This is a genomic window from Bradyrhizobium sp. WU425 (assembly GCF_021052305.1).
GTDB classification, from domain to species: Bacteria; Pseudomonadota; Alphaproteobacteria; order Rhizobiales; family Xanthobacteraceae; genus Bradyrhizobium; species Bradyrhizobium canariense_D.
In genome coordinates this window covers 1733883-1848204 of record NZ_CP088089.1, presented here as the reverse complement: position 1 = coordinate 1848204, position 114322 = coordinate 1733883, and the positions used below count along the sequence as shown (strand labels likewise).

99 protein-coding genes and 4 pseudogenes (2 of these 103 only partly in view) are annotated in these 114322 nt (G+C 62.9%); 34 read left to right on the top strand and 69 right to left on the bottom strand.

Going from position 1 to position 114322, the window contains the following annotated elements:
* Together BcanWU425_RS08815 and BcanWU425_RS08810 are read right to left on the bottom strand one after the other, a co-directional pair.
* Window positions 1–2312, bottom strand: the 5' portion of a protein-coding gene (locus BcanWU425_RS08815) for a cell division protein (RefSeq protein WP_026232600.1). Its footprint begins 574 nt before the window's first position; 2312 of the gene's 2886 nt are visible here — the first part of the coding sequence; the start codon lies at window positions 2310–2312; its stop codon lies beyond the left edge, outside the window.
* A 211-nt stretch (window positions 2313–2523) separates the two neighbouring features.
* Window positions 2524–4416: a M3 family oligoendopeptidase gene (locus BcanWU425_RS08810; protein WP_204512214.1), complete on the bottom strand. Its 1893-nt coding sequence runs from the start codon at window positions 4414–4416 to the stop codon at window positions 2524–2526.
* A gap of 127 nt (window positions 4417–4543) precedes the next feature.
* Between BcanWU425_RS08810 and BcanWU425_RS08805 the strand changes: the two genes are divergently transcribed.
* From BcanWU425_RS08805 to BcanWU425_RS08795, 3 genes are all read left to right on the top strand, one after another.
* The gene (locus BcanWU425_RS08805) at window positions 4544–6037 is read left to right on the top strand and encodes a sigma-54-dependent transcriptional regulator (RefSeq protein ID WP_204512215.1); all 1494 of its coding nucleotides are present in this window, start codon (window positions 4544–4546) and stop codon (window positions 6035–6037) included.
* A 362-nt stretch (window positions 6038–6399) separates the two neighbouring features.
* On the top strand, window positions 6400–8559 hold the full coding sequence (locus tag BcanWU425_RS08800) for a L,D-transpeptidase family protein (protein WP_204512216.1): 2160 nt from the start codon (window positions 6400–6402) through the stop codon (window positions 8557–8559).
* 287 nt (window positions 8560–8846) lie between these two features.
* A complete protein-coding gene (locus tag BcanWU425_RS08795; protein ID WP_371258498.1) occupies window positions 8847–10469 on the top strand; it encodes a DUF882 domain-containing protein in 1623 nt (540 codons plus the stop codon).
* Between the two features lie 15 nt (window positions 10470–10484).
* Here the strand turns inward: BcanWU425_RS08795 and BcanWU425_RS08790 are convergent, their stop codons facing one another.
* The 3 genes from BcanWU425_RS08790 to BcanWU425_RS08780 all read right to left on the bottom strand — a co-directional run bounded on the left by BcanWU425_RS08790 (window position 10485) and on the right by BcanWU425_RS08780 (window position 11749).
* The gene (locus tag BcanWU425_RS08790) at window positions 10485–10904 is read right to left on the bottom strand and encodes a hypothetical protein (RefSeq protein WP_018453805.1); all 420 of its coding nucleotides are present in this window, start codon (window positions 10902–10904) and stop codon (window positions 10485–10487) included.
* A 60-nt stretch (window positions 10905–10964) separates the two neighbouring features.
* A complete protein-coding gene (locus tag BcanWU425_RS08785) occupies window positions 10965–11237 on the bottom strand; it encodes a DUF2312 domain-containing protein (protein WP_007596286.1) in 273 nt (90 codons plus the stop codon).
* Window positions 11238–11446: 209 nt separating this feature from the next.
* A complete protein-coding gene (locus BcanWU425_RS08780; RefSeq protein WP_007596287.1) occupies window positions 11447–11749 on the bottom strand; it encodes a DUF1244 domain-containing protein in 303 nt (100 codons plus the stop codon).
* Window positions 11750–11926: 177 nt separating this feature from the next.
* On the opposite strand from BcanWU425_RS08780, the pseudogene BcanWU425_RS08775 reads away from it, so the two are divergent.
* Together BcanWU425_RS08775 and pyk are read left to right on the top strand one after the other, a co-directional pair.
* Window positions 11927–12519: pseudogene (locus BcanWU425_RS08775) on the top strand (DUF1036 domain-containing protein).
* Window positions 12516–13952 (top strand): pyruvate kinase, encoded by a 1437-nt coding sequence (pyk, locus tag BcanWU425_RS08770; RefSeq protein ID WP_026232597.1) that lies wholly within the window; start codon window positions 12516–12518, stop codon window positions 13950–13952. The pseudogene BcanWU425_RS08775 and the gene pyk overlap by 4 nt, the downstream one beginning before the upstream one ends.
* A 151-nt stretch (window positions 13953–14103) precedes the next feature.
* Here pyk and BcanWU425_RS08765 read toward each other — a convergent pair whose 3' ends face one another.
* Window positions 14104–14784: a helix-turn-helix domain-containing protein gene (locus tag BcanWU425_RS08765; RefSeq protein WP_026232596.1), complete on the bottom strand. Its 681-nt coding sequence runs from the start codon at window positions 14782–14784 to the stop codon at window positions 14104–14106.
* A 268-nt stretch (window positions 14785–15052) separates the two neighbouring features.
* Here BcanWU425_RS08765 and BcanWU425_RS08760 point away from each other — a divergent pair, with 268 nt between their 5' ends.
* On the top strand, window positions 15053–16036 hold the full coding sequence (locus BcanWU425_RS08760) for a phosphatase PAP2 family protein (protein ID WP_018453800.1): 984 nt from the start codon (window positions 15053–15055) through the stop codon (window positions 16034–16036).
* A gap of 229 nt (window positions 16037–16265) precedes the next feature.
* On the opposite strand, the gene BcanWU425_RS08755 is transcribed toward BcanWU425_RS08760, so the two are convergent.
* Complete coding sequence (locus tag BcanWU425_RS08755; RefSeq protein WP_007614256.1) at window positions 16266–16430, bottom strand: Flp family type IVb pilin; 165 nt, start codon at window positions 16428–16430, stop codon at window positions 16266–16268.
* 298 nt (window positions 16431–16728) lie between these two features.
* Between BcanWU425_RS08755 and BcanWU425_RS08750 the strand changes: the two genes are divergently transcribed.
* Window positions 16729–18243, top strand: a complete 1515-nt coding sequence (locus BcanWU425_RS08750) for a hypothetical protein (protein WP_204512217.1) — start codon at window positions 16729–16731, stop codon at window positions 18241–18243.
* Window positions 18244–18305: 62 nt separating this feature from the next.
* Window positions 18306–19490 carry a glycosyltransferase family 87 protein gene (locus BcanWU425_RS08745; protein ID WP_204512218.1) on the top strand — a complete coding sequence of 395 codons (1185 nt, stop codon included), beginning with the start codon at window positions 18306–18308 and terminating at the stop codon, window positions 19488–19490.
* A gap of 331 nt (window positions 19491–19821) precedes the next feature.
* Here the strand turns inward: BcanWU425_RS08745 and ftsH are convergent, their stop codons facing one another.
* The 10 genes from ftsH to tolQ form a co-directional block, all read right to left on the bottom strand.
* Window positions 19822–21744: an ATP-dependent zinc metalloprotease FtsH gene (gene ftsH, locus BcanWU425_RS08740; RefSeq protein WP_007596301.1), complete on the bottom strand. Its 1923-nt coding sequence runs from the start codon at window positions 21742–21744 to the stop codon at window positions 19822–19824.
* Window positions 21745–21958: 214 nt separating this feature from the next.
* The gene (gene tilS, locus BcanWU425_RS08735) at window positions 21959–23074 is read right to left on the bottom strand and encodes a tRNA lysidine(34) synthetase TilS (protein WP_085348901.1); all 1116 of its coding nucleotides are present in this window, start codon (window positions 23072–23074) and stop codon (window positions 21959–21961) included.
* A gap of 74 nt (window positions 23075–23148) precedes the next feature.
* Window positions 23149–24207 carry a tol-pal system protein YbgF gene (ybgF, locus tag BcanWU425_RS08730; RefSeq protein ID WP_204512219.1) on the bottom strand — a complete coding sequence of 353 codons (1059 nt, stop codon included), beginning with the start codon at window positions 24205–24207 and terminating at the stop codon, window positions 23149–23151.
* Window positions 24208–24394: 187 nt separating this feature from the next.
* The gene (gene pal / locus BcanWU425_RS08725; RefSeq protein ID WP_026232595.1) at window positions 24395–24883 is read right to left on the bottom strand and encodes a peptidoglycan-associated lipoprotein Pal; all 489 of its coding nucleotides are present in this window, start codon (window positions 24881–24883) and stop codon (window positions 24395–24397) included.
* Window positions 24884–25120: 237 nt separating this feature from the next.
* Window positions 25121–25885 (bottom strand): N-acyl amino acid synthase FeeM domain-containing protein, encoded by a 765-nt coding sequence (locus tag BcanWU425_RS08720; RefSeq protein WP_026232594.1) that lies wholly within the window; start codon window positions 25883–25885, stop codon window positions 25121–25123.
* A 162-nt stretch (window positions 25886–26047) separates the two neighbouring features.
* Window positions 26048–28378 (bottom strand): putative bifunctional diguanylate cyclase/phosphodiesterase, encoded by a 2331-nt coding sequence (locus BcanWU425_RS08715; RefSeq protein WP_204512220.1) that lies wholly within the window; start codon window positions 28376–28378, stop codon window positions 26048–26050.
* 242 nt (window positions 28379–28620) lie between these two features.
* Complete coding sequence (gene tolB / locus BcanWU425_RS08710) at window positions 28621–29967, bottom strand: Tol-Pal system beta propeller repeat protein TolB (protein WP_026232593.1); 1347 nt, start codon at window positions 29965–29967, stop codon at window positions 28621–28623.
* Between the two features lie 41 nt (window positions 29968–30008).
* Window positions 30009–30971, bottom strand: a complete 963-nt coding sequence (locus BcanWU425_RS08705) for a hypothetical protein (protein ID WP_018453790.1) — start codon at window positions 30969–30971, stop codon at window positions 30009–30011.
* A 3-nt stretch (window positions 30972–30974) separates the two neighbouring features.
* A complete protein-coding gene (gene tolR / locus BcanWU425_RS08700; protein ID WP_018453789.1) occupies window positions 30975–31424 on the bottom strand; it encodes a protein TolR in 450 nt (149 codons plus the stop codon).
* Window positions 31425–31467: 43 nt separating this feature from the next.
* The gene (tolQ, locus tag BcanWU425_RS08695; RefSeq protein ID WP_007596319.1) at window positions 31468–32184 is read right to left on the bottom strand and encodes a protein TolQ; all 717 of its coding nucleotides are present in this window, start codon (window positions 32182–32184) and stop codon (window positions 31468–31470) included.
* A 496-nt stretch (window positions 32185–32680) separates the two neighbouring features.
* Here tolQ and BcanWU425_RS08690 point away from each other — a divergent pair, with 496 nt between their 5' ends.
* Window positions 32681–33199 carry a DUF2231 domain-containing protein gene (locus BcanWU425_RS08690; protein WP_018453788.1) on the top strand — a complete coding sequence of 173 codons (519 nt, stop codon included), beginning with the start codon at window positions 32681–32683 and terminating at the stop codon, window positions 33197–33199.
* 35 nt (window positions 33200–33234) lie between these two features.
* Here BcanWU425_RS08690 and BcanWU425_RS08685 read toward each other — a convergent pair whose 3' ends face one another.
* Window positions 33235–34002, bottom strand: a complete 768-nt coding sequence (locus tag BcanWU425_RS08685) for a serine O-acetyltransferase (RefSeq protein WP_085348906.1) — start codon at window positions 34000–34002, stop codon at window positions 33235–33237.
* A 314-nt stretch (window positions 34003–34316) separates the two neighbouring features.
* Between BcanWU425_RS08685 and BcanWU425_RS08680 the strand changes: the two genes are divergently transcribed.
* Window positions 34317–35480 carry an acyl-CoA desaturase gene (locus tag BcanWU425_RS08680; RefSeq protein ID WP_018453786.1) on the top strand — a complete coding sequence of 388 codons (1164 nt, stop codon included), beginning with the start codon at window positions 34317–34319 and terminating at the stop codon, window positions 35478–35480.
* 204 nt (window positions 35481–35684) lie between these two features.
* On the opposite strand, the gene BcanWU425_RS08675 is transcribed toward BcanWU425_RS08680, so the two are convergent.
* The 5 genes from BcanWU425_RS08675 to BcanWU425_RS08655 all read right to left on the bottom strand — a co-directional run bounded on the left by BcanWU425_RS08675 (window position 35685) and on the right by BcanWU425_RS08655 (window position 38456).
* Window positions 35685–36170 carry a DUF2852 domain-containing protein gene (locus BcanWU425_RS08675; protein ID WP_007596323.1) on the bottom strand — a complete coding sequence of 162 codons (486 nt, stop codon included), beginning with the start codon at window positions 36168–36170 and terminating at the stop codon, window positions 35685–35687.
* Between the two features lie 120 nt (window positions 36171–36290).
* The gene (locus BcanWU425_RS08670) at window positions 36291–37031 is read right to left on the bottom strand and encodes a TetR/AcrR family transcriptional regulator (protein WP_085348908.1); all 741 of its coding nucleotides are present in this window, start codon (window positions 37029–37031) and stop codon (window positions 36291–36293) included.
* Between the two features lie 96 nt (window positions 37032–37127).
* Window positions 37128–37490, bottom strand: coding sequence for a YciI family protein (locus BcanWU425_RS08665; protein WP_085394687.1), 363 nt, complete (start codon window positions 37488–37490; stop codon window positions 37128–37130).
* Between the two features lie 38 nt (window positions 37491–37528).
* Window positions 37529–37933 (bottom strand): YciI family protein, encoded by a 405-nt coding sequence (locus BcanWU425_RS08660; protein ID WP_204512221.1) that lies wholly within the window; start codon window positions 37931–37933, stop codon window positions 37529–37531.
* 160 nt (window positions 37934–38093) lie between these two features.
* A complete protein-coding gene (locus BcanWU425_RS08655) occupies window positions 38094–38456 on the bottom strand; it encodes a nuclear transport factor 2 family protein (protein WP_018453781.1) in 363 nt (120 codons plus the stop codon).
* Window positions 38457–38613: 157 nt separating this feature from the next.
* On the opposite strand from BcanWU425_RS08655, the gene BcanWU425_RS08650 reads away from it, so the two are divergent.
* The 3 genes from BcanWU425_RS08650 to BcanWU425_RS08640 all read left to right on the top strand — a co-directional run bounded on the left by BcanWU425_RS08650 (window position 38614) and on the right by BcanWU425_RS08640 (window position 40709).
* A complete protein-coding gene (locus BcanWU425_RS08650; protein ID WP_018453780.1) occupies window positions 38614–39402 on the top strand; it encodes an SDR family NAD(P)-dependent oxidoreductase in 789 nt (262 codons plus the stop codon).
* A gap of 81 nt (window positions 39403–39483) precedes the next feature.
* The gene (locus tag BcanWU425_RS08645; protein WP_018453779.1) at window positions 39484–39921 is read left to right on the top strand and encodes a hypothetical protein; all 438 of its coding nucleotides are present in this window, start codon (window positions 39484–39486) and stop codon (window positions 39919–39921) included.
* A 434-nt stretch (window positions 39922–40355) separates the two neighbouring features.
* Complete coding sequence (locus BcanWU425_RS08640; protein ID WP_018453777.1) at window positions 40356–40709, top strand: hypothetical protein; 354 nt, start codon at window positions 40356–40358, stop codon at window positions 40707–40709.
* Window positions 40710–40805: 96 nt separating this feature from the next.
* Here the strand turns inward: BcanWU425_RS08640 and BcanWU425_RS08635 are convergent, their stop codons facing one another.
* From BcanWU425_RS08635 to BcanWU425_RS08620, 4 genes are all read right to left on the bottom strand, one after another.
* Complete coding sequence (locus tag BcanWU425_RS08635; RefSeq protein ID WP_204512222.1) at window positions 40806–41219, bottom strand: VOC family protein; 414 nt, start codon at window positions 41217–41219, stop codon at window positions 40806–40808.
* Window positions 41220–41257: 38 nt separating this feature from the next.
* Window positions 41258–41794 carry an SRPBCC family protein gene (locus BcanWU425_RS08630; RefSeq protein WP_018453775.1) on the bottom strand — a complete coding sequence of 179 codons (537 nt, stop codon included), beginning with the start codon at window positions 41792–41794 and terminating at the stop codon, window positions 41258–41260.
* A 95-nt stretch (window positions 41795–41889) separates the two neighbouring features.
* Window positions 41890–43206 carry an RNA polymerase sigma factor gene (locus BcanWU425_RS08625; RefSeq protein WP_018453774.1) on the bottom strand — a complete coding sequence of 439 codons (1317 nt, stop codon included), beginning with the start codon at window positions 43204–43206 and terminating at the stop codon, window positions 41890–41892.
* Window positions 43203–43571, bottom strand: coding sequence for a YciI family protein (locus BcanWU425_RS08620; RefSeq protein ID WP_026232592.1), 369 nt, complete (start codon window positions 43569–43571; stop codon window positions 43203–43205). Before BcanWU425_RS08620 ends, BcanWU425_RS08625 begins: the two co-directional genes overlap by 4 nt.
* Window positions 43572–43715: 144 nt before the next feature.
* On the opposite strand from BcanWU425_RS08620, the gene BcanWU425_RS08615 reads away from it, so the two are divergent.
* Window positions 43716–44681, top strand: coding sequence for a 2-hydroxyacid dehydrogenase (locus BcanWU425_RS08615; RefSeq protein WP_018453772.1), 966 nt, complete (start codon window positions 43716–43718; stop codon window positions 44679–44681).
* Window positions 44682–44871: 190 nt separating this feature from the next.
* On the top strand, window positions 44872–46839 hold the full coding sequence (locus BcanWU425_RS08610; RefSeq protein WP_018453771.1) for a methyl-accepting chemotaxis protein: 1968 nt from the start codon (window positions 44872–44874) through the stop codon (window positions 46837–46839).
* A gap of 121 nt (window positions 46840–46960) precedes the next feature.
* Here the strand turns inward: BcanWU425_RS08610 and BcanWU425_RS08605 are convergent, their stop codons facing one another.
* Window positions 46961–47605: a TetR/AcrR family transcriptional regulator gene (locus tag BcanWU425_RS08605; protein ID WP_204512223.1), complete on the bottom strand. Its 645-nt coding sequence runs from the start codon at window positions 47603–47605 to the stop codon at window positions 46961–46963.
* A 116-nt stretch (window positions 47606–47721) separates the two neighbouring features.
* Here BcanWU425_RS08605 and BcanWU425_RS08600 point away from each other — a divergent pair, with 116 nt between their 5' ends.
* Entirely contained in the window at window positions 47722–48366 is a 645-nt protein-coding gene (locus BcanWU425_RS08600) for a glutathione binding-like protein (protein ID WP_231190367.1), read from the top strand.
* Window positions 48367–48450: 84 nt separating this feature from the next.
* Here BcanWU425_RS08600 and BcanWU425_RS08595 read toward each other — a convergent pair whose 3' ends face one another.
* The 11 genes from BcanWU425_RS08595 to BcanWU425_RS08545 form a co-directional block, all read right to left on the bottom strand.
* A complete protein-coding gene (locus tag BcanWU425_RS08595) occupies window positions 48451–49218 on the bottom strand; it encodes a substrate-binding periplasmic protein (protein WP_204512224.1) in 768 nt (255 codons plus the stop codon).
* 32 nt (window positions 49219–49250) lie between these two features.
* Window positions 49251–49646, bottom strand: coding sequence for a c-type cytochrome (locus tag BcanWU425_RS08590; protein ID WP_231190364.1), 396 nt, complete (start codon window positions 49644–49646; stop codon window positions 49251–49253).
* Between the two features lie 60 nt (window positions 49647–49706).
* The gene (locus BcanWU425_RS08585) at window positions 49707–51425 is read right to left on the bottom strand and encodes a pyrroloquinoline quinone-dependent dehydrogenase (RefSeq protein ID WP_231190361.1); all 1719 of its coding nucleotides are present in this window, start codon (window positions 51423–51425) and stop codon (window positions 49707–49709) included.
* 342 nt (window positions 51426–51767) lie between these two features.
* Window positions 51768–53072, bottom strand: a complete 1305-nt coding sequence (locus BcanWU425_RS08580) for a TRAP transporter large permease (RefSeq protein ID WP_085348915.1) — start codon at window positions 53070–53072, stop codon at window positions 51768–51770.
* Window positions 53073–53106: 34 nt separating this feature from the next.
* Window positions 53107–53700: a TRAP transporter small permease subunit gene (locus BcanWU425_RS08575; RefSeq protein WP_085394693.1), complete on the bottom strand. Its 594-nt coding sequence runs from the start codon at window positions 53698–53700 to the stop codon at window positions 53107–53109.
* Window positions 53701–53709: 9 nt separating this feature from the next.
* Window positions 53710–54708, bottom strand: coding sequence for a TRAP transporter substrate-binding protein (locus tag BcanWU425_RS08570; RefSeq protein ID WP_018453766.1), 999 nt, complete (start codon window positions 54706–54708; stop codon window positions 53710–53712).
* Between the two features lie 39 nt (window positions 54709–54747).
* Window positions 54748–56406 (bottom strand): hydantoinase B/oxoprolinase family protein, encoded by a 1659-nt coding sequence (locus BcanWU425_RS08565; protein WP_204512225.1) that lies wholly within the window; start codon window positions 56404–56406, stop codon window positions 54748–54750.
* A gap of 2 nt (window positions 56407–56408) precedes the next feature.
* On the bottom strand, window positions 56409–58493 hold the full coding sequence (locus BcanWU425_RS08560) for a hydantoinase/oxoprolinase family protein (RefSeq protein ID WP_204512226.1): 2085 nt from the start codon (window positions 58491–58493) through the stop codon (window positions 56409–56411).
* Between the two features lie 141 nt (window positions 58494–58634).
* A complete protein-coding gene (locus tag BcanWU425_RS08555) occupies window positions 58635–59441 on the bottom strand; it encodes an NAD-dependent protein deacetylase (protein WP_085348919.1) in 807 nt (268 codons plus the stop codon).
* Between the two features lie 52 nt (window positions 59442–59493).
* Window positions 59494–60330, bottom strand: a complete 837-nt coding sequence (locus BcanWU425_RS08550; protein WP_085359482.1) for an SDR family oxidoreductase — start codon at window positions 60328–60330, stop codon at window positions 59494–59496.
* Between the two features lie 79 nt (window positions 60331–60409).
* Window positions 60410–61723: a solute carrier family 23 protein gene (locus BcanWU425_RS08545; RefSeq protein ID WP_085394694.1), complete on the bottom strand. Its 1314-nt coding sequence runs from the start codon at window positions 61721–61723 to the stop codon at window positions 60410–60412.
* A gap of 124 nt (window positions 61724–61847) precedes the next feature.
* Between BcanWU425_RS08545 and BcanWU425_RS08540 the strand changes: the two genes are divergently transcribed.
* Window positions 61848–63182 carry a dicarboxylate/amino acid:cation symporter gene (locus BcanWU425_RS08540; protein WP_018453760.1) on the top strand — a complete coding sequence of 445 codons (1335 nt, stop codon included), beginning with the start codon at window positions 61848–61850 and terminating at the stop codon, window positions 63180–63182.
* Between the two features lie 187 nt (window positions 63183–63369).
* Here BcanWU425_RS08540 and BcanWU425_RS08535 read toward each other — a convergent pair whose 3' ends face one another.
* The 10 genes from BcanWU425_RS08535 to BcanWU425_RS08490 form a co-directional block, all read right to left on the bottom strand.
* The gene (locus tag BcanWU425_RS08535; RefSeq protein ID WP_204512227.1) at window positions 63370–64983 is read right to left on the bottom strand and encodes an ABC-F family ATP-binding cassette domain-containing protein; all 1614 of its coding nucleotides are present in this window, start codon (window positions 64981–64983) and stop codon (window positions 63370–63372) included.
* A 171-nt stretch (window positions 64984–65154) separates the two neighbouring features.
* Window positions 65155–65502: a RidA family protein gene (locus BcanWU425_RS08530; RefSeq protein WP_007596366.1), complete on the bottom strand. Its 348-nt coding sequence runs from the start codon at window positions 65500–65502 to the stop codon at window positions 65155–65157.
* A 14-nt stretch (window positions 65503–65516) separates the two neighbouring features.
* Complete coding sequence (locus tag BcanWU425_RS08525; protein WP_204512228.1) at window positions 65517–66638, bottom strand: NAD(P)/FAD-dependent oxidoreductase; 1122 nt, start codon at window positions 66636–66638, stop codon at window positions 65517–65519.
* Window positions 66635–68053, bottom strand: a complete 1419-nt coding sequence (locus BcanWU425_RS08520; protein ID WP_204512229.1) for an FAD/NAD(P)-dependent oxidoreductase — start codon at window positions 68051–68053, stop codon at window positions 66635–66637. The genes BcanWU425_RS08525 and BcanWU425_RS08520 overlap by 4 nt, the downstream gene beginning before the upstream one ends.
* Window positions 68050–68346: a (2Fe-2S)-binding protein gene (locus BcanWU425_RS08515; protein ID WP_018453756.1), complete on the bottom strand. Its 297-nt coding sequence runs from the start codon at window positions 68344–68346 to the stop codon at window positions 68050–68052. The genes BcanWU425_RS08520 and BcanWU425_RS08515 overlap by 4 nt, the downstream gene beginning before the upstream one ends.
* Window positions 68347–68365: 19 nt before the next feature.
* Window positions 68366–69502: an NAD(P)/FAD-dependent oxidoreductase gene (locus BcanWU425_RS08510; protein WP_204512230.1), complete on the bottom strand. Its 1137-nt coding sequence runs from the start codon at window positions 69500–69502 to the stop codon at window positions 68366–68368.
* Window positions 69503–69510: 8 nt separating this feature from the next.
* Window positions 69511–70317, bottom strand: a complete 807-nt coding sequence (locus BcanWU425_RS08505) for an ABC transporter permease (protein ID WP_204512231.1) — start codon at window positions 70315–70317, stop codon at window positions 69511–69513.
* A complete protein-coding gene (locus BcanWU425_RS08500; protein ID WP_018453753.1) occupies window positions 70314–71189 on the bottom strand; it encodes an ABC transporter permease in 876 nt (291 codons plus the stop codon). Before BcanWU425_RS08500 ends, BcanWU425_RS08505 begins: the two co-directional genes overlap by 4 nt.
* The gene (locus BcanWU425_RS08495) at window positions 71186–72220 is read right to left on the bottom strand and encodes an ABC transporter ATP-binding protein (RefSeq protein WP_204512232.1); all 1035 of its coding nucleotides are present in this window, start codon (window positions 72218–72220) and stop codon (window positions 71186–71188) included. Before BcanWU425_RS08495 ends, BcanWU425_RS08500 begins: the two co-directional genes overlap by 4 nt.
* 23 nt (window positions 72221–72243) lie before the next feature.
* Window positions 72244–73278 carry an ABC transporter substrate-binding protein gene (locus BcanWU425_RS08490; protein ID WP_018453751.1) on the bottom strand — a complete coding sequence of 345 codons (1035 nt, stop codon included), beginning with the start codon at window positions 73276–73278 and terminating at the stop codon, window positions 72244–72246.
* 272 nt (window positions 73279–73550) lie between these two features.
* Between BcanWU425_RS08490 and BcanWU425_RS08485 the strand changes: the two genes are divergently transcribed.
* The gene (locus tag BcanWU425_RS08485; protein ID WP_018453750.1) at window positions 73551–74465 is read left to right on the top strand and encodes a LysR substrate-binding domain-containing protein; all 915 of its coding nucleotides are present in this window, start codon (window positions 73551–73553) and stop codon (window positions 74463–74465) included.
* Here BcanWU425_RS08485 and BcanWU425_RS08480 read toward each other — a convergent pair.
* Genes BcanWU425_RS08480 through BcanWU425_RS08440 form a run of 9 tightly spaced genes read right to left on the bottom strand, consistent with a single transcriptional unit; the run spans window position 74455 to window position 83189 of the window.
* Window positions 74455–75828: an amidohydrolase family protein gene (locus tag BcanWU425_RS08480; RefSeq protein ID WP_204512233.1), complete on the bottom strand. Its 1374-nt coding sequence runs from the start codon at window positions 75826–75828 to the stop codon at window positions 74455–74457. The genes BcanWU425_RS08485 and BcanWU425_RS08480 overlap by 11 nt on opposite strands.
* On the bottom strand, window positions 75825–77408 hold the full coding sequence (locus tag BcanWU425_RS08475) for an ABC transporter substrate-binding protein (RefSeq protein ID WP_204512234.1): 1584 nt from the start codon (window positions 77406–77408) through the stop codon (window positions 75825–75827). Before BcanWU425_RS08475 ends, BcanWU425_RS08480 begins: the two co-directional genes overlap by 4 nt.
* 22 nt (window positions 77409–77430) lie before the next feature.
* Entirely contained in the window at window positions 77431–78081 is a 651-nt protein-coding gene (locus tag BcanWU425_RS08470; RefSeq protein WP_204512235.1) for an aspartate/glutamate racemase family protein, read from the bottom strand.
* Window positions 78082–78089: 8 nt separating this feature from the next.
* Window positions 78090–78974: a polysaccharide deacetylase family protein gene (locus BcanWU425_RS08465; RefSeq protein WP_204512236.1), complete on the bottom strand. Its 885-nt coding sequence runs from the start codon at window positions 78972–78974 to the stop codon at window positions 78090–78092.
* Window positions 78961–79776 carry an ABC transporter substrate-binding protein gene (locus BcanWU425_RS08460; protein WP_204512237.1) on the bottom strand — a complete coding sequence of 272 codons (816 nt, stop codon included), beginning with the start codon at window positions 79774–79776 and terminating at the stop codon, window positions 78961–78963. Before BcanWU425_RS08460 ends, BcanWU425_RS08465 begins: the two co-directional genes overlap by 14 nt.
* Window positions 79777–79790: 14 nt before the next feature.
* Window positions 79791–80555 carry an amino acid ABC transporter ATP-binding protein gene (locus BcanWU425_RS08455; protein ID WP_204512238.1) on the bottom strand — a complete coding sequence of 255 codons (765 nt, stop codon included), beginning with the start codon at window positions 80553–80555 and terminating at the stop codon, window positions 79791–79793.
* Window positions 80552–81409: an amino acid ABC transporter permease gene (locus tag BcanWU425_RS08450; protein WP_204512239.1), complete on the bottom strand. Its 858-nt coding sequence runs from the start codon at window positions 81407–81409 to the stop codon at window positions 80552–80554. Before BcanWU425_RS08450 ends, BcanWU425_RS08455 begins: the two co-directional genes overlap by 4 nt.
* Window positions 81406–82230: an ABC transporter substrate-binding protein gene (locus tag BcanWU425_RS08445; RefSeq protein ID WP_204512240.1), complete on the bottom strand. Its 825-nt coding sequence runs from the start codon at window positions 82228–82230 to the stop codon at window positions 81406–81408. The genes BcanWU425_RS08450 and BcanWU425_RS08445 overlap by 4 nt, the downstream gene beginning before the upstream one ends.
* Before the next feature lie 35 nt (window positions 82231–82265).
* Entirely contained in the window at window positions 82266–83189 is a 924-nt protein-coding gene (locus BcanWU425_RS08440) for an N-carbamoyl-D-amino-acid hydrolase (RefSeq protein ID WP_231190871.1), read from the bottom strand.
* Window positions 83190–83373: 184 nt separating this feature from the next.
* Here BcanWU425_RS08440 and BcanWU425_RS08435 point away from each other — a divergent pair, with 184 nt between their 5' ends.
* Window positions 83374–84300 carry a LysR family transcriptional regulator gene (locus BcanWU425_RS08435; RefSeq protein ID WP_204512241.1) on the top strand — a complete coding sequence of 309 codons (927 nt, stop codon included), beginning with the start codon at window positions 83374–83376 and terminating at the stop codon, window positions 84298–84300.
* Between the two features lie 23 nt (window positions 84301–84323).
* Window positions 84324–85043, top strand: coding sequence for a type 1 glutamine amidotransferase (locus BcanWU425_RS08430; protein WP_204512242.1), 720 nt, complete (start codon window positions 84324–84326; stop codon window positions 85041–85043).
* 120 nt (window positions 85044–85163) lie between these two features.
* Here BcanWU425_RS08430 and BcanWU425_RS08425 read toward each other — a convergent pair whose 3' ends face one another.
* Window positions 85164–85631 (bottom strand): nuclear transport factor 2 family protein, encoded by a 468-nt coding sequence (locus BcanWU425_RS08425; protein WP_085348942.1) that lies wholly within the window; start codon window positions 85629–85631, stop codon window positions 85164–85166.
* 78 nt (window positions 85632–85709) lie between these two features.
* A complete protein-coding gene (locus BcanWU425_RS08420) occupies window positions 85710–86114 on the bottom strand; it encodes a YbgC/FadM family acyl-CoA thioesterase (RefSeq protein ID WP_210350912.1) in 405 nt (134 codons plus the stop codon).
* 1190 nt (window positions 86115–87304) lie between these two features.
* Here BcanWU425_RS08420 and BcanWU425_RS08415 point away from each other — a divergent pair.
* Window positions 87305–88039, top strand: a complete 735-nt coding sequence (locus BcanWU425_RS08415) for an outer membrane protein (RefSeq protein WP_085348947.1) — start codon at window positions 87305–87307, stop codon at window positions 88037–88039.
* Between the two features lie 291 nt (window positions 88040–88330).
* Complete coding sequence (locus tag BcanWU425_RS37675) at window positions 88331–88432, top strand: hypothetical protein (RefSeq protein ID WP_369126693.1); 102 nt, start codon at window positions 88331–88333, stop codon at window positions 88430–88432.
* A 2162-nt stretch (window positions 88433–90594) separates the two neighbouring features.
* Here BcanWU425_RS37675 and sbmA read toward each other — a convergent pair.
* The 3 genes and pseudogenes from sbmA to BcanWU425_RS08395 form a co-directional block, all read right to left on the bottom strand.
* A pseudogene (sbmA, locus tag BcanWU425_RS08405) lies at window positions 90595–91807 on the bottom strand (peptide antibiotic transporter SbmA).
* Between the two features lie 164 nt (window positions 91808–91971).
* Window positions 91972–92715, bottom strand: coding sequence for an outer membrane protein (locus BcanWU425_RS08400; RefSeq protein ID WP_204512246.1), 744 nt, complete (start codon window positions 92713–92715; stop codon window positions 91972–91974).
* Window positions 92716–93401: 686 nt separating this feature from the next.
* A complete protein-coding gene (locus BcanWU425_RS08395) occupies window positions 93402–93749 on the bottom strand; it encodes a hypothetical protein (RefSeq protein WP_204512248.1) in 348 nt (115 codons plus the stop codon).
* Here BcanWU425_RS08395 and BcanWU425_RS08390 point away from each other — a divergent pair.
* Window positions 93730–93948: a hypothetical protein gene (locus BcanWU425_RS08390; RefSeq protein WP_204512249.1), complete on the top strand. Its 219-nt coding sequence runs from the start codon at window positions 93730–93732 to the stop codon at window positions 93946–93948. The two genes, BcanWU425_RS08395 and BcanWU425_RS08390, sit on opposite strands and share 20 nt — an antisense overlap.
* Window positions 93949–94189: 241 nt before the next feature.
* Here BcanWU425_RS08390 and ybgC read toward each other — a convergent pair whose 3' ends face one another.
* Entirely contained in the window at window positions 94190–94633 is a 444-nt protein-coding gene (ybgC, locus tag BcanWU425_RS08385) for a tol-pal system-associated acyl-CoA thioesterase (RefSeq protein ID WP_007596415.1), read from the bottom strand.
* A gap of 378 nt (window positions 94634–95011) precedes the next feature.
* Between ybgC and BcanWU425_RS08380 the strand changes: the two genes are divergently transcribed.
* Window positions 95012–96295 carry an NAD(P)/FAD-dependent oxidoreductase gene (locus BcanWU425_RS08380; protein ID WP_204512250.1) on the top strand — a complete coding sequence of 428 codons (1284 nt, stop codon included), beginning with the start codon at window positions 95012–95014 and terminating at the stop codon, window positions 96293–96295.
* Window positions 96296–97462: 1167 nt separating this feature from the next.
* On the opposite strand, the gene BcanWU425_RS08375 is transcribed toward BcanWU425_RS08380, so the two are convergent.
* Window positions 97463–97624 carry a hypothetical protein gene (locus BcanWU425_RS08375; RefSeq protein WP_204512251.1) on the bottom strand — a complete coding sequence of 54 codons (162 nt, stop codon included), beginning with the start codon at window positions 97622–97624 and terminating at the stop codon, window positions 97463–97465.
* Between the two features lie 208 nt (window positions 97625–97832).
* On the opposite strand from BcanWU425_RS08375, the gene BcanWU425_RS08370 reads away from it, so the two are divergent.
* A complete protein-coding gene (locus BcanWU425_RS08370; RefSeq protein WP_204512252.1) occupies window positions 97833–98063 on the top strand; it encodes a hypothetical protein in 231 nt (76 codons plus the stop codon).
* A gap of 1188 nt (window positions 98064–99251) precedes the next feature.
* Window positions 99252–99938, top strand: a complete 687-nt coding sequence (locus BcanWU425_RS08365) for an HAD family hydrolase (protein ID WP_007596419.1) — start codon at window positions 99252–99254, stop codon at window positions 99936–99938.
* Window positions 99939–100902: 964 nt separating this feature from the next.
* On the opposite strand, the pseudogene BcanWU425_RS08360 reads toward BcanWU425_RS08365, so the two are convergent.
* Together BcanWU425_RS08360 and BcanWU425_RS08355 are read right to left on the bottom strand one after the other, a co-directional pair.
* A pseudogene (locus BcanWU425_RS08360) lies at window positions 100903–101930 on the bottom strand (IS110 family transposase).
* A gap of 377 nt (window positions 101931–102307) precedes the next feature.
* Window positions 102308–102517: pseudogene (locus BcanWU425_RS08355) on the bottom strand (HesB/IscA family protein); the annotation flags it as partial.
* Here BcanWU425_RS08355 and BcanWU425_RS08350 point away from each other — a divergent pair.
* Together BcanWU425_RS08350 and BcanWU425_RS08345 are read left to right on the top strand one after the other, a co-directional pair.
* Window positions 102516–102740 carry a hypothetical protein gene (locus tag BcanWU425_RS08350; protein ID WP_204512255.1) on the top strand — a complete coding sequence of 75 codons (225 nt, stop codon included), beginning with the start codon at window positions 102516–102518 and terminating at the stop codon, window positions 102738–102740. The pseudogene BcanWU425_RS08355 and the gene BcanWU425_RS08350 overlap by 2 nt on opposite strands.
* A 55-nt stretch (window positions 102741–102795) precedes the next feature.
* Entirely contained in the window at window positions 102796–104472 is a 1677-nt protein-coding gene (locus BcanWU425_RS08345; protein WP_231190357.1) for an ATP-dependent Clp protease adaptor ClpS, read from the top strand.
* A gap of 440 nt (window positions 104473–104912) precedes the next feature.
* On the opposite strand, the gene BcanWU425_RS08340 is transcribed toward BcanWU425_RS08345, so the two are convergent.
* Window positions 104913–105119 (bottom strand): hypothetical protein, encoded by a 207-nt coding sequence (locus BcanWU425_RS08340; RefSeq protein ID WP_204512257.1) that lies wholly within the window; start codon window positions 105117–105119, stop codon window positions 104913–104915.
* Window positions 105120–105998: 879 nt separating this feature from the next.
* Between BcanWU425_RS08340 and BcanWU425_RS08335 the strand changes: the two genes are divergently transcribed.
* The 5 genes from BcanWU425_RS08335 (at window position 105999) to BcanWU425_RS08315 (ending at window position 111215) form a co-directional block, all read left to right on the top strand.
* Complete coding sequence (locus tag BcanWU425_RS08335) at window positions 105999–106181, top strand: hypothetical protein (protein ID WP_231190354.1); 183 nt, start codon at window positions 105999–106001, stop codon at window positions 106179–106181.
* Between the two features lie 337 nt (window positions 106182–106518).
* Window positions 106519–108069 carry a S10 family peptidase gene (locus tag BcanWU425_RS08330; protein WP_204513996.1) on the top strand — a complete coding sequence of 517 codons (1551 nt, stop codon included), beginning with the start codon at window positions 106519–106521 and terminating at the stop codon, window positions 108067–108069.
* A gap of 328 nt (window positions 108070–108397) precedes the next feature.
* Window positions 108398–109591 carry a B12-binding domain-containing radical SAM protein gene (locus tag BcanWU425_RS08325; RefSeq protein ID WP_231190351.1) on the top strand — a complete coding sequence of 398 codons (1194 nt, stop codon included), beginning with the start codon at window positions 108398–108400 and terminating at the stop codon, window positions 109589–109591.
* The gene (locus BcanWU425_RS08320) at window positions 109537–109983 is read left to right on the top strand and encodes a hypothetical protein (RefSeq protein WP_231190348.1); all 447 of its coding nucleotides are present in this window, start codon (window positions 109537–109539) and stop codon (window positions 109981–109983) included. Before BcanWU425_RS08325 ends, BcanWU425_RS08320 begins: the two co-directional genes overlap by 55 nt.
* An 11-nt stretch (window positions 109984–109994) precedes the next feature.
* On the top strand, window positions 109995–111215 hold the full coding sequence (locus BcanWU425_RS08315; RefSeq protein ID WP_231190345.1) for a radical SAM/SPASM domain-containing protein: 1221 nt from the start codon (window positions 109995–109997) through the stop codon (window positions 111213–111215).
* Between the two features lie 1012 nt (window positions 111216–112227).
* On the opposite strand, the gene BcanWU425_RS08310 is transcribed toward BcanWU425_RS08315, so the two are convergent.
* Complete coding sequence (locus BcanWU425_RS08310) at window positions 112228–113775, bottom strand: Fic family protein (protein WP_204513997.1); 1548 nt, start codon at window positions 113773–113775, stop codon at window positions 112228–112230.
* 356 nt (window positions 113776–114131) lie between these two features.
* On the opposite strand from BcanWU425_RS08310, the gene BcanWU425_RS08305 reads away from it, so the two are divergent.
* Window positions 114132–114322, top strand: the 5' end (the start) of a protein-coding gene (locus tag BcanWU425_RS08305; RefSeq protein WP_231190342.1) for a nucleoid-associated protein. It continues 859 nt past the right edge of the window; only the first 191 of its 1050 coding nucleotides appear in the window; the start codon lies at window positions 114132–114134; the stop codon falls past the right edge of the window.

The following is a 114322-nucleotide window of genomic DNA, read 5'->3' as shown; positions in this document are numbered from 1 at the left end:
TCGATGTGTCCGCCGTCCGTCAGGTAGACCGCATCGGCATTCTCGTAAAGCCGGCCCGAGATCTCAGACCATAGAAACAAAGGGGTCGAGTGGTGCTGCGGCTTGTCCTTTGTCGAGACCCAGCGCGGGTTCTTCAACCAGTACCCCAGGCGCACGTTGAGGAGCGCCAGGGTCGGGGTCAGCGAGCGGATCGACCCCGAGCCCATGTTCGACGAAGCGGCGGCCCCGGAGATTGCCATCGCGGTCGCAAGATCGAGGCCCGGCGCGACCTTCTCGAATGCCGGTGTATTCGCATAGCCAGTGGCCTCGCTGCCGACGTGCAGCGGCGAGAATATGAAGAAATCCGCGTTCCGTCCCCGCCGATTGGCGAAGTCGGATCCTTGGATGTTCAGCGCGGCGTTGATGATGGGATATGGCGAGGCCAGGCTGCATTTTTTCGATGTCGCGACCGTCATCGCTCCCGCTGGATCGACCCCGTAGACCATCTGATGTAACAGACCGCTCAGCTTCTCCTCGTCGAGCGGAAGGAAATCCCTCCCCTGGTCCAGGCTCGGCATGTTCCGCGACGGCTCCCCGTCGGCGTAATAGAGCGGATTGAACAAGAAGGCCTTGCTGAGGCGATCACGATAGAGCCGGTGCAACGAATTGGCATTCGGCCCGAGAACCCACGACAGGCCGAACATGGCCGAGCCCGACAAGAAGTAGAGCAGCATCATCCGCCAGCTGACACTGTTGCCGAACTGGTACTTCGACCAAGTGAATTTGTCCGGGGACTGCAATGACGCAACGGAAAACAGCCATGCGGGAATGTGCGAGATCGGCCCCACCGGCTTGGAGACGACGACCTTCGCTTCGCGATTGGTGATTTCGGCCGAGAGCTTGCGGGTCGCCGAGTCAAACTGGACATTTCCCTTGACATCGACACCGGCCGCGGGCGGCACGGGTTGCACGCCAGCCGCTCCCCACTCCTCGATCATGGGGTATTGACGGTAGGCGGCGTCGAGCGTCTTGTCGTTCGCGATGCCCCAATAGCAAAGATAGAGATATCCGACCCAGATCAGCAAGGGCAGCGCCAGTCCCGCGACAAGCACGGCTGCTTTCGCCGCATGGGCGAGCAGGCGTGATCCCAGGTCCGAGGCGCCGGCGCCCTTCAGCAGGTCGGCGAATTGCTGCCGGAACAGCGTGACAGCCGCCGCAACCGGCGCAGTGATGGCCGCAAGCGATTGGACCCACTTGATTGCAACGCCGCCAATGATGCCGCCGGACTGAGTCGTGTTAGCGTCGGCGACATCGAACATCTGGGCGATCATGAAGGGCTGAAATTCGAAGAAGCAGATGGCGGCAAGCAGAACGAGATAGGTCGCGCCGACCGTCGACGGATAGCCGCGGAATTCACCTCCCTTGGTCGACGAAATCGATCGCAGCACTGCCCAGCCAAAGAAAAGCGCAAGGCCGAGCAGGACCGCTGCAAGCGAAAGGCCAAAGTGATCGACATTCAGGCAGCTGGCGATCGCACAGATGAGACCCATCGCAAACGCAAGACCGGCCAGGTACCGAAACAGCTCGCGCCGCCCGACTTTGAAAAGGCGCCCGACCAACAAAAGCAGCAAAGCGACAACAAGGCCGACAAGAAAGAAGGCAGGCATCAATCCCAGGCTGGAGAGGGGACCAAGATTGTGGGTGTCGTCGACGCTCAGGCCGAAGAAATTGGTCGTATAGAGTGACGAGCGTGCGGCGTTGGACAGGATCGTGATCACTGCAACGAGCAGTACAACCGGCAGCGTCAGGCTCAGATTGGCAACGAGTCCACGCACGACGATTGCGACGCCGGTGATCAGGTCGCGCGCGCCGGCCGGAACGAGATAGTTCGAGTAATTCCGGATATGGCCCACCGCAGGCGTGTCACTGATCTCATTTGCGCTCTCGGCTCCAGGTGTCGGCGTGCTTCCGAAGACGAAATTCTGCGCCCGCGTCATGGTCGCCGTAAACGAACAGCCGGTGTAACCGCCGCCCGATACGGTCGACAGATAGTCGATGTGCTTGATGAGCCCGTGGTGATTGAAAGCCTGCAAGACGCCGAGGCAGATTGCGGAGGATCGGATCCCGCCGCCTGACAGCGCAAGGCCGACCGTGTCGATCGCCTTTTCGTCGCCAGGGTATGCAACGGGATCCATACCCTGGGCTAGGCGGCGGTTGTTGATGGCTGCGAGCTCGCGCTTGACGATCTTCCGGTGCTGCGTCCCCCACAGCTGCTGTTCCCCCACAGCCCGTGGCGGCTCTACCTTGGGGTCTGGGGCACTGATCCTGGCCATGTTCGCCTCCCTGGCCGAGCACACCGCGACGATCAACAATCACAGATTGCATTGCAGGTCGAACCCGCCTGCAAGAATTAGTCTGGTCCCGGGCACAAACGTTCAATGTGCATGGCGGGATCTTTACAACCCGCCTCCCCCGTTGTCGGAACAACGGGACACTCGGACGGCCGACCCGACCTGCTCGCTGCAGCGCTGAAGGCGGTTCGGCTCAGCCCATCGCTTCCAGTTCGTCGATCATGCCGGCGATGACGCTCAGGCCGCCGTCCCAGAACTTTGGATCCTTGGCATCGAGCCCGAACGGCCGCAGCAGTTCGGAATAATGCTTGGTGCCGCCGGCGGCGAGCATGTCGAGATAGCGCTCGGCAAAGCCTTCGGCCGCGTTCTCGTAGACGGCGTAGAGCGAGTTCACGAGACAATCGCCGAATGCATAGGCGTAGACGTAGAACGGCGAATGGATGAAGTGCGGGATGTACATCCAGTAGTTCTCGTAGCCCGCTTTGATCTCGATTGCCGGACCAAGGCTCTCGCCCTGCACCGAGAGCCAGATCTCGCCGAGCCGCGTCGCGGTGAGCTCGCCGTTCTTGCGTTCGGTGTGGACCGCGCGCTCGAAGGAATAGAACGCGATCTGCCGCACCACGGTGTTGATCATGTCCTCGACCTTGCCGGCGAGCAGCGCCTGGCGCTGCCTTGCGCTCCTGGTCTGCGCCAGCAGCCGCCGGAAGGTCAGCATCTCGCCGAACACGCTCGCGGTCTCCGCCAGCGTCAGCGGCGTCGGCGCCATCAACGCGCCGTTCCTGGCCGCCAGCACCTGATGCACGCCATGGCCGAGCTCATGGGCGAGCGTCATCACGTCGCGCGGCTTGCCCTGGTAGTTCATCAGCACGTAGGGGTGCGCGGACGGCGTGGTCGGATGCGAGAAGGCCCCCGGCGCCTTGCCCGGGCGCACCGGCGCGTCGATCCAGCGGTCGGTGAAGAAGCGCTCGGCGATGTCAGCCATCTTTGGCGAGAAGCCGCGATAGGCGGTGAGCACCATGTTTCGCGCATCGCCCCAGCCGATCACGTCGGTCGCCGCAAAAGGCAGCGGCGCGTTGCGGTCCCAATAGGCCAGGCGCTTCCTGCCGAACCAGCGTGCCTTCAGCGCGTAGTAGCGATGCGACAATTTTGGATAGGCTGCGCGCACCGAGGCGACCAGCGCATCCACCACCTCGCGCTCGACGCGGTTGTTCAGGTGCCGGGAATCTGCGACGTCCTTGAAGCCGCGCCAGCTATCGGAGATGTCCTTGTCTTTGGCCAAAGTGTTGGTGATCAGCGCAAAGGTGCGCTCATTGGCCTTGAAGGTCTTTGCGAGCGCCTCTGCCGCGGCCTTGCGCTTGGCGCCGTCGCGGTCCTGCAACAGATTGAGCGTCGGCTCGATCGCGAGCTCCTTGGGCCCGACCTTGAAGCGCAGGCTCGAAATGGTCTGGTCGAACAGCCGATTGAAGGCGGAATAGCCGGTCTGCGCCTTCTCCAGGAAGAGCTGCTCGAGCTTGTCCTCGAGCTGGTACGGTTTCTCCTTGCGTAGATCCTCGATCCAGGGACGGTAGTGCGCGAGCTCGGTGGCCTGCATCGCGCGGTTCAAAATATCGTCATCGATCCGGTTGAGCTCGAGCGCGAAGAACAGCAGATGCGTCGATGCCGCCGTCAGGCGCTCGGAAACGTCGCCGTAAAACTTTGAAATCTTGGGGTCCACGCTGTCGCCGGCATGAACGAGGCCAGCGTACGAGCCGAGCCGGCCGGCGAGGTCGTCGATCGCCTCATAGCGTCGCACGGCTTCTGCGAGCCATTTTCCGCCATCTTCCTTTGCTGTTCCTGTTGCGAGCTTGCCCTTGTAGTCCGTCTCGAACGCGACGCAATCGGCATCCATCTTTGCGAGATCGCGCGCCACTTCCGGCGCATCGATCCCGGAATAGAGGTCGGCGAGGTTCCACTCCGGAAGCTTGCCGGTCTTGCTCGCAGGCTTTGCGGGTGAAGGTCTGGAGGACTTTGCCTTGATGACCGATTGCTTGGTGCCTGGTTTGCGGAGAGCAGACTTTTTGAGTGCAAGCTTGGAGCGCGAATTCATTGTGTGGGAAACCTGTGTTCAACAATCGCGACGGCGGGCGGGGGCATCAGGATTTAACAGTGCGTTAATCGGCTTCGGCCAGAGTGCCCCGATTCGAGACAGATAGTAGTAGCGTGCGGGGAACACCATGGCTGCCAGTATTTTGATCGCCGACGACGACGCTGTAGCCCGCCGGCTGGTCGAAAACATGGTGCAGAAATGCGGCTATGAGACGATCGTGGTGGACTCCGGCGATGCGGCGATCGCCGCCCTCACCGCCCCCGAAGCGGCCATTGACGGCGTCATCCTCGATCTCGTGATGCCCGGCCTCGACGGCATGGGCGTGCTGGCGAAAATCCGCGAAGCGGGTCTCAGCATCCCCGTCATCGTGCAGACGGCCCATGGCGGCATCGACAATGTGATTTCGGCGATGCGCGCGGGTGCGGCCGACTTCGTGGTCAAGCCGGTCGGCCTGGAGCGGCTCCAGGTCTCTCTTCGCAACGCGCTCAATTCGTCCGCGCTCAAGGGCGAATTGCAGCGCATCCGTCACAGCCGCGAGGGCCGGCTGACCTTCTCCGACATCATCACACGCGCCGAGGCGATGGCGGGCGTGATGCGCGCGGCGCAGAAAGCAACAAACTCCTCGATCCCGGTGCTGATCGAGGGCGAGTCCGGCGTCGGCAAGGAGATGTTCGCGCGTGCCATTCATGGCGGCGGCGAGCGCAAGGCCAAGCCGTTCGTCGCGGTCAATTGCGGCGCGATCCCCGACAACCTCGTCGAGTCCATCCTGTTCGGTCACGAGAAGGGTGCCTTCACCGGCGCCACCGAACGCCACACCGGCAAGTTCGTCGAAGCCCATGGCGGCACGCTGTTCCTGGACGAGGTCAGCGAGCTGCCGCTGAGCGCGCAGGTCAAGCTGCTTCGCGCGCTCCAGGAAGGCGCGGTCGAGGCGGTCGGCGGCCGCAAACCCGTGAAGGTCGACGTGCGCATCATCTCGGCGACCAACCGCAGGCTGCTCGAGCGGGTCAAGCAGGGCCACTTCCGGGAAGACTTGTTCTATCGCCTGCACGTGCTGCCGCTGACGATCCCATCGCTGCGCGCCCGGCGCGAGGACATTCCGCATCTGCTCAGGCATTTCCTGGCGCGCTTTGCCGCCGAGGAGAACCGCCCCATCACCGGCATCAGCGGCGAGGCCGTTGCGCACCTTGCCCAGCTCGATTGGCCCGGCAACATTCGCCAGCTCGAAAACGCGGTCTATCGCGCCGTGGTGATGAGCGAGGGCGACCAGCTTGGCCTCGACGACTTCCCTCTGATCGCCTCGCAGCCGCATCCGGGAACAGACATTCCGACCGCGCCGCTGATGCTGGAGCCGATCGCGGCCCCCTCCGTGGTGTCAGGTAATGAAATACCGATCGCGCCGCTGCCCATGGCGGGTGCCCTCTCAATGCTGACCGCGACCGGCGACGTCCGGCCGCTGGAAGACATTGAGAACGAGATCATCCGTTTCGCGATCTCGCATTACCGCGGGCAGATGTCGGAGGTCGCCCGCCGCCTCAAAATCGGCCGGTCCACCCTCTACCGCAAACTCGATGAAGCCGGAGTTCCCGGCCATGGCGGCAAAAGCGGTGAGGAGACGCACTGAGCCGGACGCGAACGGCGGTTCGTCCGGGCGGAGCGATACGACTGTAAGCCGTTCGTATGACGACGGAATTCGACTGCGATTTGAACCGTGACTTGGAAGTGACAGACACAGGGAAAAGCGCGTGGCAGAAGCGCACAATCCGTTGCCAAGAGGCGTGCTTGAAGTCAGTTTGTCGTGAGTTGTCCCGGGTAGCGCTGGCTGCGAAATCGGGGCCTGTATATCGTCCGCGTAAGATTCGTCTGCGTAGGAATCGTTGCGTGCAGGCGTGCAACTTTCGAGAGGCCGGCGCGGTTTAGCCGAAGCTCAATAGGCGATAACGAAGCTGTTCCACGGGGGACAGTTCACCCGAGGGGTGCGACACAATGCGTGACTGTTTGAACCACCGTGCAGGCTTTGACCGTGTCTTGATCACGGTCGCGGCGACCTTCCTCACGGTATCGGCCAGCTCAGCCCTGGCGCAGGATCAGGCGCACAGCAGCGCTGCCGAGCTCGCGATCGAAGCCGCCATCCCGCGCCCCGAACCCGCAAACGTCCCGCCCCCGACCGCATCAGACATCAAGCTCGACACCACCGCCACGGTGGTGGATGAACCCCTGAAGGCCGAATCCGCCCCCGCGCCGGACAAGGTCGAGACCAAGCCTTCCGACGTCGCCACCACGCCCGCCGCCGAGGCGACGAAGAGCGAGACGGCGAAGACTGAACCTGCCAAGACCGAACCTGCCAAGGCCGACACGGCGATCCCAACGCCGGCCGCGCCCGCCACCGCTGCGGCTCCGGCCTCGGAGCCGGTGAGGGCCGCGAGCAACGTTCCCGCGGCCGACCAGCCGGTCGCCGACAAGCTCAAGGACATCATTGGCGCAAAGGCCTCGCGCTATCTCGACCGTAAGAACGAACGCGCTGCGATCGAGAAGTTCTACGGTGCACGCGACTTCGCGCCGGTCTGGAGCCAGGGCGGCAGCCTGACCGCTGCGGCCAAGGGCGTGATCGCACGGCTGAAGGACGCGGCGTCCGACGGTCTCAATCCCGCCGATTACCCGGTGCCGGACTTCGCGGCCGCCACGACACCCGATACGCTCGCCGATGCCGAGCTCAAGCTCACCGCCAGCATGTTCGACTATGCGCGCCAGGCCCAGAGCGGCCGCATGCACTGGTCGCAGGTCAGCGGCGACATCCTCTATCCCGAGCATCCGGTCGATCCGAACGAGGTGCTCGCCAAGGTCACGACCGCGGCGGACGCCTCCGCGGCGCTCGACAGCTACAATCCGCCGCAAAAACTTTACAAGGAGCTGAAGGCGAAGCTCGCGGAGCTCCGCGGCCAGGGCAACGGCCCGGTGATCGAGATCGCCGATGGTCCGGCGCTGAAATACACCCCGGCCGGCAAGAAGCAGGCTGAAATCGTCGTTGAAGATCCGCGCGTGCCGCAGCTGCGCGCCAAGCTCGGCATCACCGAGAACGCCAGCGACACCCGCTATGACGCGGCGGTCGCCGAAGCCGTGCGCAAATTCCAGAACAGCGCCGAGCTCAAGGCGACCGGCATCCTCGACGACAAGACGGTGAGGGCGATCAACGCCCCGAAGCGCGACAAGCAGATCGACGTGGTGCTGGTGAACATGGAGCGCTGGCGCTGGCTGCCGCGCGACCTGGGCGCGCCCTCGCTGGGCGATGCCTATGTCATCCTCAACATTCCCGACTACACGTTGAAGGTGATGCAGCGCGGCCAACAGGTCTGGACCACCCGCGTCGTCACCGGCAAGCCCGGCACGCATGCGACCCCGCTGCTCACCGAGACGATGAAGTACATCACGGTCAATCCGACCTGGAACGTGCCGCCGTCGATCGTCTACAACGAATATCTGCCGGCGCTTCAGCAGGACCCGACAGTGCTCCAGCGCATGGGCCTCAAGCTCGAACAGAACCGCGATGGTTCGGTGCACATCTCGCAGCCGCCCGGTGAAGCCAACGCGCTCGGCCGCATCCGCTTCAATTTCCCCAACAAGTTCCTGGTCTATCAGCACGACACGCCGGACAAGAACCTGTTCGCCCGGGACGAACGCGCCTTCAGCCACGGCTGCATGCGCGTGCAGAACCCGGATCAGTACGCCTCGGTCCTGCTCAACATCGCGATGCCGAACGAGAAGTACACGCCGGAACGCATCCGCAGCATGTACGGCAAGAGCGAGATCGACCTGAAATTCCCGACCCCGATCCCGGTCAACATCACCTATCAGACCGCATTCGTGGACGATGGCGGCAAGCTGCAATTCCGCAAGGACGTCTATGGCCGCGACGCGACCATGATCAACATCCTGAAGAACGGTCGCGGCAAGGATCTCGAGAACGTCGTCGCGCACTCCCAGCCGAGCTATTCACGCCCGGCGACGACACTGCCGAACGGGGTGTTGGCGGCCAACAACGGCGGCTCGTCCGGGCCGAATTTCTTCGAGCGGCTGTTCGGAGCGCCCACCCCGCCGCCGGCCCCGGTCGGCCGCCGGCCGCAGCAGCAGCGGGTATTCACCCGCTGAGCCAGGCCGCCCGGCGCCTGATTTCCTGAAATTCTGCAGTAAAATCAGCGACCTCATCCTCTGGATGGGGTCGCTTAACGTTAACCATTCTCCACCTGACCTCAGGCAGCGGGCGTTTTTTTGCCACACTCACCCGGTTAGGTTCGCGATCTGACTTGGTTTGGGGGCGGGAAGGTCAACCTCGAATTAACCTTCTCGCTTTAACAAAGCGTTCATCCTCTTTCGCGCGCTAACGGGGTTAGCGGGAGAGTCCATTTTGAACGCTCGTCGACTGGGTGGGCTCTAACGTGCTGACTGGAATCGCACGCCAATTCGCTGTGCTGTCGTTGTCCCATGCGGGAGTGAAGGCCGGATCCAGAATCGGCCTCGCTGCCGTATTGCTGCTTGCTGCCGCGGGTTCAGTTCACAACGCCGCCGCGCTCAACGAGACCAAGACGCTCTCCTTCCACCACACCCATTCCGGCGAAGACCTCACCGTCACCTTCAAGCGCGACGGACGCTACGACGAAGCGGCGCTGAAGCAGCTCAACCACTTCCTGCGCGACTGGCGCAGCCAGGACGAGACGGTCATGGACCGTCACCTCTTCGACATCCTCTGGGAAGTCTACCGCGACGTCGACGGCAAGCAGCCGATCCAGATCATCTCCGCCTACCGCTCGCCCGCGACCAACTCCATGCTCCGCCGCCGCTCCTCCGGCGTGGCGCGCTTCAGCCAGCACATGCTGGGGCATGCGATGGACTTCTACATCCCGAACGTGCCGCTGGAGCAGATCCGCTTCGCCGGCCTGCGCCTCCAGCGCGGCGGCGTCGGCTTCTACCCGACCTCCGGCTCGCCGTTCGTACATCTCGACACCGGCAGCATCCGGCACTGGCCGCGCATGACGCATGACCAGCTCGCCCGGGTCTTCCCGGACGGACGCACCGTCCACCTCCCGACCGACGGCACGCCGTTGAAGGGTTATGAGCTCGCCAAGGCAGAGATCGAGCGGCGCGGCAGCGGCGAGGATTCCGGCAGCAAGTCGAATTTCTTTGCCGCCCTGTTCAAGGGCAAGTCGGCTCCGGCCGCGGCGAGCAACGACGAGGATGACGAGGGCGCGCCCGCCCCGTCCGCGAAGACTGTCGCGCCGACCGTGGTCGCCGCCGCGACCAAGCCGGCCGATCCGGTGCCGACGCCGCGCGCCAAGCCGTCAGTCGCGGCGACGATCCAGCTCGCCTCGGCCGATGCGCAGATCGTCGCGCTTGCCAAGCCGAAGCCGGCCCCCGTGGCTGACAAGCCGGCCGCCGGCAAATCTGCTGACGCCAAGCCCGAGACCCCCGCCGACATCATCAATGCCCGCGGCTTCTGGGATACCCCGACTGCGCCGCAGCAGGCGACGCCGGCCCAAATTGCTGCGCTGAAGGCACGGCAGGCGCTTGCCGCCGCCACCGATCCGCAGCCGACCGCGAGCGTGTCCAGCGCCGCCTATCAGGCGCTGGCCTACGCGCCGGCGTCCGCCTCCCCGGTCGACCGCGCCAATGTCGTCGCCGCCTCTGCGCCGATCCCGCGCTCCGCCCGTCCCGCCGCCGCATCGCGCAACGTTGCGCCCGCGACCGAGATCAACACGGTGGTCGGCAAGCGCATCGACGGCATGGTCGCAACCGCGACCCGGCTCTCCGCAGCCAAGGGCGAAAGCATCTGGCTCAAGATCGTGATGCTGTCGCCGAGCGCCAGCCGCGCGATGTCGGTCACGCTGATGGGCGAGCTCGACACCGCCGCAATGCGCGCCTACTTCGTCAAGCCGCAGTCCGTGATCGCCATGGGTTTTGCCGACGATCCGATGCAGGGCCTGTCCTGCGACAGTTTCTCGGGCACCGCCACCGCCAAACTCGAGACGACGTCCTTCGTCGTACGGACGGCTTCGCTGCGCTGACGTCTTCGCGCGCCGCTAACGCTTCCTCCGTCGATCCAGATGATACGTCAACGCCAGCAACAGGCAGACCGATAGGTCCTGCTTCGGCAGCTTGCCCGACACCGGCAACAGCAACGCCCTGGTCTGCCGATATTCGAACTGATCGGGAAAGCGTTCACGAAAGGTATCGACCAGCGTCGTCTTGCAGTTGAACAGAATCGCGGCGTGCGCGGAGTCCTTCAGGCGGCCGAGCCGGATCGTGCTGCCACTGCCGGTCTCTTCGGTCAGATAAGCAGGCTCGCCCCATTTCAACGTTTCGGTAAGACGGCCGATGCCTTCATGCGCCGCGGCGGCCGCGAAGATCAGCTCGCGTACCCAAAGCAGCCGCTTGCCGATCGACGCCGGAAAAGCATCGTAGGCACGGCTTACCTCGCGCGGCAGCGGCGGCGCAGTCACCGCGGTCTCCTTCGATCGGCATGGTGTCGCCCTGGCGAAAGCCAGGACGACACCGATAGCTCAGATCATCCCCAGTGCTTGCATGTAGGTCTCAAGGATCGTCTCGGCCTCGGCGCGCTCGTTCGGGTCCTGCTTGCGCATGCGCACGATGGTGCGCAGCGCCTTGACGTCGTAGCCGTTGCCCTTGGCCTCGGCGAATACGTCGCGGATGTCGTCGGAGATCGCCTTCTTCTCTTCCTCCAACCGCTCGATGCGCTCGATGATGGACTTGAGCTGGTCCTTGGCAAATTTCGTCGCGGGCTCGTCGTCGCGGACGGCGGCGGAGGTGGCCATCTTGGTACTCCCAATGGAACTGGCAAAACGAGGTGACGCCGGCATCCTCACCGCGCGTGCTGGTTAGACCCTTAGGGTTCGGACCTCTCGCGTTCAAGGCAGCATCGCGCTCGTCCACAGCGCGCCCACACCTTCCTGCGGCGTGTCGAAGAAAGCGGTTGTGTGATGCGACTCAAAGGCACCGCATATCAGGCTGCCGGCGAGGCCGTTCAGTGCCCCGGATGAACCTTCTTCATGGCATCGAGCTGCTCAGGCGTGGCCGCGCCCTGGTATTTCGACTTCCAGGCCTCATAGGGCATGCCATAGACGGCTTCCCGGCTCTCATCCTTGCTCAAGGCGACGCCTTGGGCGTCGGCGGCGTCCTTGAGCCAGTTGGACAGGCAGTTGCGGCAGAAGCCTGCGAGGTTCATCAGGTCGATGTTCTGGACGTCCGTCCGCGTCTTCAAATGATCGACCAGGCGCCGGAAAGCGGCAGCCTCGAGTTCCGTTCTGGTTTTGTCGTCAATTGCCATGGCTGGATCCCTCGGCTTTGCGAATTGGCTGTGACCTGGATGGGTCACCCTTACGAGATCAGGTGGGGCCTGTCACAGATTTTGCCATATCGCGGCGCAAACGGGCGCGAAGCCGGCTTCAGGCAGTTCCTGGGCCCTACGCCAAATCGTCAATGATCTGATATAGCTTCCGCGACAATGATCGCCGAATCTCCCCGCTCCCGCCTTCGCCTGCTCGCCCGGTTGGTCCCGGTGCTGGTGGTTGGCCTGCTGTACCTCTGGGCCAGCCCGGCTTCCGCCGATTTCCGGCTCTGCAACAACACATCGAGCCGGGTCGGCATCGCGCTCGGCTACAAGGATGCCGAGGGCTGGACCACCGAAGGCTGGTGGAACATCTCGTCGCGCTCCTGCGAGACCCTGCTGCGCGGAACTCTGGTGGCCCGCTTCTATTACATCTACGCCATCGACTATGACCGCGGCGGCGAATGGTCGGGCCAGGCTTTCATGTGCTCGCGCGATAAGGAGTTCACCATCCGCGGCACCGAGGATTGCCTTGCGCGCGGCTATGACCGGACCGGCTATTTCGAGGTCGATACCGGCGAGCAGCGGGCCTGGACGGTGCAGCTCACCGATGCCAACGAACAGCCGTCAAAGCAGCAGCGCGTGCCAGGCCTCCCCGGCCCTGTTGGCCCGGGGGTCCCGGGTTTGCCCAATGGCCCGCCCGGTGGTACGCCCCCGCCGCGCCTGGCCTCCCGCCAGCTCCCTCGCCCCCGTCTGGAAATAAGCCATGAGGCGTCTTCGCCGTATCAAGATTCTCGCGACCCTTGGACCCGCTTCTTCGGACCTCGCGATGATCCGCCGCCTGTTCGAGGCCGGCGCCGACCTCTTCCGCATCAACATGAGCCACACCCCGCATGACAAGATGCGCGAGCTGGTGGCGACGATCCGCAACGTCGAGAGCAGCTATGGAAGGCCGATCGGCATTCTGGTCGATCTCCAGGGGCCAAAGCTCCGGCTCGGTGCCTTCGCCGAAGGCGCGGTCCAGCTCCAGAATGGCCAGACCTTCACGCTCGATTCCGACAAGGCGCCGGGCGACACCACCCGCGTCCAGCTCCCGCATCCGGAGATCCTGGCCGCGCTGCGGCCGGGCCACGCGCTGCTGCTCGACGACGGCAAGGTGCGGCTGATCGCCGAGGAGACCTCGAAGGAGCACGCGGTGACGCGCGTCGTGGTCGGCGGCCGGATGTCCGACCGCAAAGGCGTCAGCCTGCCCGACACCGACCTGCCGGTCTCGGCGATGACGCCGAAGGACCGCGCCGATCTCGAAGCGGCGCTGGTCACCGGCGTCGACTGGATCGCGCTGTCCTTCGTGCAGCGCGCCGACGACGTGCTCGAGGCCAAGAAGATGATCCGCGGCCGTGCGGCGGTGATGGCCAAGATCGAGAAGCCGCAGGCGATCGATCGCCTCGCCGACATCATCGACGCCTCCGACGCCCTGATGGTGGCGCGCGGCGACCTCGGCGTCGAGCTGCCGCTGGAACGCGTGCCGAGCCTGCAGAAGCAGATGACGCGCATGGCGCGGCGCGCCGGCAAGCCGGTGGTGATCGCGACCCAGATGCTGGAATCGATGATCCAGTCGCCGGTGCCGACCCGCGCCGAGGTCTCCGACGTCGCCACCGCCGTCTACGAAGGTGCCGACGCCATCATGCTGTCGGCGGAATCGGCGGCCGGCAAATTCCCGGTCGAGGCCGTCTCGACCATGAATCGCATCGGCGAGGAGGTCGAGCGCGACCCGATTTATCGCTCCGTCATCACCGCACAGCGCCCGGCCCCGGAAGCCACCGCCGGCGATGCCATCGCGGACGCTGCGCGGCAGATCGCCGAGACGCTCGACCTGCCGGCCCTGATCTGCTGGACCAGTTCGGGATCGACCGCCGTGCGCGTGGCGCGCGAGCGGCCGAAGCCGCCGATCGTGGCGATCACGCCGAACGTCGCGGCGGGACGCCGGCTGTCGGTCGTCTGGGGCATACATTGCGTGGTGGCAGAAGATGCGCGCGACCAGGACGACATGGTGAGCCGCGCCGGCCAGATCGCGTTCCGCGACGGCTTCGTCCGGGCGGGCCAGCGCGTGATCATCGTCGCCGGCGTGCCGCTCGGCATCCCCGGCACCACCAACATGGTGCGCATCGCCTCGGTCGGCCCCGAGGGCGAAGCGAATATCTAGCTCCGCCGGCACCCGGCAAACAAAAAATGTCGAAAACAACCCCATGCACAGTAGCCGGCGGGTCCGGCGGATGTGCTGAGGTTTTTTGAAAAGGCGAGCTCGAGCAACGGCCTGGGCGCGATCAGGTCCGCCGGTCGATCAGGATGACGTTTTAGGCCCCAACCAGCGCTTTCGCCGTCGGCAGCAGCGTCTGCTGCACGACGAGCCCCCTGGCGCGGGCGTCCATGACGCCGACCGCGCGGAGCGCCAGCAGCGTCACGGTCTGCACGGCATCGCGCATCCTGGCGGGATCGTCGAGATTGTCCGGCGCGAGCGGTCCGACCAGGGCCTCGTGCAGCGCGCCGAGCAGCGCGGTGGCAGCAAGGGCCGTGTCCTGCGCCGGCAGGTGGCCGGCGCGCACGGCGGCGTCGATCCGCGAGGCCATCTCGCCCGCGATCTCGCGCCGGCTGGCGAGACGTGAAGCGCTGACATCGACATCGACCGGCTCGGCCAGGATGCCCCAGGCGAGCCTGCGCTGTGACAGGGTATGGACAGCCACGGTGGTGACCGCCGCCGCCAGCGCCGAGGACGGCCCCGGCGCGGCATCGGCGGCTCGCCGGATCGCCGTGAGCTCGTCGCGGGAGACTTCGGCAATCAACTCGGAGATCAAATCGGCCTTGGAGGGGAAGTAGCGGTAGACCGTACCCGCAGCGACGCCGGCGCGAACCGCGACTGGCGCAATCTGCACCGCCGCCATCCCGCCTTCCGCCGCCGCCTCCCGCGCCGCCGCCAGTATCGCACTGCGCCGGGCCGCAAGGCGCTTCACCACTTGATGCGTCCGCCGATAAACCATGGCGCGCTTCCTGTCCCACACGCCGGTCGCACGCCTTGCGGCCGAACGCTTCGTCACTGATATCGCAAATCGCCCCGCAAGGACTGAACAACTATTCAGAGTGGATGACAAGGTGCAAATGCATGAAGCGTCACGCAAAAAAAACGCGAGCTCAAACAGCTAAAAACGTCGCGAACTGCTTTGGTGAAGGGGTAACCACGATCGTTACCGCCATCTTAAACCTGCTCCGCGACTGTGCTGCGGTATCGCGATCCCACCTCGGTGCAGCATGGTCGACACGGACGCCCGGACCGCCTGGCAGCTCTTCCACCTGAACTGGCTTCCCATCGCAGCCATGGGCAGCCTGCTGGCGCTGGGCCTCGCCTTCACCGGCCTGAGCCTCGAACCAGTCGCCTATTGGGTGACGCTGGCAGTTGCTGCAGTCTTGCTCGCGCTGGCCTATGGCCACCGCATCGTCAAAGGCGAGCTTGCCGACCCGAAGCTGCTGTTTTCGCTCGGAACGATCGGACAGATCATTCTCACCTGCGCCATCGTCGGACCGCTCAGCTATGTCGCGGCTAAGCTGAACTGGCCGCTGCAGGACCAGGCGCTGCTTGCGATCGACCGTGCACTCGGCCTCGATCCCGAACCGATCGCGCGATACGTCAACGACCATCCCTGGCTCGCGGACTGCCTGGCTCGCGGATATGGGCTGATCAAATTGCCGCTGCTCGGCATTCCCGTCGTGCTGGCACTGACGGCGCACTATATGCGGCTGCAATTGTTCATGCTCGCGATGAGCCTCGCGCTCGCGGTCACCATCGCGATCTCCGCCGTCGTGCCCGCGATCGGCACCTATTGGGGGCTGCAGCTGTCCGCCGCGCATTTTCCCGAAATCAACACCGCGGTCTATGCCGGGCAGTTGCGCGACATCCTCGCGCTTCGCGACGGTAGCCTGCACGAGCTCCAGTTGTTCTTCCTCGCCGGCGTTGTCTCGTTTCCGAGCTTCCACGCCGCATCCGCCGTGCTCTACATGTGGGCGCTGTGGCCGGTGCGCGGCCTCGGCGGCATCGCGGCTGCGCTCAATCTGCTGATGATTGCGGCAACACCGGTGATCGGCGCGCATTACGTCATCGACGTCGCCGGCGGAATCGCAGTCGCCGCAGCGTCGATCTGGGCGGCGAAATTCTATCTCGAATGGCACCGCCGCGCGCAGCAGACGTCTGCCGCGCCTGCGCCGTCGGCGGTCTGGCAGCCCGGCCTCGCGGAATGACAGCCGACAAGTTGCCCTAGGGTCCGCGCGTAGCGGCGTGCCCGCCGGCAACTTTCAATGTTCAATGTTCTCGACGGTGGGAACGCCTGCGCTTTCGGAGCCGCGGCAGACGCTTTGCCGCCCTACAAGCTTGCTACAGCTTCACGACTTCCCAGATCCGGAAATCGTCCGCCAAAAGAAAAGAGCCCCGTCAAGGACGGGGCTCTTTGAATTCGCGATTCGTACAGCGTTACTTGAGGCTGCTCGAGATCGAGGTGAACTTGGCGTTCAACGTGGTGCCCAGGTTATTGACGACAGTGATGATCGCCAGCGCAATGCCGGCGGCGATCAGACCGTATTCAATAGCGGTGGCGCCGGATTCATCTTTCGCAAAACGCGCAACGAGGTTCTTCATAAAGAGCTCCAAATGAGTACACGAGGCTACAACTGATCTGGTCTTTTGGGCTTCCCAGCGCCGCTTGACCATGGAACCGAACGTAGAGGCAAAGAATTGCGCCGCAGTTAATTCGACTGCGGAAACACAGAGCGGTTTGCGTGTATGCGTCGATGGTAAACCGAAATCTAAAACGATCCGTTAAATTGTCGAGACATCAAGCCGGCCCCGCCTCACCGGTTTACCCGGAATTATGACCGCCGTGGTCCAATGTCGATCGCTCGGCACAACGACAAAAACACCAGGACGACGAGGCGGCATGTCCCTTTCCTTTGCCAACAGCATCACGGTGCAGGGTCGTGCGCGAGCCCTGGTGCCGCTGTGCGTCGGTGCGGGCGCCTATCTCTTCTTCGCGTATGTCGGCGACACGCTGCTTCAGGACTCCGACTCGCTCTGGCAGATCAAGATCGGACAATGGATCCTCGATCACCAGGCGCTTCCCTACACGGACTTCTATTCCTTCACCCGTCCGGGGGCGCCCTGGGTTTCGACCTCATGGCTGTCGCAGGTCCTGTTCGCCCTCTCCTATGCGCAATGGGATTGGGCCGGCCCGGTGGTCCTCACCGCGCTTGCGGTCGCATTGTCGGCGGCGATGCTGGTCGGCCTGCTCGAGGCCCATCTGGAAATTCCGCGAGCGGTCCTGTTCGCGATGTTCGCGCTGTTGCTGTCGCTGCACCACGTTCTGGCGCGGCCACACATGCTGGCGCTGCCCGTGATGATCGCGTGGGTCGGCGTATTGATGGCCGCAGCCGACCGCAAGGGCGCCCCGTCATGGTACTGGCTGCCGCTGATGTCCCTGTGGTCGAACCTGCATGGCGGCTTCGTGCTGGGCCTGGCCCTGATCGGCCCGATGTCATTTGTGGCGCTCTGGGGCATGGAGTCCGGCAAGCAGGTCCGACTGCTGTCGCGCTGGTTCCTGTTCGGTGTTGCGGCACTCGCCGCAAGCTGCGTCACGCCTTATGGCTGGCGCACATTGCTCGGCGCGATCAACATCCTCAATCTGGGCGAGCTGCTGACGATCATCTCCGAGTGGGCGCCCGCGAACTTCGCCTCCTTCAACGCATTCGAAGGCGCGCTGTTCGGCCTGATTGCGATCGGGCTGTATCGCGGCCTGACGCTCTCGCCCCCGCGTATTCTTCTGATCCTGCTTCTGACCTGGATGGCGCTCACCCACGTCAGGAGCATCGAGGCCTTCGCCTTCCTGGTGCCGCTGGTGCTGGCCAAGCCCCTCGGCGAACGGTCTGCGCTGCCGCAGCCTGGCACGCAGGGCGGCGAGAGTTGGGCTGCCCGTTACGTCACCGCGACCGGCGCGCTGATGATCGTGGCCGCAGGCTGGACCTCGACCTCACTCTACATGGCGCATCACCGCTTCACCTTCACGATGGATCAGACACCGGTCGCCGCCGTCGATCTGCTCGAGAAACGCAAGGCGCAACGCATCTTCAACGCCTACCAGTTCGGCGGCTATCTGATCTCGCGTGACATCCCGGTCTTCATCGACGGCCGCGCCGAGCTCTACGGCGAAACCTTCGCCATGGACGTCTTCAAGGCCGTGGAGCTCAAGAAGCTCGACAGTCTGACGCGGCTGCTCGACGCGTACCAGATCGACGCCACGCTCATGGTCGCGGACGCACCGGCCGCCCAGGTGCTGGACCACATCAAGGGCTGGAAGCGGCTCTACGCGGACAACATCGCCGTGATCCACGTGCGAACCGGCGGCACAGAGGCCGGCGCGATGCCGGAAGCGGAGTCCTCGAGGGAAGCCGTCAAGTGAGCGCGTCAGCTCAGCAGCCGATATCCGGTCCATCGCGCCGCTGGATCGGAATTCCTCTCGTGATGCTGCCAGCGTTTTCGATCGCAACGCTCTTCGCCTGGGGCGTCCTGATCTCCACCTTCACCCATCCCGGTTGGATCGGGCTGAACCACGTCGCTCCCGGCACCGACTGGATGGTGTTTTACGGCGCCGTCAAATCGTCGCTCGCCGGCAATCTTGCGCTGGTCACCGATGGTGACGCGTTCACGGCCTATCTCAACCAGTCGTTCGCATCATGGCTCACGGTGCCTCTGGAGTTCCGTCCATGGTTCTATCCGCCCGGCTTCCTCGTTCTGCTGCTGCCATTCGCGCCGCTTGGCTTCATCGGCTCCTATGTCGCATTCCAGGCCGCGACCGCAGGCTTCCTGGCCTGGGCGCTTCGCAACCGGTCCGATCAGCCGCAACTGACGCCCTACATCATCGCGGCCGTGCTGGTCTCGCCATCGGCATCTCTCAACCTGGCCGATGGACAATGCGCCTTTCTCGTTGCCGCACTGCTGGTCGCGGGCGTCAGGCTGCTCGGACCGCGACCGCTCCTGGCCGGGGCAATCCTCGGGCTGCTGAGTTTCAAGCCGCAATTCTTCCCGCTCGTCCCGCTCGCGCTAATGGGGGCGCGCCGCTATGGCAGCCTGTGCGCTGCTGCATGCTCGGCATTCGCATTGGCGGCTGCAAGTGCCATGATTTTTGGCGTCGAATTGTGGCTCTGGTGGATACCGCAGGCGTACAACAATCTGGTCAGCCCCGACGCGAAATGGCTGGCCTATGGCCGCATCTGGGGTCACAGCGTGTGGGCCTGCGCGATGCTGCTAGGCCTGCCGGAGCGGCTGGCCTCCATCCTTCAGCTGGCCGCGATCCTTTCGAGCGCGGCGGCAACGTTCGCGGTCTTTCGCTCCTCGCTCAGTACCAACAACAAGCTGATCGTACTGCTTGCGGCAACCGTGCTGGCAGCCCCGCATTCGGGCCCTTATGACGCGACGCTGCTGACGGTCGCCGTCGTGCTGTGGCTTGCCGCATCGATCGATGCTCCACGCTTTCGCGACTGGCTGATCGGGCTCGGCATCTGGATGGTGCCGTTGCTCAGCCCGGCGGTGTATATTCCGGCGGGACGACTATCGCCGCTCCTCATCGTCGCTCTCATCGGCGTCGTGTTCGGCGCGTTGCGCAGTCCGGCAGGGTCTGGCGAGCCGGCAATGTCGCCGCATTCCTGAATCCAATCTGCGGCTGGCGATGCGGGCGCCGAAGTGATGACGCAAACTCCAGAGCGTGTGCCACCACTTCTAGCGTGATTGGCGAGAGATGGTGGGCGCGGCGCTTAGGCACCTTTGCCTGCCGTACTTCTGAGTTTCCAGTGCAACTGCATCAAAATCGTCAATGCGAGCGCAGTGAAGCAAATCCAGACTGTCACCGCGGATCTATTCTGGATTTCTTCGCTGCGCTCGCAATGACGGGGCGCTGAGTTGGCACCACCCGCAAATCACCATCACCAACAAAAAACGCGGCGTTTCCGCCGCGTTTTTCAATTCAATCTGCCGTACGCGATTACGCCTGCGGCTGCGGCTCCAGGCCGGGATCCGGATCGGGTCGCGGGCGCGACTTGCCGGCCGGCGGCACGGCCGAGGCGCGCGGTGTGGTCGGCTCGAGCACGGATTCGCGGTTCGGCTTCTTGCCCTTGAGCAGGTCGATGATCTCGTCGCCGGAGAGCGTCTCGAATTCGAGCAGGCCCTTGGCGAGAGCTTCGAGATCGGCGCGCTTCTCGGTGAGAATACGCGTTGCCTCGTTATAGCCTTCTTCGACGAAGCGCCGGATCTCGGTATCGATCTTCTGAACCGTCGCTTCCGATGCGTTCTGGGTGCGCGACACCGACATGCCCAGGAAAACCTCGTCCTGATTCTCGCCGTAGGACACGGTACCGAGCGCCTCGGACAGGCCCCAGCGCGTCACCATCATGCGTGCCAGACGCGTCGCCTGTTCGATGTCGGACGACGCACCCGAGGTTACCTTCTCGCGACCGAAGATCAGCTCTTCGGCGACGCGGCCACCCATCATGATGGCAAGGCGCGAGGTCATCTGCTCCAGCGACATCGACAGCTTGTCACGCTCGGGCAACTGCATGACCATACCCAGCGCACGCCCGCGCGGAATGATGGTCGCCTTGTGGATCGGATCGGTTGCGACGACGTTGAGGCCGACGATGGCGTGGCCGCCCTCGTGATAGGCCGTCAGCAGCTTCTCTTCCTCGGTCATGACGAGCGACTTGCGCTCGGCGCCCATCATCACCTTGTCCTTGGCTTCCTCGAACTCGGCCTGGGTCACCATCCGCTTGTTGCGGCGGGCGGCGGTGAGCGCGGCTTCGTTGACGAGGTTCATCAGGTCGGCGCCGGAGAAACCCGGGGTGCCGCGCGCGATGGTCTTGAGGTTGATATCCGGCGCCAGCGGCACCTTGCGGACGTGGACCTTGAGGATCTGCTCGCGGCCGACGACGTCCGGGTTGGGCACCACGACCTGACGGTCGAAGCGGCCGGGACGCAGCAGCGCGGGATCGAGCACGTCGGGACGGTTGGTCGCGGCGATCAGGATCACGCCCTCGTTGGCCTCGAAGCCGTCCATCTCGACCAGCAACTGGTTCAGCGTCTGCTCGCGCTCGTCATTGCCGCCGCCGAGGCCGGCGCCACGGTGACGACCGACGGCGTCGATTTCGTCGATGAAGATAATGCAGGGCGCGTTCTTCTTAGCCTGCTCGAACATGTCGCGGACGCGGCTGGCGCCGACGCCGACGAACATCTCGACGAAGTCAGAACCCGAAATGGTGAAGAACGGCACGTTGGCTTCGCCCGCGACCGCACGCGCGATCAGGGTCTTGCCGGTGCCGGGAGGTCCGACCAGCAGCACGCCGCGCGGAATTCGGCCGCCGAGGCGCTGGAATTTGCCGGGGTCGCGCAGGAATTCGACGATCTCCTGCAGGTCCTGCTTGGCCTCGTCGACGCCCGCGACGTCCTCGAAGGTGACGCGGCCATGCGCTTCAGTCAGCATTTTTGCGCGCGACTTGCCGAAGCCCATCGCCTTGCCGGCGCCGCCCTGCATCTGCCGCGACAGGAAGATCCACACGCCGATCAGCGCGATGAAGGGCAGCCAGGAGACCAGCAGCGAGACGAACCACGGCACGTTGTCGCCGGGCGGCTTCGCAGTGATCTGCACCTTGCTGTCATAGAGGCGCTTCACGAGCGTCGGATCGCTCGGCGCATAGGTCTGGAAGCTCGAGCCGTTGGTGAAGGTGCCGTGAATGTCCGGCCCCTGGATTACGACGTCGCGCACATTGCCGCGGTCAACCTCGCTCAGGAGCTGGGAGAAGGCGATGTCCTGCGAGGAGGCGCGCTGACCCGGATTCTGGAAGAGCGTGAACAACGCCAACAGCAGCAGGACAATGATGACCCAGAGGGCGAAATTGCGCAGATTGGCGTTCATCGATCTTCCTTCGTGGTCGCGCGGATCGCGGCCTGAGCCTTGGGCAGTTATTTGGGCAGCGCGAGGAAATCCCCAAGGAATCCTCTCGGTTAGACGCATACAATCTAGGTGTCGCTCCGGTCGCTGCCAAGGGAACGAGATGGGACTATTTAGCCCATCTTAGTCCGATTCCCGCTGAAATAATGGCGCCCGGGTCCGGGTTTTTCCTGCCTGGTTAAGGTGTCCTCACGGCGCGGTCTCGAAACGGCCGGTGCCATGATCCGCCCTTATCCACCCTTGATCCACCCTTGCGCCGGGCCGGCGCCGGGGCGATGCGGATACGTCCCCCGGCAAGGCTGATCAAGGCTCCCGCAAGCGTCTGCTTCAGGGCCGGCCGGCCATTTGCGGGTGCGCGGGCACTTGCGGCAATGGCCTGATCGAGCACGGCCAGGAGGGATTCGACCTTGCCGAGTTCCGCCGGCCCCTCATGCCCGAACGCGTTGATGGCCCGCAGCAGGATCCGCAGCCGGACCTCCTCCGGCAGGGCGGCAAACCCGGAGGCCTCGAAGCTTCGAACGCCGGCCTGCGGCGCATCGCCGCGATCCCGCAAACGGAGGAAGCGCTCGGCTCCATCGGTCAGCACCTCGACGGCCAAATTGGCGCGCGCCAGCCTTGCCGCGAGCCGAGCCAGGCTGCGGGCATCACCGCCCTCCGCCGCGAGCTGCGGCAGCAGCGCACGCAGCCGCGGCCGGGTAAAGGCAGCGTCGTGGTTGGTGGGATCGTCGGCAAAGCCGATCTTCGCCCGCTTCAAGGTCGCAATCAGCTGCGACTTCGGAACATCGAGCAGTGGACGCGCAAGAACGACGCCGTCGCGCTCGGTGAGACGGGCCATCGCCGACAGCCCGGCTAATCCGCTGCCGCGCACAAGCCGCATCAACAGGGTCTCGGCCTGGTCGTCGCGGGTGTGGGCGGTCAGCACGTGGCTCGCACCGGCGAGGCGCGCGGCCTGCACAAGCAGGCGGTAGCGAGCTTCGCGCGCGGCGGCCGGCAGTCCCGTTTTCGGCTTTGCCCCGCGCCAGCGCACGGTCCGGTGCGGCAGGCCAAGCCCGGTTGCGAGACGCTTGACCTCGCGCGCCTCGCGTGCCGCCTCCGGCCGCAAGCCGTGGTCGATGGTGACTACGGTGAGACGCGGGCCGCGCGAAAGGCTGCGATGCCAGCGCGCCGCAAGCCACATCAGCGCCACCGAGTCGGGCCCGCCGGAGACCGCGAGCAGCAGTCCCTGCGCGCCTTTCAGGCCTGCGAAGAGGCGCTTGGCCTCACGCGCCGAGATCGGTGAATTGTCCTCTGACATGACACTGCAATCGTCCGCGGATGGACACTGTTTAGCGCAGCGCCATCCGTCTTGTCAGGATCAATCGCCGCGCCTCAGCACTTCACCCGCTTCTGCTCGCGGTCGACCGCAGCTTTGACGCCGGCGGAAGCGCGCGGATATTTGCGACCGACTTCACCGAAGGCGGCACACGCCGCCTCCTTCTCCTTCAGCGCCGCCAGCGACTGGCCGAGCCGCAGCAGGGCATCCGGTGCCTTGGCGGATTTGTCGTATTTCGTGGTGACGGCGAGGAAGGCTTCCGCGGAGTCGCGATATTGCTGGCGCTGGAAATAGCTCTCGCCGAGCCAGTATTGCGCGTCACCGAGCAGCGGGTCGCTCGGATATTTCTGCGAGAAATTCTTCATGGTCTGCTCGGCCAGCGCATAGTCCTTGCGCTGCATGTAGCCGATTCCGAGGTCGAATTCGTCGCGCGGCGTTGCCGAGGGCGGCAGGGTCGCAAGGCCCGTGCCGCCTGATGGCGCGGGAGAGCCGGACGAGACCGGCGGATAGCCGGGCTGCGCAGCCTGAGGCCCGACCGCCTGCGGATAGCGGGGGCCGCTGTTGGCGAGATCAAGCGGTTCGCCGGCGCCACGGCCGCCGGGCGCGCCGCTCGGGGCACCTGCAGGCATCGGTTGCTGCCCGCCGCCGAGCGCGCGCGGCGCACCCGGCGCATTCGGACTCTGGTTGGGGTCGAAGGCATCGCCGCGGCGGCGCGTGCCCGGCGCGCCGGGCGCAGGCTGCTCCTGAACGATCGGTGCCGGAGAGGCGATCTGCGGCTGCTCGTAATTCGGCTGGGCCGCTTGCTGGTGCGGCGGCTGCTGGCGATAGGCCGGCGCGGCTTGTGCGGGCGGCATGGCCGCGACATTGGGCTGGACCGGCGTCTGGACGGGCGAAGCTTGCGCGCCGCCCTCGAGCGCTCGCAGCCGCTCTTCGAGCTGGCGGTTGCGATATTGCAGCTCTTCGTTCTGGCCGGTGAGCTGGCGCAGCTGGTTCTCCAGCCGCTCGATCCGCATCTCGGGATCTGCATCGTCCGATTGTGCGAGGGCGGGCGAGCACAACGAAAGCAGCGCGGCGATCGCCACGGTGCCGGTGAAGACCTTAAATCTGGATGACATCTTGCCCTGACAACGAAAGCGAAATGGCCTGCGACCGAACATTCGACGCGCCACACATTGAAGGGGAGTACGCCAAAACTGTGACTGTAACAAACGGGTTTCTGTCACAGATCGCTGAAACGAAACCGGCGCCCGAGAGGGCGCCGGCATAATCGCTATCTGAAGATGAACGGCGCCTGACCGATCGTCAGGAGCTCGCGTTCAGCACGGTGACGGCGCGGCGGTTCTGCGACCAGCAGGAGATGTCGTTGCAAACGGCCACCGGCCGCTCCTTGCCGTACGAGATCGTGCGCATGCGGTTCGGATCGATGCCGCGCGAGGCGAGGAACGAACGCACCGATTGGGCGCGGCGAGCGCCGAGCGCGATGTTGTATTCGCGGGTGCCGCGTTCGTCGGCATGACCTTCGACGGTGAAGCTGTAGCGCGGATAGCTCTGGAGCCACTGCGCCTGCTTCTCCAGGGTCACGATCGCCTGCGGGGTCAGATCGGTCTGGTCGCTTTCGAAGAACACGCGGTCGCCGACATTGACGACGAAGTCTTGCTGGCTGCCCGGCGTCGCCGCGTTGGCCATCGCATCCGTGGCAGAGTTCTTGTTGGCGCAGGCACCCATCGACAACGCGACGGCAAGCACCGCGGCCAGCTTCAATCCCTGGAGGATGCGCATAGGATGTTTCATTCCGGAGCCTCCACGCTCACGTTTCGTCCACTGCTGTCCGGTCTACAGGGGGTTGGTTAAGCGAACGTTCCGTCAACCTTGATGGAACCTTGCCACAGCCGGTCAAATGCCCCCAACCAGCGAAAAGCAACCGTCATGGTTAATGGGTTGTAAATGTGGCGCGACGGTGAAGGCAAGCCGCAACGACCGGCAAAAACCGCGGCCTTTGCTGGAATTTTAGGCTCCTCGCGTGGGGGCCTAGCGGGCAGAACCCGTTGCCGAGACGGCTACGTCCGGGGGCCGCTGCGTGGCCAGCGACACCGGGCGCGCGGCAGCCTGGCGGGGGCTGCTGCGTTGAAACAGCATGCGCCGCTCAAACGCGCTGGAACGCATGATCGGAAAGCGCGTCAGGACCTTTTCCCGCTGGTTCCGGAAATCGGACGCCATCAGCACGGCCTTCTTGGTGGGCCAGCCCGGAAACCCGCGTGGCTCCGGTGAAATGGTCTCGTGCAGGAAGATGCGACGATAAAACGCCTGGTGGTCGGTCCGGATCATGGCCAGCCCGGTATCGGCGTTGAAATGATCGCAGGCCACAAAGGCCAGCCGCACCGTCAGATAGGGCAGCTCCGGAAAACGCTGGTGCTTTTCGGGATCGGCAACAAACCGGCATGGATCGATGAGAACTTCGCCGCGGTCGAGGCGGGGATGCAGGACGTCGCCAAACACTTCGGTCGTGTAGGACATCCGCCAGTCCGACGTCAGGACGTGAATGCGAACGGAGCTGCAGAGCTCTCCATCGACATAGACCCCGAAATTCCAGGTGTTGGGCGCATCGTCGAAGCGATCGGTTACGCGCCGCGACTCCGACGGCTCGATCAGACCGGCGTGCAGATAGGCCCGGTACCGCATCAAATAGAGGTTGTCTCGGTCCTCGGGAGTTTCGATCAGGCGGTAATCGATGCGGTCAAACAGAGCGGCTCCCCGCGGAAGGAGCACCGTTTGCGGTTCAGCTCCAGACGTCATCCAGTACCCCTACACTCCAAAGCAACTTCTGCGAGTGTGAGGAGATTAATGGTTCATTAACGGAATTGCAAAGGCTTAGAAACGTTAGGGTTAACCTTTGCAGCCCGCAAAAACACGGGCGAACGAGAGCTAAATGCGTTGAAGGAGTGACGCGGAGAAAGATCAGGCGATCGATCGCGAGGACACCATGACGATGTGGTCCTCAGCCCCGCCGCGGCCATGCGAGGCATTGAGCAATTGGCGAATCCGGACTGCCGGCACCGGCCGGCTGAACAGATAGCCCTGCCCTTCGGTCACGGTGCCGTCGGCGCTGATCAACTCGAGCTGATCATTGGTCTCGATGCCCTCGACCACGACCGCCATGCCGAGATCGGCCGACAGCCGCGCTACGCCGCGCAGCAGCGTCAGCGGCCGGTCGGCATCGATGCCCTCGAGGAAGGAGCGGTCGATCTTCACCTTCTGCATCGGGAAATTGTGCAGGTAGCTGAGGCTCGAATAGCCGGTGCCGAAATCATCCAGCGAAATGCGCACGCCGATCGCATGCAATTGCGACAGGATGTCGTGCGTGAGCTGGGTGTTGCGCAACAGGGAGGATTCGGTGATCTCGATCTCCAGCCGATGCGCCGGGAGCCCCGAAACCTCGAGCGCGTAGCGGATTTCGCTCAAGACGTCGCGCTGGTGGAATTGCTGCGGCGAGAAGTTGACGGCGACGCTGACGCCCTCCGGCCATTTCATGCATTCCATGCAAGCGCGGCGCAGGATCCAGCGGCCGAGATCGACGATCAGCCCCATGTCCTCGGCGACCGGGATGATGTCGATCGGCGAGACCGTGCCGCGCACCGGATGATTCCAGCGCAGCAGCGCCTCGCACGTCGTGATCTTGCCGGATTTCAGATTGACCAGCGGCTGATAGAACAGCTCGAACTCCTCGTTGGCGAGCGCCTTGCGCAGATCGAGCTCGAGGATGCGGCGCGCCTCGACGGTCGCCGCCATCTCGTCGCGGAAGAAGCAGAAGGTGCCGCGGCCGTCGGCCTTGGCCCGGTACAGCGCCATGTCGGCATTCTTGAGCAGCGTGTCTGCGCTGATGCCCTCCGGCAAGGTCAATGCGATGCCGACGCTGGCGCCGATCTCGACCAGATGATTGTCGATGCGGTAACGCTCGCTCAGCCGTTCGACGATCCGGCGCGCCAGCGCAGCGGCGTCCTCGGGCGAGGAGATGTTCTCCTGGAACACGACGAATTCGTCACCGCCGAAGCGGGCGACGAAATCCTCGGGGCGCAGCATCTCGCGCAGACGGTTGGCGACCGCGCACAGGAGCTGGTCGCCGCAGGGATGGCCGAGCGTGTCGTTGACCTGCTTGAACTGGTCGAGGTCGACGAACAGCAGCGCGGACAGGCGCTCGGCGCCGTGCGAGATCGCCAGCAGCCTTTCGATCTCATCGCGGAAATGAACGCGGTTGGGCAGCGCGGTGAGGTCGTCGTAGCGCGCCAGATGCGTGATCTTGGCCTCGGCGCTACGTCGCTCGGTAATGTCCTCGAGCAGCACCACCGCGCCACCGTCAGCCATCGGCTGGACAGTCCAGGACAACGACCGGTTTCGCTGCGTATCGGGATCGGCGGTGATGATCTCCTTGGCTTGCGAACTCTCGATGTCCGCGACGATTCGCTCGCCGCTCCCAGCGGAGATGGATCCCGCGCTCACGCACGCCGCGACGATGTCACGCGCGTTGACCCCGCGCTGCGCGAGACCTTCCGGCAGATTCATCATTGCGCCGAAGCGGTGGTTCATGACCGCCAGCTGTCCGTCGACGCGGAACATGCAGAGGCCGTGCGGCATGTTGTTCAGAGCCGTATCGAACTGGCCGGCGAGCGCGGCTTCACGCTCACGTGCCACGACCGCTCCCATGAAGATTCGATGCAGATTCACCGAGAGCTGCATGATCGCCATCAGGAACGCGGCGCTGACCAGCGCCATCGCGATGTAGTAGGGTGTTCCACGCAGCGCCAAGGCAAGCACGGCCGGGCCGAAGATCAGCACGGCCTGGAGGTGGAAGATCGCAGGCCGGCCATATGCCCTGCCCGCGCCGCCTGCCGCGATTCCGGTCGTGACCGACAAGGCGATCATGTGGGCCACGGCGTCGTCCGTGGCCAACAGGGTGGTGGCGCACCAGATGCCGATCGCAGCCGCCTGGATCTTTGCTCCGATCTGATAGCGCTTCTGCCAGCGTGCGGCCGCCTCGACGGTCATGACCGCGTGACGTGCCTGATAGAGGCGCAGGTCGATCGCCCGCGCGGTCCCGGCCAGGATCAGAAGTGCGACGCACGCCCAGATCAGCGGCTCGCCCGTCCTCAGCGCGGTGAGGGCCGCACCAATCGACACGAAAATGAGTCCCGCCAGCAACGGGCCAGGCGCTTCGAACAGCGAATCGATTTGCGCCGCCGAAGTTTTCGGCGGCCGCTGTTCCGGCTCTCCGCTCTGACTTGCAAACTGCATCTGGTGTTTACGCGCGTCCTGTCTGGAGCGCAGTTTTACCGATCCGGTATGAAGTCTTTCTGAGGGAACATCGTTAAAGTCGAGTTGTTTTGAATGACCAATAGTCGGAATACATCAATAGAAACAAACCCATGGGAAAAGTTTGCCTAGTGCAACCTTAAAGAACAATTATCGCGGGGAAACATCTCGCCAAGTTTTCGGAAAAGGCGCGCGGTCAAATCATCGCGCGCCGGGGGCGGCGGCTAGCCCGATGTCGAGGACAAGAGCGGCGACCATGCCGGGTCGGAGGCGAAGCCCGGCGTCGGCACTTTCAGCTCGTTGCGCCCCGAGATGTCGACGGAGAACAGCGACGGCCCGCCGCTGCCGCCCGGATCGCGGAAGAACATCAGCACGCGGCCGTTCGGCGAGAAGGTCGGACCTTCGTTATGATAGCCGGAGGTGAGAAGCCGTTCGCCGGAGCCGTCCGGCTTCATCACGCCGATCGAAAACTGCCCGCCACCTTGCCTGGTGAAGGCGATGTAATCGCCCCGCGGCGACCACACCGGCGTCGAATAGGTGGCGTTGTTGTCGTCCTTGGAGAAAGAGATGCGCTGCGCCGCTCCGCCGCCCGCGGCCATGACATAGATCTGCGATCTGCCGCCGCGATCGGACTCGAAGCAGATGCGGGTGCCGTCCGGGGAGTAGGAAGGCGAGGTGTCGATCGCGGGCGTGTCGGTGAGGCGCGTGGTCGAGCGCGAGCGCAGATCCATCACGAACAGGTTGGAATTGCCGCCCTGCTGCAGACTCATGATGACGCGCTGGCCGTCCGGCGAGAACCTCGGCGCAAAGGTCATGCCGGGGAAGTTGCCGACGATCTCGCGCTGGCCGGTCTCGATGTTGAACAGGTAGACCTTCGGATCGCCCTGGCCAAATTCCATGTAGGTGATCTCTTGCGAGTTCGGCGAGAAGCGCGGCGTCAGCACGAGGTCGGAGCCGCGGGTCAGATAGCGCACATTGGCGCCGTCCTGGTCCATCATCGCGAGCCGCTTGACGCGGCGCTCTTTCGGCCCGGTCTCGTCAACGAACACCACGCGGCTGTCGAAATAGCCCTTCTCGCCGGTCAGCTTCTCATAGATCTGGTCGGAGATGATGTGGGCGATGCGACGCCAATATTCCGGCGAGGTGAAATATTGTTGGCCGGCGAGCTGCTGGCCCGTGACGACGTCCCACAAGCGGAATTCAGCCTTGAGGCGGCCGTCCGGCTGCCGCGTCATGCGGCCGGTGACGAGGGCCTGCGCGTTCAGGGTCTTCCAGTTCTCGAACTGCGGCGCGACGTCGATGTTGCTGATGCGCTCGATGAAGGCGGCCTGGTCGACCGGCGCAAACAGGCCCGAGCGCTTCAGATTGTTGGTGATGACCTGGGTGACGCCGTTGCCGACGTCACCGTCGGCCGGCGAGCCCGGCACAAAATTGGTGATCGCAATCGGAATCGGCCGAAACTCGGTGGGATCGATGCGGAGCCGTCCCTGCGGCTGCTGGGCCAAGGCTTGTCCGCCCCCCAGCATCGCGAGCGTCGATCCGGTCAGGGTCATGAAGCGGCGGCGGTTCATCGATCGAACGTCATTCATCGCAAAATTCTTTTGTTCGGATGTCACAACATGTCTTTCAGGCCGAAAGTCATCGGAATGAGCTTCCAGCTCTCGTATTGCTGCTTCGGCATGAACGAATAGACCTGACACTGCACGATGGCGCGTCTGGCACTCTCCGCCACCGCCTGTGCGATCGATCGCGACGGTCCCCTCACCGCGACGACGATCGGCTCGGACGCGAGCGATCCGTCGATCTTCATGGGAATGTCGATGTCGGCTTCGTATTGATCCGCATCCTGGCCGTTATAGGTCGGCGTGAAGCAGCGCTTCACCGCCCCCTGGAACGCGCCCCGCCAGGTCGCAATGTTGTTGGCGGCCGTTCCGGTCGTCGATCCCAGCGAGGCCGACGCATTCAGCGTCGAGCCCGCGAGTTCGTGCCGGGTCGCGGCGCGCTTGTCGAGATCGCGCTGGATCTGCGCGGGATCGAAGCTGCGCTCCTTGGGCTTCGGCAGCTGCTGTTGCGGCTGCACCGCCGCGACCTTTTGCTCCGGCGGCTTGGGCGGCGGCTTCTTGGTTTCGAGCTTTTTCTGCAGCTCGGCGATCGGATCTTCCTTGGCCGGGTCAGGCTTTTTTTCCGGCGGCTTCGGTTCTTCCTTGGGCTTCGCCTCAGCGACGGGCTTGGGCGGCTCGGGCTTCTTCTCGACCGGCTTCTCCACGGGTTTTGGCGGCGGCTCCGGCGTCGAGTTGGTCTTGATCAGCTCTTTCTTCTCGGTGACCTTGCCGACAGCGTCTTCCTCGGGCTTGGCTTCCGCGATCTTCTCGACCTTCGGCTTCGGCTCTTTCTTGTCGCCGGTCTTCTGCCCCGACATCATCTGCGCGAGTTGATCGGTGGAGATGATGTCGATCGGCAGCGACTCTTCCGCCGGCACAAAAGCCCTGCTGCTAAAGGTGACGAGCCCCCATCCCAGCACGAGGACGTGGAGGGCAATCGACGCAACGAGTGTCTTGTCGACCTTCACCTTCACGGTTTACCCCTGATCCGCTTCCGTGACGAGCGCCAGCTTCTTGAAGCCTGCGCCGGACAACTGGCCCATGACCTTGGCCACCGTCCCGTAATCCGCCTTCTTGTCGGCACGCAAATAGATGCGTTCCTCGAGCCCGCCGCGCGCGTCCGTGATCGCCTTCAGCTTGGGGATCAGTTCGTTGATCGCGATCTCGGCGTCGTTGATGAACACCTTGCCCTTGATGTCCACCGACATCTGGATCGGCTTCTGGTCGTTGTTTTCGAGGCTCTTGGCCTGGGTCTGCGGCAGGTCAAGCGGCACGCCGACCGTCAACATCGGCGCCGAGACCATGAAGATGATGAGCAGCACCAGCATCACGTCCACCATCGGCGTGACGTTGATTTCGGCCACGACCGGCTTGCGCCGGCCACGGCGCCCACCGCCTCCGGACGAACTCGCAACGTTCATGCCCATGGTCTGGTGCCCAAATTGCCCTTCACACTATACATGCCGTCCGTCAGCCCCGCTCGTCGATCTGGCGCGACAGGATGGCTGAAAATTCATCGGCGAAGCCTTCGAGCCGCTGGGCCTGCCGGTTCACCTCGGAGGTGAACTTATTGTAGAAAATAGTGGCAGGAATGGCGGCGATAAGGCCGACGGCGGTCGCAAACAGCGCCTCCGCGATGCCAGGGGCCACCACCGCCAAAGAGGTGTTTTTCGACGCCGCGATCGACTGGAAGCTCGACATGATGCCCCAGACGGTGCCGAACAGGCCGACGAAGGGGCCTGCGGAGCCGACGGTGGCGAGCACCAGCAGCCGGCGTTCCAGCCGCTCGACCTCGCGGGCGATCGAGACATTCATGACCTTGTCGATGCGCATCTGAAGGCCTGCGACCGAGCGGGCCTGGCTCTCGAACGAACGCTTCCACTCGCGCATCGCGGCGACGAAGCAGGCCGCCATGGAATGTGTCGGCTTGGCCGAGAGCGTGCGATAGAGGTCCTCGATCGACTCGCCGGACCAGAAAGCCTGCTCGAAACGGTCCATCGAGCGGCGGGTGCGGGCAAACAGGAAGATCTTGTCGATGGCGATCGCCCAGACCCAGACCGAGCAGGCGAGAAGCCCCAGCATCACCGCTTTCACGATCCAGTGAGCCTGCCAGAACAGCGCGATCAGCGACACGTCCGCGGAAGCGGCAACCGGAAGGGCTGACTGAGCCACGTCGGCCGGATTCATAAGCAGTTTCCTCTCAAGGCGATCGTTACCTGATGTCCCGACCTAATGTCCCGGCCAGCAAATGGCCGCCGGTTCCCCAATAGCCGCGCTAGAACCGGCGCGGCCGGCAAGCCCGCTCAAAGCCTTGTCTTTCTGGGGTGCAGGGCTCGTCCAAAGCCGGCCGCCTGCATTCCCTGCCAAGATGTCAAAACTATGGGCCCGACCCCAAGGCTCAGACTTCAGGCTTTGGGCGCGCGATTGTCCGCAATTACCAGAGCCCGGCGATGGTTAATGCTGGGTTACCGCAGACGAATTTGAGTGCGGGAAAGGGAGGTCGCACAGGGGGATGGGAGGCGCGGCGGGCGGGCCGTGTTCCCGACGGGACGGTGCGCTGCGCCCGGGACAGCAGAGTTCCGCTTTCCCGTGCGCATCAGGAGCGGAGCCCGCTATCCCGGTCAGAGGAACCAGCCTCCGTCCGAAAAATTGTCTGGAAAATCACTTCTCGCGAGGTTTTGCCATGAGCATCAACCCCAAGACGACCGCCGCGGTCGGCGATCATCCGCTCCACCCCATGATCATCCCGTTCCCCGTCGCCTTCCTGGTCGGCGCGCCCATCGCCGATCTCGCCTTCATCGGCACCGGTGACGGCTTTTGGGCCAGAGCCGCGATCTGGCTGATCGGCGCCGGTATTGTGATGGCGCTCGTTGCGGCCGTGGCCGGCTTCACCGACTTCTTCAGCGACGCCCGCATCCGCAGCCTCAATGACGCCTGGTATCACATGATCGGCAATCTCGTAGCCGTCGTGCTGGCCCTGATCAATTTCTACCTCCGCTACGCGCAAGGCGCGGAAGCGGCAATCAAGCCGTGGGGCGTGGCGCTGTCCCTGGTCGTGGTCGGCATTCTGCTTTTCACGGGCTGGAAGGGCTGGGAGTTGGTCTACCGGCATCACGTCGCGGTGCTGGACGCGCCGGGCCAGACCAGTTCGGAGCCGGTCAGCCCGCGTCATGGCGGCGAGAGCCGCCGCCGCGCCGCGTGAACGAGGAGCACGTCGCCTGATGACGTGACGGCGAGTCAGGCCGCGGAAGCGGGCTCTGGGCAATTGGTCAGCCGCGCCGGATTGCCGATTGCGGTGCAGCCCCGGGGCACGTCGCTCGTCACGACGGTGTCGGCGCCGATCTTTGCAAAATCGCCGATTCTGACGTTGCCGAGAATTGTCGCGCCGGAGCCGATGAACACGCCGCGACCAATGCGAGGCGAGCGCGCCGGCAGTTCCGTGCCACGACCGATGCTGACGTTCTGAAGGATGGTGGCCTCGTCGCCGATCACCACATCGGCACCGATCACGATGCCGGTGGCGTGGTCGAGATACACCGACGATCCCAAGCTCGCCGCCGGATGAATGCTGACCTGCAGGACGTTCGACGCCTCGTTCTGAAACAGCAGCGCCGCGTCACCACGGTCGTGATGCCAGAGCCAGTTCGAGACGCGCCACGCCTGCAAGGCGACGTAGCCCTTCAAGTGCAGCAGCGGCGCCAACACTCCGCTGATGGCGGGATCGCCAAGCACGATGGCCTGCAAGTCGCGGCCGGCCGCCTCGATCAGATCCGGCTGACCATTGAAGGCGTCGCGGGAAAATGTCGTGAAGCGCGCGCGTTCGACCTCGCTGTCGCCAAGCCGGCGTCCGATCAGGTCGGACAGTGCGGCGGTAAAATCGTCATGGACGAGGATGAGTCCGACAAGAGCCTTGCCGAATATGGCGTCGGCTGCCGCGGTGCGCTGCGCCTCGTCGCGGATCTTCTGCCAGAGGGTTTCGCTCGCCATCATCGCCGCTTCCGCCATCGTTGCTGCCTGCGGTATTTTGACGCTTCCTTTTCACTGTCGGCTATAGGCCGTCGGCAGCCCGCGCGCCACGCACCCCGTGAGGCTACGAGCTTGCATGCCAAGCAGTCGGGATCATATATATGGAGGCAGCCGAGTTCCGCCCGTAGCTATGGTCTCAGGTTCGTGCTGCCGCGCTGGCCCGGGTTGCTCAGGCAAAGCATCTCGTTCAAAGCCCCGCAGTGGTCCGCCATCCCCGGGATTGTCGCACACAGCGGCCCTCAGTGCTGCCGAAGCGAATCCCGAATCCCCGTCCTCCAAGGTCACGCCAATACATGTCGCCCAACGCCCCCGCTGACGACCAACACGACGACATCATGTATCCCTCCGCCCTGCCGTTCCTGCTGGTCCATCTCGGCTGCATTGCTGCGATCTGGACCGGCGTTACCTGGCAGGCCATCGCGATCTGCGCCTCACTCTATGTCGTCCGTATGTTTGCGATCGGAGCAGGCTACCACCGCTATTTCTCCCATCGGGCTTTTGCGACCGGTCGAGTGTTTCAGTTCATCCTGGCCTGGCTTGCGCAAAGCACCGCGCAGAAAAGCGTTTTGTGGTGGGCGGCCAAGCATCGACATCATCATCTGCATTCCGATACTGAAGACGACGTGCATTCGCCGCGTCATCGAGGCTTCCTCTACAGTCATCTCGGCTGGATTTTTTACAGGGAGCACGATGGCACCGACCTCGTGAAAGTCGGAGATTTCGCCGCCTATCCGGAGTTGATGTGGCTGCATCGCCTGGAACTCCTGCCAGCCGTCACGCTGGCTGCGCTCTGCTTCCTGGTTGGCGGATGGTCCGGTCTCGTCGTCGGCTTCCTGTGGAGCACCGTGCTGGTCTATCACGCGACCTTCTGCATCAATTCCCTCGCCCACGTGCATGGACGCAAGCGGTACGTGACCGGCGATGATTCACGCAACAATTGGCTGCTGGCCTTGTTCACTCTCGGTGAGGGCTGGCACAACAATCACCACGCCTACCAGAGCAGCGTGCGGCAGGGTTTTCGCTGGTGGGAAATCGACGTCACCTATTACATCCTGAAGGTGCTGTCCTGGTTCGGCATCGTCTGGAACATGAAGTCGCCACCCGAGCAGGTGCTGCGCAACGAGCAGCCGCTTGGCGCACGCGTCATCAACCGGGCGGCCCGCGAGCTTGCCGGACGGTTCGATGCGCAGACCCTGGCGCATGCGATTTCGTCGGCGCTCCGCCGAGCCGATTTGGCCCAGTTGCAACTGCCGACGCTGCACGACATCCTGAGTCGCGCGCACGAAGGTGTCGATGCACTGACGCATCTGCATTTGCCGAAGATTCCGACCCGCGACGAGTTTCTCGCCGAGGCCAAGGCGATGTTTGCGCGAACGCGATCACTGAACGAGATCGTGGACTATGCCTACGAACACTTCCTGGAGTCGGTTCGCGCGCAGCTCGCCACGGCGCGCTGACCAAGTCTCTCTGGACCAGGACTTTCCAGACCAAGACTTTTCCAAACCAAGGCAATCCGGACGGTCGCGGCAGCCTGACGCGCATTCCCAAAATCAAACCGCCCGCCTGCGGGTTGCGCAGGCGGGCGGCTCGGGGCCATCAGGACTTTGGGGGCATGCGCCTGACGGCTTTGAGAGGCGTCAGTCCCGAGATCAAGCTTGAGATCAACCTTGCTGCTGGTCGGTCGGCGGCGGGGTCGGGCGTGTCTTGTGTTGCGCCATGAACTGGTCGAACTCTTCCTTGTCCTTGGCGTGACGCAGACGGTCGAGGAAGTTCTTGAACTCGACCTGCTCCTCCTCGAGCCGCTGCAATGTCTCGGTGCGGTACTCGTCAAAGGCGCGGTTGCCGCTCGAGGGCGGACCGAAGCCAAAGCCGAAACCGTGGCGCTCCATGCGGCCGCGCATACGATCCATCTTGTACTGCATCCGCTCCATCTTGTTCTGCCAGCGATCCTGATTGCTCCAGCACGACATTCTTCTGCTCCCGAGTGTGAAAAAGAGAAGGGCAAGTCCGATCGGCCACCAGATGATGAAGCCGAGGATGGTCACGGCGATCCAGCCGGGATGCCAGGGCGTATTGAGCATGTGGGGGCGCTCGTAGTGTTGGTCCGAAGGGCCGCGCCATCGATTGACATCAGCGGTGTAGGCCATTTCCCTCTCCATGACGGCATCAGCGCCGTTGTGAATGTAAATAACATTTACATAGGTAGATCATCCCGCGATTTTGTCAAGCCGACCGCCTGACAGGGCGGGGCAATTATTTGGGTAACTTTATTTCGGCTTGCCCCAGGGACCACCGGGCGGCACGCCTGAACCGGAGGATGCCTCCGGCGGCACCGGCGGCGGCTCGGCGCTTTTCGCCGGGGGACGGCGATCCGTCGGGAAGCCGAGACCGCGCAGATAGATCAGCACCTCAGCTTCGAGCAGCTCGTCCGGCGACATCGGCAGCTTTCGACGCGCGGCGTCACCGCGGGAGAACAGCGAGGCCACGCCATGCGCCATGGACCAGATGTGCAGCGCCATCATCATCGCCGGCGGCCGCGGCGTGCCCGGCGGCGCCAGCGCGGCAAGCCGCTCCGCCGCGGCACGAATGATGTTGAAAGCACGCTCGCTGGCCGCCTGGAGCGCCGGATTGGCATCCACCGGGAGGCCCGATTCGAACATCGCGTTGTAGAACGCGGGCTCCTCGCGGGCGAAGGCGAGATAGGCCCTGCCGACACGCTCGAACGCCGTGACGGTGTCGGGCCGTCCGTCGTCCCAAGCCGCGGTCAGGCGCGATTCAAACTGCTCGAAGCCGCGCTGCGCGATCGAGGACAGCAGTTCTTCACGGTCGCGAAAATGCCGGTACGGCGCCGCCGCACTGACGCCGGCCATGCGTGCGGCATCGGCAAAGGTGAAGCCGGCCGCGCCCTTCTCGGCGATCAATCCGAGGGCGGCCTGCAACAGGGCTTCCTTCAGATTGCCGTGGTGATAGCCGCGCTCGGCGCGGCGCGTCTCCTTGCGCCAGCTCATGTGAACGACCTTTACATGAGCCGGCGGTGAAGGTCACTAGCGGCGACGGGTTGATCAGCCCGTATTCTTCCCGGTCCGGCGAGGCGGCCCGAGATCCTAGCCGCCAGGGATCGGCAGCACCGGCATGATCTCGACGCGTTCGCCGGGGAAGATCGTGAAGTGCGGGTGGTTCTCGAACATCTTCGCCGCGGCTTCATGGGACGCTGCGCGCACCACGGTGAAGGCGCCCATCTCGTTGGCGATGTCGGCGATGCCCTTGCCGTCGACCTTCTTGGTCTTGCCGAGCGGGCCGCCCATGGCCTCGATCGCGCCCTGGTGCTTTTCGACCCAGCCTTTCCACGCCGCCATGCCCTCCTGCTCTTTCGCCTTGCGCTCGGCCTCGGGCATCGCATTCCATGCGGTCCATTTGGAGCTGGTCTTGCTGCCGAGGAAAACGGCGAGATAGGTGTCGGTGCTCATCGGTTCTCTCCTTTGGTGATGGATAGACGAAGCTGCGGCTATTTCTTCAGGTCGCCGAAACCGGCGGCGGCCTCCTGCACGTCTGGCGGGAAGTCGCTCATCTCCTGCACCTGACGGATCTCGATGATTTCGTTCGGTGCGGCCGGACACCGCCTGGCCCAGGCGATCGCCTCGGCACGCGAGGCAACCTCGATCATCCAGTAGCCGCCCAGGACCTCCTTGGCCTCGGCGAACGGACCATCGGTCACGATGGGCTTGCCGGCCGCAAACGAGACGCGCGCGCCCATCGAGGGCGGGTGCAGGCCGTCGAGCGTGATCAGCACGCCGGCGTCCTTCAGCGCCTCGTTGTAGCGCATCATCGCAGCGACCCGCTCGGGATCGAGTTGAACGTCGGGCGCCGCGGTCTCGTAGCCGAGCGGGATCATCAGCATCATGAATCGCATGAGCACTCCTTGCGTGCTTTTTCGTTCGGGTTGCGCGGCGAGGCGCCACTCCGGATGGACGGGAGCGACGGCCCGGGCCGCCCACCCTCACCTCCAAGACGAAGGAACCTTGACGAAACCGACAGGTGACGAAAATTATTCTGGCGATTATTGGCTGGCCCTAGCGCGCCTGCGGCAGGAAACGCCCGTCCTGCCGGGCAGCGCCGAAATAGACGTCGATGCAGCGAATCTTGCCGCCGGCGAAGGTGAAGAACTCGGTGTTGCGAAAGCTCCTGCCATCTGTCGCCAGGCAGAGATAGGTGACGAAGGCCTCGTCGCCTTGGACGAAAATCCGCTCGATGTCGTGCCGCGCAATCCAGCCGGTGTCCCTCCAGCAACGCTCGAAATAAGCCGCCTTGTCGAGATCGTCGTCGAACGGGCTGGTGAAGCGAAAATCGTCCGCCAACGCGTCGGCGACCCGTTGCCGGTCGTTGCCGAGATAAGCGGCGAAAAGGTCTCGAATCTGGCGCTCGTGGTTGGACATTGCGGATCTCCCTGGCAATGATCCCCTGGAAGACGATCCATCGAGGACCGTCCCGACATCGTGCCTTCGAGTTAAGGCCTTCCTCGTCGGGACGAAAGCGAAGTAAAAAGAGGCTCGCGTTTGCGCGACCCAATCTTTCATAAGGACCGATCAGCCAATGCCCCCTACCCCGCACCGCGTTGCCCTCGTCACCGGAGCCGCGCGTGGCATCGGGCTTGCGACCGCGAAGAAGTTTTTGAGCGAGGGCTGGCGGGTGGCGTTGATCGACATCGAGGGCGAGTTGCTCGGCTGCGCGGTCGCCGAGATCGGCCGGGACGAGGCCACGCTGGCGTTGACCTGCGACGTCTCGGACGCAGCCGCGGTTGCCGCCGCGATGACGACGGTCGAACAGCGGTTTGGCCGGCTCGATGCGCTCGTCAATAATGCCGGCGTTGCCGTGTTCGCGCCGCTGATGGAGACGTCGGAGACCGATTGGCGGCGCGTGCTCGAGGTCAACCTCACCGGCCCGTTCCTCTGCACCAAGGCGGCGGTGCCGCTGATGCGCGACGGCAATGGCGGCGCCATCGTCAACATCACCTCGATCTCGGCAGTGCGCGCCTCGACGCTGCGCTCGGCCTACGGCACCAGCAAGGCCGGCCTCGCGCACCTTACCAAGCAGCTCGCGGTTGAGCTCGCGTCCCTCAACATCCGCGTCAACGCGGTCGCGCCGGGACCGGTCGACACCGCGATGGCGAAGCAGGTGCACACCAGCGAGATCCGCGCCGATTATCACGACGCCATTCCGCTCAACCGCTACGGCCTGGAAGAGGAACTCGCCGAAGCCATCTACTTCCTGTGCTCGGAACGATCGAGCTACATCACCGGACAAATTTTGGCCGTCGATGGCGGCTTCGATGCGGCAGGCATCGGCCTGCCGACGCTGCGCGGCGAGCGGAGGAACGGGTAGGCACCGCGTAGGTTGGCCTAGCGAAGCGTTACCACCTCTTCTCGTCGGCCTATCCTACGGACTCGAATTCGCGGAGGCTTCATGCGGCGCGTCACCTTTCTCAGGGCCCTGATCCTCGCATCCGCGCTGCTCGCCGCCACACCTGCCTCGGCCGAAATCCGCATCATCCAGTCGCCCGGTGGACAGGTCGGGCCGTTCCTCGATTTGTTCGAGAAGGTGCGCGAGAGCGGCGAGCGCGTGGTGATCGACGGTCCCTGCCTGTCCGCCTGCACACTGGTACTGAGCATCGTGCCGGGCGAGCGGATTTGTGTGACAAAACGCGCCGTGCTCGGCTTCCATGCGGCGCGCTCGGTCGATCGGCGCGGACGCTTCTACGCCGAGCCGGAAGCATCCGATGCGGTGCTTGCGGCCTATCCCGGCCCGGTGCGCGACTGGATCAGTCGCCGCGGCGGCCTCTCGTCGCGGTTGCTTCTGCTGAAGGGACGCGACCTCGCCGCGATCTATCCGCGCTGCCGGTGATGATCGACGGACGCGAGTGCCCGGCAAAATTGCGCCGGTCACCTGCTTCGAGAGCTCTAGTAAAAACTCTGGATCAACTCGGTCAATTCCATGCTCGCGCAGATGAGCATACCCCAAAGTGCAAAGTTGATCTGCAGCGCCGCCGCCATCGGTCGCTCCCCTTCCAAGTCCGCCCGCCCCAGTTTTTAGAATTTATGACGGAATAAATAACGATTCTGTCCCGGAGTTCACAGCCTAATATTGCGCCAGTTGTTGTGCGATGCGGTCCGCATCATTTCACGAAGCGGCCTCACTGCTCTCGCAATGTGGTGCGACAGCAGAATTCATATTCGGCCATGTCGGCCACGCGTTTCCCTTAGGTTCCATTTGAGCGGTGCGACGCAAGCTTCGGTAAGCGGACTTGGCGCGTCGCATACAACACCCAAGGGTCCGGCATGATCCGACACGGCTTCGTCTTGCTCACTTTTTGCGCAACGCTCATGGGATGCGTGGTCGCGCCTGCGCAGGATCGCCGTCCGATCGCATGGGACGGCCTCGGTCAGGATCCGAACCGTCCCTCCGGCATCAAGCGTCGCGTGGCGACCCAAGCTCCCGCGGCGAGTGATCCGAATCAGGAGCGGGAGAGAGTCCTCGGCACCTTGCGCCCGTACTCCCCGGCGTGGTGGGCAATCCATGACGAAATCGAAGCGGAGAATGACAGGCAGCTCGGGACAAAGCTCGTGATCTGTCCGCGCTGCGTTCCCTCCTCCCAGCCACCGAGCAATGACGTGACCGGATCGATCCGCTGAGGGGCACGCGGTCGACGCGACGTCCTCATGGGCGCCCCTCTCCCGCATCGTAGAGGAGAGGGGATCGCCGTTCAGCGCGTCAGGCGATCGCGCCTGTCACATTTCCTCGGCCGGGCAGTTCACCATCCAGGGAATGCCGAACTTGTCGACGCACATGCCAAAACCCTTGGCCCAGAACGTCTTGCTGAAGGGCATGGTGACGTTGCCCCCATCGGCGAGCGCGTTGAACTTGCGCTCGCCCTCCGCCGGGTCCGCGACCGTGAGCGAGATCGAAAAGCCCTGCGGCTTGTGAAAATGTTCGCTTGGTGCGTCGGAGGCCATCAGCACGCTGCCGTCGGGCAGCGACATCCGCGCATGCATGATCGTCTTCTCGCGGCCGGGCGCCGCAGCCATGTCCGGCGGTGCGTCCGAAGAACGCATCATGGCGTCGATCTTGCCGCCGAGAACCTTGGCGTAATAATTGAACGCCGCTTCGCAGGTGTCCTGATAGAACAGATAGGGATTGAGCATCGTTTCTCTCCTTTTTGCTTTGGTTCGGGGTGACGGCGCTACTTCTCGGTGAGCTTCTTCAGGCTGGCCAAGCCCGCCTCGAAATCCTTGCCGATCATGTTGTCCATGTTGACGAACACCTGCATGACTTTGGACAGGAACGGGGCCGGACCGGACATCGCCCACGTGACCAGTGTGGCATCGCCTTGCGGCACAAAGGTGAACTCGGCGGTGTTGTGGCCTTCGAAAGGCCGCTCGAAATCGAGCTTGATGCGTAGTTTTGACGACGCACTCGCCTCGAGGATCTCCATATGGCCGGCGCCGACATTGTTGTTGCCGTCCCAGGCATAGGTCGCGCCCTTGCCTTGCGCGGTGCCGCCAAACGCCCGCTTCATCGCAGGATCGCGGTTCTCGTAGGGGGACCAGGCCGTCCAGCGATGGAAATCGGCAACCAAGGGATAGACTGCATTGGCCGGCGCTTTCACGGCGAGGCTGCGCTCGACGCGGAATGTGTCGGGCTTCGTCAGGGCAAAGCCGAGCACGCCCACGATTCCGACCGCGAGCAGGATGGCGATGACGGCAATGGCTTTCAGCATGAATGGCTCCCTGGATACGCTCCTAGGACGAAGGGAGGGGACCGGGCCCGACAAGGCGAAGCGGAAAAATTTGTTATGCCCCAGGCAGGCGCTCCCTACTTCACCTTTGCGCCTTCGACCTTAGCGTCTTGCCTGGCGCCGCCATTGGCGCCCTTGGGCTGGCTGTCCCGGATCAGGCGATCGAGATGCATGCGGATGTGAGCGGCTTCTGCGGACGTGTTGGCGAGGGCGATGGCGCGGTCGAAGGCGATGCGGGCTTCGTCGTTGCGGCCGAGCTGCATCAGGAAGGCGCCGCGCACGCCATAGAAATGGAAGTAGTTGGCAAGCTTTGGCGCCAGCGGCTCGATCAGGTCGAGCGCGGCTTGCGGTCCGCGCACCTTGGAAACCGCGACCGCGCGGTTGAGCGTCACCACCGGCGAGGGCTGCACCACCTCCAGCGCACCATAGAGCAGGTCGATCTGCGCCCAGTCGGTCTCCTCAGGCGTGGAGGCGCGGGCATGCAGCGCAGCAATCGCGGCCTGGATCTGGTAGGGCCCGCTGCGGCGATGGCGTATCGCCTTGTCGATCAGCGCGAGGCCTTCCGCGATCATCGTGCCGTTCCACAGCGAACGATCCTGGTCGTCCAGCAGGATCAGCGAGCCATCCGCGGCAAAGCGCGAGGCACTGCGCGCATGCTGCAACAAGATGAGCGCCGTGAGTCCCATGATCTCCGGCTCGCTCTGGAACAGCCGCAGCAGCAGCCGCGCCAGCCGGATCGCTTCCTCGCACAGCGGCTTTCTGATTTCGGCGGTGTCGCCGCTCGCCGAATAGCCCTCGTTGAAGATCAAATAGATCATCGCCGCGACAACGGCGAGCCGCTCCGAGCGCTCGACCGCGCCCGGCGTTTCAAACGGCGTCCCGGCCTCCGCGACCTTGGCCTTGGCACGCGTGATGCGCTGCTCCATCGCCGCTTCCGACACCAGGAAGGCGCGCGCGATCTGCTTCACCGTCAGGCCGCAGACGATGCGGAGCGCCAGCGCGATCTGCTGCGTTGCCGGCAGCCCTGGATGGCAGCAGATGAACATCAGCCGCAAGATGTCGTCGCGGTAGTGCGAGCCGTCGAGCCGCTCGGCGAGCGCGCCCTCGGCGTCGTCGAGATCGGAGATCGCCTGGTCGTCCTCCGGCAGCGGCTGCTGCTTGCGGGTGCGGCGCACCTCGTCGATGGCAACGTTGCGGCCGACCATGATCAGCCAGGCGGCGGGATCGCGCGGCGGTCCGTTCTGCGGCCAGGTCTTCAGCGCGCGCAGGCAGGCGTTCTGGAAGGCCTCCTCGGCGGTGTCGAGATCGCGGAAATAGCGCAGCAGCGCGCCGACCGCCTGGGGGCGCGCCGAGGTCAGCGCGGTCTCGATCCAGGCGGTATCGGCTTCGCTCATTTCAGATTCCCTCCGGGACTGAACACGCCGACGGGGCGCACCTCGTAGGCGCCGCCGGGATTGGCGGCACCGAGGTCGCGGGCGACATCGAGTGCGTCATCGAGATTCTTGCAATCCACGATATAGAAGCCGAGCAACTGCTCCTTGGTCTCAGCGTAGGGGCCGTCGAGCACCAGTGGCGGGTCCTCCTTGCGCAGCGTCGCTGCCGCAGTGGTCGGCAGCAGCCGCGCCACCGGGCCGAGCCTGCCCTGCTTCGCGAGACCTTCCTGCACCACGGCGAGCTTCTTCATCACGGTCTCGTCCTGGTCCTTGCTCCATGAGCCGACGAAGTCCTCGTCGTGATAGCAAAGGATCGCATAAAGCATGGGCAGTACCTTCTCTGAGCGCTTGTTTTGAAGACGATCCAGTATGCCTTGCCCCGACATGGCTGCGGAAAAAAATTGCAAGAAAAATCCGGCAGATCGTGCCAAGGAGGGCCTTCAAAAGCGGAACTTAAAGAGGCACTTCGAATGACCGTTGGCACCCTGGCCGTCCTGATCAACAGCACGCAGCAGAACTGGCTGCCTGAGCGCTGGAAGGCCCGGTTCGACGCCGTCTGCGGCGGCCGCCGCGTGGTGCTGCTGCCCGATGCCGGGCTCGATCCGGCCGAGGTGCATTATGCCGCGGTGTGGAAGCCGGTGCCGGGCGACCTCGGCTCTTTCCCCAATCTGCGTGCGATCTTCAATCTGGGCGCCGGCGTCGACGCGCTGATGGCGGACAAGAGCCTTCCGAACGTGCCGCTGGTGCGCGTGGCCGTGCCTGATCTGACCGGCCGCATGACCGAATACGTCGTGCAGCACGTGCTGATGCACCACCGCCAGGAGCTTTATCTGCGCCAGTCGCAGCGCGAAAAGCGCTGGGAGCCGACCTATCAATGGCCAGCGAGCGCCGTCACGGTGGGTATCATGGGCCTGGGCACGCTCGGTACTGATGCGGCCGATGTGCTGCGGCGGCTTGGTTTCCGCGTCGCCGGCTGGAGCCGCAGCCCGCGTATCATCGCGGGTGTCGAATGTTTCCATGGCGCCGGGCAAATCGACGCGTTCCTGCGCACGACCGATATTCTCGTCAGCCTATTGCCGCTGACGCCTGATACACACGGCATCCTCAACCGCGACGTCTTCACCAAGCTCAACCGCAAGAGCCCGCTCGGTGCGCCCGTGCTGATCAACGCCGGCCGCGGCGGCCTCCAGAATGAAGCCGACATCCTGGCCTGCCTCGACGACGGCACGCTGGGCGCCGCCTCGCTCGACGTCTTCGTACAGGAGCCGCAGCCGGCGGACAGCCGGTTCTGGACCCATCCCAAGGTTTTGCTGACCCCGCACAACGCCGCCGACACCGACGCCGACGCGATCTCGGCCTATGTCGCCGAGCAGATCGCGCGGTTCGAGGCGTGTGGTGTGCTGGAGAACGTGGTGGACCGGACGCGGGGGTATTAGGCCGCACGCCTGAAAAAGGCACGACCGCTCCCTACCCTCCGTGTCGTCCTGGCGAAAGCCAGGACGACACCAGACTTCTTTGGTCACTCCGTCACCCCCGAAGGCACCCGCTCGGCCGGCATCCCGTTCACCCTCTCTTAGCGAGAAGTTGATAGGTCTCCTTAATCAACGCTCAACGAACGAGTCGGACATGCGCTTCACGCTCGGCCTCAGGATGCGGATCACGGTTGCGCTGGCGGTGACGGCGGCGGCGACCGCCCTGTTCGCCGTGCTCGGGGCGATGTGGATCATTTCCGGCATCATCGACCGGGCCGACCAGCGCGAGCTTCGCAGTCATTACGACGCGCTCCAGTCGCGAATTGCCGAGGAATCCCAGCGCGCCGCCGCCATGAGCGCCGTCGTCGCCGCGATGCCGGCAACGCAGGACGCGATGGCCAAACAGGATCGCAATGCCCTGATCAGCCTGTTCGGGCCGGTGTTTGCTGCGACCAAATCGGAGTACGGCGTCGAACAGTTCCAGTTCCACGTGGCGCCCGCGACCTCGTTCCTGCGCGTGCACCAGCCTGCTAAATTTGGCGACGACCTCTCGGGCTTCCGCAAAACCGTGATCATGGCCAACCAGGAGCGCAAGGTCGTGGTCGGCCTCGAGGGCGGCTTGGCTGGGCTCGGCATCCGCGGCGTCGTGCCGATCGCGCAAGGCGGCAAGCATCTCGGCTCAGTGGAGTTTGGCCTGACCTTCGGCCAGTCCTTCCTCGACGATTTCAAGACCAACCGCCATGTCGACATCGCCTTCCATCTCGCGGACGGCGGCGGCTTCAAGCTGTTCGGCGGCACGCTGAAGGGGAAGAGCTTCTTCGATGCGGCCGATTACGGCCGCGCCGCCGGCGGCGACTTCACGGTACGGCAGGCCAAGCTCGACACGACGCCGGTAGCGGCGCTGCTCGGACCGATCAGGGATTTTTCCGGCAAGCCGCTCGGCGCCGTCGAACTGGTGATGGACAATGCCGACTATGTGGCCTCCGCCGACCGTGCCTGGCTGCTGGCATTCGGCATCGCCGCGCTCGGGCTCGTGCTCGCCGCCATCGTCGGCTATCTCATCGCCCGCAGCATCTCGCGCCCGATCATTTCCATCACCAGCGTGATGCGCGAGCTGGCCGACGGACACCTCGATGTCACCGTCCCCGTCAGCAAGGCGAATGACGAGGTCGGCGCGATGGTCAAGGCTGTCGCGGTGTTCCGCGACAACGCCGTCAACTTCAACCGGCTCCAGGCCGAACAGGCCGACACTAAGGCGCAATCCGAAGCGGAGAAGCGACGCGCGTTCGCCGCGCTCGCCGACAATTTCGAAGCCAGCATCCGCGAGGTCGTCACCACGGTCTCCTCGGCCGCGGTCGAGATGGAGAACACGGCGCGCTCGATGTCTGATATCGTCGAGCGGTCGCGGCAGCAGACCGGCACGGTGTCGTCGGCCTCGGCGCTCGCCTCGGAAAATGTGCAGACGGTCGCTGCCGCCGCGGAAGAGCTGTCGTCGTCCATGACCGAGATCAGCCGGCGCCTTGCGCACGCGACCGCGGTGGTCGGCAAAGCCGCGAGCGACGGACGACGGTCGAACGAGCGCGTGCAAAGTCTGGCCGACGCCGCGCAAAAAATCGGCGACGTCGTCTCCTTCATCAGCGGCATCGCCGAGCAGACCAATCTGCTGGCACTCAACGCGACGATCGAGGCGGCGCGCGCGGGCGAAGCCGGCCGCGGCTTTGCGGTGGTCGCCTCCGAGGTGAAGGCGCTGGCAACCCAGACCGCCAAAGCGACCGAGGAGATCGGCGCCCAGGTCACGGCGGTACAAGGCGAGACCACCGGCGCAGTGGACGGCATCCAGTCGATCTGCGCAACGATCCAGGAGGTCGACGAGATCTCCGCCGCGATCGCCGCCGCCGTCGGCCAGCAGGGCACCGCAACGCAGGAGATCGCCCAGAACGTGCAGCAGGCAGCCGCCCGCACCGGCGAGGTCTCGCAAAACATCGCAGGCGTCACCGCCGGCATCGCCGCGACGGGAACAGCAGCGGAGGAGGTGCTGGGCTCCGCGATCGAGCTGTCAAAGCAATCGCAGCGGCTGCGGGACGAGGTGGACCGCTTCCTCGCGCATATTCGCGCGGCGTAGGCGGGCTACAGGGAGGAGCTGCGGCGCGACGGCGGCAACTCCGAATCTTCGCCAAACCAGATTCGGTGGCTAGGGGTCCTGGCTTTCGCCAGGACGACGTTAGCTCGCGCCACGCAACCGCCTAGCTCTTTCGTCCCACCATCACGTCGATCGCTCCCTTCACGATCGCCTCGAGATCCTTCCGCGACACGCGCGCGCGCGAACGAATGGCAATTGAGTGCACGGTCGCTGAAGCGAGCTGCGCCAGCACGGCGGGATCGGCGCTTTCGGGCAATTCGCCTTTCTCCTTGGCGCGGCGGAAGCAACTCGCAAACGCCTTGTCGAGTTCGTTAAGGCCATCGAGCACCATGGCGCGGATGTCGGGATCGCCGACCGCTTCGGAGGCCGCCGTGACCACGGTGAAGCAGCCGCGCGGGCCGGTTGCGCCGGACAGATAGATGTTCAGCGCGGAGGCGAAGATACGCTCCAGCCGCTGGCGCACGGGCATCTCCTGTCGAAAGATCTCCACCATGGATGCGCGCGCGTCGTCGCGGTAGCGCTGATAGCTCTTGATGTAGAGCTCGCGCTTGTCGCCGAAGGCGCCATAGAGGCTCGGGCGATTCATGCCGGTGGCTTCGCTGAGATCGTCGAGCGAGGTCGCGGCGAAACCCTGCGTGCGGAACAGGTCGAGCGCCTTGCCGAGCGCGACCTCGGGTTCGTAGGCGCGCGGACGGCCGCGGCGCTTGGGCTCAGTGGCAGCAGCTGGCGGCTTCGATTTTTGTACCATTTCGCAATTTAATCCTTGACCAACTCCATAATATGCAAGACAGTACAAAAATCAATCTGGCCAGGTTGAGCGCCACTCCAAAAGTCACATCGAAGAATTGCCCAAGGAGGCTCAAGATGGATCTTTATTTCTCGCCGCTCGCCTGTTCGATGGCGAGCCGCGTCGCGCTGTATGAAGCCGGCGCCGAAGCCAATTATCTCGAAGTCGATCCGCCGACCAAGACGGTGCTGAGCGACGGCACCGACTTTCGAACCGTGAACCCGAGCGGCCTGGTGCCGACACTGCGCACCGACGACGGCGTGGTGCTGACCGAGAACGCCGCGATCCTGCAATATATCGCCGACCGCTTCCCGCAATCGGGTCTCGGAGCCGCAGCGGGCATCGAGCGCACGCGACTGCATCAATGGCTCTGCTTCATCGGCACCGAGCTGCACAAGGGCCTGTTCATCCCGGTGCTCGACCGCAAGGCGCCGCAGGAGACGAAAGCCTACGCGCTGGAGAAGAACCTGTCGCGGCTGGACTATCTCGACAATTACCTGAAGGGGCGCGACTTCCTGCTCGACCAATTCAGCGTCGCCGACGCCTATCTCGTCACGGTCATCAACTGGACCATGGCGACGCCGCCGATCGAGCTCGCCAAATGGCCGAACGTGAAGGCCTATTACGAACGCCTGCGTCAACGGCCCTCGATCGCCAAGGCGATCGCGGAAGAGTTCGAGCTGTACAAGGCCGAGCAGGCGCGGAAGAAGGCCGCGGCGTAGCGGCATTCGAAACGACCGTCGTTCCGGCCAATGCGGCCGGGACGGCGGGCTAAATCGCGACTGACCGCGCCCCGGAACAATTGGCTATTTCGGCGTCTGCAGTACGACCCCGTAGCGGCCGTATATCCGATCGATCGTGCCGTCGTTTCGCAGCCGTTCAAGCGCTCCATCGATGGTGTCGCGCAATGCATCATCCGGGCGGACCATGCCGACGGCGACGTTCCAGTTGAGATCGGCTACGGACTCGTCGCGGTCCAAGATACGAAATGCCTTGTCCGGATGCGTCAGATTGAAATAACTCGCCGCAGTGGGTGTGACCGCAGCGGCATCGATCTCATGGTTTGACAAGGCATCGAGGCTGTCGCTCTCGAAGCCGAAGGTCGACGTCGGGACGTGCCGTTGACTGATGATCATGGCAGCGACGGATCCGACCTGCACCCCGACCTTGGTATGCTCGTTGAGGCTCTGAAACGAGGCGAGCGCGCTGGATGAGGGGACGGCGAGCGCAACGCCCGTGCGATAATACGGTTTTGAGATTCGCAAGCGGGTTTCACCCTGCGCTTCGCGGTTGGCGATGACGTCCAGAACAATGTCGCAACCGGCGCTCCGCATCTGGTACTGGGTGATGATCCAGTCGAGCCGCAGCGACACCCCGAGCTCGTGTGCCAGCGCCTGGCCCAATTCGATCTGAAAGCCGGGAGGATCGGCCGCCTTGCTGGCGAACGGAAGCGAGTTCGGATGGGCGCATAATCCGAGCACACCGGACGCGCGGATCGCGTCCAGGGTTCGTCCCTGCGCAGGATTCAGCAGTGCGATCACGGCGCCGACCACAAGCGGGAGAACTGTCTTCATTCCGCGTCCCCGTATCGACATCGGCCTGGTATTCAGCCCTCGCGCGGCTTCAGGGCGCGGATATATTTGACGATCTGGTCGATCTGCGCGTCGGTGAAGGCCCCGCCGAATGCCGGCATCGCACCAGACTTGCCGTTCTTGATGCGGCTGTGCAGAAAGTCGTCGTCGCGCGGCGAATTCATCAGCTGTGGTCCCTTGCCGGCGGCTCGACCGCCAGCGGAGTGACAAAAGCCGCAAGTCCCTGCGAATAACTGCTCGACGTCGAACGTCCCGTTGTCGGGTACGGGAGTAGCAGACTGCGCCTGAACCGGTGCGGCATACAGCGACGAGGCGCCCAGCACCGCCGATAGCAGCGCGGTGATCTTCTTCAAATGCAAGTTCAAGGTATCCAGCTCCATATCCTGAAGCACGATGTCCTGATGAAGCACGCCGCAAATCCAATGCACGGGAAGCAAGCTTGCGCCTGCTCCCCGGCAATCTGCCATGAATTATTTCAAGCTGAAGACGACAAGCGCCCCGTCATCACGCGGCATGCTCTTGTAGGCGCCGCCGAAGTTTGGCGCGTATTCGTCCGCCAGCATGCCGCCAAAGCCAGCGACTACGGCAATGTACTGCTTGCCATTGACGGAATAGCTGACGATGCCGCCCTGGTGGCCGGTGCCGTTGTTGTGACTCCACAGCTCGGCCCCGGTTTCGGCATCGTAGGCATGAAGGATGCCGCGGGAGTCGGGCACGAATACGAGATTGCCCGCAGTGGATAGCACGCTTCCAAGCGGCGGCTCAGGATAGCGAACCTCCCACTTCTTGGCGCCGGTGATGGGGTCGCGCGCGTCGAGATGTCCATAAATCTCTCCGCCCGGAGGGGGTACCATCTTGAAATCGGCGCCGATATTGAGCTGGACCTGGGGCGCTGTGACCGGCGTCGTCTTCTGGACGTCGAGCGTCATGCACCATTCCTGGCCGATCTTGTAGTACAGGCCGGTCTTCGGGTTGTAGGAGCCGGCGTTCCAGCTGACGCCGCCGCCAATGAAGGGGCACAGCGGCGGTTCGGTGACCTTCCCGGCGCTGAAGTCGCGACGGCCGATCAAGGCACCGGTCTTGGGATCGATATCCTTGACGAAATTGATGTTCTCAACGAGCCGCCAGACATTCTTCACGGCGAGATTGCGGTCATAGACGAAGACGAAACCGCCCTTATTCGGGTGAACCACGAACTTCTGACCGTCGCGTTCGAGCATCACAAACTCGCCGACCGCGCTGTCGAAATCCCAGGCGTCGTGCGGCAATTCCTGATGATGGAATTTCAGCCTGCCGGTATCGACGTCGAGGCCGATCACCGAACTCGTGTAGAGATTGTCGCCGGGACGCGCGCCTTGCGTCTTGTAATCGGCGCCCGACCAATCGTAGAGCGGCGCCGGGTTTGCGGTGCCCCATAGGATCGTGTTGGTCTCGGAATCGTAAGTGCCCGGCATCCAGCCACCGCCACCGCCGGTGCGCCAGGAATCGTTTCCCCACGTCTTCATGGCCTCGTCGGTGCCGGCGACGGTCAAGAACTCCCACTTCTTCTTCCCGGTGGTGGCATCCAGGCCGAAGATCGGACCGCGGCCGGGCCATTCACCGCCTTGCGCTCCGATGATCACCGTACCCTTGGCGTAAAGCGGTGCACCGGTGAAACCCACCGTGAGCTTCTGCGAGTCGATCAGCCCGGTTTCCCAGAGGACCTTCCCCGACTTCATATCCAGGCCAAGAACCCTGCCATCCATGGTGCCGACGAAAACCTTGCCCTCGCCGAGCGCTACGCCGCGATTGTAGGGGGAATGGGTCTGACGGGAGATCAGGGCCTCGTCCAGCTCCGGAAAATGGGACCAGATCACCTCGCCTGTCGCGCCGTTGAGCGCGAAAACCCGGCTGTAAGAACCCGAGTAGTAGAGCACGCCATCCGCCGCGAGGGGCATCGATTGCAGGCCCCGGGTCGAGCGTCCTGGAATATGGGTCCAGGCAACGTTCAGATTGCCGACGTTGTTTGCATTGATCTGCGCCAGCGGGCTGTAGTGATAGGATTTGTATGAACCGTGATAGGTCAGCCAATCGTTCTGACCGCCGTTCTCGATCCGCGCAGTATCCACGGACTGGGCCAAGGCCGACGACACCATCAGCGTCGCGCCGGCAATAAGAGGTAGACCAGACTTACACCAACGCTTCCTCATCCGTTCCTCCCGCTTTTATGTTTGTTGAACTTGCTTCTCACAGACGCCACCGCGAGGGATGCTGCAGTCCGCTCTCTGTCGGCCTTCTCCATCGCATACGAGCCGCCAACGGCTCTCGATCTCTCTCGGCGGACATCGCCAAAAGGTGCTACGTCTCTGGACTGGTTGCAGTTGCGCTTATCCTCGCTCGGGCAGCGTACGCCGGATGACGAGGAGCGCAAAGATGGAACACGCGCACGGCGCGAATTTGACGCGCGGCGCGGAATACAAACGTCAGTTTCGCTGTCCGGTTCGTTTGGCCTCGCAGTCCCAGAGTGCTGCGGGCGGACGCGGAGGAAGGATTTACCCGTACAGCACGCGCGGGAGGATCGTGACGATGCCGGGCCAGAGCGTCAGCAGCAGCACGAATCCGACCATGATGAGGAGATAGGGCATCGTGACGCGCGCGATGTAGCCGAGGCCGTCGTCGGTCAGGCCTTGGATCACGAACAGGTTGAAGCCGACCGGCGGCGTGATCTGGGCCATCTCAACCGCGAGCACGAGGAAGATGCCGAACCAGATCTCGTCGAAGCCCGCGCCCTTCACGATCGGCAGCACGATCGGCAGCGTCATCACGATCATCGAGAAGCCATCGAGGAAACAGCCGAGGATCAGATAAAAGATAATCAGCACCACGATCAGCATGAACGGCGATAGCCCCAAGCCCTTCACGAAGGCGGCGACTGCCTGCGGGATGCCGAGGAAGGCCGCGGCGTTGCCGAGGATCGAGGCGCCGAGCACGATCAGCGCGATCATCGAACAGGTCACGACCGAGCCGATCAGCACGTCACGCATCACCTGCTGCGACATCGAGCCCTGCGCCCAGGCGACCAGCGCCGCGCCGAACACGCCGACCGCGGCGGCCTCCGACGGCGTCGCCAGCCCGCCATACATCGAGCCGAGCACGCAGGCGATCAGGAACAGCGCCGGCGCGAGGTCCTTGAGCGCCGCAAACCGTTCGCGCCATGGCACTTGCGAGAGCTTGGCTTCCGCCTCCGGCACCATGCCGGGGTTAAGGGTCGTGTGCAGCATCACCCACCCCATGAAGGTGGCGGCCAGCAGCAGTCCGGGCAGCACCCCGGCCGTGAACAGTTTCAGGATCGAGACGTCGCCGAGCACGCCGTAGATGATCATGATGTTGGATGGCGGGATCAAAAAGCCGAGCGTGCCGGCGCCGGCGAGCGAGCCGATCGCGATGTCGCGGGAATAGCCGCGGCGCAGCAGTTCGTTCAGGGACATGCGGCCGATCACCTGCGTCGTCGCCGCCGACGAGCCGGAGATTGCGGCGAAGATGGTGCAGCCGATCACGTTCACATGCAGAAGACGACCCGGCAAAAGCCCCGCCCAGGGCGCGAGCCCCTGGAACAGAGAACGTGACAGACGGGTGCGAAACAGCAACTCGCCCATCAGGATGAACAGCGGCAGCGCCAGCAGTTCCTGCGTCGTCAAGATGTTCCAGGCGTATTGCGGCAGCAGCTTGTCGAGCGGGATTGAGCGGAACATCGCCAGCAGCAGCGTTGCGGTGAGCGCAAGCGTCAGGCCGATCCATACGCCGCATGCCAGAAGCGCAAACAGGATCCCGAAGAGAGCAACGACTTCGATGGTCATGGTATCCGGTGTCTGCTGGCTGGCGCGTGGGCGATCATTCGACGGGCGAGGCCTTCATGCGGTGGTCCTCCAGCGGCAGGCCGAGCACGGCCTGGATCACGCGCGCCAGGAACTGCAGCGTCAGCAGCAGCATGCCGAAGGTGACGACGGCCTGTGGAAACCACAGCGGGGTGTCGCTCGAGGTCGAGACCTGGCCGCGCACATAGGCGCCGAAGGCGAACTTCGCCATCGATGATGTCAGGAAGGCCATGAAGGCGAAGCCGGCGGCGGCCGACAGGATTTCGATCGCGCGCTGAAACGGAGCGGAGACGTTCTTCAGCAGCAGCACGACACGGATATGGCCGCCGACGCGCAGGGTCATGGCGGCGCCGAAGGTGAAGGACGCCGCCATCAGATAGGAGGAATACTCCCACGCGATCGAGATTGTGGGCGGAAAGAACGGCAGGAAGTTCGAGAGGAAGCGCGTTGCGACCTCGCACAGCATCAGCAGCGTCAGCATCAAGAGGCAGCCGCCACCGATCCAGCCGTCCAGCCGGCCAAGACGGTCGATGCCGTCGAGCAGGATGCGCAGCGGCGCCGGCGCCGCCGCGTTGAGACTATGGGACGACGCAGGCAAAACATCTGCCACTGCAAGTCCTCAGCGCTTCATTTCCGCGAGATAGGCCCGCACCGGCTTGTCGGCCGCCGGCACGCGCTTGACGAAAGCGTCGAGCTGCGGCGCCGTCTTGGCGCGAATGTCCGTGATCATGGCATCCGAGACCGGCACCACCTCCATGCCGCCTTCCTTGAGCCGGTTGAGGCTGTCGACATCCGCCTTGAGCGAGTTCGCCCAGAAGCCCGGCTCCATCTTCGCGGCAATGCCGGCGACGAGCTGCTGCTGATCGGCACTCAGCGCCTTCCAGGAATCGAGGTTGACGGTGAGCATCTGCGACGACCAGACGTGGTTGGTCGGGTAGATGTATTTCAGGAATTCCCAGAATTTTCCGTCGACGCCCGACACCGACGAGGTGGATACGCCGGAGACCGCGCCCGACGCCAGCGCCGGGATGGTCTCGCCCCACGGAATCATCACCGGCGCCATGCCGACCACGGCCAGCATGTCGACGGCGTTCTTGTCGGGCACGCGGATCTTGATGTTCTTCAAGCCGTCGACATCGGCGACCTTGACCTTGAGATGCAGATATTGCGTCGGCCAGGGCACGATGTAGAGGATCTTCTGGTTGTTGCGCGCGGCGACCTTCTCGTATTCGGGCCGCACGTATTTGTGCAGCACCTTCAATTCGTCCATGGAGCCGCAGAGAAAGGGAATGCTTTCGACGCCCATGAAGGGTTCGTCGCCGACCTGCTGAATATTGAGGACGTCGGCGAGCGGCACCAGACCGTCGCGGACGGCGCGCAGATGCTCGGGGCCCTTGAAGCCGAGCTGTCCACCGGCCTTCACGGTGATCGCGACCGAGCCAGCCGTCTGCTTCTTCACCTCTTCCGCGAAGGCAAACGCGTTCTGGGTGTGGAAATTGCCGTCGGGCCATACCGTCGACATGTCCCAGCTTACCGTCGCCGCTCGCGCGCGGGTCGAGATGTGGCCGGCTGCGAGCAGCGTCGCTGCGCCCGCGGTAAAAGTCCGTCGCGTGATCATTGAGCCCCTCCGTTTGCTACGCGCACGACGCCTGAAGCGTCATCGCGTGTGCCCATAAATTTCAACCGCATTGTCGGCAGACACGAGGCCGCTTTCGATGTCGTCGTTGACGGCTGTCGGCGCGCGCTCCCGGGGATCGCCGATGCCGGCGCCGCCTGGTGTCAGCACCACCAGCCGGTCGTCCGGCGGCACCTGCTGAAAGCCTTTTCCACGCAGCTTCTTGCCGGACTTCAGGCCGACATAGCCGGCCTCGCCGTTCTTGCCGCCATCACGTCCGCGTGGCGGATGATCGATGCGATCGAATGCCGCCAGGATGTCGAACGGCCCATCGACACCGCTGCCGACCTCGATGATCTGGCCGAGGCCCCCGCGGGTTCGCCCTGCCCCGCCGGAATCCGGACGCAGTTCCTTGCGCCAGAAGATCAGCGGCGTCTGCGTCTCGGCGATCTCAACCGGCGTGCCGCGCACGCCGCTGGGATAGGCGGTCGCCGACAGCCCGTCCTTCGCGAAGCGCGCGCCGGTCCCGCCATTGGAGGTCACCGCCATCGAAAATCCGTAATTGCCGCCGGCGCCCGAGCGGGTCTGGCCGCGCACGTTGAGATTCCACAGGCACGAGGTGCCTTCCGCGGGCACGCGCTCGGGAATGATCTGGCGCAGGCAGCCGAACACGACATCGGGCAGCATCTGGCCGATGATGTGGCGCGAGGCGACCGGCGCCGGCTTTGGCGCATTGAGGATCGCGCCTTTGGGAGCCGACACCGTCAGTGGCGAGAGCGAACCGGCATTGTTCGGAATCTGGGAGGCGACGACGCAGCCGAGACCGAACACGGTGTAAGCGATGGTGTAGGACAGAGGCACGTTGATGCCGAACCTGGACGCGGCCGAGGTGCCGTCGAAGTCGACGTGGATGCCTTCGTCCGAGATCGTCAGCACGGCGGCCAGCGTGACCGGCTCATCATAGCCGTCGACCACCATGGTGTTGCGCCAGCTGCCTTTCGGCAGTTTGGCGATCTCGGCCAGCACGGCCTCGCGCGAGCGGTCGCAGATGTAGTCGCCGAGCGCATCGAGCGAGTCGATGCCGAACTCGGTCATCATCTCGACCAGGCGCTCGCAGCCGACGTCGTTGCAGCCGGCGAGCGAGTAGGTGTCGCCCTCGGTGTCGATCGGCAGCCGCGTGTTGGTGCGGATCATCGCCATCAGCGTCTCGTTGACGACGCCCTGGTCGATCAGCTTCAGCATGGGGATGTAGAGCCCCTCCATGAACACGTCGGTAGCGTCGGGTCCGAAGCCGATGCCGCCGATGTCCATGAGATGGCTGGTGCAGGAAAACAGCGCGACCGGCTTGCCGTCCTTGAAGCAGGGCGTGGTGACGACGAAATCGTTGAGATGGCCGGTGCCCATCCAGGGATCGTTGGTGATGTAGGCGTCGCCCTTCTTCATCGTCTCGATCGGAAAGTGGGCGATGAAGTGCTTGACCGATTCCGCCATCGAGTTGACGTGGCCGGGCGTGCCGGTCACCGCCTGCGCCAGCATCCGTCCCTTGAGGTCGAACACGCCGGCCGAGAGGTCGCCGCATTCGCGCACGATCGGGCTGAAGGCCGTGCGGAGCAGCACCTGCGCCTGCTCCTCGACCACGGCGATCAGCCGGTGCCACATGATCTGAAGGTCGATCAGGCTCGCGCCGCTTGCCTTGCTCATGATCAGGCCGCCTTCCGTTCCATGACGATGCTGCCGGCACCGTCGATATGGGCATCAAAACTGTTGGAGACGAACGTCGAGGTCTCGTCCTCCGCGATGACGGCGGGACCTGCAATCGTCGCGCCTGGCGCCATGTCCTCGCGGCGATAGAGCGGGATCTCGATCACCTCCCCGACCCGGCCATCGAAGAACTTGCGGCTGCCGGTCGCCTTCCCGGCGGGCTTGCGCGTAACGGTTGCGACAATAGGCGGATTGCGCGCCTCGGTCGTCGCAAGCACCGACCAGCTCAAGACCTCGATCGCCGCACCCGGGATCGGCCGCTCGAACATCACCGCATAATCCGCCTCGAACTTCTGACGCAGGCCGGCCAGATCGGCCGTCGCCAGCCGCCGGTTCGGCAGTTCGATCGAGATCTCATGGCCTTGACCGACATAGCGCATGAAGGCCGCGCGGCGCTCGCGGACCGGCGCGCCTGCCGCACCCGTCTCGACCAGCGCACGCGCTTCGGTCACCATCTCCTGGAGCAGATCGGAGACCCCTTCGGTGTCGAAATCGTCGAGCCGCACATGACGGCTGCGCACCAGCTCGTAGGCGATCGGAGCCGCGAGGAAGCCAACGGCCGAGCCGACGCCGGCATTGGAAGGAACGATCACGCGGGAGACACCGATCTTCTCGGCGACGCGCGCCGCATGCAGAGGCGCCGCGCCGCCGAAGGCGATCAGCGTGTGCTGACCGACAATCTCACCGCGCTCGACCGCATGCACGCGCGCCGCGCTCGCCATGTTCTCGCAGACGACCTCGTGCACGGCATAGGCCGCAGTCTCTGCCGACAGACCCAGCGGCTCGCCGACGCTGCGCAGCAGCGCCTGCTTCGAGAGTTCAGGGTCGAGCTTGATCGTGCCACCCGCGAAGTCGTCCGGATCGATCATGCCGAGCGCGACGTCGGCATCCGTCACGGCCGGGCGCAGGCCGCCGCGGCCGTAGCAGGCGGGCCCGGGCTCCGACGAGGCACTCTCAGGACCGACCGTGACGCGCTTCATCGCATCGACATGGGCGATCGAGCCGCCGCCGGCGCCGATCTCGACCATCTCGATCACGGGAATCCGCACCGGCAGACCCGAACCTTTCAGGAAGCGCGCTGCGCGATCGACCTCGAACACGCGCGAGGTCTCGGGCTGGTATTTTTCGATCAGACAGATCTTTGCCGTGGTACCGCCCATATCGAAGGACAGCACCTTGCTCTCGCCGAGACGCGCCGCGATCTGCGCCGCGAAAATGGCGCCGCCGGCAGGACCGGATTCGACGAGGCGCACCGGAAAGCGCCGCGCCGTCTCGATCGAGGTGACACCGCCGCCGGAGGTGACGAGATAGATCGCGCCGCGGTACTGCTCGACCTGCAAGGCGTCGGACATGCGAGCGAGATAACCATCGATTAGCGGCTGCACATAGGCGTTGGCCACTGCAGTCGATGTGCGCTCATATTCGCGGATCTCCGGGCACACCGCGGACGATACGGTCACGGAAATGCCGGGCATCTCCTCACTGATGATCGCGGCCGTGCGGCGCTCGTGCTCGGGATTGGCGTAGGAGTGCAGGAACGCGATTGCGACGCTCTCGACGTTCAGCGCGCGCAATCTTGGCGCGAGCGCGCGCACCGCCGCTTCGTCCAACGGGAGGCGGACGGCGCCATGCGCGTCGATGCGCTCGGGCACGGTGAAGCGCAAAGATCGCGGCGCCAGCGGCTTCGGCTTGTCGATGGAGAGGTCATACTGGTCGTAGCGGCTCTCGGTGCCGATATCGAGCACGTCGCGAAAGCCCTCGGTCGCGATCAACGCCGTCTTGGCGCCGCGACGCTCGATGATGGCGTTGGTCGCGAGCGTCGTGCCGTGAATGAAGACGTCGATGTCGCTGATATAGGCGCGCGCATCAGCGAGAATGAGCCGCATGCCGTCCAGCACCGCCTCTTCCGGCCGCTGCGGCGTCGTCAGCAATTTGCGCGTCTTGCGCACCTCGCCCACGTCCAGCACGATGTCGGTGAACGTGCCACCGATATCGACGGCAAGCCGCACCTCGGCTCCCTCAAGCATTCCAAACTCTCCGTGCTGATCGTCAAGACCGAGGACAAAAGCGCCGCAATTTCCATGCCATGGATGACAGGAACATGCTGCCGTCCAGCTATTCTGCTTGGCACCCATGCAATAGGCAAGGCGTGTTCGCAGGCCGCGCGATCAGAGCAGGAATGCAAGCGCCGCTTCGCAGCGCTCCTCGACCTTCAGCGTGAGGAGATCATCGGCGCGGGTGCGTCCGAGATTGACCGCAGCGATCGGGATTTGCCGTTGCGCGGCCGCCTGCACGAAGCGGAAACCGGAATAGACCATCAGTGACGAGCCGACGATGAGCATGGCGTCCGCCTGCGCCAGATGATCCTGCGCGGTCACGACCACGTCGCGCGGGACGGTCTCGCCGAAGAACACGACGTCGGGCTTGAGGATGCCGCCGCAGGATTCGCAGGCCGGCACCTTGAACGACGAAAAATCCGCATGCTCCAGGTCCGCATCGCCGTCGGGCGCATCGGCCGCGTCGAGCGTCAACCATTCCGCATTGGCGTGGCCGAGCGTCTCCTGGAATTCGCTCCGCGGGGTCTTTTGACCGCAGCCCATGCAGCGGACCAGATCGAGCCGGCCGTGCAGGTCGATCACCTGGCGGTGGCCGGCGGATTGATGCAGCCGGTCGACGTTCTGGGTCAGCAGCATTCCGCAACGCCCGCTCGCCTCGAGCCGGGCGAGCGCGTGATGCGCATCGTTCGGCCTCGCCTGGCCGAACCGCCGCCAGCCGATCAGGCTGCGCGCCCAATAGCGCCGACGCGTATGCTCTTCCGACATGAAAGCCTGGAAGTTCACCGGCTGGGTCCGCTTCCAGTTGCCGTGACTGTCGCGATAATCGGGGATGCCCGAATTGGTGCTGCAGCCAGCGCCGGTCAGCACGAACAGATTTTCGTGCCGTCCGACGAAATCGCGGAGCGGATGATTTGCCATGACGCAGATGTAGTCTGCGCAGGCCGGTTTTGCCAGATGGCGAGGAAGCCCGCTAGCTTGCCCAGTTCTCGCGGAATTCGGGAAACAGCGTCAGACCTCCGCACGCATAGATGGTCTGCCCCGTGATGTAGCTGGCCTCATCCGAGGCGAGGAAGGCGAACACGCCGGCGATCTCCTCCGGCGTGCCGACACGGCCGAGCGGAATGTGGCTGGTGACCACACCGCGCTTTTCCGGATCGCCGGTCCAGGCCGCGTTGATTGGGGTGTCGATCGCGCCTGGACCGACCGCATTGACGCGAATGCCGCGGCCGGCGAATTCGAGTGCCAGCGTGCGTGTCAGATTGGCCATGCCGCCCTTGCTGATGGAATAGGCGAGGTAGCCGGGTTTCGGGATGATCTGGTGGACGCTGGAGCAATTGATGATGCTGCCGCCTGCGCCGCGCGCAACGAAATGCGCGAGCGCCTTCTGGGCGCAGAGCACGGCGCCGTTGAGATTGACGTCGATGATGCGGCGATAGGTGTCGATGTCGAGCGCCTCGCTCGGCGATTCCCGCTGGAAGCCCGCATTGTTGACCAGGCAGTCGAGACGCTTCCAGCGCGCCAGGATCGTCTCGAACATCGCGGCTACGTCCTGCTCGTTGCTGACGTCGGCCCTGACGACGACATGGTCGAGCTTGCCGTGGCCGCGATCGCTCGATGCCGTACGCGCGTACGCGAGCACCTCCTCTGCCTTTTCCGGATGATCGACATAGTTGATGGCAACGGTCGCGCCTTCCTGGGCAAGCCGAATGGCGACGGCGCGGCCGATGCCTTGCGAGGCGCCTGTCACCAGCGCGTATTGGCCGACGAGGCGCGAAGAAAAGGTGGTCGAGCGGTCGGTATGTGGCATCGTTCTTCTCCGGGGACACATCAACATGGAGGGAACCGGCGTTTTGTTCCATCCGTCGGCGCACAGCTGAGATTCACTCCTAGCGGCGAGCCAGTCGCGAAGTCAGGATCTGGTACAGGATGATGGCGCCAAAGGTTGCGGTGCCGATCCCGCCGATCGTGAAGGCGCCGAATTTGAGCGTGAGGTCGCCGGCGCCTGCGGTGAGCGCGACCGCGACGGTGATCAGGTTTGCCGGACTTGAGAAGTCGACCTTGTTCTCGACCCAGATCCGGCCGGCCATTGCGGCGATCAACCCGAACAGCACGATCGAGAGCCCACCGATGACGGGACCCGGGATCGACAGGACCAGCGCGCCGAATTTCGGCGAGAAGCCGAGCACGATCGACACCATCGCCGCGAAGGCAAACAGCAAGGTCGAATAGACCTTCGTCGCCGCCATGACGCCGATGTTTTCGGCATAGGTGGTGACGCCGGTGCCGCCGCCGCAGGCGGCCACCATGGTCGCGAGGCTGTCGGCAAGCAAGGCGCGGCCGAGATAGTCATCGAGGCTCCGGCCCGTCATGGCGCCGACGGCCTTGATGTGACCGAGGTTCTCGGCGACGAGAATGATCGCGACCGGCGCGATCAGGACGATTGCATCGGCCTGGAAGGTCGGCGTGGTAAGACTCGGCAGGCCGATCCACGACGCAGCCGAAACTTGCGTGAAGTCGATCGGCCTGCCGAAGCCGAGGCCGTTCGCGAACAGCAGGTACAAAAGATATCCGCCGATCGCGCCGAGAATGATCGGCAGGCGGCGCCACAGGCCAGGCGCGCCAACGGCAACCACGCCGATGATCAGAACGGTCGCGAGCCCGATTCCTGTGTCGAACGCATTGGCGCTCACTGCCTTGACCGCCACCGGCGCGAGGTTGAGGCCGATCGCGGCGACCACAGCGCCGGTGACGACCGGCGGCAACAGCTTCTCGATCCAGCCAACCCCCGACCACATCACGACCAGCGCGATCAGGCCGTAGAGGACGCCGGCTCCTACGATGCCGCCAAGCGCAACCGACAGGTTCGGGTTCGGCCCGTGCCCGGCATAGCCTGTGGCGGCGATCACGACCGCGATGAACGCGAAGCTCGAGCCGAGGTAGCTCGGCACGCGCCCCGCGACGATGACGAAGAAGATCAGCGTGCCGATGCCGGAAAACAGCACCGCAACATTGGGATCGAACCCCATCAGCAGCGGCGCGATGATCGTCGAGCCCGACATTGCGACGCAATGCTGGAGACCGGAGACAACGGTCTGGCCAAGCGGCAGCCGCTGCTCGGGCATGATCACGCCGGAGGACTTCAGAATCCAACGCGGAAAATAGCCTTGCGCTCGCTCATCGGAGCCCGTTGCAATCGGCATGTTCCCCCCAGTTGCGGTGCAGCGACAGATCTTCGTGCGAACAGATAAAAATGTGATTGTCGCTTCTGCAGCGGCCATCACATGATGCAAATCAAACAAGATCAATACGTCCGGGGCCTATTCTATGACACACATTGCGATCCAGCCAGCCGTCCACCGCCGGCACCAGCCCTGGTACAAGATCCTCTACATTCAGGTGCTGATCGCGATCGCACTCGGGGTGCTCGTCGGCTATTTCTATCCCGATCTCGGCAAGGCCCTGAAGCCGCTCGGCGACGGTTTCATCGCGCTGATCAAGATGATGATCGCGCCGGTGATCTTCTGCACCGTGGTGCACGGCATCTCCTCGATGGGCGACCTCAAGCGCGTCGGTCGGGTCGGGCTGAAGTCGCTGATCTATTTCGAGACGGTCTCGACCGTGGCGCTCGCGGTCGGCCTGCTGGTCGGCGAGGTGCTCCAGCCCGGGCACGGCTTCAACATCGATCCCGCCACGATCGACCCGAAATCGGTGGCGACCTACGTCACCAAGGCCAAGGAAGAAGGCATCGTCGCCCATCTGATGGCGATCATCCCCGACAGCTATCTGGGCGCCATCGCACGCGGCGATCTGTTGCAGGTGCTACTGATCTCGATCCTGTCGGGCTTCGCCATCGCGTTCCTCGGCAAGGCCGGCGAGCCCATTGCGGAGGCGATCGACAAGGCCGCAAAGATGTTCTTCGGCATCATCCGCATCATCGTGCGCGTCGCCCCGATCGGAGCGTTCGGCGCGATGGCGTTCACCGTCGGTGCCTACGGCCTCGGTTCGCTGCTCAACCTCGCGGCCCTGATCGGCACGTTCTATCTCACCAGCATCCTGTTCGTTGTGGTCGTGCTCGGCGCAATCGCGCGGCTCGCCGGCTTCTCGATCTTGCGTTTCATCGCCTACATCAAGGACGAGCTGCTGATCGTGCTCGGCACCTCGTCATCAGAAACGGTGCTGCCGCAGATGATCCAGAAGATGGAGCATCTCGGCGCCTCGCGTTCGGTGGTCGGCCTCGTCATTCCGACCGGTTACAGCTTCAACCTCGACGGCACCAACATCTACATGACGCTGGCAACGCTGTTCCTGGCGCAGGCGACCAATACCCATCTGACCATCTGGCAGGAGCTCGGCATTCTCGGCATCGCCATGATCACCTCGAAGGGCGCCTCTGGCGTGACGGGGGCGGGCTTCATCACGCTGGCGGCGACGCTCTCGATCGTGCCCGACATCCCGATCCAGTCGATTGCGATCCTGGTCGGCATCGACAAGTTCATGAGCGAGTGCCGCGCGCTGACCAATCTGATCGGCAACGGCGTCGCCTGTGTCGTCATCAGCATCTCCGAAGGCGAGCTCGACCGCGATGCGCTGCACGAGACCATGGCCCATCCGCTGGAGATGGGTGAGGCGCTCGAACCGGGCGGCAGCGCCGCCTCCTAGGCCGCGCGCAGGTTGGGCGGCGTCCGGTTCCAACGCGGTAGTTTCCCGGAGTGGTAAATTGGAGCGACGCGAGTCACAACTGCTGCGTTGGGATCACGGATTGATACTCATCTTTTTCCACCCGACGCGCTGGGGGCAGGGCGTCGGGTTTTTGAAAATTGTCGTCGTGCCGAACCGCAAAGCGGGATCAAATGATCCTGCAACCGGCGCGCTGCCTCGGGGCAGCAAGATCGAGCCGTCGGGTAATCCCGATCGCCTGCAAAAACGCCTCATCATGACTGACGACGAGCAGCGCGCCGTCATAGGCCCTCAAGCCCGCTTCGACGGCTTCGATGGATTCGATGTCCAGATGATTGGTCGGCTCGTCGAGGATCAGCAGCGACGGCGGCATCGCTCCGCCCAGCACGCAGGCAAGGCCTGCACGAAACATCTGCCCGCCGCTCAAATGTCCCGCAATCTGCAAGGCGGCATCGGCTCGAAACATGAACCGGGCCAGCGCCGCATGGCATTCATTTGCACCCGCCTTCGGATGGAAGCGCCTGAAGTTATCCAGGATGGAGACCGCGGGATCGAGCAGGCTGACCTTCTGATCGAACAGCGCAAGATCCGGCCTGACCCGCATGGTGCCGGAGAGCGGACGTAGTTCGCCGGCGACGAATTTCAGCAGCGTCGTCTTGCCGGAACCGTTGGGTCCGACAATTGCCAGGCGCTCCGGACCAACGATCGCGAGCGATAGATCGCGCAAGACTTCCCGGTCCGGCCGATAGCCGGCGCTGACGCAATCGAGCCAAACCACCTCCCTGCCCGCTGGCAGCCGGGTCGAGGGCAGCTTCACCGACAGCGGCTGAAGAATCTCGATGCGCCGGCGCGCCGTATCGACGGCCTCAAGCGCATCCGCACGCCGCCGCTCGGTGATCTCAGCGTTCTTGCCGCCGGTGTCTTCGCTACGGTCCTTGCGTGCGCCGGCCAGGATGCGCGGCATGTCGCCCTTGGCGCGCTTCTTCTTACCGCCACTGTCCTTGCGCGCTTTCCTCTCCGCAGCCTCCTGCGCCCTGCCGTCGATCGCGGACAGGCGCCTCTCGGCATGGGCGAGGTCGTGCCTGACAGCCGCGAGCGCGACGGCTTTCTGTTCGCAATAACTGCTCCAATTGCCGCCGTATCGCGCGGCTCCGAGCGACGTCAGCTCGACAATCGCGTCCATGGTTTCGAGCAGGCTCCGATCGTGGCTGACGACAATCGCCCCACCGCGCCAGGACGCAAGGAAATAGATCACGGCCTTGCGGCCCTCCCGATCGAGATCGTTGGTGGGCTCGTCGAGCAGCAGGAAGTCCGGCTCCGCGAAGATCAGCGCGGCGAGACGAACCCGCGTGACCTGGCCGCCCGACAGGCTGCCGAGCTCGATGTCCGGAGCGACATCGAACCCAACACGCGCGAGGGCGGATGCAAGCCGTGTTTCGAGGGTCCAATCGACCTCGGAAACCTCCTCGGCCGAGGCATCCCCGCGCTCGGCTCGACGAAGCAGATCGAGCGCGGCTCGCGCCTCGAACAGATCGATCACCTTCGCGCCCGCAAGGGGCTGGACGTCCTGGCGCAGCAGACCGACGGTTCCGTTGACGGTAACGCGGCCCGACTGGGGGATGTGCTCACGCGAGATCGATGCAAGCAGCGTCGTCTTCCCGACGCCGTTGCGGCCGACAAGGCCGGTCCGCTCGGCGCGGAATGTCAGATCGATGTCGGAGAGAAGAGGACGGCCGTCAGGCGTGGACAGCGACAGGTTGGACAGGATGATGGAAGCAGGCATGGAATTCCCCGTGAGCAAGGCAGGTCGGCTTTGCGGTCGGGGTCAAATCCATGGATCTCGAATATCCTGTTTGAGGGCTCTCTAACTAATCCCATCGAAGGGCGAGATCAAGGCGAGGCTCTGAGGAACGACGGCGCGCGGAGCGCCGACGTCCGCCGCAGGCCCGCGCGATCAACCCTTGAGCGCGGTGACCACGACCTCGATCAGCGCGCTGCCGCCGAGATCGGCGACGCCGACGGTGGCGCGGGTCGGCAGATTGTCGCCGAAGAACTCGGTCCAGACCGCGTCCATCTCCTTCTTCTTGGAAAGGTCCGTGACGAAGATCGAGGTGCTCACGACGCGCGACTTGTCGGTGCCCGCTTCCTTCAGATAGCCGGCGATCTTGCCGAGGATGTTGCGGGTCTGCTCGCCCATCGACACAGAGGTGTCGTCGGCGATGGTGCCGCCAATGAAGACGAAGCCGTTGGCTTCGACGGCGCGGTGCATGATGGGCGTGCGGATGCTGCGGGTAATGCTCATGATGTCCTCTTTTGCTAGAGCGTGGAGGGGTGGAAACGGTCGATGCCGAGATCGCCGATGCGGGTCTGGGTGCCGCCGTTGACGATCAGCTCCGCCATGACGGCGCCCGCGCCGGGGCCGAGCTGGAAACCGTGCAGCGAAAAACCGAATTGGTGATAGAGGCCCTTGTGCCGGCTGCTCGGTCCAAACACGGGCAGATCGTCCTTGGTCTTGGCCTCGATGCCGGCCCAGGCCCGCATGATCGTCGCGTCGCGCATGACCGGGAACAGCTCGAACACGGTGCGGGCGCTGGTCGCGAGGCTTTTCCAGTCCAACACCGTCTCGTTGCGATCCTGATGGGGCGTAGCCAAATGGCCGCCGCCGATCAGCACCGTGCCGTTCTTGAATTGCTTGAAGGACAGCTTGCGGCCGCGCAGGATCACGACCGGATCGATGAAATGCGGCACGCGCGAGGTGATCATCAACATCGGCGCCACCGTCTCGACCGGAACGGGCTCACCGAGCGCGGCTGCGATGGTCCCGGCCCAGGCGCCGGCGGCATTGACGAGCACCGGCGCGGCAAAGCTCTCGGCGCCGACATCGACATGCCAGAGACCATCGGTGTGCCGGATATTCGTGGCCGCAATGCCCTCGCGAACGGTCGCACCGAGCTGCCCTGCCTTGCGCCGGAACGCCGTCGTCGCCTGCGCGGGATTGGCCGCACCGTCGCGGCGCGAGACCACGCCGCCGGGACAGCTCTCGGCGACCGCAGGCACGAGGCGCCGCAGCTCTGCGGCATCGATCAGCTCTTCGTGGGTGAAGCCGAGCGCGTTGAGCTCGGCCACACGTGCGCGGCAGACCGCGAGTTCCTCTTCGTTCTCGGCGACGAGGACCTGGCCATAGCTCTCAAAGCTGCAATCGTCGTCGAGGAGATCGGTGATCTTCTCCCAGATACCCATCGAGCGGATCGAAAGCGGGATTTCGGGGATGTGCCGCGCAAGCTGGCGCACGCCGCCGGCGTTGACACCGGAAGCGTGCCGGCCGGCATAGTCCTTCTCGATCAGCACCGGCTTGAGGCCGGCGAGACACAGATATAGCGCGGTCGAGCACCCGTGGATGCCGCCGCCGACGACGATCGCATCCACGTTTTTCGTCATCCGCGCACCACCGCCTTGATGTCGTCTGCGCTCTTCGGAACGGCGGCGAGCTCGGCGAGCGTGATCGGCTTGACCGGCGCGCGCAGCCGGTAATAGCCAATCTCCTGCGGGCTCTTGCCCCGCGCCTGCGCCATCAGCTCGGTGACGGTGAGGCCGCAGAGCCGGCCCTGGCACGGCCCCATGCCGGTGCGGCGGTAGGCCTTGAGCTGGTTCGGCCCGGTCGCGCCGATCGCGACGGCGTCGAGAATATCCTTTGCGGTGACCTCCTCACAGCGACAGACGATGGTGTCGCCTGCGGGAATGCGAAACTGCGGCGCCGGCCGGAACAGCGTGTCGAGAAAAACGCGACCACGTTCGGCCTTGGCGAGATCGGCGCGGAGGCTCGCCATCGGCGCAAATATTTTTGCAGCCGCAGGCGCCAACGCCTCCACTGCCGCGCGTGCCGCGATGCGGCCGCGCACTACGGCTGCGTTCGCCCCGCCGATGCCGGCGCCGTCGCCAGCAATCGCAATGCCGGCGACCGACGAATTGCCGCTGGCATCCAGCACCGGAGACCAGCACAATTGCAAATCATCCCAGCGATGCTCGATTCCGGCCGCCATCGCCAGATTGACGTTGGGCACGACGCCCTGGTGCAGCAGCAAGAGATCCGCAAGGACGGTCTCGCGCTTGCCGCCGGCGACATAGCTGACGTTCGCGAGTTGGCCGTCACCAGAGGCAGCAAGCTCGCTGACGCCTGAGACGACCTGCACCTTCGCCTTCACCTCGCGCATCATCGACAAGCCCTTGGCGAAATACGGCGAGGTCAGGAAAGCGAAAGCGTGGGGGAGTGCGGCGAAATAGTTTACGCGCTCGGTGGTGTCGAGAATGCGATCGATGCGACCGCCGAGACGCAAGATCTGCGCGGCGAGCAGCCAGAGCAGCGGCCCCTGCCCCGCGATCACCGTGCGGCCATCCGGCACCAGGGCCGATGATTTCAACATGGTCTGCGCGGCGCCCGCGGTCATCACGCCCGGAAGCGTCCACCCGGGAATCGGAAACGGCCGCTCCAGCGCGCCGGTCGCGAGGATCACGCGCCTGGCCTTGACGAAGGCGGACGCGCCGCCGACCGAGACGGCGATATCGAGATTGCGATCGAGGCTCCAGACCGTTGCGCGCTGAATGACCTCCGCGTTGCCTGCGCGTAGCGCCTGCACGAGATCGGTACCGACCCAATAGTCCTCACCGAGCTGGCTGCGGTCGGTCACCGGCGTCGAGGCGATGGCACGAAACACCTGGCCTCCGGGGCCGATATTCTCGTCGAGCAGCAGCGTGGACAGGCCGGCTTCGGCGGCCGTCGCGGCGGCGGCAAGGCCGGCAGGCCCGGCCCCGATCACCACGACGTCATATTCTTCGCGCTTGGGAGCCACAGTCATTTCCCGATCTCCCGCTTGCCCTTCTGAATCTCGATCTGCATGCCGTCGGTGACCGGCACCAGGCAGCCCTGTCGGTTGCCGACGCCATCGATGGTGACGAGGCAATCGAAGCACACGCCCATCATGCAATAGGGCAAACGCAGCGCCCCGCTGACTGCGGTCGAACGGCGTGCATCGCAGCTCGAGGCCAGCAGCGCGGCGGAGACGGTGTCGCCCTGCCGCGCCGCGACGGCAACGCCATCGACGAAGATTTGCACCGCTGGCCGCTTGTCCTGCTCGGATCGTTTGAACATCCTGGCTCCTTCAATGTCCCTAGTAGCCGCTGTTGTTCGCGGCACCGGCGGCGCCAAAACGGCTGGCCGAGAACGGGCCGACCAGCTCGGGCTCGAGCGCGCCTTGCGCAACCATCCGCGCGATCTCGAAGGCGTGGTTGGAGGCGAGTGTCACCCCGGAGTGGCAGCAGGCGACGAAGGCACCGGGATGCGTCTCCGACTGGTCGTAGATTGGAAAGCCGTCCTGCGGCATGACGCGGATGCCGGCCCAGCTCCGGACCACGTTGAGCCGCGCGAGATGCGGAAACATGCGCTGGGCGCGATCCGTCATCACGGCGCTGACCGAGTGCTTCAGCGCGCGATCGTCGAGCTCGTCTTCCTTGCTGTCGCCGATCATCACCGTGCCCTCGTCGGTCTGGCGGATCGTGGTCAGCGGATGCGGCAGAAAGGGCATGGTGCGCTCGGTCACCACGATCTGGCCGCGGGTCGGGCCCATCGGGGCGTGGAGACCGACCATCGGCGCCAGGGTCTGGTTAGCATTGCCGGCGGCGAGCACGATCTTGGCGGCACGGAGCTCGCCCTGCGGCGTCGTCAGGCAGAATTCGCCGCTGCTCCTGCTGATCGCCGAGACCGGGCGCTCCGGAAGATAGTCGATGCCGAATGCCTTGAAGCCGGTGTGGAACGCACGAAACGTGCGCAGCGAATTGACGTGACCGTCGAGTGGACAATAACTGCCGCCGGAGACCTCGGGCCCGATCAGCGGCAGCGCCTTCTTCACCTCGGATGCCGGCAGCATCTCCATCTTGTAATCGGCGGCACCCGTCTGGTTGTGCATGCGCTTGACCAGCTCGGCGCGCTGACCGAACTCGTCCTCGCCAAGCGTCAGATGAAAACCGCCGTTCTGCTGAAGCGAGACATCGAGGCCGGTCTGCTGCTTCAGCTCCGAGGCGAGCCTGCTCCACGCCTGTGACGCCTGCACCGTCCAGACGGTATAGGCTGGCATGCCGAGCCCCTTGCTCTGGACCCAAACCAGCGCAAAGTTCGCGCGTGAGGCGCGCTTGGTGATGTCGCCTTCGTCGAGCACGGCCACCTTCTTGCCGAGTCTTCCCAGGCCCCAGGCGATGGCGGAGCCGAGCAATCCGCCGCCGACGACGGCGACATCGTAATCTGTTCGCATGGATTCTCCTATCGCCCTGTATCGCCCTTGCCGGCGAGCACGCGGTCGAGCCCGTAGAAGCGATCGAGCAGAATGAGGGCGGTCATGGTGATCGCGATCACGCAGGCCGAGACGGACGTCACCAGCGGATCGATGTTGTCCTGGATGTAGAGGAACATGCGCACCGGCAGTGTTTCGGTGCCGGGTGCCGCGAGGAAGACGGTCATGGTGAGATCGTCGAAGGACTGGATGAAGGCGAGCGCCCAGCCGCTGATGACGCCGGGCAGGATCAACGGCAGCGTCACGCGGCGGAATAGCGTCCAGCCGCCGGCACCGAGCGAGACCGCCGCCATCTCGACCGAAAGGTCCATGCCGGTCGCCGCCGCCAGGGTCAGCCGTAGCGCGAACGGAAACACGATGATGACATGCGCGATGATCAGCGCGGCGAAGCTGCCGCCCATCCCGGCCGAGGTGAAGAAGCGCAGGAACGCGATGCCGAGCACGACATGCGGGATCATCAGCGGCGAGAGAAAGAGGGCCGCGAGCGCATCACGGCCGCGGAAGCGATAGCGCGCGATCGCGAGCGCCGCCGGTACCGCGAATAATAGCGCGACGAACGACGATAGTGCGCCCAGGCCAAGGCTGACCCAGAAAGCATGGACGAATTCGGGATAGTTGGCGATCGCCCTGAACCAGCGCAACGAAAAACCGTTTGTCGGCAACGACAGGAAGCCTTCAGGCGTGAACGCAACGAGGCAGACGACGAGGATCGGCGCCACCATGACGATGACAAAGATGGTGTGGAAGATCAGCGCGAGCGGGCCATTCCGGCTCATCGGAACACCTCCGCGTAACGGCGCTCGATCAGTGCGTTGCTGCCGACGACGATCAAGACCAGCGCGGCCAGCAGCAGCGTGGCGACCGCCGCCCCCAGCGGCCAGTTCAGCGTGTTGAGGAACTCGTCATAGGCCAGCGTCGCCGCGACCTTGAGTCGACGGCCGCCGATGATGGCGGGCGTCGCAAACGCGCTGGCCGAGAGCGAGAACACGATGATCGCCCCAGACAGCACGCCCGGCATGATCTGCGGCATGATGATGCGGTGGATGATGGTCGCAGGGCCGGCGCCGAGCGACATCGCGGCATTCTCGATCTGCGGATCGAGCCGCTGCAGCGCCGCCCACACCGACAGCACCATGAACGGCATCATCACGTGCGCGAGTGCGACCACCATGCCGGTTTCGGTGAACATGAAGGGGATAGGCGCGCGGATCAGCCCGGCCGACATCAGCAGCTTATTGACGAGGCCGTTGTTGCCGCCGAACAGCAGCGCCCAGCCGAGCGTCCGCGCCACCACGGAAATCAGCAATGGCCCCAGGATGACCAGGAGAAAAACGCTCTTCCAGCGTCCGCTCATTCGGTTGAGGATGTAGGCTTCGGGTGCACCGAGCACGGCGGTGAGCAGCGTAGTCAGGATCGCGATGCGAAACGTCCGCCCGAACATCTCGGCGTAATAGGGATCGGTTACGATCTCATGCCAGTTCTTGAGGATGAAGACCGGCTCGATGCCCTTGTACTGGCCCCAATCATGGAACGACAGCATCACGGTCATTGCCAGCGGAATCAGGAGCACGCCGACGAACAGCATCAAAGCGGGCGCCGTCAGCGCCCAGGGCGTGCGTGCGTTTCGTTCCTCGGCGGAAGCGCTCATGCGACGCCCCTCACGCTCATGTCCTCGGGCCGCCAGGTGAGGTGAACGGCCTCGCCTTCGACCGGCTGCGACCGGCCGTCATTCTGGCGGATCACGGTCGCCGGGCCACATTCGCTCTCGCACTGGAACAGCCAGTGATTGCCCTGGAAGATGCGTGTGACGATCTTTGCGCTGAGGCCCGCGTCGCCAAAATCGATCCGCTCGGGGCGAATGCTAATGGTGACGGGACCGCTGCGCCCGACAGGCGCAGGCGCGCTCCACGAGCCGACAATCAATCGCCCAGGCGCACTGGTCCGATCGATCGTCGCGGCAAAGTCGTTGGTCTTTCCCAAAAACTGCGAGACGAAGGCCGAGGCCGGCTTCTCATAAGTCTCTTGCGGCGTGCCGATCTGCTCGATCCTGCCCTGGCTCATCACCACGATGCGGTCGGACAACGACATCGCCTCGTTCTGGTCGTGGGTGACGAGGATCGTGGTGGTGCCGATGGTACGCTGGATCTGGCGCAGCTCGATCTGCATCTCCTCGCGCAGCTTGGCGTCGAGATTCGATAGCGGCTCGTCGAGCAACAGCACGCTCGGCTTGATCACCAGCGCGCGCGCCAGCGCCACGCGCTGCTGCTGGCCGCCGGACATGCGGCGCGGATGGCGATCCTCGTAGCCGGCAAGCCCGACCATCGCGAGCGCTGCGCGAACGCGCTCGGTCCGTTCGCCGCGCGGCACATTGCGCATCTCGAGCCCGAAGGCGACATTCTCGGCCGCGGTCATGTGCGGAAACAGCGCGTAGCTCTGGAACACGATCCCGAGCCCGCGTTTGGCCGGATGGATCGCGGTCAGATCCTTGCCTTGCAGCCGGATCGCGCCGCGGGTGGGATCGAGGAAGCCCGCGATCATCTGCAGGGTCGTGGTCTTGCCGCAGCCGGAGGGGCCGAGGAAGGAGACGAACTCGCCCTTCCCCACCGCGAGACTGAAGTCGTCGACGACAGTCTGCGCTCCGAATTGCTTGGCGACCCCTTCGAGCTCGAGATAGGCCATGACGCTGTCTCCGCCGCGAACGATCAGCGTTCGACCTCGCGATTCCAGCGCTTGGTCCATTCCTCACGCTTCTCGTTGATGACGGTCCAGTCCGGATTATAGAGCTTTGCCGCGCGCTCGCCGATCGGCGCCATCTTGCCGAGCTCGGGCGGGATCACCAGCGATTTCAGCACCGGGCCGTAGCCGTAATCCTTCAGCATCACGAGCTGGATCTTGGGTTCGAGCAGCATCTTGACGAAGCTAGACGCAAGCGGCGAGGCGTTCGGCTTGGTGATCGGACAGGCGGTCGTCAGCAACGTCGCGGCGCCCTCCTTCGGATAGACGAAATCGACGGGGAAGCCGGTATTGGCAAAGCTCTGCACGCGGCCGGTGCCCCACACCGCGATCACAGCCTGCCCGGACTGGAACAGCTCGGTCATCTTGCCCGGCGACGGCTCATAGGCGAGCACGTTCGGATTGATCTGCTCCTTGAAGATCTTGAAGCCGGAATCGACATTGGACTCGCCGCCGCCATTCATCTTCGACAGCATCACCAGCGCTTCGAGGCCATAGGTGTTGTTGATCGGCGGGATCACGAGCTGCTTGGCGTATTTCGTGTCCTTGAGATCGTTCCAGGAGGTCGGCGGCGCCCAGCCCTTCTCCGCAAACACCTTGGTGTTGTACATCAGGCCGGTCGCGACGATGCCGATCGCGACCGCACGATCGTCCTTGAAGCGCGCGGTGTCGTAGAGATCGGTCGGCAGGCCATCGAGCTTGCCGCAGAAGCCGAGTTGGATCGCCTGGTACATCGGGCCGTCGTCAACGATGGCGACGTCGATCTGCTGGTTGCCCTTCTGCGCCTGGAGCTTGGCCAGCGTGTCGGTGGAGTTGCCGGCGACGTACTCGACCTTGACGCCGTTCTCCTTCTCAAAAGTCGGGATCACCTCGTCGCGGATGGTCTTCTCGAACGAGCCGCCATAGCCGGCGACATAGAGCGTCTTTTGCTGAGCCGTGGCAACCGAGGGGGCGGCGATGAGGGCCGCGATGCTGACCGCTGTCAGAAGGCGAAAAGTCTTCATGTGGTCCGATCTCCATACCGGGATGAGGTGACGTGCCGACGAGTCTCGTTGGCTGAACCTTCCGCATTTCCTTCCGCGCAGATCCCTCTCCGACTAGGGCTCCAGCCCTTGCGCGGCGAATTTTGGCGCGATCCGGAGGTTTAAACCCCTCCAATCTGCCGAAAAAGCGGGCCGTCTCCAGCACTGATGAAAAAGATTGCAAACTCCGGCTTCCATCGTCCAATGAATAATGGCAGCCTCTGCATGCCTAAATGTTATGAATGGAAATGGGGATGGCCCGGATCAATTCGCGGCAGGTGGAGGCTTTCCGGGCGACGATGCTGACCGGCAGCGTGACGGAGGCGGCGGCGCTGATGACCGTGACGCAGCCGGCGGTCTCCCGGTTGCTGCGCGACCTCCAGGCGCTGTTGAAGATGGAGCTGTTCGAACGGCGCGGCACCGGCCTCGTGCCGACCGCTGCGGCCATGGCACTCTACACCGAAGTCGAGCGCTCCTTCGTCGGCCTCGAACGCATCACCGCGGCAGCCGAGGAAATCCGCGGCCGCCGCACCGGCTCACTGCGGATCGCGGCACTTCCAGCATTGTCGAATGGCTATTTGCCGCGGCTCACCGGGCACTTCCTGAGGGAGCGGCCGAACCTCAACCTCGCTTTCTTCGGCGTGATCTCGCCGATCGTGGTCGACTGGGTACTGAACAATCAGTGCGACGTCGGCTTTGCCGAGGTGCCCATCGCGCATTCGGGCTTGCCGAGCCAGAAGCTGCCGGCGCCCGCGCGTGTGGCTGTACTGCCCACCGGTCACCGCCTCGCGGAAAAGGAAGTGCTGGAGCCCCGCGACTTCGAGGGCGAGACTTTCATCTCGCTGTCGGCGGGCTCGTCGAGCCGCCACCTCGTCGACCAGGTCTTCCATCGCCACGATGTCCGCCGCGTGCTCAGGGTCGAGACCACGCTGTCGGAGATCATGTGCGGCATGGTGTCGTCAGGACTTGGCGTCGCCATCTGCGATCCCTTCACCGCCCAGGAATTTTCCACCCGCGGCGTCGTCGTGCGCCGCTTCCTGCCGCGCATCGACTTCGAATTCTCGGCGGTCTTTCCGGCACAGCGCAGCCCCTCGCCGGTAGCGCTCGATCTGGTCGAGACCATACGCAAGGCGCTCGCCGAATTCGACGAGCCACCCCTCAGCCGTTGAACGCCGCCTGTGCCTCCGGCAGGTCCCAGATCTTGCCAATCGCAGCGGTGCCGGCAGCCGTGATCGCCGCCTCGTCGGCGCCGAGATAGCGGCCGGCATCGACCAGCATGCGGCCGTCGACCATGACCTGATCGATATTGGCGCGATTGGCGAGCGCGATCAGCGCGCGGCGCGGGTCGAACAGCGGCTGAAGATGCGGATGGGTGAGATCGACGATCGTGAGGTCGGCGGTCGCGCCCGGCTCGATACGGCCGAGATCGGGCCGCTTGATGACATCGGCCGCGATTGCCGTGTTCGCCTCGATCAACTCGGGCGCGTTCGCGACATCGGCACGCGCCGAGGTGATCTTGGAGATCAGCGACGCCGCATTGAGCTCGCCGAGCAGGTCCATGTTGTAGCCGTCGGTGCCGACCACCGTGCGCACGCCGTGCTCCGCGAACTGGCTGAAGGCCGCGGTGACGCCGGCGCGCGCGAACACGCGCGGGCAGTTGAGAACCGTCATACCGCGCGCGGCCATCAGCTTGAGATCGTCATCGGTGCTGAACATGCAGTGCGCCGCCATCAGGTCGGGCGCCAGCAGGCCGAGCCAGTCGAGATATTGCGCCGGCGTGCGGCCGCCATAGCGCTTGCCGATGGTTTCGACCTCGGCGCGGCTCTGCGCCATATGCGTCGTGACGGGCACGCCGAGCTCGCGTGCCCGCGCGGCACAGGCCCTCAACAGATCAGGCCCGCAGGTGTCGGTGGCATGCGGACTCATCGCAAGGCCGATGCGGCCGTCGCCGCGATTATTCCAGCGCTGGTAGAGTGCATCCCAGGTCGCCATGTCGGCTGTGCCGTCATCGCCGGAATAGTGCACCACGCCGTCGGGGCCGGCCTTGGCGTCCGACGTCGAGAACAGATAGGGCGCGCCGTAGAAGCGGATGCCCATCTCCTCGGCGGCATCGAACATCTCCGGGATCGAGTTGCGGAACGGCTCCATCACCGTGGTGGCGCCGCCCTTCAGGAGTTGGAGGATGCCGAGCCGCGCGACCGCCATGCGCTCTTCCGCCGACAAGATATCTGCACCGCGCTTGGTCAGCGGCAAAAGCACCGTGTAAACGATGCTCTGATTGTTGCGGCGGCCGTTGCCGTCCTCGGTGTGGCTGCGCGCCACCGCTTCGGAGAAGCAGTGATTGTGCAGGTTCAACAGGCCCGGCAGAACGAAGCGGCCGGGACGGTCATGCACCTCGTCCGCCCGCGGCTTGTCGCGCGTGACCGCGGCAATCTTCTTGCCTTCGACCAGAACCCAATGGTCGCGCAACACGTCCTGCGCGCCGTCCTTGCGTGACAGCACATAGCTGCCGAAGATTGCGATCATGCTCATGCGGGGCGTACGTTCCAGAAGACGGCGGTGCCGTCGAGAATGCCGGTGATGGCTTTGCGATAGGCGGTCGGCTGCTTGTACAGGCCAATCGGAATATAGGGGATTTCCTGGAAAGCCACCGCCTGGATCTCACGGCAGATGCGCTGCTGCTCCGCGAGCTCGGAGGCCGCCAGCCACTGGCTGCGGAGCCCGGCCATCTTCTCGCTCGCATACCAGCCGGCGACCTTGCCCTCACCACGGATATTGGTGTTGCCGGCCGGATTGAGCCAGTCGATGCCCTGCCAGTTGCCGACGGCCGCGCTCCAGCCGCCCTGACCGACCGGATCCTTCTTGAGCTGGCGCTGCAACACCACTGCGAAATCGAGCCCGGCATATTCGACGTTCATGCCGGCCTTGCGGAGGCTGTCGACGGCGATCTCGCCAAGCGGCTTCTGCGCCAGTGAGTTGGTGGGGACGAGCACCACGATCTTCTCGCCATTGTAGCCGGCGGCTTTGAGATCGGCCTTCACCTTGGCGTAGTCACGCGGGCCGCGGAATACATCGAGGCCGACTTCGCTCGCCATCGGCGTATTCGGCGCGAAATAGCCGATCGGTGAGACCTGGAAGTTCGGATCGGTACCGGCCACCGCGGTCATGAAGGCGGATTGATCGATGGCCCCCAGGAGCGCGCGGCGAACGGCAGGATTGTCGAACGGTGGCTGAAGATGATTGAGGCGCAGCATGCAGGCGTAACCGCGGGGATCGAGGATCCGCGTCTCGATGTCGCCGGCGGCCTTGATGATCGGCAGCAGGTCGTGCGGCGTGGTCTCCTGCCAGTCCTGCTCCCCGGTCTGCAGCGCGGCGACGCCGGTGCCGGCATCGGGCGTGGTGGTCCAGACCACCCGATCGTAGTGCACGATCTTCGGGCCCGCTGTCCAATCCGGCTTGCCGTCCGTGCGCGGCTGATAGCGCTCGAACCTGGCATACGCGTTGCGCGCACCCTGCACGCGCTCGTCGGCGAGATAGCGGAACGGGCCGCTGCCGATCACTTCGGTGAGCGGCTTGAACGGATCCTGGCCCGCCAGCCGCTCCGGCATCATGAAGCACGCGTTGATCGCGGCCTTGCCCAGCGCTTGCGGCAACAGCGGGAATGGACGTTTGAGGCGGAAGCGGATGGTGCGGTCGTCAGTGGCCGACAGCTCGTCAGTCGCCTCCATCAGCTCGCCGCCAAAGCCGTCGCGCGCGGCCCAGCGGCGGATGCTCGCGACGCAGTCGCGGGCGAGCACGCGCTCGCCATCGTGCCAGAACAGACCGTCGCGCAAGCTGAGGTCCCATTGCAGCCGGTCGCCGGAGACGACATGGCCCGACAGCATCTGGGGCGAGACCTGGAGCGAAGAACTCATGCCGTAGAGCGTGTCGTAGACCATGAAGCCGTGGTTTCGCGACACTTGTGCCGTCGAATAGATGGGATCGACGAAGGCGAGGTCGATCACCGGAATGAAGCGTAGCGTGGTCTGGGATTCGGCGCGCAGGATGCCCGGAAATGACAGCGCCGGCACCGCGGCTGCGGCCTTGAGGAGCGAACGGCGGGAGACGGGCATTGCAAGAGGCTCCTGAAGGATCTTACGTGTTCAACAAGACCGCGCCGATCGCAGCGGCCACCGCCTGCTGCGCCGGCTCGACCACGGGGACACCGATGGTATCCGCAATCGCCGCGCGGTGCGAGGCCATGCCGGCGCAGCCCATCACCACGACATCGGCACGGCATTGCGAGACCAGCGCGCGGCCGGCTTCAATCAACCGTCCCCGGATGTCCGCGCCTGCCGTTTCCGCCGCGCTCGCGCCGACCGACCAGCTTCCGGCATAGCGGCTGTCGATGCCCATCAGCCGCACCATCCGCTGCTGGCGGCGAATGCTCGACGGCGACAGCGCGATGACGCCAAACCGCTCGCCCAGCATCATTGCGCGAAAGATGCCGCACTCGGCGATGCCCATCACCGGGCGCCCGCCGACCGCCTCGCGCACCGCATGCAGGCCGGGATCACTGAAGCAGGCGAGCACGAAGGCATCCGCATCGTCGCGCGACACACGGTTGACCAGCGGCATCACCATGCTGTCGGCGTCGCGTTGCGAGCTGATGCCCGGCGGCCCCCCGGCAAGGCCGACGACCTCGATTGCGGGTCCGCCGGCGATGCGTAGCGGCGCGACGGCGTCGTCGATCGCCGCCGTCACCGATGCGGAGGAGTTAGGGTTGATGACGAGGATGCGGGTCATGGCGTGGCTCAACTTTTTCCGGCCTCGTGGCGCAGGAAGTTTTCCGCGATCTTCTCGCCGGTCGTGATCCAGACGTCCGGGCACGACTTTGCGTAGGTCAGGAACTCACGCAGCAGGCGCAGCCGCATCGGACGGCCACTGCACTGCGGATGCAGCACCGTCGTCACCATCGCGCCCCAGTCTCTGGTTTCATCGAGCTCATCCTTCCAGATCGAGAGCACATGCTCCTTGGGGAAGATCGAGCGGGGGCTGAAGCGCGCGGACAGGCCGTGCATCCAGTCGTCATAGCTTGCGGTCACCGGCAGCTCGATCGTGCCCGGCTTGCCGTCGGCGAGACGATGGCGATAGGGCCGCACGTCGTCGCGAAACGAGGAGGTGTAGACGATGCCGTGGCGCACCAGCGCCACCCGCAGCTCCTCGGTGAACTCGCCGTAAGGCGCGCGATAGCCGGTCGGCCTGACGCCAAGCCGGCGCTTGAGCGCCTCAAAACCGCGCTCAAGCTCCTCCTCGATCCAGGGATCGCCGGGATCGGGAAGGAGATGGTGATAGCCGTGGTGGCCGATCTCGTGACCGGCCTTGAGAATGGACTCGGCCATCGCCGGATGCGCTTCGACCGACCATCCCGTGACGAAGAAGGTCGCCTTGAGATCGAACTGGTCGAGCAGCTCCAGGAGCTTCGGCGTGCCGACGCGTGCCTCATAGCCGCCATAGCTCATGGTGATGAGCCGCTGCGCGTGCACCGCGTCCTTGCTGGTCCAGGCGCTCTCCGCGTCCACGTCGAACGACAGGAACATCGCCGAATTGTACGGCTTCGGCCAGGGGTATTCCGGCGCAGGATCCGCGGTGTTGGCTGGGGTGAGCGGGATGCTCTGGAGTGCGTTACTGTCCAGCATTGATGGTCGCCTTTTCGAGTGCGTTGTCGCTCAGTTTCCACTTGGCAAGCAGCGTGCGATACGTGCCGTCCGCGATCAGCGCGTCGACCGCCTCCAGCATGGCTTGCTGCAGCGCCTTTTCCTTGACCGGCAGAGCGATGCCGGTGAATTGCTGCGCGATGGGCTCGCCCACGGTCGCATAGGTGCCGGGCTCGAGGTCCATGATGTAGGGCAGCGTCTCGTTGCCCTGGGCGGCGGCATCGATGCGGCCCTGCCTGAGCTGGGTGCGGGCGTCGGCCGAGCCGTCGGTGCCGACGAACTGGATCGGATTGGTGCCGCAATTCTTCTCGCTCCAGGCCGCGATCTGCGCCGGGAACATGGTGCGGCGGCTGGCGCCGACCTTCTTGCCACAGAGCGCGGCTGCGTCCTTGAACTCCGCCTTGCGCGACTGCTGCACGAAGAACTGCGGGCCGCTGCGCAAATAATCGACGAAGGACGCGATCTCGTGCCGGCTGGCATAGTCCGTGAAGCCGGACAGGATGGCGTCCACCCGCCCGGTCGAGATCGACGGCATGAACTCGGCAAAGCTGGTCTCCTGCCACTCGATCTTGACGCCGAGCTTGCGGCCGATGGCCTCGCCGAGATCGATGTCGAAGCCGGACAACGCGTTGGTGGCGGGATCGCGGAACTCCATCGGCGGATAGTTCGGCACCAGCGCGACCTTGATGCTGCCGCGCTTGGCGATCTCCGCCGGCAGCTCGACTGCCATGACCGGAGCGCTCATGGCGCCAACGAGTGCCGCCGTAACCAGAAGTCTCTTCATCGATACGCCCCCATTCAGATCACTGCCGAAAGAAATGCCTTGGTACGCTCCTCGCGCGGCGCGCCCAAGACATCGGATGCGCGCCCGTGCTCGATGATCGCGCCCTGGTCCATGTAGACGACGCGGTCGGCAACCTCGCGCGCGAAGCCGAGTTCGTGCGTCACGACCATCATGGTCATGCCGCTCCGCGCCAGCTCCTTCATGACCGCCAAGACCTCGCCGACGAGCTCGGGATCGAGCGCGCTGGTCGGCTCGTCGAACAGCATCAGCATCGGCTTCATGGCAAGCGCGCGGGCAATCGCGACGCGCTGCTGCTGGCCGCCGGAGAGCTGGGCGGGATACGCGTCCGCTTTGGCCGACAATCCGACGCGCCGCAGCAGCTCGATCGCCTCAGCGCGCACCTCGTCGGATTTTCGGCCTTGAACCTGGAGCGGACCCTCGGTGATGTTTTCGAGCGCGGTCTTGTGCGGAAACAGGTTGAAGCGCTGGAACACCATGCCGGTCTTCAGCCGCTGCCGCCCGATTTCGCGCTCGCTGAGCCGATGCAGTCGTCCGCCCTGCTCGCGCACGCCCAGGAGCTCGCCGTCGAGCCAGATGCCGCCACTGTCGATCGCGGCGAGCTGGTTGATGCAGCGGAGCAGCGTGGTCTTGCCCGAGCCGGAGGCGCCGATCAGACACATCACCTCGCCGGGCCAGACATCGAGCGTAACGTTTTTGAGAGCCTGAAACTCGCCAAAACTCTTGCTGACCGAGCGAATCGCGACGAGAGGTTTTGTCATCGCGCGAGCCGCAATGTGCCGCGCGCAAAACGGCGTTCGAGCAGCATCTGGAGCGGCGTCAGGACCGAGACGACGAGCAGGTACCAGAGCCCGGCCACGATCAGGAGCTCGATCACGCGCGAATTGGCGTAGTAGATGTTTTCGGCGTTGTGCAGCAGTTCCGGATACTGGATGACGCTGGCGAGCGAGGTCGCCTTCACCATGCCGATGAACTCGTTGCCGAGCGGCGGGATCACCACCCGCATCGCCTGCGGCAGCACGATCCGGCGCAGCGCACGCAAGCGTCCCATGCCAATCGCCTGCGCGGCCTCATATTGCCCGATATCGACTGATAGCATGCCGGCGCGCATCACTTCCGAGGTATAGGCACCCTGGTTGATGCCGAGCCCGAGCAGCGCGGCGAGGAACGGCGTCATGACGTCGACGGCGCGCGCGCTCCACAGGCCGGGAATCCCGATGGTCGGAAACACCAGCGCAAGATTGAACCACAGCAGCAGTTGCAGGATCAGCGGCGTGCCGCGGAACAACCAAGTGTAGCCGGCGGCAACGGTCTTCAGTACCGGGTTGGGCGACAGCCGCATGATCGCGACGACGACGCCAAGGAAGATACCGAGCGCCATCGCCAGCACCGCCATCACCATGGTGTTGACGATGCCCTCTATGATCACCTTTGCGGTCAGGAAGCGGCCGACATAAGACCATTCGATCTGGCCGCCCGCAAAAGCGCGCCCGATCAATGCAAGCACGAGGACGATCAGCGCCGCGCTGAGCCAGCGAAACCAGTGCGGCTCGCGCGCGACCCGCATTCCCGACAGATCGGGAAAACCCTCCGCGAGTGCCGGTGCCGGCTTCATTGCGGCGCCGCGTTCAGCATGGGCTGGGCGACCGCGTTGCCGCCAAGGCTCCATTTGTCGAGGACAGCCTTGTAGGAACCGTCGGCGATCATCGCGATGAGCTTCTCGGTCACCACTTCACGAAGCGCCGCATCGTCCTTGCGGAACATGATGCCCTGATAGCCTTTGGCAAAGGGCTCGCCGATCACGCGGTATTTGCCGGGTTCCTGCGTCTGCGCATAAGGCAGCGTCTCGCTGCCCTGTACGGCGGCGTCGATACGGCCCTGCTTGAGCTGGTTGCGAACGTCGATCGAGTTCTCGCCCGGCACGTACTGGATCGCCGGCTTGCCGGCCGGCTCGCAATTCTGCTTGCTCCACTTCTCGATCTCGACCGGGAAGCTGGTGCTGCGGGTGGTCCCGACCTTCTTGCCGCAGAGATCGGTCGCAGCCTTGGCTTCGTTCTCCGCCATCACGAAGAACTGCGGGCCGGTCCCAAGATAATCGACGAAATCGGCGGTCTCGCGCCGCGAGGCGCGATCGGAGATGCCGGAGATGATGAAATCGGCGCGTTTGGTCTGGAGCGAGGGGATCAATTCGGCGAACGGCGTCTCGCTCCACACGATCGTCAGGCCGAGCCGCTTGGCGAGCTCGTTCGCCAGATCGACGTCGAGCCCGACGAGCTCATTCGTTGCGGGATCGCGATATTCCATCGGCGCGTATGTCGAGTTGACCGTGAGCTTCAACGCGCCCGCCTGCTTGATCTCCGCCGGAAGCTCCGCCGCCTGCGCGGACGTCACGGCCGCCAACGCTGCGATGCCGAAGAAATACGAGAGGCGCGTCATATCGGCTCCTTTGCCAGTGTTGCTGGAACGTCCTGTCAGTCTGCGTCGAGAACCGCGGGTTCGATCACGCCGGCGCGTTCGGTGATCACCCGGTATTGCTCCGGCCGCCGGTGTGCGGCGAAGTTGAACATCTTGTCCTTGCCCTGGCGGCAGAGGTCGAGATCGATGTCGGCGACGATCACCTCATCGGTCAGCGTTGCGGCCTGCGCAACAATGCGGCCATTGGGATCGACGATGCAGGAGCCGCCGATCAGCCCGGAGCCGTCCTCCTCGCCTGCCTTCGCCACCGAGATCGCCCAGGTCGCGTTCATGTAGGCGTTGGCCTGCGTCACCAGCGTAGAGTGGAAGGTGCGCAAGGAGGCATCTTCCGTGCTGCCCCCATTGGGATCATAGGCCGCCGAATTGTAGCCGATGCAGACGAGCTCGACGCCCTGCAGGCCAAGCACGCGCCAGGATTCCGGCCAACGGCGATCGTTGCAGATCATCATGCCCATGATCGCGTGGGCCCAGGCCGAGCCGGCGCGGAAGGCGGGAAAGCCGAGGTCGCCATAGTCGAAATAGCGCTTCTCGAGCTGCTGGTAGCGCGCACCCTGTCGCGGCTCGACCGAGCCCGGCAGGTGCACCTTGCGATAGCGGCCGAGCAGCTCGCCGTCGCGGTCGACCAGGATGGCGCAATTGTAGCGGCGTCCATCGGGCGTCAGCTCGGCATAGCCAACATAGAAGCCGACGCGCAGCGCACGCGCACGGTCGAACAAGGCGGCGACGTTCGGGTTCGGCATGCCGCGTTCGAAATAATGGTCGAGCGCCTCGCCTTCGAGCAGCCAGCGCGGGAAGAAGGTGGTGAAGGCAAGCTCGGGAAACACCACGAGGCTGGCGCCGCGGCCGGCCGCCTCCTCCAGCAGCGCAAGCATCCGCGACAGCGTATGCTCGCGCGTATCGGCTTTTTGCGTCGGCCCCATCTGTGCGGCGGCGGCGCGAAGGACACGAACCAAGATTGCCTCCAATCTGTGCGCAGTGGCGCCTCAATGGGCGGATGAACCCTTTGATGCGACGTGCAAATCTGCGGCCATTACGCGGAAGCGGGGCTGCAAAATCAATTCGTTCTGCTATGATGTTTTGGCCCAGAGTATAATCGGCAGTGATATGAACCTGCGCCAGCTCGAGATTCTCCGCGCCGTCATCCGCCACCGCACCACGGTTGCGGCGGCCGACGAACTGGCGTTGTCGCAGCCCGCCGTCAGCAACGCGCTGAAGACGATGGAGGCGCAGGCGGGTTTTGCGCTGTTCGAGCGCGTCAACAACCGGCTGTTTCCGACCACGGAAGCGATGGCGCTCTACAAGGAGAGCGAGGCGATCTTCGCGCTGCACGCAAAGCTCGAGAACCGCGTGCGCGATCTTCGCGAGAACCGCTCCGGGCATCTCGCGCTGGTCGCGACGCCGCCGCTCGCCTACAGCATCATCCCCGCGGCGCTGTCAGGCTTCCTGCGCCGCCGCCCGGAGACCCGGGTGTTCTTCGACGTGCGGCGCTACGAGGGCATCATCGAAGGCGTGCTCAACCGAGTCGCCGAACTCGGCTTTGCGCTCGGGCTGACACATCATCCCGGCATCGCCCATGAGGTGGTGCACACCGGCGAGATGGTGTGCGTGCTGCCGCTGCAGCACCCGCTCGCCGACCGGCCGGTAATCTCGGCCGCGGACCTGTCCGGACTCCCCTTCATCGGGCTCGAGCGCGGCACGCGGCTCGGTGAAGCCGTGCGCGACAGTTTTGCCCGCGCCGGCGCGCGGTTCCAGCCGACCGTCGAGGTGCGCTACTGCAACACGGCCTGCGTGCTCGCCGCCGCTGGCGTCGGCGCCGCGGTGGTCGATCCCTTCTCGCCACGGCAGAACGGCGGGACCGGCCTCGCCGTACGGCCGTTCGCGCCGACGACGCACGCCGTGGCCTATATGCTATGGTCGGAAGCCGAGCCGCTGTCGCGCCTGGCCAAGGCGTTTCTCAACGAGGTCCGGAAAGAGAGTGCGCTGCTGGAGCGCACAGCGCCACACCAACAACATGGGGCAGGAAGCGACTGAGCTTGACCTTTACCGGAGGGCACATGGCACGCATCACCATCATCGAGACCGGACAGGTCCCACAAAAATATTGCGAGCGCCACGGTTCATTCCCGGACATGTTCGAGCGCATGGTCCGCGCCGAGGATCCGACAGCTACGGTCGAAATCGTCAGCATCCCGAACGGCGATGCGCTGCCCGATCCGCGCAATTTGGAGGCGGTGCTGATCACCGGCGCGGCCGCCGGCGTCTATGACGGGCTCGACTGGATCGCGCCGCTGGAAGATTTCGTGCGCACGGCCTACGCCAACAGGACACCCATGGTCGGCGTCTGCTTCGGCCATCAGTTGATCGCGCAGGCGCTCGGCGGCACCGTGCGCAAGTCGGAGAAGGGCTGGGGCATCGGCCGGCACGTCTATCAGGTGCTGCCGGACAACGGCGTCGTTGACGGCGAAGCGGTCGCCATCGCCTGCTCGCATCAGGACCAGGTGATGGAGCCGCCCAACGATGCGCTGACGATCCTCTCCTCCGATTTCACCCCGCATGCCGGCCTGCTCTACGCCAACGGCGCGACGCTCACCCTGCAGCCGCATCCGGAGTTCGACGTGGAGTTTGCGCAAGTGTGCTGCGAGCTGCGCATCGGCAAGGCGCCGGAGGATGTCGTTGCCACCGCGAGGGAATCACTGGCGCAGCCGATGGATCACGCCAAGCTTGGTGGCGCGATTACGAGATTTCTAGCGCGCAGGTCCACCTCCTCATCCTGACGAGCGCGCTCCCGCGCGCGTCTCGAAGGATAGAGGCCCAAATGCAGCAACCGGGCCTGCATGGTTCGAGACGCCGCTTCGCGGCTCCTCACCATGAGGGGAGAGAGTTGTTTGCAAGCCTCAGAACGGATCCGTCCCCAGCCCCACCACATCCGCAGGCCTCGGCCCCGGTGCCGGCCAGTGAAACCGCCGGTCCTTCTCCGCAATCGCGATGTCGTTGATCGAGGCTTCGCGGCGCCGCATCAGGCCGTGCTCGTCGAACTCCCACTGCTCGTTGCCGTAGGAGCGATACCACTGGCCGCTCGCATCGTGCCATTCGTATTGGAAGCGAACCGCGATGCGGTTTTCGTCGAACGCCCAGAGGTCCTTGATCAGGCGGTAGTCGTGCTCCTTCTCCCATTTGCGGGTGAGGAACGTGACGATGGCCTCGCGCCCCTGAAAAACCTCGGAGCGATTGCGCCAGCGGCTGTCCTCGGTATAGGCGAGCGAGACGCGCACCGGGTCGCGCGAATTCCAGGCATCCTCGGCCATGCGGGCCTTTTGCGCTGCGGTCTCACGGGTAAAGGGCGGGAGCGGCGGGCGCGACATGAGGGCCTCATCGGTTGGCGGGAGTGCAATCTATCGCCGCGCGCGGGGGAGTCGAGAGGGCCGTCCGCTATCGCCCGATCACGAAATCGGATCAGCCTTCATCAAGGCGCGGATCGATTTCGGGATCGGCTGGGCACGTCCGCCGCTGATGAAGGCGACCCGCACCTCGGCTTTGACCAGCACGACTTCGCCGCGCCGCACCTCCTGCGCCAGCATGATGGAGGCGCCCTTCACGGCGACCGGCCAGGTCACGACATCGAGCACGTCATCCATCCGGGCAGGCTTGAGGAAATCGAGATGCATCGAGCGCACCACGAAGGCGAAGCTTGCGTCTTCCGCCTCGGCCTGCTCGAACAATGCCTGCTGCTCGGCGCCCATCAGCCGCAGATGATTGGTCCGCCCGCGCTCCATGAAGCGCAGATAGTTGGCGTGATAGACGATGCCGGAAAACTCGGATTTGACGATATCGCAACAGAATACCAACTGCTTGATTTCGTTGGGGCGCTGGAGGGCGGTAGCGTGAACAAGCGCAGATTTTTCTACGTCCCTTTCATGGCGAGCCGCAGCGCCTTCGGGATCAGCTTCAGTGTTCACAGCCCGGCCGCGAGCATAGCGGCCCGAAGGGGCATGCGGGACGAGTGCAGCGACAACACCGGTGTTTGAGCGGCACGCGGGAACGGGGCCGTAATAACGCTCGCCACAGGCGAGCCCGTTTTCCGAGTGCCCCCGGCGAGGAGCACTTTATGGCTTGCGCGAGGCATCGTGATCCGAAAGGCCGAGACAGCATGGCTCGGCAAGCTGGCTCATAGAGCCCCGTCCGCGGAGCGGACGCGCCCACAACCTAATCGGACCCGTACTTGTGGCATGGGCGAAAACCGCGGCACTTATGAGCCTGATTTCGGGAGATCCTATCGCGGACCTCACACCACTGACCCACATTAAGAACGTGTGCGGTTATTTGCGTGAGAGTTTCCGGGTTCGTTGCTCCGTCGGCGCCGCCCCTGACCGAAAGCCCAACCGATCGCTCCTGCATTGACGGTTTCATCCGCGGAGCCGGAGCAGGACTGGCGTGTATCGTACTCCGTCAACCCAGCTCCATGGTCTGGCCGGAATAGTCGACGAACAGCTTCTCGCCGGCGACATGGACCTGGGGACAGGATGGGCTTGAGGGGGCCGGCCCATTGCTTGTAGCGTTCGCATAGCTGAAGCAGTCGGAGTTAGGCAAAAGACCAAGGTAGCCGGGTTGCAGACTGTCAGCGGTGCGCGCCTCCTGGTTACCCCGATCGCAATCGCTGAAATAGCGATCACGATCGGCTGGAAACGGTGATCACGATGCTCTGGAATGGGCGATCACGATGGCTTGGACTCCGTGATCACGAACGGCTGGAACACGCACTTACCGGGCGCCCCGTCGACCTACCACGCTACTACGTCGCGAGGTGGAGCATGCCGTCAAGCTGTCGGGTGCGCGAGAGGCAGGACACCGCGCTGATCTACGCTCGCAAGCGAAGGGGCATGTCAAGGAGTTGGAGATATCTGCAACGCCGCAACCTGACGCGGCGTTTGTTTCACGCATTTCTTCCAGCGCCAATGTTGCGATGCAGTTACAGCAATTTGCGTGCACGTTGTTAAGACGCAGCAGGCTCGGGGGCACTCAAGACATGGGAATAGAAATGAAGAACTTGTTGCTTATGACAGTCAGTACGGTGGCGCTTGCTGCGGTGGCCCCCGCATTCAGTGCTGATCTGCCTGCGCAACCCATCAGGCCTCTCTACACCACCGCTCCGGGACCTGTCGCGGCTGCAATCTACGATTGGAGTGCTTACTATTTCGGCGTGAACGGTGGTCTGAGCTCAGGCGAGAGTTGTTGGGAGTACCTTGGCAGCAAGCCCGAGGGCTGTCATCATCCGACAGGCGGTAGCGTGGGCCTCCAGATCGGCTATCGATGGCAGATGGGCCAGATCGTGCTGGGTGTTGAGGGCCAGGGCAACTGGGCTGATTTGACCGGGTCCAATCACAGCATCCCGTTTTCCGATACTACCAACCAGACTAAGATTGACGCGTTCGGTCTCATGACGGGGCAGATTGGTTATGCCTTTGGGAATAACGTACTTTACGGCAAAGGCGGCGCCGCAGTCACGAGCAACATCCATCAGATCAGCTCGACCGTGGCAGGAGCCGCTAGGAAAAGTGACGTTCTTTGGGGCGGTGTGTTGGGGGTCGGATTCGAGCACGGCATCGCACCGAACTGGACGGTGGGCTTCGAGTACGACCACCTGTTCTTCCAGCCCCGCACGGTGAAATTCAGCGGGAACATTGGTGGGGCCGATCGCATCCGCGAGGATCTCGATCTTATCACGGTACGGGTCAACTATAAGTTTGGCGGTCCGATTCTCCTGAAATATTGATCCCTAGTTGCGTCGATGGCCCCGGCCTAGCCGGGGCCATTTGAAGGGAAGCATGGCCCGCTCAGAGCCCGGCCATTCAGGCAATTCCGACGTGAGATTCAAGCGCCGCCTGCGCGATCCCGGCCCCTTTCGCTGGCCTGCGACCCCTCCTTCTCCGGACGGCAAGCTCAGCACTTCGCGGGGAACCGCCGGCTCAGCGCTGAGCACACTCGACACCGAAAGTCAGCCGTAATCGTGGAGAGGGGTAGTCGCAAGGGCGACGAGCTCGGAACCTGCGTCGATGCCGCGGGAATGATACTGCTTGGCTTGCGGCTGCCGCCTTGCCAGGGTAAGCGGCGCATCGCCGTCGCAATCGAGGCAGACGAGATCGTCGAACACAGCTGCCTCCGCTGAGGCGGCCACGGCAAGAGTCCGCCTGCAAGCGTTGAGGACATAATAGATCGGCTCATCCGCGTCTGTCGCGAACCCGGACGATAGGCAGCTCGGCTTTCCAACATCTCACCGGCCCGTCCGATCTTTCGGATCACTCGGCCTCGCCCGCTTCGGCTACTAGCGGCAACCGGGCAGGCGAGCACCCTGCCCTCCGACATCGCCGATATCGCGCGCCAAGCGCCGATGCGGACAGAGGAGAAATCCATATGTGCCGCGGGCGGGGCGCAATGACGTCAGTGAAAGCCGCGGACACGGGCGACCTCATGATGGAGCAAGGCGGCATCCACAGCAGGACTGACCCGAGTTTCTCCGGGCAGGACGCCATAACCCTCGCGCTCAGATGGCATCGCTGCCGGGCGCAAGCTCCATGGCCGGGCAGACCTCTAATCTCGCGCCGCCTTGCAACCCGCCGAAACCCAGGCGGTCAGCTACGCCGGAGCGCGGGGAATAGGTTTGGAGTTCATTCTCGGTCCTTCACACCTCGAAGGGGGTTCTGCAGTTCGCACCCGTAGCAACCACAACAGGATTCCTGCAGACTCCGTAGCGCGAGACGCGTCAAGACAGTTGGATCCAAGTGACCTTTTGCGGCCAGAGCTAATACCTTTTCGGCGAGGCACGCCTTCAACGAAGACGTCCGGTTTGCTTCGGGCACCATCCCGATCGCATCGTCCAGAACACCTCGCAACAAAGCGCATAGTTTGGTTTTCGGTGTCATGGCGCTAATCCAAAAACAACGGAGATCTGGCCGACCTCGGCTCCGGCCCGCCTGGCCGGTGGCCCCCGGAAAGCCGTGCGGAATAAACCTTCTTCGCTCCAGGGAGCGGGAGGAGTAAGGGAGACGGCCGAGCCTACAAGTACTAGAGCTAGGTTTCGGTAATGTGACAGTTCGTGCTCCGCTCATTCTGGATGCATGACGGCTTAAGAAAGCATCCTGCGGATAGGTCCTTTGGTTTTCAAGTCGACGCTTGCTGACGCTATCAACAAAAGTTCGTAAAGCATTTGGTGAGGATCGCCGAGCCGTGAATTGGGCAGCCTTAGTGGATTGCTTGTTCCGATCGCGCCAATTCCAGCTTAGGAGCTCGTCGCGCCTTTTGAGCCGGATGTGCGGCGCGGTTGCTATAGTCGGCGAGCCACGCTTGTGAATCCACGCTGCTCAATCTGGCGGTCATGTTCACGGCCAGAGCTCCGGCTCGGCGGAAACGGATTGGTCCGCAGGCTCAGAGTTGTCAAATCCCGGTTCTGGTAGTTGAAACACGACGCAACATCATCTTGAACTCTTCTGGCACGGTTCACAGTTGAGCTTACGGTGATAAGAATTTCTCTTCGAGATAATTTCGGCGTGCTCCGGCCAGCCCAGCTTGTCGCCGTCCAGGATCGCTGGTTCGAGTGGCTCGATATTCGCACCGAAACTTTCGCCCAGCTGCGCGATCCAGTGACGCTAGAACGAGCTTGGGTGCCACTGGGCTCGATTACCGTTCCGCCAGAACCAGAATGGACACCAACACATCCGGCGGTCACAAGGGCTCGCCGCCCCACGTAATGCCTACCCCTGTTTAGCACCGTATTCCATGGAGGCGGATCAAGTTTGAAACATCCCGCATGGTCGTTCTGGCTAGTCAGTCAGTGTCCGGTGCCATGTGTGACACAAATGTGATTGCTCGCTGGACAACACCGTTGAGGCGTGTCTGACTCACACTGTCGAACTTACGACACGCTGGTACTTATTTGTAGAGCTAGGCGGTGTGGACTCTGAGAACCCATTTCCAGGAGCAAATCAGATTCATGGCTGTTTTCTCGGAGCAAGTCTTCGGTGTCATGAACCCGCTGGCTCGACTGCAGGTCGAACGCGACGCGGCTGCTTTGTAGCTTACCCGCCGCGGCTGTAATGGCCCCTACAGCCATCCGCCGCCCCTTTGCCTCAGTCCGCGCGCTGCAACAGCGCGCTAGCCGTCATCCACAACAACACGTCACGGGGGTTCCGATATGCAGTTGCTAAGTTTCTCCACGCCGAGCGCCATTCTCTCGAGTGCCCCTTCTCACAACTTAAGCAATTCAGCAGCGTTGCGACCGATTGACGCGGAACGGAAGGTCAGGTGTCCGTCAACTCCCTATAGCTATAGGAATCATGTGGCTGGCTTCCTTATCTCGATCGACGGCAGTGGCCCACCGTGGATCTTTGCCTCAAAGCTCCGCAGCCGCTGATAGATCGAGATTCAGTTCGACGATCGTGCTCCAGGAGTGGACGAGATACTGAAACGAGGTTCGTACTTGCGTGAACGCGTTGAGGATCTGGTTCATCGCGCCGAGGGTGATCCTGCCCGCGATGATTGTGGGCGCAAGCAGCAGATAAGGAAAGATGACGTCAGTCTGCAGATAGACGATCCGGCCGATATTGAAGTACATGAAGTTCAGATAGAGCCGGAAGTAATTCCTGCGAATGTCGCTAAACAGCACGCTCAATGTCGGCGCATTGGCACGCGCCGTATCATCCTCGCCGAGCACGAGCTCCTTGCGATAGGCCGCTTCGACCCGCTGGTTGAAAAATTCAATTCCGGGCAGGCGGATGCCGATAAGCGCGAGAACGCCGGTGCCCAGGATCGACCAGATCACCGCGGCGAACACCAGCGGATAGGCAATCGAGCCGAACAGAGGCAGCTCCGTGACGTTGCTGGACAGCCTCACCAGAACCGGCAGGAACGCCAACAGTGTCAGCACCGCGCTGATGAGATTGACGCCTAGACCTTCCATGGTGCTGGCGAAGCGCATGGTGTCTTCCTGGATCCGCTGGGAGGCGCCTTCGATCGTGCGCAGCCGTGGCCAGTTGGCGACATAAAAATCGTTCATCGCCGTGCGCCAGCGGAAGATGTAGTGGCTAACGAAGAATCGCGTCATCACGCCGACCACGACGGCCACGAGCGCTATGCCGGCAAAGGTCGACAACTCGCTGTAGAACTGCTCGACCGTGACCGGCGCCGACTTCGAAAGCGCAGCCTGGATCATGTCATAGAACGGTCCATACCAGCTGTTGATCGCGACCGAGACCTGGACCTGAAAGTAAGAGGTGAACAGGATCAGCGCCGAACCAAGAATGGACCACGTCGCCCAGGGATGCGGGGCAAATAACATCCATGCCGCCGCGAACACCGTAACGGCCAGCGCAAAATAGAGATCAAACCACAGCGCCGAGGCCGACCAGAACGTCGCAAGCCCGACCGGCTTCTCCGGGGCTGGAAAGAGATTGCCGGCAAATACATACCAAAACGCCATCGCCAACGCCGTCCAAAGAATTGACGACGCAAAGAACAACTTTGGTCGAGGGAAGAATGAAACGAACATGCTCGCTGTCCTTTATCGATTTAGAACTTCAGCTCAGAAGATGAACTCGCCGCGGTTTCGGTAACTGTTCCTGACTTCCGGTCACCCGCCAGTCGCGTCGCACGCCCGATGCCTGAAAGGCCCCGGTCTAGCCGGGGCCTTCGATTCACCAGTCCGACTTCAGATCAATATTTGAGCAGAATCGGGCCGCCGAACTTATAGTTGAGCCGCGCAGTCACAAGATCGAAATCCTGGCGGATGCGGTCGCCGCCCAGCGAACCAGCAGCCACGACAAAGTTCACGTCGGCATCCCGCATGAACAAGTGGTCGTACTCGACGCTTACCGACCAGTTCGGCGCGAAACCGACTTCGATCCCGGCGCCCACAGTAGCACCCCAAGGGCTGCTATCAGCGCCCGCGAACTGCGCGCCCGTGACTGCGGAGTTGACTCGATACGTGTTGCTCGCCACTGCGACGCCGCCCTTGGCGTAAAACAGTACGGTGTCGAGCGCATAACCGATCTGCCCAGTCATCGTACCGAACCCACCAATCTTGCTCTGGTCGACATCGCCGAACGCAATGCTGACGTTGGATCCGCTCAGATCAGCCCAGTTCCCCTGACCTTCAACGCCCAGCACGATCTGGCCGATCTGCCATCGATAGCCGATCTGCCCGCCGACGGTAATGCCGGTCGCATCATGACAGCCCTCAGGGGTGCGACCATTGTAGTCCCAGCAATTCGAGCTTGAGCCCAAGCCGCCGTTCACACCGACGTAGAGGCCGCTCCAGTCGTAAATTGCAGCCGCGACAGGCGGCGGAGCTTTGGAGTAGAGAGGTTGGACGGGCCGCGCAGCCAGGTCTGCACCGGATGCGGACGCAATTGCGCCAAGCGCCACAATGCTCACAGTCGTAAGCAAGAAGTTCTTCATTTCTACTCTCATGTCTTGAGTGCCCCGAGCCTCATGCGTCTTAACAACGTGCGCGCGAATTGCTGTAGCTGCGTCACAACATTCGTGCCGAAAGAAATGCGTGAACCGGACGCTGCGTTAGGTTCTGCGTTGCAGATCATTCCCAAGTGTCCCCTTACGGAGGCCACCATGGGCGGAGCGCCACATCGGCATGCGTTTCTTGGAATCCCGGGCCCACCTTGATATCCCGCATTCCAAGTTCGGCGGAGACAATCGAGCAGTTTGCTGACGGAATTTGTCGGATTCCATTCGCTTCTCGTCAGTCCGGTACCAATCGAGCAGAAATTCAATCTTCAGATATTTGATGCCATTGTCTTGAAGAATGCGTCTCATTTCCGCAAAACCAATCGTGCTTTGCGCGACCATCGTGTCTTCGTAGTGAAGACCGAACCCGTTGAACCCCGCGCGCGCTGCCCCTTCGACCCTGCCTTTGAATTGGAATGGAGTGACCTCAGCAGGCCCCCAGCGGGTAAACGTGCCCCGAAAGCGCGAAATACGAGATCAGAAGCTCTACGTCATTAGCCACGGCACTATCCTCGCGCGTTCAAGCGGTGAAGTAAGGTATGGCAGCCCACAGGCCACCGGTTGCCATTCTGATATCATGGCACTCGCTGACATAAAGTGGGCGCCCCGCGAAACAGTTTTGCCTATTGGAGGCCCGGACCAACTTCGAAATGGCCGCGCGGCCCTTCATTCGATTGGCGGCGCATCCGGCGCAATGTTGTTGTCGGCACGGCACGCGGCATGAAGAGCGCTAGCCGATGCGCGGTCTCGAACGTAAGCGGCATTTCCGCGACGATATCCATCCTCTTTGAGCGACGGTGAATGACGATCGCTCGATCGTGCTGATCCGCATTCCAGAAAACAACATAAAGATTGTACCTTCTAATGAATCCGACAAACGTGCCTTTGATGTTTTCAGACCCAAGGACGAGGCCGCCGGCCGCCTTCGATTGGGCCGGCTCCTGGACCGTCTTGATCATCTCGTCGAACATGATCGCGCTCGGATCCGCCCTCTTCCATGATTTTTATCCGGAGTGGCAAGAGCACCGAGCGTTGGCGCGCAGCCCGGAAACCATCCGCCTCGCTGCCGTCAGCCAGATGGAGCATGGGGCAATGGAGACGGTGCCGCCATTTGAGAAGAGCCGCGAAATGCGATCGCGCAAGTTCGCCACGGCAGCGCCGCCGGGATAGCCGCGCCAGTCGCCAATCGGCCCGTCATCCTTGACGTAGGTTTCGCTGTGGTCGCTGTGACCAAAGCGGCCGACGAAGTCCGATTAATTTTCGTTCTTCGCCGGCTTCTGATTCATTCGGCTGGACTGTGTAATTGAGCCGCCCCGGGTTTGCCGCAGCCCATTTGCTTTAAATTACGCCGCCATGATGACTTGATTTCGTTGGAGCGCTGCAAGGCAAACGCGTGAATGAGGCGGCAGATTTATCTATGCCCTTCCATAGCGAGCCGCAGCGACTTCGGGATGCGCTGCGCCTTTCCAGCTGAGATAAACGCTACCCGTACACGTGCTGTGACCAGGAGATCGTCGCCACGCCTGCATTCCTGCAGCAAGGCAATCGACGCGCCCCTCACCTCTTGCGGGACTGTGACGACGTCAAGAATGTCATCCAAGACCGCCGGTTTTAGAAAATCGATCGTCATCGAGCGCACAACGAAGGCAACACCGGGCGCATCGTTCTTGGCTTCTTTGAGTAATGCTTGCTGATTCGTTCCGAGCAGGCGCAAGTAGTTCGTTCTGCCGCGTTCCATGAAGCGCAAGAAATTCGCGTGATAAACAATCTGGCCGGAGTCGGTATCTTCGAAATAGACCCGGATCTGCATATGATGGCGGCCGTCGCGAATTTCGCCATCAAGAGAGGCTCTCACGGTATGGTCCCCTTGCTGCCCTTTTGGGACCCATTGTCTCGCACAAAGGCGCGTTCCAGAGCAAGCGCCGATGGGCTTTGGCTTTGTTCGCGCAGTCGGAGCTCCGGCGCACCGCCGCGTGGGCGCTGCGCGTGCCCTCAACAGATCAACAACTTAGAAGCTCGGCCTGATCTTCGGGGTGATGACGAACTGCCCTTTTGGCCTGCGATTTGCCTGCCGGTGCGGCGCTGGCACGTCAGTGTTGGATACTAGGGAGGTCCGCTTGGATACTAGGGAGGTCCGCTTGGATACTAGAGAGGTCCGCCAGAACTTAGCGGTATTCACGATGGCTGCTGGAGCTCGGGTCGATCAAGAAGCTACTTGTAAGAGGATTGGCGGATGCGAAACAATCGACGATCACACGGACTGTGGGTGCTGACTGCGCCACCAGCGCCACAAACTGCTCCACTTACCGATGAAATTGCAGCGGATATCGTCGTGATTGGCGGTGGATATACCGGGCTGTCGGCGGCCCTTCATCTAGCTGAAGGTGGAGCGCGTGTTGCGCTTTTGGAGGCGTCTGAAATAGGATTCGGCGGGTCCGGGCGGAACGTCGGACTCGTGAATGCGGGCATGTGGCTAATGCCTGAGTCGCTTCCCGCCGCGCTCCGCGCGCCTTTTGGAGAACGGTTACTTGAACAGCTCGGCCGCGGACCGCAGACGGTATTCGAGCTCATCGAAAAGCACCACATCGAATGTGAAGTCGAACGTGCCGGCACCTTGCATTGTGCGGTCGGACGTAAGGGCTTGGAGGAGGTTGAGGCCCGTGCCGAACAGTGGCAGAAGCGTGGAGCGCCCGTCCTGGTGCTAAATGCGGAGGCAACACGCAGCAAAGTAGGCGGTGGCGACTACACCGGCGCGCTGCTCGATAAGCGCGCCGGCACCATACAGCCATTGGCTTATGTGCGAGGGTTAGCGCGGGCCGCGCTTGCGATGGGAGCCAGGATATTTACGCATAGTGAGGCCGTCATGGCGCAACAGAATGGTTTCCGCTGGAGAGTCGGCACCGAAAGCGGATCTGTAGAGGCCGACTGGGTGGTCGTCGCGACGGACGCTTATAGCAAAGGACTTTGGTCTGAGGTACGGCAAGAACAGATTCAACTGCCCTATTTCAACTTTGGCACGCCATGTCTGCCCGAGGATCTGAGAAAGTCGATCCTGCCTGAGCGGCACGGTGTGTGGGACACTCGAGAGGTCCTCTCTTCGTTTCGCCTCGATCGCTCCGGGCGACTCGTGTTTGGCAGTGTTGGTGCACTTGAGGGGATTGGGCGATCTATTCACCGCGCTTGGGCCCAAAGATCGTTGCACAAGCTTTTTCCAGGACTTCGGGGCGTCCAGTTTGAAACCGGCTGGTTTGGCATGATTGGAATGACCTCCGACAACTTGCCCCGGCTTCACAAGCTGGACCGCAAAGTCATCGGTTTCAGTGGCTATAACGGCCGCGGAATCGCACCAGGCACTGTGTTTGGCAGGGTTTTGGCTTCGTATGTATTGGGGCAGATCGCGGAGAACGACCTGCCGTTGCCGGTCACCGCCGTTGAAGCCCAGCGCTTTCGTGCAGCGCAGGAGGCGTTTTATACGGCGGGCTCCCAGCTTGTTCACCTGATGGATTCCTGGTTCTGATCACCCCAGCAACCTGGTTGGCTTCACAAGCTGCCCTCGCTCGAGGCATGCCGGTCCTCGTGATGTTGTTATGATGTGTTCAAGGGCGCCGTTATGGAACTTAGGATACCTCGGGTCAGACAATCGGATGGTGAAAACGACGAGCTTGCGACGGGTGACGTTCATGACTCGAGCTGTCGGTTCTCCGCCGAATGCCAGTCCGCACCGTGGAGGCGGATCATCTCCCCGACGGGACCGCTCGATGAAGACGCGCTCAACGCAAAAGCCGGCAGTGACCGAAGCCGCACTTTAAAAGGGTTTCTCGATATCGCGAGACACCGGCGCGAAGGCCCACCCCAAACTGGAAGCGCTCATGAGTTGCCGTCACGGCGGTCGAAAGGGAAGCGCCAGCCTGTGAGGCGAGTTCTGCGTCGTTTCGTTTCGCTGAACCCGTCTGGAAACTCCCTTATGATGGACAGGGCAACTTCGCCTCCCTGCTTTATCCCGGCATCGTAGTGCTAGATGCCAGCGCGGCTTTCTGTTTGGGTGTCATAATTAATCCATGCGCCGAGCGCGTGCGCGTGCGCGGCGAAATCTCTTCCGAATAATGAGGTTGTCCACAGGAAGGCCCTGTGAATAGCCGGCGTAAGATTCCGCTATTTGCGGTTGCACGCCGGGAAACGTGTTCCACTGGTTGAAACGAATCGGGGAGAACCGCCAGCTTGCGACTGGCGGCCCCGATTGCCCGCGCAACGCTTGCGGACTGCGGGCCAAACGCTGATGTTAGCAGCAACAGCATTACATTCGGTAAGTCCCGAGAGGTAAAGTCCGGCTTTACTCTGTGACAGAAGTCGAATGGCTACCTATAAGAACGCCAACAACCTACAGCAATCTAACAGCGACTGTTTCGATCAGGATCAGGATCAGGGGCCGGGAGTCGCGGCTCCCTTGCCGCTCTCTACCGATGCACGGGCTGTCATCGCGAAATCGGAATTGCAGCAGGCCACACATTGCCTCCGCAAAGCAATCATGCGCATACGTCAGCACAAGCACCATTCGATGGCGTCTGATCGTATGGGCAGATCACAATCCGAAGGGAGCGACCGACAACAGCGGAAGTCCGGTTCAGCCGGGCTTCTACACTCTTGTTTGGAGATGCCCATTCAGGCGAGAGTAATTGAGAATGAGCTAGAAGTATTTCGTGGCCGGGTCTTCAGCATCTTCCACTTCCGGCATCATTACTTTCGATGCATCGAACAGCGAGCCGCCAATGGAATTCAGCATCATTCTGAGAAGATTCAGAGCTTTCGCCAATGTCTTCGCCTCCGATTTGCCGCGCAACCAGCCCACTTGCCATTGCCACTAGCGTCCGGTGGCTCCGGGTTGAACCATCGAAGGTCATCAGACAGCGTTCACCGCGCCTCGCGCTCGTGCGGTTTGCCTAAGCATTTCGGCGGTTCGCCTAACGGACCCAAGCCGTTTGGCTCTTTGCGGCCCGAAAATCGTTTTGGATTCTTGCGAGTGCGGCCGGTCGCCCGGGCTTTGCTGAGAGGAACGCATGCGCGTGCCATTGAAATTCATTCCTTTATATAAATTGGGTATGGGGGCTCCATTTGCAGCTGTGCGCGTGAACGACCCGGTCGGTGTTTGGGTTGGCCGTTCTGTGCCTTTCGAGATGCCCCCTACCCATGTGGAGCCACGCGACCGCGACAAAGATTGCAATCAGGTGCATGCTCCGAACAAACATCTTCTCGGAAGCAACGGCAATACGGGCAACGGCGATGAATGAAGTTACGATGCTCAACGCGGAGTTAGATCGCTGCAAGGCTGAGCTGAGGGACCTTAACGCGAAGATGAGCTCAATTTCCTGCACGCAGCCGGTGGACATGACCGCAGTCGAGGACGTGGCGAGGCGAATTCGCCGAATTGCCGAACGGGTCGAAGTCTTGACGCGCGCCATCCTCCACGGTCCACAAGCCGGAACACAATAAGGCTGCCAGGAGCGCTGCCGGGCGGCCAGTTACAAAGTTAACCCGGCAGGGACATGCCCAGGTTAGATCATATTTCTAAGCCTTGCGTGTTCTTGCAGCAGCTCAACTTCTTCTGTCTGAGCCCCTGTTGCTTTCGTCAACTGTCGGCCACCTAATCTTGCGAAGCGATTCGCGGTCACCGTAGGTCGCAGGAACGTGCGCTTTTAGATGACGTAACGTCCGCGACACGCGATGCAGCTTCTGCGCTGCTACGGTCGAAAATGTCTTAAGCGGGCAGATATTCTGGCGGGAATTGTGCGAGGGCTTTAGCCTCTTCGCCCTGCCCGTGCGTTGGATGTAACCGTTGACATAAGTGCGATGGCAAGGGCCTCGTCCCCAAGCCGGATGATGAGCGGACCTGAGGCGCATTCAGCGAAGCTCGAGTCTGCCAAGGACCGAGAGTGCTCGCCACGAAAGTCGCTTCGCGGTCCTCAAATCGCGTGTTGCTCAGGCAGTCGCCTGCTGAAGCCCGACTTCCCCATCCCAACCGGAGCGTCTTCAGCGCAAAGGCCCCGTCTCCATGGAGCGCCGCCCGCGAACACTTGCGAATGGCGCCTCCATCATATTCAACATTTCGCGTTGTCGTGTTCAGCCGTATCCGGCTGAAGACGTTAATGTCGGAGACCAGACACTGACGCGCGAGTATTCCGTCGCCTGAGCCGAAGAACATGGTTTTGCCCTCTTCAAGCGAGGCTCGCAAATGGCTTTGCTGGCACGTGGATTGCTGGGACACCGAAAAGAGCCCGTACGATCATGACGGCCTCGCAGTCGCCGGCCCAGGAGTCCAAATGAAACTTGCTCGATTGATCGCGGACGTCAATCGTCTCCATTCTCGCCAGCATTTCAACTCATCTAGTGTGTCGATGCCCATGCCGTAGTAGTTCGGTGCTACTATACGTGGCGAACGACGGTGGCACCTGCACGGAATCTATGCTTAAGGTCAGATCATGAAACCGGTTCTCGTCTTCGATTGGAATGGAACGTTGCTCGATGATGCATACGCACTGCTCGAAACCACCAATGCAATTCTAGATCGCTTTGGTCGTACAACGATCGACATGAAGACGCTTCGGGAACATTGCGACGTTCCGCTGTCTCTTCTTTATCGCAGCCTCGGACTATCGCGAGACGAGCTTGCGACGGTGGATCGCGATGGGAGTGCAATGTTTCACGACGCCTATGAGGCTCTTGCGGGCAGAGCCGATCTACGCGAGGGCGCGCGCAGAGTCTTGGAGTTGGCGCGCCGAGAAGGGGCTTCGTCCATCATCGTGAGCAACCATATAGTCGACCCTCTGCGCTACCAATTGAGAAGACTTGGAATCAATGACTGCATCGACGATGTGCTCGCGTTCGAAAGCCGCGACACGCAATACAAATCGACAAGCAAAGGAGAGCGACTTCGTCTATACATGCAGAAGAACAACTTGAAACCAGCGTCAACTTTCATCATCGGCGATATGCCGATCGAAACGGATATTGCACGGAATCTCGGACTGATAAGTATAGCCATTACCGGGGGATTTGTTTCCGAGGCGCGCCTGCAAGCGGCGCATCCAGACTACACGATTAACAACCTTCATGAGCTGTTGCCAATCTTACGAAGCTACGGTTTTTTTGGAATGCACAAATCATGATCGGCGAAGAATCACCGCACAGCGTCTGTAAAACCTTGATCATGTCGTCCATGTTGAACGAGTTTATCTCGGCGATTCGAACTCCGCCTTCGACATCGCACGCGTCGCATGGCTCAACTCAGTCGCGAGTCCAGCATCTGCAATACCGAACCCGTAATCCGGTACCTGCCGCACTCGCGGCATTCCAGGCGCCTGTAGTCGTCACCGGTGCACTGCTCGAGGCTTGACGATGCCAGATCGAACAATAACCCATCTCTCACCCACACATTGCCGCTCTTACGACCTCAGCGATCCCAGATAGTCGAGCGTGTTGGCAAGCGTCACATTGTAGAATCGGAGAGCAACTTCACCCCGTGCGTCGAACGCTGACCCCAGCTATTCCATCGCAAGTCAGTACTGGTCTGGACGAAATCAGCAGTAGGCAGGGGTCATGGTTGGACGCTGACGGGGCCAGTTGGGCATCCGGAACTCCGCAACCGTAACAGCACCAGCGCTCGTGCCGCACGGTACGCCAAAGGCACCGGTTCGGTTTGACGCGCAGGTCGCGCTGCCGGATGGAGATGCGCTTCGCCGCTGCTGGCGGACATAGTGTCAATCGGCCCTTTAATTGCGGTTTGTTGTCAAGCTACCATTCTTCCTCTCTCCAGTGACACGCCGGTAGCGCTCCGTCGGAGCTGGTCAGGTTGCGGAGACGGAGCGATCGCGGATGGCGAGACGATTGCCTAGCGGGCTTGGCAATCGACGTCGTTGGCGGCTTCGTCGGGTTGGGTTGATGTCGTAGCTGGGGTCATGGTCCTTTCCGAGGTCGCGAGCGCCTCATGATGATGTCCGGATCGGGCGCCTCAACGTTTGCAGCGGAGTGCGGGCGAACCGCCACCAGCCGATTGACCGAGGTCACCACGACCACCGTCCCAGCGGGATATCGCCAGTCCGGCGGACCGGACCAGGAACTTGCGAGCAAATATCAGATTGGCTTCGGCTGGCCCCAGTCGAACGACGTTCCATCGACCCAGATGCAGTGGAGAATCACGGCGATGTTTCGGGCAATGGCGACCTTTGCCTTCTTCATGCCGATCCGCTTGGCGAGCTTCATGCCTCAGGCCTTTAGAGAAGACCACTTTTTGGTTCGATAAAGAAGGACAGTGGCGGCCTCGAACAAGTAAGTTCGGAGAAGCCGGTCGCCCCATCGAGATGTCTTTCCGTTGGTGTCGGTTTCGCCGGATTGGCTGCGCCTCGGCGTAAGGCCGAGGTAGGCGCCGACCGTCGAAGCCGATCGGAAGCGCGAGGGGTCATCGATCGTGTGGCGGAACGTTAGGGCCGTCACGACACCGACCCCCGGGACCGTCATCAGGCGACGCGTCGTCTCGTCCAGCTTTGCCAACCGGCGGACCTCGTTGTCGAACTTACCTTGTTGTTGACAAACGTTCTCATGGATCGAGAGCAGCGGCGATATCACGCTGAGAAGCAAATGATCGACGCCCAAGAGCTCGCTGACCTGGTTGCGGAATTGTTGGCCGATCGCGCGAGGGAATAGTAATCCACATTCCTTGATCAAACTGCGAATCTGGTTCTCGATGTCTCGGCGCATCGACACTAGCCGAGATCTGGCGACAAGGATCGCTCGGATCTTCTGGCTTTCCTCACTTTGGACTTTTACCTCTCGATACCATCCAACCCGCACCAGTTCGGCAAGCCCTCGCGCATCATTCTGATCGCTCTTGTTCATTCGGACCGACAAAGCTGCGCGCGCATGCCGAGCGTCGATGCAGACCACCGGAAGCTCAACCCTGCGGAGTTCATGCCATAGCCAACTCGCCATCGCACCGGTCTCGAAGCCGATACGCTCGGCATGAGGCGCATGTTGTTAAGCAGGTCAGTCAAGGCACCAGGATTAGACTTGGCTTTCCCTTCGAAGATTACTTGACCAGTCTCGTTGACAACGCACACAGCGGTTTCTCTCTGTGAGACGTCCAGCCCGACGTACTGCTTCATGGGTGAGCTCCTTCGAATCATTTGATTGCGAGGGCTCAACGATAACTGAGGTTGTCTGCCACGAGCGCCGACCGCAATTACGTCATCGTTTGCAAATTTGGCTCTGATCCAATTTTGGTGCAGCTCCGATTATTCTGCGCCGATTAGTCTGGCTTGAAGCAAATCGATTTTCCCGCGACCGTACATTTGACGTTTAACGAGCTTGAGGCGCGTGATCTGCCCGTCTGTTTGCCCGTTGTGACCCGATAGCGCTTCCGCGCGGCGCGCGCCTGAGCGGCTCGAATCATCCCACGACGCTACGTCGCGCGACTCATCATTGTGAATCCTGCGCAAAAAATCCTCGCGATCTGTGGCAACTATGACTCAGTTGTTTATGGACGGCCCTTATTGTCGACGACGAACACCTTGACGCCATCGCGCTCTGTCACGGCGTCGTCAGGCTTAGCCTCGTCGGCCAGGCTCATCCGGTATTTGAACCCGTCGCAGCCACCGGCCTCGGCCATGATGCGCAGGCCGCTCGTCGGCTGCGCCGAAGCCGAGATCGCGCTCTTGAGCGCATTCGCTGCGCTATTCGTCAGATTGATCATGGCTATCCTTTTTGCCTGGGTCGTTTGCATAGGAATTGGCAGGTCGCATGCCAGCGCGCCCGAGCTTGACATTGCTCACCTTTTCGAGATCGCCCCTGTTGGCTTTGCGGCGCGTGTAGGGTTGCTGACAAAGGTCTTCGAGGGATTGCGGCGGCTTTGCGCGTCTTCTTTATGGATTCCGCCGATGAAGCATAAGGAACGCGGCGGCAAGCAATTTGCATAGCGTGCCTAAGCCGGCCGAAGTGTCCGGTGATGAGCTTAGATCGGAGACCACTTTCATGACGGACACTGCCGAACAACTAGAACACGCGCCGGGGGTCTTTGTGGACAACATCTACGCAGGCGGTGCGCCCATTCAGCTTGTTTTGCACAATGACGGCAAGACGACTCTCGGTTTCGTGGTACGCCTGCTGCGCGAGGTATTCGACAAACAGGAGCGGGATGCCATTGCGCTCGCCAAACTCGTCTCGCAGCATGGCAAGGCCGTCTGCGGACGCTATCCTCCCTCAGTCGCAAAGGCGCTCCTCGAGGCGGCGCGAGAGCGTATCCGAGCTGAAGGATGTCCCCTGCTGATCACAGGCGAAGCCGCGGGCGAAGCGGACGGCCCCGACCTGTCCGACGTGCAATTCGAATATGCCTTCGAAGCCCTTGAGTGGCACTTCACCAATATACCGCCGAGCGAACTCGCCACTACTGTGCGGCAATTCCCGGGCCACATGCAGGCCGATGTTCAGGTCGCGGTCGATAAGCTATTCGCCGATCCGGTCCGCTTCTTCGGCGCCTATGCAGAACATAGGTACGAGACGCTTTCATTCGCTCGGATGAAAAAGCGTGGACAGAATGCGATTTCGCTGGTGCCACCGCAATATCACCAGGTTGATACTGGCGAGACGGCGCCGGTCAAATGCCTGTACAATGGACTGTGGCTTTGCCGGGCGAGCGACTTTTTCTATGCCGTCGTGCTCTCTACTGAGTTCGAGTTCAAGCAAGAGCCGAGGATCCGGATTGAAATCGTTGCCCCTGCGGGGACTGGCGGCGAAGCCTTTGTTCAGCGCAGCTTTGACGAACTGGAACGGGCGGTACACGCGGCACGTTCTTATCGCGGCAAGATTCTCTCATTCGAGAAAGGTGCGGATTACAGCGGCCGCTCAAGAGGCATCATGGTGCATCGATTGGCACCAGTGAGGCGCGAGGACGTGATCCTGCGGGAACAGGCTATCAAATTGCTCGATCGCAACGTGTTGAGTTTTGTCACCACGCGTGGCGCACTCCGCCGATTCGGCCAGTCGACCCGCAAGGGCATCCTGCTCTATGGCCCGCCCGGCACCGGTAAGACCCACACCATCCGCTATCTCGCCACCAACCTACCGGGACACACCACGCTAATCATCACCGCCGAAGAGGTCGGTGAGCTGAGTGCCTATATGGCGCTCGCGCGCCTGCTGCAGCCTACCATGGTGGTGATCGAGGATGTCGATCTGATCGCCAGCAAGCGCGACGACTTGACAACGTGTGAGGAGGCCGCGCTGAACAAGCTCCTAAATGAAATGGACGGCTTGAAGGAAGACGCTGACATCCTCTTCGTGCTCACCACCAACCGCCCCGAGCAACTCGAGGGCGCCCTGGCCGGTCGCCCCGGCCGCATCGACCAGGCGATCGAGATGCCGCTGCCTGATACGACCGGCCGCGACAAGCTGATCCGGCTTTACGGCATGGGCCTGCCGCTTGAGGCGGAGATCGTAGCCGAGACGGTGCGCCGCACTGAGGGCGTCAGCGCCGCTTTCATTAAGGAGCTGATGCGACGCATTGCGCAATCATGCATCGCTCGTGACGGCGGAAACTCAGTGACCACAGCTGACATCGAGGAAGCGCTCGACGACATGCTGTTCACCGGCGGCCGCCTCAACGTGAAGCTCTTGGGTGGGGCCGGAGCGATGGCTGCGGGGTCTGAATGAAGGCGAAGGGAGGAAGATCACCCGCCAAGGGCTGCGCCAACTCCCGCATGCGCCGGGTGTCGACGACGCGTCTATGATTGATGAGCGGCGAGGCGGTTCGTGAACGCGAACCGCCTCGACAATCGCCCGCTCAACCGTCGCTCGCAATTCCTGTTCCATGCCGGCCTGCCCCCTACAGGCGGGCTTCGATATCACGAAGGCAACGCCTCGCCACAGGCGACATGCAATGAGCAGAGCAGATATGCGGTAGCATGGAACTCTTATCGGAAGAGCAGGCTGGAATGGCGCACTTGTCGGACGATCAATTGGAGCTTCGCCATCCGTCAAGGAACGAGAACGGCTGCGAGATTGCCGGCGAAAAGTCCCTCTGCGAAAGCGTCCACCTGGTAGTACATGCGCATGCAGTTTTCTCCGGCCGATGGCATCGGCTGACTCATACCTCATGATGGGTCCGACGAGCCGACAAGACGCGACACCAACTCCTTAGTTGCACGATCGGCGTTTTCGGGATTAGTGACGTCAATTCGCGGTACGCCGTGCGCCTTGGCAGCTTCAGCCAAGGCTGTGTTTTCGCGCAGCGAGCGTTCCACGAACTTCTCTATTGCGGCTTTCACTTTGTTCGCCTTGTTCCGAATACCGGCTCCCATGCACGATACGCTCGGGCAGGACGGGATCTTCAAACGTGGAATCACACAACCAGAGCATCGCCAATCTCCCAGTCAGCTAGGTATTCAGGGCGAAGCGCAGCACTTTGAAATATAAAACCATCTCCCATTTGACGTTGCGCTCTGATCTTCTCCCGAATGATTGGCCGCATATTCTCATGATGCACCCGGAGGAACCAATGGATCGTGTCATTCGATTGACGATGATAGAATTCTACTACGGCGTCCGGCTCGCCGGTTCAGGGTCGCCCTGGATGACGCCCTAACATGTCGGTCGAAATCACTGGCAAGCCGGTGGCCAGGCCGATGCGTTGCGCACAGGTCGACTTCCCGACATGCGAGGTACCAATCAGGAATAAGTTTTTCGGTTGGGGTGTCACTGAATTGTGTCGCTAGCGTCACGAGAGCAGAACCACTGTTTTGGCAAGCCATCGCTTGTCACGAGGAGACCTCGCCGGCTGGAAGAGCCCTCTCTGGGGACGGCTCTACCACGGCGATGCACTCCCAACCACGGCAAACGTCAAGTCTCTTCCCCGACAAGACCACCGCCATCTGGAAGCGATGGAAACGGCCTGTCAGATTCTTGATCCGGCTCGAACAGTTCCGCTCGACTCGATTGAACTCACTACCGCCTGATGTCCGGAGATCCATATCAGCCCCCGTTGCCGACGCCTGAATCTCAACCGCTAACTGATTCTCACAGGACATCGCCCGCGACCGTTTGAATTAGACACGTTTCTGACTCAGTAAGACTAGAGCCTGACCGGCGAAGCCGGATGCGCCATGCAAAACGGAAATGCATCGTTCTCTCCACTTGCAAACAAGATTTGAAAACAACCATGCCACGTATCATGATCAGGAATGACTGCACGATACGATATTCGAGCCGAGACGAACGGCTGGACGGTCTACGACATCCGCACTGGTTTTGCTGCGCTGATCAATGACGTCGCCCAAAATGGCCTTCCCCTGGAAGACGCCGACGACCTGGCCGATCTGTTGAATCACCTACAATCAGAGCAAGCCTACGTCAGCGGTCACTAAGAGTTTCGCGGGCGCCGCGATTTTCGCTCTGGTCGCCGCCCTTTGGTGTGGCGGAGGATAAACGTGTATCGACGGGAGCTTCCACAGGTTTTCGAACTTCGCGACTTGGTCCACTATTCATCATCGCGAGACGCGTATCTCCAGAATTTTGAGAAATCGCTGTCGGAGATCCCTCAAAAACTGAAGCAGTTCCCGCGACATCGAGCGTGCACCCGCCGACGGTGACAACTGCTGACTCTAGTAGGTTTGTTGTTCCCACGCATGGGCTAGTGACTAGGTCGTTTTGACAGACACGCCTCGCGCACCAACAGTGCAGACCCTGCACAGGAGAACCTCTATGTCGTCGACTGCACTGCGCAGCACCTCTCTTGCGTTGATCCTTTTTGCCTGCGGGATCATGGAGAGCGTGCGGGCAGACAATCCGCCGCCGCGCGCCAATGCCACAACGCCGGCCGGCCAGAACGGCGGCCCCGGCGAACGCGCCGGCCAAGCGCCGAGTACGCCGTCGGCGGCCGAGCAGCATCGCCTGCCGCCGGACTCCAGCACCAGGCAAACGCTTGATCTCCCTGGGCGAACGCTCTCTTTCATCGCGACGGCCGGCTCCATCCGCCTGTTCGACGAGAAGGGCGAGCCGGAGGCCGACATAGTCTATACCTCCTATCAGCTTGACGGCACCGATCGCGGCACGCGCCCGGTAACGTTCTTCTTCAACGGAGGACCGGGCTCATCATCGGCCTGGCTGCAGCTCGGCAATGCCGGACCGTGGCGGCTGCCGATCAATGCAGACGAGGTCACGCCATCCACTTTTCCGGAGGTGAGGCCAAACGCGGAGACTTGGCTCGATTTCACCGATTTGGTGTTTATCGACCCCGTAGGCACAGGCTATAGCCGTTTCGTGGGGACCGGCGATGATGTGCGCAAGCGGCTCTTTTCCGTTGACGGCGACGTGAACGCGCTCGCGCTGGTGGTCCGTCGCTGGCTCGAAAAGCATGACCGGCTGTTGTCGCCGAAATACATCGTGGGTGAAAGCTATGGGGGCATTCGCGGGCCAAAGGTTGTGCACCAGTTGCAGATGCGGCAGGGCATAGGCGTCAAGGGCCTGATAATGGTCTCGCCAATCTTCGACTACGGCCAATATGCCCGCACTGGCCTGCTGCAATACATCGCAACACTGCCGAGCTATGTCGCGACCCAGCGTGAAGCCGAGGGTCCGGTAAAGCGAGCCGATCTCGCCGACGTGGAAGCTTATGCACGCGGAGAGTTTCTGATCGACCTCATCAAAGGTCAGGCGGACAAGGAAGCGACCACGCGTCTGGCCGACAAGGTCGCGGCGCTGACCGGCATCGATCAGGCGGTGAGTCGCAGGCTCGCGGGCCGCTTCGACCTCGCCGCGTTTCGCCGTGAGTTCGATCGTAAGAACGGCAAGTTAATCGGCAAATATGACGCTTCAGTGCGTGGCCTCGATCCGTATCCGGACTCGGATTTCTATCTTTCCGGCGATCCGTCGAGCGACAAGCTGCTCGCACCTCTGACCAGCGCCACTGTCGATCTCCTTACGCGCAAGCTAAACTGGCGGCCGGACGGCTCCTATGAGCTAGTCAACGGCGCGGTCGGGCAGGCTTGGGATTACGGCCGCGGGCCTCCGGAGTCGCTGTCGGAGCTGCGCCAGATTCGCGCAACGGACCCGAAGATGAAATTGCTAGTCGGGCACGGCCTGTTTGACCTCGTCACGCCTTATCTCGGATCACAGATCGTGCTCGACCAATTGCCGCCATTTGCCTCAGCACCGCGCGTCAAACTCGTAGTCTTTCCAGGCGGCCACATGTTCTATTCACGAGATGGCTCGCGCCACGCGTTTCGTGCAGAGGCCGAAGAGATTATGAAGTAAACCCGCACCGCGAACTAGGTCACAAGCATGCTCGTGTTCGCACGAGCATAGTTATAGATGAAGCTGCTCATGGCGCCGGCTTCGAGGCAAACTCCTTGGATGGCCGTGAGATCGATCTCTTTGCCGACCAGCCAGCTATGGATATCGCTTGGCAGGGTTAAGCTGCTGTCTTCGGCAATGATCTTGCCCTTGCCGTTGACTACGCTGTCGTGGTGAATCTCCTCAGAGAGCTCTGCACAACTGGCATCTTAGGAGCGTCAATGGGAAGCACCTCTGAGTGTCGTTCACAGCTAGTCGTAACTGTACACGGAATACCGAGAGGCTCGCGTTGCGCGAGGCAGCCTTACCCTTACGCGGTATTCCGCCGATAGTTCTGGCTACGCCAGCGCCGATCACGCACCGTACCGCCGAGGAAAATTTGGCGCTCGGTTACCTGGCGAGTATTCTCAGAAGCAAGGGGGCGAATGTCCTAATCATCGACGGTTGGCTGGGCGGTCTGACGAGTGACGAGATCGCAGATTCGATAGCCCGGCTGCCAGTTCCGCTGTGGATCGGATTTTCCTGCTACCGATCCAATATGGCTCGGGCAATCGAAGTCATGCAGCTGCTTCGTCAGCGTGGTCTACAAACCCCGACGATCGCCGGCGGCTACGGGCCGACGTTTCACCCGGATGAGTTCCTGAACGCTGGGTTCGACGTCGTGGTCCTCGGCGAGGCCGAAGAAACTGTCTGCGCGTTGAGCGAGCACTTCGCATTCTGTAAACTGGACCTCTCTGACATTTCAGGTATCAGCTACAAACACGACGGCAGGATCGTTCGTAACGGGCTCAGGCCAGCGGCCGCGAACCTTGACGCCATACCTTTTCCTAGCCGCGACACGATCCGCGCCTCACTTGAGCGGCGGAGCGCTGTGCACGTGCTTTCGTCACGCGGCTGCGCGGCCCACTGCACGTTCTGCTCGATCGTTGCCTTTGCGAAGGTATCGGATGGTTCGCATTGGAGGCAGCGTTCGATCGAAAACTACGTCGACGAGTTGGAGCAGGTTAGCCGGCTCGGGGCGACGTGTTTCAAAGTCATCGACGACAGCCTTATTGAGCCGCGTCGAGACGAGCTGTGGTGCCGTGAACTTGCCGACGATATTCAATCGCGAGGCCTGCGCGTAAGCTTGCGAGGTTCGATCAGAGCGGATCGCGTGACCGACGAGGCAATTAGGCAGCTCAAGCGGGCGGGCTTCTTCGCGTTTTCGTGCGGTATTGAGAATTATTCGGAATCCGCATTGAAGAGGATGGCGAAGAGTGCAAGCGTTGATCAAAACCTGCAAGCCCTTGATGTCTTCAAAAACACGGCATCTACGTGCAAGCCGGGCACATTCTCTTTGATCACGGCACGACGATGGAAGAGTTGCGGGAAAATCACCGTCGCATGTCGGACTACTTTTGGACGATCAGCAAGGGAATTTTCTCCGAGATGTATGCGGCCGAAGGAACGCCGTTCACGAGGCTGCTGCGAGAACGCAATCTGATCGACGCCAACGAGGATGGGACTGGCAACCGAAACTATCGTCTGGCCGCCGAAGACGTGGTTCAGGCCTATACGGGCCTAGAGCGCTGGCACAAGAGCCATCTTCGCCCTTACGACAAAGCGATCGACGCCATCAGCGCGCCAAAGGCATTCGAGGACGAGGAACTGGTCGAACTCCACGCGCTTGCGACCGAACTACGGCGGCACGACCTCGCCTTTATGGAACTCCTCCTGGACGCCGTTGAGTCGGGTGAGCATGACGTCCATGGCCTTGTTGACGCTCAGGTCGCAGGGAACAAGATCAAATACCAGACGCTGGCGACACGGGTTGACCACGCCTACGCGTCGGCCGGGCTGGTGTATGACGCCGACGCCAATCCTTTCTTCGGATGAGAAGGCTCAAAATGTCAAAGCCATTCGCGATCAGCTTCGACCGGCTCGAACACTATAACCTCAACGTGGGCCCGGTGCAGGAGTTCGGCGACCTGCCCGAGTGCGAGGTTGCGATCAAGACTATCGGCTGGACGCTGGGGAACGATTGTCCATATTGCTGTACGCACTGCTACAGCATGAATGCTAGGGAGAAGGGGAGCGACCTTACCGTCGAGATGATCGATCGGATCGTCGATCAATTGAAGAAGCACGGCGTTGAAACGGTCAATCTCGGCGGAAATGAACTGCTCTTCACCAACGGATCGACCCCCAAGGCGACCTTGCTGCCCTACATCATCAGGAGGCTCGCGGACGAGGACATCCTGGTGGGCCCCACGACCAGCGGCATATCGTTGGTGCGGTTGTACAAGGATCACTATCGGGAATTTCGCCTGTTGAACGATTGCGACGTCTCGTTCGACTCGCCGTTCGAAGACGAACACAATGAAAATCGGGGAGCTAGCATCTTTCGGCAAGCTGTGGAGGCGCTCGATATCTGCCGCCGCGAGGGCATCTCGCGGACTTGCATCATGGCGGCGATGAACTGGAACTTCTCCATCGGGCACATTGAGCACCCGCCAAGTTGGCGAAATCGCACGACGCCAACGTTCCGGATCAACCCGATCAAGGCGACCGAGCCCGCGCATGTGAGGATCGCGCTTCCGCCGAGCATGTACTATGCCGGTTTCGCCCGGCTGATGGAGTTGTGCGATCCCGTGGACCTGGGCGAACCTCCCATCGCGGCGGTGACCAACACCTCGGAGGCTCGGCGATGTCCTTGCGGAGGAACGTCATTCAGAATCCACTCGATCTCGCCAGACGGCAATGTCCATGTGAGTCCTTGCGTCTATCTACATGACTACGAGTCGGAATTCGATCTGCTGACGAATGAGCTGTCGGAGATCATTTCCAGCCCGCAATTTCGGGGGTTCAGGCAGCGCAACGCAAATCCGGAAATAGTCGAGGGATGCAGCGGGTGCTCGTTGCTCGCCAAATGCGGCGGGGGATGCGTGGCCAGGTCATATCTGTATCGTCGGCACATGACGGGCGGCACGACCATGCTTGCGCGCGATCCCTATTGCCCGGCTGAGCAAAGGCCACAGCAAGCCTTTCCACAATCGCCAGCTCTGAAGCGAGAGGAGCGATTGGTTCACATGGACTACTTTTGTACCTGGATCGGCCAGCCACACTAGCATCGTCTTGACGACTTCGAGGGCGGGTTGATGTTGAGAAACTTAGCAACCATAGGAGCTGACTATGGGTGACGCACTAGGTGAGCGCGGCAAACCGCACCCCGTCCCGACGTGCTTGGGAAAGCACACTGAATAAAGCAAGAATATATTTGGAAGCCTTAAGCTCTCGATATGAAGAGCCCAACGCCTGTGCGTCGTGCAACATGCGCAAGGCATGCCACTGATGATCTAGCGGTGACTTCAAATACGCTGATGCCTCTGAGAATACGCTGGTAGCGGCGCCACTGAAGAATGCTGCGGCGTCCAGGACAGATGCCGCTTGTGGGACACGCTAGAGAACAGTCGATATTGCGTCGCGCGTTGCCGGCTTCGGCAATGGCGCACAGGCAGTGACGAGCGAACGCGGCAGCCCCAGCCGTGGGGCGGCAGCGGCACCGAGAGTTTGGGGTCTCGATCGCGGTCCCCGGGTCTCGTCCGGTGTATCAAGCTGCCGCGCGTAGGTGAGGACTCCGCGTGCGTGCGCCGAGTAGCCGTTGCCTTCAAGTTGAGCGTGCCATGCCGGCAGGCCGGAGCCGGCTGGCTCGATCTCGAGATAAACCAATCGGCTGGCCCCGGTGTCGCGCCCGCAAAGTGGCCAAATCGGGCTGGTGTCGTCACTACGCGCAGGAGCGCGAATGGTTTGGTCTGTTCAGCACGAAACCCGTCCAAGAGCCGCGGTCCGGCGCCATCAACATAGTCGGCATCGATGCAATCAAATTCGAAGGATGCACGGCGATGAGCGCTCGTGCTCAAGGAATCCACGCGCGAGACGCGCGCGTACAGTCCTCTGCGGGGAAACTCTGGCGGGATGCGGATAAAGAAGAAAAAGAAGATAACCTCCCAGGGTCAAAACTCACCGATGCGGCGCGTCTTAGCTGCGACCACGCCGACAGAGGGCGCTGTTTTTTATCAAGGGCTCGACCAGCATCTGAGCCGACAGGCCCCATTCAATGAAGGTGGCACCCTGACACAGTCAACTCGCCGTTCCAGAGTCTTTCGAGAAGGCCGCTTGATAAAGCTCCTCAATCCTCGTGACTTCATCCGGCGTTAGTTCGGAGAATTCGTTGTCGCGGGCACGCTTTGAGAGTTGCCCTCCATTCTGTTGCAGGAATCCGAAGAGGTTGTTGAGCGTCCGCTCCGGCATTTCGATCATGTTCTCGATGCCCGCGCGGAAGGTATCGAAGCTCCGTAAAAATTGCGTTTCCTTTGGAAGATCTTGTTCGATGGTCCTCTGCACGCATTCGTACAGAAACTCGGCGTGGGGCGTCGCGTCAAAGAAACGATAAAAATCACCTGTATCGTTCAAGACCTTGACGTTGCCCTGTGGGGTCGACTCCCATTCAACACATGGAAGCAATCTAGTCGAATAGCTTTCCAACACGCTCTTGTATTCGCTAATCTTGTCGAGAATCGCGGCAGAAACCGGAAAGTGGATCCCGGCGGGATTGAATCCGCGCCGTGCCAGAACATGGTGCATCAGGTATCGGTGAATGCGTCCGTTGCCGTCCTCGAACGGGTGGATGTAGACGAACCCGAAGGCGAGCACGGCGGCAGCGACGACAGGATCAAGCTCGTTTTCCGCCGCATGATCGAACGCGATCAGTGCGCGCACGAGGGAGGGGATATCTTCGTGACGCGCGCTGATATGATCCGGGATAGGTCTTTGCGTCTCGCGTTCATGCTCGCCGACGAAACCACCTTCGTTCCGGAAACCAAGTTTCACGAAGCGCTCATCGCCGATCACGATGCGCTGCAGGCGCAAAAACTCCGCCTCGTCGAGCGGTGCCCGTCCCGCTTCACCGATGACCCTGCCCCATCGCTGGATACGGTCCTGTGGCGGTCTCTCTCCTTCAATGACGTAGCTTGACTTTGAATCCTTGAGGAGAAGGAAGGCGGCAGTTCGCGCGAGCAGATCCTTCGGGACTTGGCTCACCACGACACGGGCGCGCTCCTTGAGATCCTGCGCCATAAACTCGCCCAGTGCTGGAGTCTTGAAAACAAGCGGGCAGAACTCCAGTGTTCCTGGCAGATTGTTGCGGACGCGGTGCCGTGCCGAATTCTGCCCGGAGGTAGCGTATTGGAGTTCGGTATCGACGGCATCGACGTAAGAGACCTTATCTGCCGCAGGCAGATTGAGTTGGCGCTCCAACAGCCATTCATGGAGAAACCAGATACGACGCGTGTACAGACCGGTCGGCTTCTGTCTTACAAGGTCCGCAACCTGATCCTCGTTCACGGCGAGGAAAAGCCGCTTCAGGATTGCAAGATCGAGTCCTTCATTCTTGAGAGCGAAGGTGAGATGTCCCTCAAGCGTCGCGTCCGGCGCATGGCGTGGCGTATAGATGCGCCATCCCCCTTGCTCAATGATCCGGTGCTTTGTTCCGATGGCCGAAAGCAAGCGCGGGACCGGGGCGGATAGGTTGTAGGCGTCAATCAGCGCAGCATAGCCAGCAGGAGTTGCCACTTCCGGCAGCCTCCGGTCATGAAAAATACTCACGGGCCCTGAAAACTCTATTTCCATTGTCCCAAATCCGTGAAAAACCTTCTCGGTCGTGAATTTCACTCTCAATTTGGCCTTTGAGCCGCAAAAACCTTTTACACCGTGAAAAACACTCACACAACACGGAAAATGTGAAATGTCTTCGCGAAAACCGTTGGGGTTCTCCCTCGCCCCACCCAAGGGAACACTTTTGAGAGGACCAGCAATCCATTTAGCGGCGTGGCGGCTCGTTCACCGTTCAACAGACCGGCGCCCGACCACACGTTGGGGGTGGAATTCTTAACAAGGTGCAAGATTCTTAACGGAACACGACGCAAATTTTGGAATAAAAGAGCGGCGTGATTGCGATCAGTTCTCTTTTTGTTCTATGGTGATGAATGGCCTTCCTTACTGAGCAGGAACTCGAAAGCCTGCGCATCGATCAGAGCGTTTTTCATATTGTCGGCCCGGGAGAGGAACATTTTCAGCTACTGACTGCGTTCGATGCCGGTCGACACGCAGCTTTTTTCCTGGGCCGCGTCCGATCGGTCAACAGCGGAAACCGATACGAGTTTCTCGCGGACGCGCC

Excerpts from the sequence above, each read along its gene's own strand:
- BcanWU425_RS08490 (WP_018453751.1), bottom strand. The coding sequence starts at position 73,278 with ATGAAGACTTTTCGCCTTCTGACAGCGGTCAGCATCGCGGCCCTCATC.
- BcanWU425_RS08780 (WP_007596287.1), bottom strand. The coding sequence starts at position 11,749 with ATGGCAATTGACGACAAAACCAGAACGGAACTCGAGGCTGCCGCTTTC.
- BcanWU425_RS08430 (WP_204512242.1), top strand. The coding sequence starts at position 84,324 with ATGGCACGCATCACCATCATCGAGACCGGACAGGTCCCACAAAAATAT.
- BcanWU425_RS08365 (WP_007596419.1), top strand. The coding sequence starts at position 99,252 with ATGAAACCGGTTCTCGTCTTCGATTGGAATGGAACGTTGCTCGATGAT.
- BcanWU425_RS08645 (WP_018453779.1), top strand. The coding sequence starts at position 39,484 with ATGCGGCGCGTCACCTTTCTCAGGGCCCTGATCCTCGCATCCGCGCTG.
- BcanWU425_RS08810 (WP_204512214.1), bottom strand. The coding sequence starts at position 4,416 with ATGAATTCGCGCTCCAAGCTTGCACTCAAAAAGTCTGCTCTCCGCAAA.
- BcanWU425_RS08805 (WP_204512215.1), top strand. The coding sequence starts at position 4,544 with ATGGCTGCCAGTATTTTGATCGCCGACGACGACGCTGTAGCCCGCCGG.
- tilS (WP_085348901.1), bottom strand. The coding sequence starts at position 23,074 with ATGTCAGAGGACAATTCACCGATCTCGGCGCGTGAGGCCAAGCGCCTC.
- BcanWU425_RS08545 (WP_085394694.1), bottom strand. The coding sequence starts at position 61,723 with ATGCCGATTGCAACGGGCTCCGATGAGCGAGCGCAAGGCTATTTTCCG.
- BcanWU425_RS08720 (WP_026232594.1), bottom strand. The coding sequence starts at position 25,885 with ATGACGTCTGGAGCTGAACCGCAAACGGTGCTCCTTCCGCGGGGAGCC.
- BcanWU425_RS08455 (WP_204512238.1), bottom strand. The coding sequence starts at position 80,555 with ATGACAAAACCTCTCGTCGCGATTCGCTCGGTCAGCAAGAGTTTTGGC.
- BcanWU425_RS08655 (WP_018453781.1), bottom strand. The coding sequence starts at position 38,456 with ATGTCCAACCACGAGCGCCAGATTCGAGACCTTTTCGCCGCTTATCTC.
- BcanWU425_RS08400 (WP_204512246.1), bottom strand. The coding sequence starts at position 92,715 with ATGAAGAACTTCTTGCTTACGACTGTGAGCATTGTGGCGCTTGGCGCA.
- BcanWU425_RS08370 (WP_204512252.1), top strand. The coding sequence starts at position 97,833 with ATGCGCGTGCCATTGAAATTCATTCCTTTATATAAATTGGGTATGGGG.
- BcanWU425_RS08345 (WP_231190357.1), top strand. The coding sequence starts at position 102,796 with ATGACGGACACTGCCGAACAACTAGAACACGCGCCGGGGGTCTTTGTG.
- BcanWU425_RS08330 (WP_204513996.1), top strand. The coding sequence starts at position 106,519 with ATGTCGTCGACTGCACTGCGCAGCACCTCTCTTGCGTTGATCCTTTTT.
- BcanWU425_RS08320 (WP_231190348.1), top strand. The coding sequence starts at position 109,537 with ATGTATGCGGCCGAAGGAACGCCGTTCACGAGGCTGCTGCGAGAACGC.
- BcanWU425_RS08620 (WP_026232592.1), bottom strand. The coding sequence starts at position 43,571 with ATGCTTTATGCGATCCTTTGCTATCACGACGAGGACTTCGTCGGCTCA.
- BcanWU425_RS08520 (WP_204512229.1), bottom strand. The coding sequence starts at position 68,053 with ATGACTGTGGCTCCCAAGCGCGAAGAATATGACGTCGTGGTGATCGGG.
- BcanWU425_RS08530 (WP_007596366.1), bottom strand. The coding sequence starts at position 65,502 with ATGAGCATTACCCGCAGCATCCGCACGCCCATCATGCACCGCGCCGTC.
- BcanWU425_RS08745 (WP_204512218.1), top strand. The coding sequence starts at position 18,306 with ATGCTGCCAGCGTTTTCGATCGCAACGCTCTTCGCCTGGGGCGTCCTG.
- pyk (WP_026232597.1), top strand. The coding sequence starts at position 12,516 with ATGAGGCGTCTTCGCCGTATCAAGATTCTCGCGACCCTTGGACCCGCT.
- BcanWU425_RS08525 (WP_204512228.1), bottom strand. The coding sequence starts at position 66,638 with ATGACGAAAAACGTGGATGCGATCGTCGTCGGCGGCGGCATCCACGGG.
- BcanWU425_RS08340 (WP_204512257.1), bottom strand. The coding sequence starts at position 105,119 with ATGGGAGCCGGTATTCGGAACAAGGCGAACAAAGTGAAAGCCGCAATA.
- BcanWU425_RS08585 (WP_231190361.1), bottom strand. The coding sequence starts at position 51,425 with ATGAGGAAGCGTTGGTGTAAGTCTGGTCTACCTCTTATTGCCGGCGCG.
- BcanWU425_RS08475 (WP_204512234.1), bottom strand. The coding sequence starts at position 77,408 with ATGCCCGTCTCCCGCCGTTCGCTCCTCAAGGCCGCAGCCGCGGTGCCG.
- BcanWU425_RS08535 (WP_204512227.1), bottom strand. The coding sequence starts at position 64,983 with ATGCCTGCTTCCATCATCCTGTCCAACCTGTCGCTGTCCACGCCTGAC.
- BcanWU425_RS08350 (WP_204512255.1), top strand. The coding sequence starts at position 102,516 with ATGGCTATCCTTTTTGCCTGGGTCGTTTGCATAGGAATTGGCAGGTCG.
- tolR (WP_018453789.1), bottom strand. The coding sequence starts at position 31,424 with ATGGGCATGAACGTTGCGAGTTCGTCCGGAGGCGGTGGGCGCCGTGGC.
- BcanWU425_RS08660 (WP_204512221.1), bottom strand. The coding sequence starts at position 37,933 with ATGCGATTCATGATGCTGATGATCCCGCTCGGCTACGAGACCGCGGCG.
- BcanWU425_RS08570 (WP_018453766.1), bottom strand. The coding sequence starts at position 54,708 with ATGATCACGCGACGGACTTTTACCGCGGGCGCAGCGACGCTGCTCGCA.
- ybgF (WP_204512219.1), bottom strand. The coding sequence starts at position 24,207 with ATGTCATCCAGATTTAAGGTCTTCACCGGCACCGTGGCGATCGCCGCG.
- BcanWU425_RS08470 (WP_204512235.1), bottom strand. The coding sequence starts at position 78,081 with ATGACCCGCATCCTCGTCATCAACCCTAACTCCTCCGCATCGGTGACG.
- tolQ (WP_007596319.1), bottom strand. The coding sequence starts at position 32,184 with ATGAATCCGGCCGACGTGGCTCAGTCAGCCCTTCCGGTTGCCGCTTCC.
- BcanWU425_RS37675 (WP_369126693.1), top strand. The coding sequence starts at position 88,331 with ATGATACTGCTTGGCTTGCGGCTGCCGCCTTGCCAGGGTAAGCGGCGC.
- BcanWU425_RS08580 (WP_085348915.1), bottom strand. The coding sequence starts at position 53,072 with ATGACCATCGAAGTCGTTGCTCTCTTCGGGATCCTGTTTGCGCTTCTG.
- BcanWU425_RS08625 (WP_018453774.1), bottom strand. The coding sequence starts at position 43,206 with ATGAGCGAAGCCGATACCGCCTGGATCGAGACCGCGCTGACCTCGGCG.
- BcanWU425_RS08560 (WP_204512226.1), bottom strand. The coding sequence starts at position 58,493 with ATGCTTGAGGGAGCCGAGGTGCGGCTTGCCGTCGATATCGGTGGCACG.
- BcanWU425_RS08565 (WP_204512225.1), bottom strand. The coding sequence starts at position 56,406 with ATGAGCAAGGCAAGCGGCGCGAGCCTGATCGACCTTCAGATCATGTGG.
- BcanWU425_RS08505 (WP_204512231.1), bottom strand. The coding sequence starts at position 70,317 with ATGAGCCGGAATGGCCCGCTCGCGCTGATCTTCCACACCATCTTTGTC.
- ftsH (WP_007596301.1), bottom strand. The coding sequence starts at position 21,744 with ATGAACGCCAATCTGCGCAATTTCGCCCTCTGGGTCATCATTGTCCTG.
- BcanWU425_RS08515 (WP_018453756.1), bottom strand. The coding sequence starts at position 68,346 with ATGTTCAAACGATCCGAGCAGGACAAGCGGCCAGCGGTGCAAATCTTC.
- BcanWU425_RS08440 (WP_231190871.1), bottom strand. The coding sequence starts at position 83,189 with ATGGGGCCGACGCAAAAAGCCGATACGCGCGAGCATACGCTGTCGCGG.
- BcanWU425_RS08685 (WP_085348906.1), bottom strand. The coding sequence starts at position 34,002 with ATGGCGGAAGCGGCGATGATGGCGAGCGAAACCCTCTGGCAGAAGATC.
- BcanWU425_RS08395 (WP_204512248.1), bottom strand. The coding sequence starts at position 93,749 with ATGTTCGACGAGATGATCAAGACGGTCCAGGAGCCGGCCCAATCGAAG.
- tolB (WP_026232593.1), bottom strand. The coding sequence starts at position 29,967 with ATGAACCGCCGCCGCTTCATGACCCTGACCGGATCGACGCTCGCGATG.
- BcanWU425_RS08610 (WP_018453771.1), top strand. The coding sequence starts at position 44,872 with ATGCGCTTCACGCTCGGCCTCAGGATGCGGATCACGGTTGCGCTGGCG.
- BcanWU425_RS08495 (WP_204512232.1), bottom strand. The coding sequence starts at position 72,220 with ATGGCCTATCTCGAGCTCGAAGGGGTCGCCAAGCAATTCGGAGCGCAG.
- BcanWU425_RS08510 (WP_204512230.1), bottom strand. The coding sequence starts at position 69,502 with ATGCGAACAGATTACGATGTCGCCGTCGTCGGCGGCGGATTGCTCGGC.
- BcanWU425_RS08435 (WP_204512241.1), top strand. The coding sequence starts at position 83,374 with ATGAACCTGCGCCAGCTCGAGATTCTCCGCGCCGTCATCCGCCACCGC.
- BcanWU425_RS08800 (WP_204512216.1), top strand. The coding sequence starts at position 6,400 with ATGCGTGACTGTTTGAACCACCGTGCAGGCTTTGACCGTGTCTTGATC.
- BcanWU425_RS08635 (WP_204512222.1), bottom strand. The coding sequence starts at position 41,219 with ATGCTCAATCCCTATCTGTTCTATCAGGACACCTGCGAAGCGGCGTTC.
- BcanWU425_RS08450 (WP_204512239.1), bottom strand. The coding sequence starts at position 81,409 with ATGAAGCCGGCACCGGCACTCGCGGAGGGTTTTCCCGATCTGTCGGGA.
- BcanWU425_RS08380 (WP_204512250.1), top strand. The coding sequence starts at position 95,012 with ATGCGAAACAATCGACGATCACACGGACTGTGGGTGCTGACTGCGCCA.
- BcanWU425_RS08665 (WP_085394687.1), bottom strand. The coding sequence starts at position 37,490 with ATGAGCACCGACACCTATCTCGCCGTTTTCCTCGGCAGCAAGACCAGC.
- BcanWU425_RS08680 (WP_018453786.1), top strand. The coding sequence starts at position 34,317 with ATGTCGCCCAACGCCCCCGCTGACGACCAACACGACGACATCATGTAT.
- BcanWU425_RS08415 (WP_085348947.1), top strand. The coding sequence starts at position 87,305 with ATGAAGAACTTGTTGCTTATGACAGTCAGTACGGTGGCGCTTGCTGCG.
- BcanWU425_RS08550 (WP_085359482.1), bottom strand. The coding sequence starts at position 60,330 with ATGCCACATACCGACCGCTCGACCACCTTTTCTTCGCGCCTCGTCGGC.
- BcanWU425_RS08310 (WP_204513997.1), bottom strand. The coding sequence starts at position 113,775 with ATGGAAATAGAGTTTTCAGGGCCCGTGAGTATTTTTCATGACCGGAGG.
- BcanWU425_RS08715 (WP_204512220.1), bottom strand. The coding sequence starts at position 28,378 with ATGCAGTTTGCAAGTCAGAGCGGAGAGCCGGAACAGCGGCCGCCGAAA.
- BcanWU425_RS08675 (WP_007596323.1), bottom strand. The coding sequence starts at position 36,170 with ATGGCCTACACCGCTGATGTCAATCGATGGCGCGGCCCTTCGGACCAA.
- BcanWU425_RS08500 (WP_018453753.1), bottom strand. The coding sequence starts at position 71,189 with ATGAGCGCTTCCGCCGAGGAACGAAACGCACGCACGCCCTGGGCGCTG.
- BcanWU425_RS08640 (WP_018453777.1), top strand. The coding sequence starts at position 40,356 with ATGATCCGACACGGCTTCGTCTTGCTCACTTTTTGCGCAACGCTCATG.
- BcanWU425_RS08765 (WP_026232596.1), bottom strand. The coding sequence starts at position 14,784 with ATGGTTTATCGGCGGACGCATCAAGTGGTGAAGCGCCTTGCGGCCCGG.
- BcanWU425_RS08425 (WP_085348942.1), bottom strand. The coding sequence starts at position 85,631 with ATGTCGCGCCCGCCGCTCCCGCCCTTTACCCGTGAGACCGCAGCGCAA.
- BcanWU425_RS08555 (WP_085348919.1), bottom strand. The coding sequence starts at position 59,441 with ATGGCAAATCATCCGCTCCGCGATTTCGTCGGACGGCACGAAAATCTG.
- BcanWU425_RS08670 (WP_085348908.1), bottom strand. The coding sequence starts at position 37,031 with ATGAGCTGGCGCAAGGAGACGCGCCGCGCCGAGCGCGGCTATCACCAC.
- BcanWU425_RS08465 (WP_204512236.1), bottom strand. The coding sequence starts at position 78,974 with ATGCTGGACAGTAACGCACTCCAGAGCATCCCGCTCACCCCAGCCAAC.
- BcanWU425_RS08460 (WP_204512237.1), bottom strand. The coding sequence starts at position 79,776 with ATGAAGAGACTTCTGGTTACGGCGGCACTCGTTGGCGCCATGAGCGCT.
- BcanWU425_RS08690 (WP_018453788.1), top strand. The coding sequence starts at position 32,681 with ATGAGCATCAACCCCAAGACGACCGCCGCGGTCGGCGATCATCCGCTC.
- BcanWU425_RS08335 (WP_231190354.1), top strand. The coding sequence starts at position 105,999 with ATGACTGCACGATACGATATTCGAGCCGAGACGAACGGCTGGACGGTC.
- BcanWU425_RS08755 (WP_007614256.1), bottom strand. The coding sequence starts at position 16,430 with ATGAAGAACCTCGTTGCGCGTTTTGCGAAAGATGAATCCGGCGCCACC.
- BcanWU425_RS08760 (WP_018453800.1), top strand. The coding sequence starts at position 15,053 with ATGGTCGACACGGACGCCCGGACCGCCTGGCAGCTCTTCCACCTGAAC.
- BcanWU425_RS08480 (WP_204512233.1), bottom strand. The coding sequence starts at position 75,828 with ATGAGCATGATCGCAATCTTCGGCAGCTATGTGCTGTCACGCAAGGAC.
- BcanWU425_RS08315 (WP_231190345.1), top strand. The coding sequence starts at position 109,995 with ATGTCAAAGCCATTCGCGATCAGCTTCGACCGGCTCGAACACTATAAC.
- BcanWU425_RS08540 (WP_018453760.1), top strand. The coding sequence starts at position 61,848 with ATGACACACATTGCGATCCAGCCAGCCGTCCACCGCCGGCACCAGCCC.
- BcanWU425_RS08785 (WP_007596286.1), bottom strand. The coding sequence starts at position 11,237 with ATGGCCACCTCCGCCGCCGTCCGCGACGACGAGCCCGCGACGAAATTT.
- BcanWU425_RS08615 (WP_018453772.1), top strand. The coding sequence starts at position 43,716 with ATGACCGTTGGCACCCTGGCCGTCCTGATCAACAGCACGCAGCAGAAC.
- BcanWU425_RS08605 (WP_204512223.1), bottom strand. The coding sequence starts at position 47,605 with ATGGTACAAAAATCGAAGCCGCCAGCTGCTGCCACTGAGCCCAAGCGC.
- BcanWU425_RS08595 (WP_204512224.1), bottom strand. The coding sequence starts at position 49,218 with ATGAAGACAGTTCTCCCGCTTGTGGTCGGCGCCGTGATCGCACTGCTG.
- BcanWU425_RS08445 (WP_204512240.1), bottom strand. The coding sequence starts at position 82,230 with ATGACGCGCCTCTCGTATTTCTTCGGCATCGCAGCGTTGGCGGCCGTG.
- BcanWU425_RS08650 (WP_018453780.1), top strand. The coding sequence starts at position 38,614 with ATGCCCCCTACCCCGCACCGCGTTGCCCTCGTCACCGGAGCCGCGCGT.
- BcanWU425_RS08630 (WP_018453775.1), bottom strand. The coding sequence starts at position 41,794 with ATGCTGAAAGCCATTGCCGTCATCGCCATCCTGCTCGCGGTCGGAATC.
- BcanWU425_RS08750 (WP_204512217.1), top strand. The coding sequence starts at position 16,729 with ATGTCCCTTTCCTTTGCCAACAGCATCACGGTGCAGGGTCGTGCGCGA.
- BcanWU425_RS08485 (WP_018453750.1), top strand. The coding sequence starts at position 73,551 with ATGGCCCGGATCAATTCGCGGCAGGTGGAGGCTTTCCGGGCGACGATG.
- BcanWU425_RS08600 (WP_231190367.1), top strand. The coding sequence starts at position 47,722 with ATGGATCTTTATTTCTCGCCGCTCGCCTGTTCGATGGCGAGCCGCGTC.
- pal (WP_026232595.1), bottom strand. The coding sequence starts at position 24,883 with ATGAAACATCCTATGCGCATCCTCCAGGGATTGAAGCTGGCCGCGGTG.